Here is an 83,405-nt window from a genome sequence, read left to right as displayed (position 1 = left end):
TTGCTCCCGATGGTCGCAGAAAGTGAGTGTACCAACTGTAAACAGTATGTCAAGTAACAAACACCCATGAACAGCGAAGCAACTTCTTTGCTAATGCCACTAAGCAGATGCAACAAAGCTATGTTCCATCTTTTATTGAGCAACCATTTCTGTTGATTTTGGCAATTTACTTTTCACTAACTCATATGATTCTTTTATCCAATCCTCTATCATTCTATTAGGAAAAGACCCCTCAATAAAAATGTCGTTCCAATGTTTCTTATTCAAATGGTACGCAGGAGAAAAGGCATTGTACTCTTCCCTCAATTCCTCTCCACGTTCGGGTAGCAGCTTTACTGCAATAGTTGGTATCGGTGCTTCCAACCAAATATGCAGAAATATCTTTCCTCCTACACGGAATACCACCCAATCTTCACCATAAGGCATAGCTTCTTCTGTATCTGGCAATGATAAGCAATACTTTCTAACTTCTTCAATGTTCATCTTGTACTTACGGTTTTATCTTTCAATGTGCCTAAGATATTCTAATATTTGCTGTTGCTCCAAATTCTGCATATATGCCTCCATATAGTCCCAATTTGGTTGGCTATTGCCATCTATAGGTAAGAGAATCTTTTGGCGTTTCAAACGTCCTGTTCCCATTTTATAGCCATATCCATATTTGGCACGTTGATTTGTTATGCACATGGATATGAAAAGAGAAACATACTTGTTGTTTCTTATAGGTTTCAGCTTGCGAGTGTCGTTTCCATATAGTGCATCGTATGGATGATAAAAGCAATACCCAACAGAGCCGTTTCGATTTACAGACAGGCTTCCCTTTTCCAATGTTTCGTTTTGATTGCCAACGAAATAACCGATGCCATTATTATTGGCTGTCGCCGTAACATAAGGGGTTTGCCCACTTGTACGCTCTCTTTCGTAGATGTCTTTTCCCGAAGATATTTGTGCAATTTCTTCAAGGAAGAACGCTTTCCATTTTACCCCCCCCATTTTGTTCTCATTGGCGTTCAAGCGCTTCTTGAAAACCTTTAGAGTTGTTTTGAGTATATCAGCTTCTACCTCTTGCATGAACGAGGACATGAAATCGAAATCTATTTCACCCTTATCATTAATGGGGAGTAATATCTTTTCTCGCTTTATACGCTCGTCATTTATTTCTCTGTTGAAACTGTACTTCTCCGACAAACGGTTGATTATTGGCACCATGAAGAGGTAGGCATATTTATCCAATCCCTTACGTTTAAGCTGAGTAACATGGTCACTTGCCACAAACTCGTATTGATGGAAGAATGCACTACCAACACTACCACTATTGGCAATGGTTATGCAATCCTCGAACTTTCTTACGCTGCCCTCGTTGCCGACAAATCCATCCACGCCATTGTTGAGTGCCGTGGATGATACGTATGGAACTGTACCTTCTGTGTGGTCTGCCTTTTTGAGACGTTTGCCACGCTGTATTTCTGTGAATACTTCTGTAAAACTAAAAGGTTTCCATTGAGAGCGGAGCAGTTTACCCCCCCCTAAAATTTCTTTGTGTATCAGTCGCTTGCATAATTTCTCTACTGCTGGTTTCAATAATAATGTTTCTTTTCGACGCATGTATTCCTCCATGAACTGCCAATCAGGATTTGTGCAATCAGCAGCAAGAGGAAGCATAATTTTAAAGGCTCTTAATCTGTTACCGTTTATTGAATACCCATGTCCAAAGCGTTCCCTTTGCTTTGTTATACACATTGAGACAAACAGCAAATGGTATTTATTCAAATCACTCTTGGGTATCAATGCGGAAACATGACTATCCAAAGCCATAGAGGTAGGTTGGTAGTAAGCTATTCCTGCACCACCATCTCCATCGTTATTCAATGTCAGAATATCACCTCGAAAGATTTTCTTTTGTTCCTTTGATACGAAGCCTTTATAACCATTGTCTGTCTTTTTGGCAGAGACCAAAGGTAAAGTTCCTGTCGTCAAAGATGCCATATTATTTTGGTTTCCCTTTTCAAAGTCAAAGAAATCTGAAAGATAGAAATCTTTCCAATCTTTATTTTTGAGTGATAGCTTATCCATTCGCCACCTCCTTTTCTTCAAACAAGTAACCTCGTCCATGAGTAATCATGTTAAACTCAAATGTCAGATAGTCAGCCATTGTCTTTTCAAAGTCTTCCTCTGATGGTATCTCTTCGTTGAAATAGTAAAACGAGTGCAGCCATTCGTCATCTGCTTCAATGGTGCTACGCACAATAAAAGAGTTTGGTGCAGTCTTGCCTTGAAACCAACAATCAAGCAGGTATTTCTTTCTCTCGGCAGCTCTATCTGTTGGCATCAATCCAACATGGGCAAAGACTCCATAACCATCATCTTTGAAATCGACAAACTTCACTAACTTATCCTTTGGGTGTGGTTGATGCGCTGTAAATACGGCTATCACAGGATTTGTTCCTACGCCATAGAACGTATCTGTATTAAGCGTTATAACACCCTCAAGCGTATGGTTATCGAGAATATACTGTTTGTCGATTTTGTCTTCTTTCGTTTTGCCGACCATTGTGCTTTGTGGAACTATGACAACACAACGAGCACCATCACCTACGCAATCCAACAAGTGACAGATGAATTTCAACTCCGTCAAGTGTGCCGTGCTTTTTGTCTTTCCTTGTGAATACGGTGGGTTCATCAAACCAACGGTAAAGCCTTTCTTGTACATGTCTTCTGATTTTTGCTTCAAGAAGTCTGCACAGATGAGATTGCTCTTTCCGTCACCACGCAGAATCATGTTGGTTGTGGCAATGGAAAACATATCGTCACGCAACTCTATACCGTGAAGATTGTTTCTTCTGATGTTTTCCTTGTCTTCCTCTTTTGCCTGTGTCAGCATTCTGTGCATGGCAGCTATCAAGAAGCCACCTGTTCCGCAGCAAGGGTCAAGCACCTTGTCGGTAGGCTTGATTTCAGCCAATTCTGTAAACAATTCGGTTATGTGCTTTGGAGTAAGAACTACGCCAAGTGTTTGCCCATCGCCACCACTATAACTGATGAACTCTCCATAGAAACGACCAAGTACGTCTTCTGGTGAGTTGTTGCAAATGGCAGTTAAAATATTTGAGTGCAAGTATTCCGCAAAGTAGCGCAAAGGGGATTTGCCCAATCGCTCATCCTTTTCAGACAACACAGGTCTATTGATGATGAGGTTAAATTGGTCTATAACCCTTTTCTTTTTCACCTGTGGCTCAACCTTTACTCTTTCCATGTGTGCGGACATGGCATCAAATATCTTTTGACCATCAGTTTTGATAGTATCCCCTGTCAGATTCTCTGTTGAGAAATCCTTTTCTTCTAATGCCAAAAGAATAGCAGATACGACCAAAGGTTTCTCGCTATCTCCGAGTTGTCCATAGTTGCGCAAATCCTCATGCAAAGTCTTTGCACGGCTAAGAATGGTTTTCAGTTCAACACGTTCAATACTTTCGTTACCGCAAATAATCTCATTGTAGTAACGCTCTATATTTTCGGTCGAGAATTGACTGAAGTCCTTGACCTTTGGAAGAATTTTGTAACCTGTAGGACTAACGTAAATAGGACGAATAACAATGCGCTTCTCGTCTGTTCCCGAACAACCAAAGGCAATGACTTTCTTGAAGTTTGTGTTTTGAATGATACTGAGCGCATAATGCAGCGCACCATTCTCCGCATACTTGGTTACGCTTGAAGTATCCATCAGCAAAGTTTCATTATCTTTCAAGTACTTTGCCTGGTCCTCAACCTTTACCTTATCTTCTATTACGATAACAAAGTCACCCGATATTGCCAAGTATTCAGGAAAGCCTTTCTTTCCTGTACCACGTTTAGAGACCATAGCCTTGTTGATTTCCTCAATAGGGCATGACTCTGCGTAGTGCTCTATACTTGAAGCATCGAGCAGCTTTGATATAATGAGATCTGTTGTCTTTTCTGTCATTTTTATACCATAGATAATTGGATTTTACCACAATGCAACTTTACCTGCTATACCTAAGTCAATCGTTGCAGTAACTACACCCAGTGCTTTGAACACTCTCCTCATGGTTGGAATAGTGATACTATAACCTCTTTCCAATCGAGAAATCTGTGCTCTTTTCACGCCAATACGCTCACCAAGTTGTTCTTGTGTCAAGTTCTGTTCTATACGAGCTTTCTTGATGGCTTCGCCTAATCTATAGGCATGTAAAGCTCCATCCACATCACTCTCAAAAGCATCACGTTTTGGTGTGCCTACTTTACCGAAATGCTTGTCAAGCACATCGTCCAATGGGGTAAGATTCATCTGTGCCATAATCACTTGTTTTTGAAATATTCTCTTCTTATTGCTTCTGCTTTTGCTATCTCCTTGCTTGGTGTCTTCTGAGTTTTCTTGATAATGCCGTGGGTGGCAATTACCAATGTTTCTTTATCCTTGTCCCAAAAGCAAACAAGCGATAAGCAGTTTTGTTATACAATGTACGAAATTCCCATATCTCCGAGTTTTCCAACTTCTTGAAGAGTTCTTTGTTGCGTTCTCCACCTGCAACACGCTTGATGTTGTAGTAAATCTTGTAAGATACCGCTTCGGGTAAACTCTCAATAAAGTTCTGTGCCTCGTCTGTCAAGACAAGTTTGAAGATATTTTGTGCCATACATTATCATTTTTGTACAAAGGTAAGTATATTGTTTCATAAAGAAGAAACAATGACCATTTAAATATAATCTACAGCTCTTTTTTAACATTTTGGCGATAGATAATTGCGTATAAGAAACTTGCAAACCTCGTAGAACATCTAACTGAAAATAAAATCTAAAAAATGAATGAGATTGCCGTTTATCCACATAAAACTTGTATCTTTGCACTCGAAAAGAGTTGTTTGACAAGCAAAGCAAACTTATGTATTATGCAGAAGTTAGAACCGTTGCTAAATCATTACCTCTATAGAGGTGGAACACTCGTAAATCGCTCATTTTAAGCTGTTAGGCAGAATTTGCCGAATTTTATCTAAAAACCCTTTGTTGGTATGATTATTTGGCGTATCTTTGCAGCAAATAAACAAAGAAATGTAATTTAAAGACTTATATGGATATGAAAAATTTAAAGACTCTCTTGACGATGGCTATCGTGGCTTTGATGAGCCTCAGTTTCACATCTTGCGATGAGGACGCTGACATTGGCGATACTTTATATGGCACTTGGAAAGGCTATATGGATATTGGATTGAAGTATGGTGATCATTATTATGCTTCTACCACTTCTGAGATAACGTTTATACCAAGCAACTCTTATTCCGACCACGGAACGGGGTATTGGATAGACCGATACAGCAATGCTCCTTGGAATTATGTTGCTAATCATATAGATTGGGCAGTGAGTAATGGTGTCATCAAAATTCACTTCAGAGAGGAAAACTCGTATGCTACGATTTATAACTATTCTTTGGATGATGATTATTTCTATGGAACGGTTGAATGTGGAAATAGCAGCGCGGATTTCAGATTGGTGAAGACGGCTTCTCCTAACGAATGGAATTATGACTGGTATGATCCTGATGACTGGTATGATTCCAGGGAATATGGTTGGGCAAAGCCTCATCAGGGAACTTTCGATGATACCCGTGCTTCTTCCTCAGATTCTGATTCGCTGAAATATCTGAGAAGAGTGGTAAATTATAAGAATAAGTAAAGAGACTTGCTGTTTCCTCAGGGAACAGATTAAAAAGAAAGGGACGAGATATGAAAAATATAAAATCTTTGTTGATGTTGGCTGCGATAACAGTAGCATCCATGACATTTGTCAGTTGTGACGATGATCCTTGGTATGATGGTTGCTGGCATGACCCATACGGTTGGAGCAATAACTATGGCGACTGGCACTGGAATAATGATTATTGGAACCAGGGTGGTAATGGGAACAACCAAGGTGGTGATGAACGTACGGCGATGGCCCAGACTCTCTGTGGAGAATGGGACGGTGAGATGGATTATTCTTATATCAATCCGGATGGCGAATCGCGTAGCACAGAGGTTTATTATACGACCATGAAGTTCTTCCAATATAATCAGAATTCAAAATCTTATAGTGGAGAGGGTGTGGAGACTGATTATCTCTTGGATTCTCAAGGAAATGTCAATGAAGATAAGAGCCAGACCTTGGATTTCTCCTGGTACATAGAGGATAATGGAGATATTTATATCAAGTACAAGAAAAGTGGGGCTACCTTTGTGTTAGACTATGGTTCTTCTCAGGCTGGTTTCCATTTGGGATATGAAGACAAGAAGGGATATGATACTTTCTTCGGTTATATGATAGGCACGGGAAGCGTTAAGGGCGATGTTATCTATTTTGATTTTAAGCGCTTGAACGATACCAATCATGCCAAGGCTCAGACTCGTGGAGCAGGCGTAACTGAGCATAAATCATTTGGTAAGGCTGCTTATCAGAGTCCGATTAAGGGAACGTCTTCTCGTTTTAATAGCAGAAGATAGCCCTTGTGTTGGAGGAAAAGTGAAGAGGATGCATCAAACGAATTGTTTCGATGCATCCTCTTATTCTGTATAATGAAATGTTGTAAAGTATCAGAGAACTTAGTTTATTATTTTACTCCAAACAGTTTGCAAATAGGATGGTGTGATATTCACGTTCTCGATCAGTCTTTCTTCATCATCAGGAAGATTGCAGAAGAAGTCGATACCAGTAAGTTCCTCAAGTTTGGCAATATTGACAATATGTGCGCTCAACTTTTCTGTGGAAGGATAATCTTTGTGTTCAAACCAGAATCCGATAGCTTTATGACCGGATTTGTTTTTGATCATGACTGCTGCAAAGAAGTATTTAGGAACTATAAATCCATTTTTAGTATAGCCCAAAATCTGCTCAGACTTATCAATGGTTCCACCTTTGCAGACATACATTGTATCATTGGCATACGCAGTTTGAGTGCTCATATTGTATGTCAGTAAGTCTCTGATTTTTCCTTCCATTTTTTTCCAAATGCCGGTATTGAATTCTTCTCTCTGAGGCTGCATATTGGTCATATAGAAAGTCTGTCCATTTACATCCTTGCTGCAGATTCTGTCTTCAGAAGCAACGATATGTCCTCTCTGGAAATAGGTGATTCCTTCACTTGGCATGTTGGAAGATTTAAATTCTTTAATACTTGGTTGCAAGTTAGCAGGAATTTCTGGGTCTATCTGGAAAGGATCTCCTTTCCAAGTCTTACCATTCCATGATACTCCTTCTTTAGACCACCATTTATCTCTATCCCAGCCTTTCCGGTTGTTACTCTTATAGACTGCATAGCAACTCCATCGCTGTGATTTCTTACTGGTATCAAATTCTGTGCAGAAGTTGACACCATATTGATCAGTTTCGTGAACGATGACTGTACTTGTTCCACCTTTCACCTTTGGAAATTCCAAACGTGTGATTTCGTCAGGCATTCCTGGGGTTACAACATTGGCGTTGGTATTCGTATTGTCAACTCCACCATCAGGACCGTCATTATCGCTTCCACAGCTACCTACTGTGAGTGCAGCGAGAAGCATCAAAAGGTAAATCTTGATTCGTTTCATAAAAGTCGTGTTAGAATATAATTTGTAATATAAAAATAGTCTTTCTCGTAGAAATGTATAAAACCGAAAAAAGTGCGTACCAGCGTATATGCAACTACGCTCGAACGCACTTTTGTATCTTGCGATAATATATCCTTTAAATGAAAAGGTATATTACTTCTTCAACTTACCGTAACGGTTCATGAAGCGGTCAACGCGACCTGCAGTATCAACAAGCTTGCTCTTACCTGTATAGAATGGGTGAGAAGTGCTGGAGATTTCAATCTTTACTACTGGATAAGTCTCGCCTTCGAACTCAACAGTGTCGTTAGTCTTGCATGTTGACTGAGAGAGGAACATGTCGCCATTAGACATATCTTTGAATACTACAGGACGATAGTTCTCTGGATGAATACCTTTTTTCATTTTTCTTTTTTATTTTTATTGGGTTATTAAAAATAGACGTTATGGGGATGTTCTTCGCATCATCTCATGTCCTTTCGGTGCATGCCCATTATAGCCTTTACACTTAACAGGGTGCAAAGTTACGACTTTTTCTTCTTTCTGCCAAATATTTCCTGATGTTTTTCTTTCTTTTACTCTTTTTTTTATTTTCACAGATATGTTGCCCAAATTGTGGTTCTCGGTTTGGGCACTCGTTGCCCGCCTCGTGATCCCTCGTTGCTCGTCTCTTGTTCACCAGTTCCCCATCACGTGTTCATCGAGGGACCGCTTGAAGGGCATAGCAGGAACTTCTGGAGAAACCATTTGGACACAAGAAACATTGCTGAAAACAAAATCCCCATTGCCTGATGAGAGGCAATGGGGATAGTTAAAGTAATTTGTAATTGAGTGGATTACTTGGCATAAACAATTTCGATTGACTTGATGCGAAGTTGTACACCACCACCTGTTGTACCTGTAAACACATTGGTGTAGGTTGCAGTCTTGCCAGAGAATTTTATGGTTGCAGTCTCATTACCAACACAGTCTGTGTTCTTGTTGTTGTCATGAGTGCAAGTCAAGATGATTTTAGCAATGTTTTTGGAGCCTGTTATGGTCATTATGTTGTTGGCATAAATGCGAAGTTCTTTTGCTTTTTCGTTGTAAGCAGGCATTGTCTTGTTGCCATTTGAATCCAATTTGAAAATAGTGCCGTCAGAGAGTGTGAACTCTGTTGGGTTTGCATCTAACTTCAATGTACTAAGATCTTCTACTTTTAAGCTTTCTCCAGTTGTGGTTCCACTATTCGTCAAGGTAACAGTAAGTCCATTTACTGAGATACCTTCGGTTGTAGAAGGTGTATCTGGAGTTTCAGGCTTTACAGTAGGAGTACCTTCCTTAACAGTCAATTCCTTTATCTCCCATGTACCTGATTTAGCCTCGCATGCATAGTGTAAAGCGATAACGATATTCTTCTTACCCTTGTAAGGAGTAAGGTCGTAGGTATATGTAGACCAAGTCTTCCAGTCAGTTCCTTCGGTTAGAGTACCAGTGATATTGGTCCATTTTGTTGTAGCAGGATCGCCTGTGTAGTTCTCTGTGATAAGTACCTGGTTCTTTACACCTTCTGTAGGCTCGCCATTGTAGGTAGCATAGCGCAAGATATAAGAGAATTTCAAGGCAGCTCCCTTTGATGAAGAGAGATCAATAGCCTTAGATACGAGGTAGCTCTCTGAAGGGGTTGTTACCTTACTTGTGTTTTCATAACCTGTTGCCTTGGCATAGCCATAAGAATCAATGACCCATGGAGTACCCTTAATGTTCTTCAGAGTAAATGTACCAAAACTCTTATTGAATGTCTCGTTGATGTAACCGTCTGTTGGAGTATCTGGAGTAGTGGTAGAACCGCCAGGTTTTGTGCCAAATTCCTTGGCTCCAATCTTAGCATAGGCAACACTCTTCAAACCAGTTGCACCAAAGTAGTTCTCAATATTACCGCAGAGAATCACTTCTTGCTTCAAGTTGCCAGGATTATCCTTGAGGTTGAGTGCAGTACGAATTGCACCTGGTGGCAACTGGATTGGCATACAGTTTGTTACGTTGGTTTCATCTGCACTTGCAGCGACCAAGATGTTTGTTGGAGCACTTGCTGCACTTGCAGCGTCGCCGAAAATAGCTTCATTCAGGGCCTTGTCGGGTACATAACCTACGATGAAAGCCTTTACGAAAACATTAGTACCCGTAGCAGCAATTTTAGCATCAGCTACTGTATATGGGTTGGCTTCAGTTCCATCTGTTGAAAGTTCTGGAGTCTCTGGCTTGGTAGGCATGTCGTAAGGAGCAGGAACGTCCTCGCAACTGCTGAAAGTAAAGGCTGACATGGCCAACACTAACAATGAATATATAATCTTTTTCATATTGTTATTCGATTTAAAAATTTCTAATGGATGAATTACTTGATAGAGATGAGGTAGTTTCCGCTGTCAATTTCTGGAGTGCCATTGTACATAGTCAATGCTCCACAGATGACAACCTTCTTTCCTACGGCAAGGGTGCCCTTTGTCTCTTCTGTCCATTTCTGGTTGTCGAGATTGAAGCCGCGGAATACCTTGATCATCTTGCCGGCAACAGCCTTTCCATCTTCAGAGATAGAATATGTAGCATTACCATACGAGCCTGTATCAACGTTACCTACCTCGCAGATGATTCCGGTAGTATAAACCTTATCTGTTGTATATTTACCGGCATTGATGAGTTTGAGAGCGTTGGTTACGGTGTAAGGTTCTTCCTTAGTTCCACCAGTAACATTCAGCGCAGTCTCAACATCATTGCTTGTACGGATCAGAATCTGCCAAACATTGTTGAAACGGGTGAAAATACCTGTAATGTTGACAGGGTCCTTTGGCAAAGCAACATTGGCAAACTTGGCATAAGCAGAAGTGCGAACCAAGAGGTTGGAAGCACTGATAGGTGTTTTGGTTTCTGCATCGGTCAAGTTGCGGTTCACGCAGTTGGTCTTGTCCTTTTCTGTCTCTGGGGCATAAACGGCCTTACCGTCAGCCTGAGAGAACTGTACATTCTCAATGCGCATCAACTTGCCAGAGCAAGACTTCAGATAGTCAGCATCCTTGATCTTGGTCTTGTCGAACACCTCTACCAGACTTTCAGCCTTGGCTGCGTCTGGAGAACCCAAAATCTTGAAATGCTTGTTCCACTCGTAGCGGTCAACCTTACCGATAGACTGTGCACCCGTAGTGCTGTTGGTATAGACACCGCCCAACTCAGCCTGAGAACCGTAACCACCAATGTAGAGGCCCTTCAGATTGATGAGGAGTTGCTGGCCAACAGGAAGTTCGCCATAGAGAGCACCCTTGTTGATGCAAACTAAGATACCACCCGTCTCGTCCTGCAGACAAACCTCGTTGTAAAGGTTTCCACCGAGATCATTACCAGTAATGTAACCCTTGATCTGGATGTCCTTGTCTATCTGTTCATATCTCTTATTAGCAATGAGGCTGTTGTAGTCTTCCTTCAGCTGTGCAATTGTGATGACATTCTTCTCCTTGATATTATTGTCACCGACAGGAGCCGCAGGCACCTTAATCGTATTATCAGGATCAGCATAACCATCGCCCATGCAAGATGCAAAAAACATACTGGCAAAAGCCATTGCTATGAATAATATTTTTTTCATATCTTTCCTTTTTATTAGAATCTATAAGAAACCTGGAACATACCATTTGTTCCGAATACGTAATACTTCTTAGGGTTCTTGGAGAACTTGTAAACGCGCTCCTTGCTGCTATCACCGCTACCTGAGAAGTCGCTTCTGCTCTGCTCATAGCCGCCAGATACAATCTTCTGGTTGTTCAGGATGTTGGTAATCATCAAGTTGAAGTTCAAGCTGCCGTGCTTCAAGCGTACGCTCTTGCCGATGCTGCCGTCAACCATCCAGCCACCATGACCCTTAGCCTGGTCTGTATAACCTGGCATCAGGTTGCCGAAGTTGTCGAATGCGTTGAGACGAGACAACTCAGACTGGGTGCGGTAGATAGGTGCGTATGACAGGTAGATGCGATCATAGTAGTTGGCATTGAGGTCGATGAACCAGCCACCTGCATGATAGCTCAAACCAAGGCTTCCTACGTTGAGAGGAGTTCCGCTCTCGCGCATACCTTTAATATATGTTGTTTCAGTTTTCAAGTCTCCAGTGATAGACTCAGAACGTGTTGTCTCAATATTCTTGAGGATTCTGTTGTCGCTCAAAGTACCGATAGCCTTGAAGTTGAGGAAAGATGTGAGTTTGAAGTCGAGACCCAATTCTACACCATAGTATTCCTTCTGCAAGCCAGGAAGACTGAAATATACGAACGAGTTGTCCATATCACTATAGAAGTTCTGCCACTCCGTAACGTGGTCCAGACGGCTATAGTATGCATTCAGGTTGGCGTGCATCCATGAGTTCTGGTATTGGTAAGCGAACTCGCTGCTGAAGATATGCTCATCATGCAAATCTCTCACGAAGTCATTCTGAACCTCAGGAGATACGAATGCTGTGTTAGCCTTAGGTGGCTGCCACTCGTAGCCAACACCTAATTTGAACGCATGACCGCGACCGGCGTCGAAGCTGATGCTACCCTTGGCACCACCTTCGCCCATTCTGGCGATTCCGCTGTTGCCATAAGAGTTTTCTGCAGCCATACCATTGCGCATATAGCCATGACGGCGCATATTGGTCTGACCCAATTTAGCGCTGAACATAGTCTGGAATCTGCCTAATTCTGCAGTGTAAGATGTCCAGAGCAATCCCTTCATCACTTCAATCTTGTAATCGTAACCGAACTTGTCGCCTTCGTTGACTGGGGCGTTAGGACGGTTTAAGTCATACTGAACTCTTGGATCAGTAGCTGGATACTTTCCGAGAGCGTAATTATTGATGTTGTGGAAGAGAGAGCCGCCAAGCATATCCTCCAAAGTCTGGTAGTGGCGGTTGCTGTTGCTGGCAAAGATGAAGCCGCTCACCAGTTTGGAGTTCTTGGTTACCTTTGCAGTAAGCGTAGATGACAAGGTGAGGTTCAAGTTGTCATTATGCTTAGCCTGGATGTAGTACATTGTTTCATTGCCAGCCTTTGCTGCATTTTCGTTAGCATAGTAGAGGCGGTCCCAGTCAATCTGGCGGTTAGCCTTGCTTGCTGTCCAGAAATCGTATGAGTTCTTCCAGCTCTGCCATGTATTAGGGTTGTTGTTGACAGAAGAAAGATTCCAGATGTCATAGTAGCTGCTTGGCATGTTCTTCCAGTAATCTGGCTGTGGGTTCTCTGCATTGTTGTAGTTGAGTTTGGTGCTCTTGTACATAGAGTACTTGGCAAATGCAGAAGTTGTGAGTTTCAATTTATCATTGATATCCCAGTCCCATGTTGCGATAGCAGAAGGGGAGAAGTCGTTGACAACGCGCGAATTGCGCTTGTGGCCGTTCTGATAACCCCAGTAAGGGTTGTAGTAACGGTCGTTGGCGAGCCAGTAAGCCTCGTCGGTAGAAGCACCCTGGGTAGAGCGCTCGGTAGGGTTGCCCCAGGTAGAGATACTCAGGGAGTGACCATTGTTCCACTTCTTCTGAACACCGATGTAGTAAGATAAAGCATTGTAGAAAGTACCCTCCACATAACCACGATTGGCCCATCGGTAGGTGAGACCGGCACTGAATGCCCAGCCACGGTCGTTGAAACCGCTGCTGTAAGTGTAGAGACCACGAAGTGTGTAATTTCTGTTGGCAACAGCAACTGATGCATACTGACCCACTTGCATGCTTCCGGCACGGAAGTCGTAGTTGTTGCTACCAGCCATGCCTGTCATAGAATAGTTATTTCCTTCGAAAGGCAAAGCAAAATCTACATTTCTGGAGAAACGGTTCAAGCCACCGATGTTGGAGAAACGGAACTGGCCGCTTTCCATGTCGTTGACAGGTGCTCCATTGATGTAAACCTCGTTATACTTTTGATTGAAGCTACGATAACGGTAACGCATAGGAGAGAAGAGGAATCCTGCCTCCGATGCATAAACGTTAGAGGTAGAGTTGAGAATGGTTACATTCTGAGACATGTCATCATCCTCACCCAACTGTGCTTCGGTGAATGTGAATGCGTTCTCGTCCAGGTTGGATGCAGCCTTTTGCTCAACATTCTGTGCAAAAGCCAGCGGACCATAACAGAGCGCAAGCATTGCTAATTTTACCTTTTGTTGCATAGTTTATAGTTTAATTACTAATAATGTCTGCAAAGTAACAAAATATTTTTTAAAATTAAAAGTTTTTTCGTTTAAATTTTGATTAAGTATGCGGTTTTTTCAAATAAAATGCCGATATTTGCATTCTAATAGCGAGTTTTCGCACATTTACTAACTTAAGATTTTTGATAATCTAAATAAAAAATAAATTTATGAAGAAAAATGTATTGATGTTTGCGGCCTTCTTGATAGTCAGCTTGGCTGCTTTTGCCCAAGGGCAGAAACGATTCAATCTCTATGCAGTAGGTTTTTATAATCAGGAGAATCTCTTCGATACTTGCCATGATGAGGGCAAGAATGATTATGAATATCTTCCTGCCAAGGGATGGAACGGAATGAAATATACCAATAAGTTGCGCAATATGGCCAAGGCGCTTGCCGACATGGGTACGGATAAGTTGCCTAAGGTGGGGTGTGCTTTCATCGGATTGTCAGAGGTGGAAAATCATAAAGTGCTGGACGACTTGATAGAGCAGGCTCCTCTGAAGGCCCGTAATATGAAATACTGTCATATAGAGGGTCCAGACCGTCGTGGCATTGATTGTGCTTTCCTCTACAATCCTTCTCTCTTCTCTGTGAAGAATGTAAAGTTAGTGCCTTATGTTCAGGAGAAGGCGAAGGACAGTGCTTATTATACTCGTGGTTTCCTGACGGTTCGTGGTGAAATGGCTGGTGAGGATGTGGCTGTCATTGTTTGTCACTGGCCAAGCCGTTTCTCAGGTTCTTTCTATCGTGAGTCGGGTGCCCGCCAAACCAAGGCTGTCAAGGATAGTCTGCTTCGCATCAACAAGGATATGAAGGTGTTTGTAATGGGCGATATGAATGATGATCCTACCAATAAGAGTATGCATGAGGTGTTGAGCGCCAAACCGGAAATCAGTCAGGTTGGACCAAACGATATGTACAATCCATGGTATAATATTTTGGCCAAGCAGGGTAAGGGCACCTTATTCTATAATGGCAACTGGAATCTCTTCGATCAGATTGTGATTACGCCAAACCTGCTCAACAAGGATGCTAAGAATAAGGATTTCTCTACATTGAAGTATTTTGCTCATCAGGTTTTCCGCCGCGATTATCTTATCCAGCAGGAAGGTCAGTACAAGGGTGCTCCGCTGCGCACTCAGGCTGGTGGCAGATGGCTCAATGGTTTCAGCGACCACTTGCCTGTAGTCATGTACCTGGTCAAGGAAGTGAAGTGATTTTTAAAGGTAAAAAGGTAAAAAGGTAAAAAGGTAAAAAAGTAAAAAGGTAAAAAAAATAAAGAAAATGATAGAGAGTCATCCTTTTGAACCTTGGTTGCCCAAGAATGCGCATCTCCTGATGCTCGGTACTTTCCCGCCTTCACCCAAGCGCTGGTGCATTCCCTGGTATTATCCTAATTTCCAGAATGATATGTGGCGCATCTTTGGAATTATCTTTTTTGGAGATAAACTTCATTTCGTGGATGTAGAGCATAAGCAATACAGGCTGGAGGCTATCAAGGATTTTCTTGGAGAAAAGGGAGTTGCTCTCTTTGATACGGCGCAGAAAGTGATTCGTACCAAGAATACGGCTTCTGACAAGGATTTGAAAATCGTGGAACAGTCTGATCTGGATGGAATGCTGCGAGCTTTGCCGGAATGTAAAGCGGTGCTGACGGCAGGACAGTTGGCTACCAAGGTGTTTTCTGAACATTATGGTATTACTGAGACTCCTGCTATGGGAGGATACGTGGAGTTTTCTTTCGAGAATCGCACGTTGAGGCTCTATAGAATGCCAAGCAGCAGCCGGGCTTATCCTTTGGCAGTTGAGAAAAAAGCAGATTTCTACAAGAGAATGTTTGATGATATTCTTTGATTTCTGATGAGATCTCTGGGTTTATTCTATATATATAATAAGGTACGCGTACAATAAATTAATATTAACGAATCTATGGAAAAAGATAAAATAACGATTATCGGTATTGCAGGAGGAACCGGTTCGGGCAAGACAACTGTGGTCAAGAAAATCGTGGATGCTTTGCCTCCTCATTATGTGGCTGTGGTTCCTCTGGATTCCTATTATAATGATACGACGGGAATGACGGATGAGGAGCGACATGCTATCAACTTCGATCATCCTGATGCTTTCGACTGGAAATTACTCCATAAGCAGTTGGCTGATTTGCGCAATGGAATTGCTATCGAACAGCCTACTTACAGTTATCTGAAATGTAATCGTGAGAAGGAAACGATCCATGTGGAACCGAAGCCGGTTATCATCATCGAGGGAATCATGACTTTGCTCAACAAGAAGCTGCGTGACCTGATGGATCTGAAGGTTTTCGTGGATGCTGACCCTGACGAGCGACTCATCCGCAATATCCAGCGCGATACAATAGACAGAGGTCGTACGGTTTCGATGGTTGTGGACAGATATCTGAAGGTGCTGAAACCTATGCACGAGCAGTTTATCGAACCCACCAAGCGTTATGCAGACATCATCATTCCGCAGGGTGGTGAAAACGAGAAGGGTATCGGAATCCTTTGCAGTTATGTGACAGGATTGGTGGAGAAACTCGACAAATAATCGCTCTCAGGCAAATTGTCTTAGCAATAAAAATCCTCGTTACGAATCGTTGTGTTCGTAGCGAGGATTTTCTATTTTATCGCAATCGTTTTCTGTTTGCGAGGATTTTTTAGTTGCGATGAATGACGGTGCCGTTTGCCTGATGGGTGGCCAGCACAAGTACTTCAGCTATCTGGACGTGTTCTGGAGCACTGGCTGCATAGAAAGCCACATCTGCCACATCATCACCATTGAGCGGTACGATTCCGTCGTAAACTCTGTCGGCACGGGCGTTGTCGCCATGGAAGCGAATGTTGGAGAAATTGGTTTCTACCAATCCTGGTTTTACATTGGTGACGCGCACTTTGGTGTGAGCCACGTCGATACGGAGTCCGTCTGTAATTGCCTTGACGGCAGCCTTGGTGGCACAATAAACATTGCCTCCTGCGTAAGCAGCATCACCGGCAACACTTCCGATATTGATAATGTGTCCATGATTTCTGCTGACCATTCCTGGAACGATGAGGCGGGTCATGGTGAGAAGTCCCTTGATATTGGTGTCTATCATCTGATCCCAATCCTCAAAGTCTCCCTCGTATTCTGGTTCCAGTCCACGAGCCAGACCAGCATTATTGATAAGTACGTCGATATTCTTCATGTGTGAAGGAATATAATTAACGGCTTTCTGGGCAGCTTCACGGTTGCGAACGTCAAAAGCCAATGCAAGGACCATAATGCCGTAAGCATTTTCGAGTTCTTTCTTGATGATTTCCAACTTGCCTGTGTTTCTTCCTGTAAGAATCAGGTCGTATCCGCCTTGAGCAAATCGGCGTGCACATGCTTCACCGATACCGCTGGTAGCTCCTGTAATCAAAGCGATTTTGTTTGCCATAAGAGAGGGTTTTATAAATGTTAAATGTGAAATGTTAAGTGTGAATATAGAATCTTCTTCATATAGGATATTGGGTATTCTATAGTTTGGATTCTTCTATATATATATAATAAGGTGGGGAATAGAAGCAGATTATAAGATCAGAACTCTTACCTCTGCGTTTCCCATCTTTTCTATCTCGTTCATAGGGCGCTTGAAATAAACGCTCTGAATAGCCTTGTTGATAATGCCGTGTCCTACGGCAAGAATAGTTTTGTCGGGATAGGTCACCTTGAGCCAGGTGAGGAAATTCTGTGCGCGTGATTTCATCTTTTCGATAGATTCGATGTTGTCTGGCCAGTCTTTCGGATTTTTGGGAAGACTTGGGATGAACTTACCTGTGAAATCGCCCCAGTCGCGCTCCCGTATCAGTGGGGTTGTAATCATGGCTTGTTTCATGGATTTCTCATCCTGAAAATGAGGTAGGGCGATTATCTCACAAGTCTGGATGCTGCGGTAGAGATCGCTGGATATGAATACATCGATGTGGTCATTGGCCATCTTGCGAGCTACTTCCTCAGCTTGGGCAATGCCGGTGGCGTTTAACTTGCCTGGTGTTTGTCCTTGCATAATCTGGGCTGCATTATCTACAGTCTCACCATGTCTAACTAAATACAATTTTGTCATAATATCCTTAATTTGCCAACAAAATTACAAAAAAAGTTGGATTTATCAAAGATAGTTTGTATTTTTGTAGAAGTTTTTTTAATAGTTTGTCGAATATTAATCTAAAAAGAAATATGAAAGTAATACATAGTTCATTTTTCCGTGCAATCTGTGCGATTATCGTAGGTGCACTTCTCATTCAGTATCGTGAGCAGACGGTTACTTGGATTACCATAGCCATCGGTGTGTTGTTTTTCCTCTCGGGAGTCATTTCCATCGTTACCTATTTCAGTGCCAAGAGGAATTCGGGTAAAGTTGGTGTTGTTTATGATGCTAATGGAAAGCAGCTCACGGGATTGACTCCTCATTTTCCTATTGTGGGAATAGGCAGTCTCTGTTTGGGCTTGATTTTGGCTCTGATGCCTAATACGTTCATCAACAGTCTGATGTTCATTCTTTCTGTTATTCTGATTATGGGCGCATTGACGCAGTTTATGAATCTTGCTACGGCTCGCAAGTTGGGACGTGTGGGAATTGTTTATTGGATTTTTCCTTCCATCATTCTCCTGATTGGTTTGCTTGCTGTCATCAAACCTTCAGCCATAGCCTTTGCACCGCTCTTCATCATCGGCTGGACCATGCTCATCTATGGCGTTGTGGAATGTATCAATGCATTCAAGATAGCTAATAATAAGCGGAAGTGGACGAAGGCTGAAGAAATCAGTTCATCAACTCCTTCTTCTTCGAATGATGTTTCCTATATTGAGGAAATCAAGGATGATCATCAGGAAAAGTAAAAACTCAATCATATTCAAAAGAGAATCCCTCTCAACTTACAGGACGATGTCCGGTTTGTTGAGAGGGATTTTTATTGAAACTGTTCTTGTTGATTTATCATTTAAAAACAGTTCTGTTGATCTATGATTCAAATTCTGTTCTGAGTTTAGAGAGCAAACTTGTAACCTACAGTAATCTGGAGAACATTGTTGTAACCATCGCTATGGTCGTAGAGTTTTGTAACACCGATGTTGTAACGTGCATCGAATACAAAGTTCTGATACTCATAAGAGAGACCAACAGGGATAGAAAGGTCGAATGTCTTCACGCCATCACCTGCACCATCTTTGTCAACCATGAAACCTGGCTGAACACCTGCTTTGAGAGCAAGACCCTGTACTGGGTAGTAATTCAAAGTGATAGGGATGTTGAGATAGCTTGGAGTCCACTTCTGACCACCAATTTCAAAATCTTCGCCAGCAATAGAACCTTCTATCTTCTTCGCCTTCAAACCTTGCATTGAGTAGAGAAGACCACCAGTAAGGCCGAATTTATCTGTAACCTGATACTGTAATTCTGCACCACCAACGAAACCTGCTTTCCAATCGTTGTCACCAATTGTAGAAACGTTCAAACCAATTTTAGGCTGAATGGTTGTTGTACCAGCTGCATTTTGTGCGAAAGCACCTACTGAAGACAGCACGAGAGCTGCCATTGCAATAATCTTTTTCATAATCTCTAATCTAAATTTAGTTAATACTATTTACTATTTACTTTTATATATTAGAATTCTACTATATTTGCTAATAGAGGCAGACGGGGGAGCATATTGCTGATCCATCTTTTCTGTTGATATGGAAAGCATATTTGCAGACCGTTTGTTTCTGTTAGCGAGGGCAAAGATATAGTAAAAAACAATAGGATGCAAACTTTTGGATAGTTTTTTTGATAATAAAGGTAAAAAAAATCCTTTTTCTTACCATTTGGAATACTATGACGTATATAATTGGAATATTGATACGAAAAATCTCCCACAACTTACAGAAAGTCAAAGTTGTGGGAGATTTAAATTTTAGGAAGAATATCCTACAGTTTGAATTTATAACCGAAAGTCAGAGAGAAAACCTCGTACTTGGACTTGTCGCTATAGTCTCTGTTGTCGTCGCTGAAAACACAACTTTTATTCCTCTTCCTCCCAGTCTTCGTCTTCAAATCCGAACATGGCTGGGTCCACGAAAGCATCCAGCGCACGTCGTTCCTTCTTAGTAGGACGACCTGTACCTCTGGCTCTGTCCACGAAACCGCTGATGCGGCTCATTTCCAGCAGTTCATACTGCTTAGGGTCGGTTACATTCTTATAGACAGCAAAGAGCATTTTAGCACCAACTCGTTGCTCAATGCAGTCGAGCACTTCAAAAGAGTAGGTGATAGGTGCCTTTTTCACGCTGACCACATCTCCTCTCTTGATCATGTAGGATGGTTTTCTGTTTACGCCGCCCACGGTGACGCGCCCATTCTTGCAGGCATCAGCCGCAATGCTGCGCGTCTTGTAGATTCTGGCAGCCCAGAGCCATTTGTCTATTCTTGCTGTTTCTTTCATTTCTTATTTTTTTCCTAACTTGTTGTATTGATTCATTGTAATGTCAATACCTTGTAGGACGAAGCTTTTGATGATGTCCACACCGAGGTCGATGGCAGGTTGCAGTTCCTTCATGTCTTCCTCTGTGTATTTTCCGAGCACCCAGTCCACCTGTCCTCCGCGTGGATATTCGTTTCCGATGCCCATGCGCAGTCGGGCGTAGTTCTGTCCGATAAGCTGCTGGATGTGTCCCAGTCCGTTGTGTCCGCCGTTGCTTCCGTTGGCTTTCAGTCTGAAAGCGCCGAGCGGCAGAGCCAGTTCATCGCTGATGACGAGCAGCCTCTTCTGATCTATCTTCTCCTGGTTGAGCCAGTATCTTACGGCGTTGCCGCTGAGGTTCATGAAGGTGGTAGGTTTCAGAAGGAACACCTTACGTCCCTTGATGGAAGTTTCGGCCACGAATCCGTAACGCTTATCCTCAAAATGAATATTGGACGCTTTAGCAAAAGCGTCCAATACCATAAATCCCGTGTTGTGTCTTGTTCCTGCGTATTCATCGCCCGGATTTCCAAGACCACAAATCAAATATTTATCCAATTTGAAAAATCTAAATGTGTTTCAATTTACGGGTTGTCAATCAAGATTACTCAGCAGCAGCTTCATCAGCCTGCTGTGCAGCGAGCTGAGCGTTACGTGTCATCTTGATAGAGCAAACTACAACAGCCTTGCTTGTAGCCAACTCAAGACCCTCGAATGAAAGGTCACCTACCTTGATGCTCTTACCGATCTTCAAAGCAGTAACGTCGATGTCGAGGTGCTCAGGGATTACCTGGTAAGGAGCAGTTACGTTGATCTTACGGATAGAAAGGTTCATACGACCACCATCACGAACACCCTGTGCGAGACCTACCAACTTCACTGGAATACCGATAGTGATAGGCTTCTTGTCGTTCACCTCGTAGAAGTCAACGTGCAAAGGAGCGTCTGTAGTTGGGTGGAACTGGATCTCCTTCATGATAGCTGTGTGGCTCTCACCGTCGATGATGAGGTTGATAACATATACGTGAGGAGTGTAGATAACCTTACGCAACTCAGCGAAAGGAACAGCGAATGACAATGCCTCTGGAGCACCGTTCTCACCCTTCTTCTCACCATACAAGTTACAAGGAACAAAACCTTCCTTACGCAATGACTTAGAAGCTTTCTTGCCAAGGTCTGTACGCTTCTGACCTGTTACATTAATCTCTTTCATTTGTGTTACTCTAAATTAAGTATTAATAATTAGTGCCTTAACTCGCCATCACACGGATAAGCTTTGCAAAAGCGGGTGCAAAATTACAACAAATATTTGAAATAAGCAAATTTATGAAGAAAAAAATGCTAAAAAGTAATTCTTTGAGGACTCAGAAGGGGGTAAACGGGCTTTCTATCCTTAAAAAAGTAGAAAATATCCACTGGTTTCTTGCATGTTCCATATAAAATATGTATTTTTGCCGTGTCAAATAACGACAGTAATATAAACCTTTAAATTATTAGAGAATGATTAATAGGGATTTAATTAGAAGAAAGATTGTACAGTTAACCTATGCGTACTATCAAAACGGCAATCACAACATGGATAATGCTGAGAAGGAATTGTTGTTTAGTCTTTCTAAAGCGTACGACTTGTATAACTACATGTTGCAACTCATTGTGGCTGTCACTAAAGAGGCTCGCAAGCGTTACGACGTGGAGTTGGCTCGTGCTCAGCGTGAAGGGGCAGAGGCTCCATCGCAGAAATTTGCGTTCAATCGTTTGGCAGTTCAGTTGGAAGAAAACAAAATGTTGGGAGATTGGATTGATGCGAAACATTCTTCATGGGATGATGACATTGAATTCGTGCGTAAGCTCTACACTAACATTACAGCCAGCGAGGCTTTTCAGGAGTACATGGCTTCAGAGGAAGACAACTATGAGGCAGACCGTGAGGCTTGGCGTAAGTTCTACAAGAATTTTGTGATGAACAATGATGAGCTGGATGCTCTTCTGGAGGAAAAGAGCCTCTATTGGAATGATGACAAAGAAGTGGTTGACACATTCGTGCTCAAAACCATCAAGCGTTTCGAGCAGGAAAATAAGGCCGACCAGGAACTTCTTCCTGAATATAAAGATTTGGAGGACCGTGACTTTGCCCGCAAGCTGTTCCGCTCTACTATCCTCAATTGCGACCAGTATCAGCGCTATATGAGTGATGCTTCCCGCAACTGGGATTTCTCCCGTCTGGCTTACATGGATGTGGTTATTATGCAGATTGCCATTGCAGAGATGGTCAATTTCCCAAATATTCCTGCTTCCGTCAGCATCAATGAGTATGTTGACTTGGCCAAGGTATATAGTACTCCTCGAAGCGGCGGATATGTGAACGGAATGCTCGACAATATCGGCAGATTCCTCATCGACCGTGGTATCATTGCCAAGGAATTGCCTCCTCGCAAGGAACATCACAGAAGATAAAGTTCCGTAATGAAAACAGACTGAGGTCGATAGACTGAAGTTGAAAACAGAATATTAATAACATTTTAAATAATAGCAACTATGAATTTATTATTGCAAGCACAAGGTGGTGGTAATATAAGCTTCCTCGTTATGATGGTAGCAATTTTTGTTATCATGTGGTTTTTCATGATTCGTCCTCAGCAGAAGAAGCAGAAGGAAATCCGCAAATTCCAGAACTCTCTGCAGGAAGGTTCTAAGGTTGTTACTGGCGGTGGTGTTTATGGCACCGTTAAGCGTATCAACTTGGAGCAGAATACTGTAGATGTTGAGATTGCTCGTGGCGTAGTAATCACTGTAGCTAAGGGCTACGTGTTCGCTGATGCTACTGCTCAGACTCCAAATGCATAATATAGGAAAAATATGGCAAGTGATTAGAAACTTTTTGTTCAGTGCGCTGAACAAGGAGTTTCTGATTTTTTTGTTCTTTCTCTTTCTCAGCGGTGCTTTCTGGTTGATGATGGCGCTCAATGAGACTTATGAGGAAGAATTAAAGGTGCCTGTGCGCCTTGTCAATGTACCCCGTAATGCCGTTGTGACCGACGAACCTGCTGATACTGTGCGGGTTATGGTGAGGGATAAGGGTTTTACATTGGTTACCTACAAATATGGTAAATGGTTTAAGCCGCTCTCGTTCAAGTTTGCTACTTATGCAGATGAGGACCAGGGGCACGGCGTGATTCCTAATGCCGACATGGTGAAGCAGCTGCAGAACCAGCTCTATGGCTCCAGCAAACTTCTGTCTGTAAAGCCTGAAAAGCTGGATTTCTATTTCACATATGGTGCTTCCAAGCAGGTTCCTGTCAGGTTCAGGGGAAAGATTACGACGAGCAAGACTTATTATCTGGCTCATACGGAATTTCTGCCGGGTACGGTGACGGTTTATGCCAACAAGAAACGGCTCGACCAGTTGCGCTATGTGGAGATAGAACCATTCAACTATCGCAACTTGCAGGATACAATCCAAAAGACGGTGCGCTTGCAGAGGATTGTGGGTGTCAAGATAGTTCCGAATACGGTGCGCCTTTCCGTTTATCCTGATGTCCTGACCGAAGAGACAATCGATGTTCCGATTACGTCCATCAATATGCCTCCGGGCATGGTGCTCCGCACATTCCCTTCCCGTGTCACCGTCAGATTTACGATAGGTGCCAGCCTGTTCAGAACCGTCAGTGCCGACCAGTTCAAGGTGGTTGTCGATTACGACGAACTGTCTTCCAATCCGGCTGATAAGTGTACGCTCCAGCTGCGCAGTGTGCCACGAACCGTGAGCAAAGCAATGCTTGAAGTGGAGAAGGTGGATTATCTGCTTGAACAGCAATAGGGAATAGGAGGATCTATAAAAGTAGAATCTGATGAAAATAGCTATTACAGGAGGAATCGGAAGCGGCAAGAGTTTTGTTTGCAGAGAACTTGCCAAGCGTGGAATCGAGGTTTACGACTGCGATGCTGCGGCCAAAAGGCTGATGCGTAGCGATGAGCAGTTGCAGGCTGCACTAAAGCTGCTTGTGGGCAATGAGGTCTATGCGGACGGAGTGCTTCAGAAACCAGTTCTGGCTCAGTTTCTTTTGGCGAGTGAGACCAACAAACTGGCAGTCAATGATGTGGTTCATCCTGCTGTGGCTCGCGATTTCGAACAGAGCGGAAAGAACTGGCTGGAAAGCGCCATTCTCTTTGACAGTGGTTTTGTTCATCGCACCCGTTTCGACTATGTGGTCTGCGTGACGGCTCCACAGGAAGTCCGTCTGCAGCGGATTATGCAGCGCGATCAGATTTCCCGCCAGAAAGCAGAGGAATGGATAAATGCCCAGTTGCCTCAGGCTGATGTCGTTTTGCAGAGTGATTTTGAAATCAGAAATGATGGAAAGGAAGATTTGAATCTGCAGATTGACAGACTCCTGAATCAGGTGAAGTAGGACTTCTGCTGAGAAGTGATAGGAGTTTTCCTTCTTCGAATGAGAAGGGGAGATTTCTTTCTTCGAATGAAAGAGGGGAGAATTTCTTCTTTGAAAAATAAAAGGAAAAAGTAAACAAAGAAATAATAAATAAGAAATAAAAAGAACAATGGAAACAATTCTTTCAATTGCAGGTAAGCCAGGCCTTTATAAACTGGTATCTCGTGGAAACAGAAACCTCATCGTGGAGACTATTGATGAGACTCACAGACGTATTCCAGCTTTCGCTACAGACCGTGTAACAAGTCTTGGCGACATCGCTATGTACACAGATGCAGATGAAATCGCCCTCTGGGAGGTTTTGGAGAGTGTAGGCAAGAAAGAGAACAGTCAGGTAAGCAGCCTCAACTATAAGAAGTGCTCTGCTCAGGAACTTCACGACTATTTCGCAGAGGTTTTGCCTAACTACGACCGTGACCGTGTACACGATAGTGACATCAAGAAGTTGCTCCAGTGGTACAATATCCTCGTGAAGAACGGCATTACTGATTTCAAGGCAACTTTGGCTCCAACAGATGGCGACAATGTAGATGATCGTCAGGAGGAAGCAGCTGCTGAGTAATCCCTATACATTATTATATATATAAGAGGGTGTGTTATAAGTCACATTCAGTGCGCCCGAAAAATGTCCCACAGATATTACAGATGTTCACAGATTTATTTTTTGTTTCAAAAAATCTGTGTAAATCTGTGAAATCTGTGGGACTATGTATTTTAGGAATTTCAAAAATCCTACATTTCTATGCTAAAATTTGGAGAATTCAAGAAAAAATCGTAATTTTGCAGCCGCTTTTGCATGGTGAACAGATTTCCACCTTGTCAGGAGCAAAATCTGAGTGCTTGGTAAACCTCGTAAAAAACAAGAAAAATGGAAAAGAAAACAACTCAAGTGAGTGTGCTGTTTATGCTTTTCAGCATCCTCTTTTGCGTTTGTCTGATTGCGGCAAACGTGCTCGAAACAAAGCAAATTGCCTTCGGGCCAGTATCTCTGACCGGTGGACTCATTGTATTCCCAGTGAGCTACATTATCAATGATGTCGTTTGTGAAGTGTGGGGTTATCAGAAAGCCCGCCTGCTGATATGGACAGGTTTTGCCATGAATTTCTTCTTCGTGGCTCTCGGCGCCATCTGTGATGTGATTCCTGCAGCACCTTATTGGACCAATGATGCTGGTTTCCACGCCATTTTCGGTCTGGCTCCACGCATTGCTGCCGCTTCCTTCGTAGCCTTCATCGTAGGTTCATTTGCCAATGCCTATGTGATGAGTGTGATGAAGATTCGTGATGGTGGCAAGCATTTCTCAGCCCGTGCTATTCTCAGTACTGTGGCAGGAGAGAGTTGCGACAGTATCATCTTCTTCCCATTGGCATTGGGAGGCGTAGTTCCTGCTTCCGAGTTGCCTTGGCTCATGCTCTGGCAGGTTATTCTCAAGACAGTATATGAAATCATCGTGTTGCCTGTAACCATCCGTGTGGTTAAGGCCATCAAGAAGCATGAGGGTGAGGATGTTTATGACAACAACATCTCTTATAATGTCTTCAAGATATTCAGTCTCAACTAATTACGTAATTCACAAATAAAAAATTTACCAAGACAGTGGATAGAAAACAAGATGGTTTGCAGGCTCTCGGAGCCAAAACCGAATATAGAATGGATTATGCACCTGAGGTGCTGGAGACCTTTGTCAACAAGCATCCGGGCAATGATTACTGGGTACGTTTCAACTGCCCTGAGTTTACATCGCTTTGTCCGATTACCGGTCAGCCCGACTTTGCGGAGATTCGCATCAGTTATATTCCTGATGTGAAGATGGTGGAAAGCAAGAGTTTGAAGCTCTATCTTTTCAGTTTCCGCAATCATGGTGATTTTCATGAGGACTGTGTGAACATCATCATGAAGGATCTCATCCGTCTGATGGATCCTAAGTACATTGAGGTGACTGGTATTTTCACTCCTCGTGGCGGTATCAGCATCTGGCCTTATGCCAATTACGGCAAGCCAGGTACTAAGTACGAGAAGCTGGCAGAGCAGCGTTTCGCTACGCATGAATAAGTAAAATGATGATTATTGAAAAGAAGAGCTACATCTTCGGCAGAAATGCTGGAGAATGTAGCTTTTTGGGTTTATATAGCATGGAAAATCCGCTCAGCATCGGTTATCTGATCATCCAGCTATTATAAATGAGAAATGACAAATGAGAAATGAGAAATGAGAAATGGGGGGATGAGGAATGGGAAATCAAAAAACGCTAGGATTAAAATAAAATCGCAGAATTTCCGCCTCTTCCTCGCCTATACCGGGCGCAAGTATGATTACAGTAAGGCTTCCGGGCTGACCGATTATAATACAGACCGTATTGAAATCGGAATGCTCTACAGGCTGAAAGCGTATTAAAGGTAAAAAGGTAAAAAAGTAAAAAGGTAAAAAGACGTTGTCCTTTAAAAATTCTTTTTACCTTTTTACCTTTTTACTTTTTTACTTTTAAAAAAACACCCCAAGTTTGCTTTTTACAAATAATGGTTCGTTTTTTATAAATAACTTCAGCAAAAATCATCGTATCTTTGTAGTAGAAAAAATAACAATAACTAATAGAATAAATACTAACTTAAACGACATAACATGATGGCTGACGAAAAGAAATTCAGAGTAGAGTCTGACCTTTTAGGTGAACTCAAAGTTCCTGCTGACGCACTTTATGGTGTTCAAACTCAGCGCGGTATTAACAATTATCATATTTCTCGCAAGACGATGTGTGATTATCCTGATTTCATCATCGCTATTGCATACGTGAAGCTGGCAGCTGCCCAGACTAATCATTCTCTCGGAGTTATCAATGATGAGATTTCCGGAGCTATGGCTGAGGCTTGCCGTGAAATCATAGACGGCAAGTGGCACGAGAATTTCCCTATCGACATGGTACAGGGTGGTGCTGGAACTTCTGTCAATATGAATGCTAATGAGGTGATCGCCAACCGTGCCCTTGAAATCTTGGGACGCGAGAAGGGTGACTATCTGTATGTTTCTCCTAACGACCATTGCAATTGCGGACAGAGCACCAATGATGTTTATCCTACATCCATCCGTCTCGCTCTCATCCGCATGAATGCTCATCTCGTGGGCGCTCTTACCGGACTTATCAGCGCTTTCCGCTACAAGGCTGAGGAGTATTTCGACACCATCAAGATGGGACGTACTCAGTTGCAGGATGCAGTTCCGATGACTATCGGACAGGAGTTTAACGCATACGCCAACAACCTGGAGGAGGAAATCCTCAATCTGGAGCGCAACGTGAAGCTTCTCCACGAAATCAATATGGGCGGTACTGCCATCGGTACAGGTCTGAACGCTGTTCCGGGCTTTGCTAAACTCTGTGCAGCCAACCTCAGTAAGTTGACCGGTGAGAACTTCGTATCTGCCAGCGACTTGGTGGAGGCTACACCAGATACAGGTGCTTACGTAAGCTATTCTTCAGCTTTGAAGCGCTTGGCAGTGAAACTTTCCAAGATCTGTAACGATCTCCGACTGATGGCTTCAGGTCCACGCTGCGGTCTGAACGAGATCAATCTTCCTCCTAAGGCTCCTGGTTCATCCATCATGCCGGGCAAGGTAAATCCTGTTATCCCAGAGGTGACTAATCAGGTTTGTTTCAAGGTAATCGGCAACGATACAACGATCAGTTTTGCAGCCGAGGCAGGTCAGTTGGAGTTGAATGTGATGGAACCTATCATTACAGAGAGTCTCTTCGAGAGCCTTACCTGGATGAAGAACGCCATCGAAACCCTTACAGAAGAATGTGTATTGGGCATTACTGTCAACAAGGAGCGTTGCTATGAGATGGTAAAGAACAGTATCGGTATCGTGACAGCCCTCAATCCGATTATCGGTTATAAGGCCAGCACCAAGGTAGCCAAGGAAGCTCATGCCACAGGCCGCTCAGTCTATGACATCGTGATAGAGCAGGGACTGATGAGCAAGGAGGAGCTCGACAAGGCACTCGACCCTAAGGAAATGCTTCATTCTCATAAGTTCACATTGAAATAAATGTGGGATATGAAGAGTTGAAAAACAAAACTTTCCATAACTAATTGAATCCAAGTATATACATTCATTGAAGAAGCCTGCAGGCGAATCCATCTATCTCTCTCTCGGATTCCGCTTGCAGGCTTTGATTTTTTATTTTGTTTTCCAGAAATTTTCTTATTTCTTTCCCCTATACGCCAATGGCGTCATTCCCGATCGTTGCTTGAAGAAATTGGTCAGGGCGCTCTGGTCGCTGAAGTTCAGATAGTCGGCTATTTCCCCCATTGTCATGTCCGACTGGGTGAGCAGGTTGCATATTTCCTTGTAAACCAGAGATGTAACGTGCTCATTCACCGTAGAACCGCTGATTTCCCTTACCAGTCTTGAGAGATAGGCGGCAGAAACATTCTGCTTGTCGGCATAGAATCTAATCTGTCGCTCCTTGCGGAAGAAGCGGTAGAGGTGGTGTAGGAAAATTTCATACACTTCCTTCTTGTGCCCCAAGTCGTTGGAAACGGAACATTGCTCGTAGGGCAGTTCCTCAATGATGAGTTTGAGCACGTTGAACATACTCTTGATCATTTCAATCTTGTTGATGTGCTGGTGCCTTACAATGTCTCTTACGAAGTGGAAAATATCTGCGATGCTTTTCATCTTTTCAGGTGAAGGCTGGTATCGGGTAGGCTGGTCGGTGAAATGCTCGTCCACCAGAATACATTCCGCCTCAAAGTCGGGTGAAACCTCCTTCAACGCTACGATTTCCTTAGGCGAAGCAATGAGAAATTCGCCCGTTTTCACTTCCAGGGTTTCGTCCTTATTGCTGTTGAAATGCAGCAGGCATTTGCCCTGTTTCAGTAACAGCAGTTTGGTGAAGAGCGTACGTTCCTTCACCATTTCCGCCAGTTCTTCCGAGCTTACGCAGTTGTTTTCCCCGCCGTTGATGGCGAAGTGGGCAGCGTAGGCGCCATAAATGTCTGTCAGATGATATTTGGCAGCAAATTCTTCCAGGTTATAGACTATCTGTTGTTTCATGTTTACTTATACTTCTCATAGAAAAAGTTTACTTCTGGGGCGGTTCTTCCCAGATGAGAATCTCCGGCTATTCCTTTTTGGGGGATGATTCTACGAGGGCAAAAGTACAAAATATCCTTCAGACATCAAAAATTTTTTTCTAAAAAAATGTTTTCCATTTTCTTCAGTTCCTTCTCAAACCGGTGTTTGTAGAGAAAACCGGCGATGGTGAGACCGAATGGGAAGGCTATCCAAATGCCCAAGATACCGATGCCGCAAGGAAAACCGAGCGTATAGCCCAACGGCAGACAGATGATGAAGTAGGCAATGAAGGCATAGGTCACCATTGGTTTTACGCAGGCAATACCTCTCAGCGCATTGGCAAAAGTATATTGCAGACCGTCGCCAAACTGGTAGAGCATCATCATGATGATGAGCAGGGCCACGTACTGCTGCACCTCCACATTATCATTGAACCAGCCGCCTATCTGATGTCTGAGCAGCAACACCGGAATGCCCATGCAGAGAGAGAACAGCAGGTTGAGTCTCCAACCATCGTAGGCGTTTCTCCTGACGGCAGCAAAGTCGTTTTGTCCCACGAAATGGCTCACTCGGATGGCCAGCGCTGCAGCCATACCAGAGAGTACGAGGTAGAACAGTTGGGAGATAGTTATCATCACCTGATGGGCAGCTAATGGAATCGTTCCGAGCCATCCCACCATCACGCAGCTCAGCGTAAAGGCGCCCGATTCCAGCGCCAGTTGCAGCGCCACAGGCCATCCCAGGCGGTTCATCTCCCGGAAGTCAGCCCCGTTGATGCGGCTTGCTATGATATTGTTGCGATATTCCCTGTATTCCTTCGTGCTGGCGATGATGCCCACCATAGCCACAGCCATGAGCACACGACTTGCCAAGGTAGAGATTCCGGCACCTAATAATCCCATTTCCGGACAAGGGCCCACACCATAGATGAGCACCCAGTTGCCGAAGATGTTGACGATGTTTCCCATGATCATCACCCACATCGCTACCTTGGTATTTCCGATTCCGTCGAGAAACTGTTTCAGCGTATTGAAAACGCCCACGAAGAGCACCGAAATGAGGTTGACGATGAAGTAGGGGCGTATGAGCGCGAGTAATTCCTCGGGCTGACCGATGCGATGGAGGTTGAAGTAGAGGATTATCAGAGCGAGCGAGAAAATGACGCCCACCACCATATTGGCGAAGAAGGAATTTTTCACTTTCTGTCCTATTTGGTCCGTTTTCTCCATGCCGTAGAGTTTTCCGATGATAGGGGTGAGACCATAGGAGAATCCCATGTAGGAAACGAGGATGAAGGTGATGATATTGTTGACGAGACCTGCTGCCGCCAGTTCCTCCGTGCTGTGATGTCCGATCATGAGCGTGTCGGCGAATCCCAGAATGATGGTTCCCAACTGTCCGATGATGATAGGAACCCCGATGCATAGGAGTTCTCGATAGTAATGTCTTTTGTGTTCCGTAATGGAAGTATTATTGCCCATAGTTAGAAAATTAAACCTAATTGTTTGTAAAAAGCAAAGATGCTGCTTCAGAAAAGTCGTGCAAAGTTACTGCTTTTTTCTGATATAAGCAAGAAATAGGCGTGAAATAAAGGATAAAGTGATAGTAAAACCTTAATGACACTTAATGACACCCACTCTTCATGACACCAGAAGAGTGGGAGTAATGCAGCCGAATTAATCTGGCTTGCCATTCAATAAAGTTATAGTATTTGTAAACTCAGATACTAAATCATTAAACAGAGGATTGTCTCTTCTGATAATCAATGCAGCGTAATTCTCATTTTTTGCATTCCATCGCCAGTTTCACATATATATAATAATGCAGCTTGATTTTTATGAAAGAATTCATCCACAATACACATTACCGTTTCTCTAACTTTGGAATCTCGTGGAGATTTGGTTCCTTCATAATTAGTCAACGCAAACTGATATGACTCTCCGCTTTGCAGCAATTCGTCTTTTTCAAAAGCAACACTAAAGCTTACTCCAAAGTCGCTTACAAACTTGAATAAGCCTGTTGAAAAATCCAATTCAACAATATAAGGAGAATTGGCATTTATTCTATTTAATTCCAATTCCTCCATTACAAGACATTAAAGTTTACAGGTTCTTCGCCCGTACGTAATTTGTAGTCTTCATAAAGCATCTTCTGCATCTTGTCAACCATGGCTTTCTTTGTAGCCTTGGCTGATTCCCAACGTCTAAGAGCCTCTTCTCTTGTTAATTTATTCATATTCAATCCTCCATTATTAATAACCAAATATATCCGTTAAAACCTTAATGACACCCTCTCTTAATACTATCCCCTCTGCATTTCCATGATGAAGTCGTCGGCAATGTAACTTTCTCGCCGTTCCCTCCACGCAGGATGCAGCGAAGGCAAGTTTGATTTCTTCCAGGGGCAATTGTATTCTGTTGCGTTCTTGTACACCATAAGCTCCCCTCGTACTCCTCAATATCTCTTTTTCTGAAATTTTCTGCAAATATAAGCATTATTTTTCTAATATGCAAGCTTTTCCGATTTTAATATTAAATAATAGAGTCTGTTTGAGTGATTTTAGAGTGATGACTATCTGAAAATCAAATAGATAACGAGTTGAAAAAGGTTCTTTCTAAAGCTGTGTCATTTTGCAGGATGGTTCCTACAGGGTGTCATTAAGAGTGGGGCACCCACTCTTAATGACACCTTTGTTTTCCCAAAGATATTAAATGCAAAATTCAATTTTATATATATCGCTATAAATCAGATACTTACAGACTTTTTTCTAACTTTTTTGCCATATTCTTGTTTTCTGCTCAGAAAAATTGTACCTTTGCACCAGCATTGCGAAAGAAAGCTCCTCTTGTACTGAAAACAGCCATAAAAGACGACTCTCCTTGGTCTAAATTGATGACAGGCGCCGCTCATCAATAACGGCCAAAATAAGAAGTAAAGTTCCGAAAGTTTTTCACTACCGTAACAAGAACTTTCGAGAATAGACAAAAGAGCTTTTGACAGCAGTCAAAAACTCTTTTTACATATGTGACAAAGTTTGGAAAGATATACTTTTTCTACCGAACCATCCAATTATCTCTGTTTGTTTTCACAACATTAACATTAGCGTGTGTTCCCCGTCTCTGTACCCACTTTTATTTTTCCCTGCCCACGGAAAAATTCTTGCGTGGGCAGGGAGAAAAAAATACCCGGGCAGAGAAGGGTATTTGAAAGAGAATTTGGGGGAAATGGAAGTGTCATTGAAAAAGAGTTGGTTTAACGTTATTGTAGAAAAATAGAGATACATAAGAAAATGGTAAAATCTTCGAGAAAAGGTGTCATTAATGGTAGGTGTCATTAAGTGTCATTAAGGTTTTCAATAATATTCATATTTTGCATATTCGTAAAAAGAATATATATTTGCACCTTATTAAATATGGTAATATGGATAAGAGCATACATTCACATTTATATCATCAAGTCATAGGACGCTTGCGTGGTAAGCGTGAGAAGTTGGGGATTACTCAAGTTCAACTTGCTGATTTATTGAAAGTTAATCAGACTTTCATAAGTAGGGTTGAAACATGTGACCGCCGCCTCGATATCATAGAACTTCATCATATTTGCCAGGTGTTAGGCATTTCTTTTATCGACTTCATTCAAGAAGTCGATAGGGATATTCTGAGCAAAGACGAGGGTGAATGATTAAAAGAATTTAAAATAACCTCTTGTATTAAAACAATAAAAAAACTAAATAACAATGGAACAATTAGATAATAACGAAATCTTTGATGATTTCAAACCAGCTGAAGAGCAAAAAGCTTTTGTCAATGAGACTATCGGTAACGTGATAGAAAGAGAATTGACAGAGGTGGAACTGTTTAAGGAAAAATTTGATGAACCTTTTTTGGTTGCTGAGCATCCTAAAGATAACTTGATGGAAACTGTAGTGAATTATATTCAAAGTTGTGGCGATGTCAATCAAGTTTATTTTTGTTCTTATACTCCAAATAAAGGGGCTGCTTTGGATGGGTGGGCTTTTAATGTTGATGATGAGTTGACTACGTTAGATTTGTTCTTGACTGAGTATGTTTCACCAGAAACGGGATGTAAAATAACTTCATCGGAATTGGAGCGTGATTTCAATTGGTTGAGACGCTTTTATGAACAATCTATGAGTGGAAAAATGTTAGGTGAATTTATGAATGACACGAAAAGTGATTTATATCAAGTTGCAGACTTGATTCATAGTAGCAGCAAAATTGATAGAATTCGCTTGTTTGTACTAACAAATGCGATTGCTCCTAATGATTTTGTAAAAGATAATCTGGAATTGTCGGATGGATCCATGTGTGAATATAACGTGTGGGATATAAGGAGAATAATGCAACAAAATAATATTCTTTCTGGTAGAAATCAAATTGTTGTTGATTTTGAAAGAGATTATAATTGCACTTTGCCATGTGTGCAGATGCCTAATGTTTCAGATAAAGTAAAATGCTATTTGTGTATAATACCCGGACGGGTATTGCATAAAGTGTATCGTAAATATCATCAACGGATATTGGAGATGAATGTTCGTACATTTTTACAATTTAAAGGGACTTCAAATAAAGGTATACGTGACACTCTGATAGGACATGTTGCAACTGCCTCTGAACGAAAAAAAGGAATTGAAGATTCTCTTCCAGAACCAGATATGTTTTTCGCATATAACAATGGTATTTCGGCGACGGCTTCTGATATTAAACTAAATGATGATAATACTGCTATTGCCAAAATAAAATCTTGGCAAATAGTTAATGGCGGTCAGACAACGGCTGCCATTAGTGCGGTAATGAGTAGAAAAGACATAGATGAGGAACAGTTGTCATCTGTATTTGTGGCAATGAAAATTTCTGTAGTTAAAGATAAAAATAAACTTTCAGAAATTGTTCCTAAAATATCTCGCTTTGCTAATACTCAATCGGCTGTTAAAAAGTCGGACTTTAATATCAATGAGAATTTCTTGGTTGAACTTGAAAAGCAATCAAGGGAAGTTTGGGTGCAAAATTCTAACGGAAAACCGATAAATAAATGGTTTTTCGAAAGAACTCGTGGTCAATATTTAGATAAGGCTAAACATCTGAATTCTAGTGCAGAGGAAAATAAATTCTATAGTGAATATCCTAAAAAACAGATGTTTGATAAAACTAGTCTTTCTAAAATTCTTATGAGTTGGGAACAAGAACCAGCAAGTGTTTGTAAGGGTGGAGAGAATAATTATTCAATGTTTTTCGATAAAATGAAAAGCGGCGATACGCATTTTGATAAATTAACGTATCAGCGTACAATTGCCAAAGCTATACTTTTTAAGGCTATAGATGCTTTATATGGAAAGGATGGTATTGCGTTACAGGGTTTTAAGTCGAATATGGTTGCTTACTCAATGGCTGTTTTGTCTTTGAATTCTAAGAAAAAACTCAACCTTGATGCTATTTGGAATGAACAGATTGTTATCAGTCCGTCTGTTTTTAGCGAGTTGACATTGGATATTCATAACATCTATGCAAAACTGTTATGTGGTGATGGGCATATTAGTTATAAAATAAAGAAGACAATATTAGATTCAAATGGTAAGCGTAAGAATAAATATGTTTTAAAAGAGTTGCCTCAAAAAGATATTGATAGTATTAAGGCTACTGTTCTTTTTCGTGTCTTGCAATATATTAAGAATATTGAACCCTTTATATATAAGCACATAGTTGAAATTGATGCAGGACTTAATGTAAATGAATGGACTAAGAAAAAACAATGTTGGCAAGAGCTTGAATCAAAACTAGCAAATGAAGGAGAAAAGTACAAAATTCCTTTTGATTTGCTTGGATGTAGTGATGATAAAGGGCTTTTATTGTCAGAAGGACAAAGAAAATGCATTGAACAAGTGAAGTTAATAGGTCAAGATGCTTGGTTCTCACTAAATAAATGGGGGAAAAACAATCCTGGTAAACTTACTCCTATTGATATTGCAGTAACCGCTCAAGTTGGTTATTGTATTCGAGAAAATAAGCCGTTGTCGTTTAAGCTAGCCAAAAATGCAGTGGATATATATGAAAATGCAGTGGATTTAGGCTGGAAAATGTAATTTAGACAAATATGATTACAGATAAAGACATATATCTTGACGAGGAAGTGGAGAAGGTGGTCCCCTTCGAGTGCCCTGCCATCCGATTCTCTCATATTGAGTCGGATGATACGGGCTTGCGTCCTTACCAGGCAGAAATGAAACACAATGTTTATGACCTTTGGGATAAGATAGACAATGTGATGCTTCAGATGCCTACTGGTACAGGCAAGACAATTGTCTTTACTTCCATAGTTAAAGACATCTTGCGATGGTGCAGTCTTCATAGCCGGGAATCTAAAATTCTGATAGTAGCTCATCGTAGGGAACTGATAAGACAGGCAAGCAAGAAACTGGGGAGTATTCCTCATGGAGTGATTGTGAGTGGAGAAAAATTGGATTTGGACAAGTCCATACAGGTTGCGTCAATCCAGACCTTTATGAGTCGTAGGCATTATGAATTGATGCGTCGTGAGCAATTCGACTTTATCATCATAGATGAAGCTCATCACTGCATGGCACCCGGCTACCAGAAACTTTGGGATATGTTCCCTAATAGTAAGAAACTGGGTGTAACAGCTACTCCGTGGCGCATGAGCCATTGTGGATTTACTTCTTTGTTTGGTGATATTGTATTGGCAAAGAGTATAGAATGGTTTGTCAATCATGGCTATCTTGCCAATTATGATTATATCAGCATTAAGCCAAATTCAGAGATTCAGCATGCTATCAATGGAATAGCCCGGATGGGAGCTGACGGAGATTATTTGGATTCTGAGTTGAGTGCTGTAATGGACAAGGATAAGATACGGGCTGGTTTATATAAAAGTTATCTGAAATATGCTAAAGGCAAGAAAGGCATTATCTATGCTATTGATCGTAAACATGCCAGTCATATCTGCGACTTATATGCAGCTAAGGGTGTAAGTATCTGTATGATAGACGGAACAACTCCAACATCTGAGCGTGAGCAAAAAATAGCAGACTTTGCCAATGGCAATATAGAGGTCTTAGTGAATGTCAATATTTTCTCTGAAGGTTTTGATTGTCCTGATATTGAATTCATACAGCTGGCACGACCTACTAAGTCTCTTTCGCTTTACCTACAACAGGTAGGCAGGGGGCTTCGAATATCGAAAGGAAAAGAGACTACGGTCATCTTGGACAATGTAGGACTTTATAACCGTTTCGGAACTCCAATGGCAAACCGTCATTGGCGGTATCATTTTCTTGGAGTGAATGATAGTGAAGGCTATAATGACGGTTCTGGTATTAAACGTGATCTGATTCTTGATTCAGATTCTGAATATGAGCCAGATTATTCCGAGGATGATGAGGAAATGGTTGTTGTAGAACATGCTGATGGTAATGCTCAGGTAAGGCCAGATGCGGCTAATCAGGCTGCAAGTCTTTCCGAATATAATGTATTTAGAAAGAATGGCTTATACGGTGTCTGCAATCATAAAAACAGGGTGATTGTTCCACCAATATATGAAGAGATGCGCCCATATTACAAAGGATATATTCCGTTTAAGCAAAATGGAAAGTGGGGTATCTTGCTTGCAAATGGAACGGTAAAAGTAAAACCGAAGTACTACAACATTGGTCCGTTCATAAACGACCGAGCTGTCGTGCAGAATACGGCAGACAGCGAGGAATATTATATTAATGGAAAATTAGAAAGGATTACTGAGTAATGTCTAAGAAAATATACAAGATAGTCGATTTGTTTGCAGGATGTGGAGGTTTGAGCTGTGGCTTGGAACAAGCAGGCTTTACACCATGGTTCGTGAATGAAATTGTCGAAACGTTTTGTAATACATACAAAAAGAATCATAATCTGGATGATAGTCATTATTTTGTTGGTGACATTAATGATTTAAATGAGAATCTGGATGACTATAAAGAATATCTGGAAGATATAACGCTGGTATGTGGTGGACCTCCTTGTCAAGGATTTTCTATGGCAAATCGCCAAAGAATTCTGGATGATCCACGTAATCAGTTGTATAAAGCTTATCTTTATTTCTTAAGTCAAGTACGTCCAAAGTTCTTTATAATGGAGAATGTTAAAGGGATGTCTAAAAAGATAGAAGAGATAAAGGATGACTTTACTAAATATCTCGGTGAGGAATATCAGTTTGATTATAGACTCTTGAAAGCTCAGGATTTTGGTGTACCTCAAAACAGAGAACGCTTCATAATGATTGGTAATCGTGTTGGAGTAAATCCTGATGATATTTTTGAAGAAATTTTCAAACAGGGACGTTCTCCGTTCGTATTGAAGGATGCTCTTGAAGGTTTGCCTCATCTTGAATCTAGAAAAAGAATAGGGAAAAATGAAGAGAATGAACGGTCTGGATTTACTGAACGACAGTTTGTATATCAAGAAACAGAATTCTACCATTTCATCAATGGATATAGACATATTGATAAGTTATATAATCATAAGAATAGGTACAATAACCCTCGAGATATTGAAATTTATCGTCGCTTACCACAAGGGGCTAATTCTTTGCATGATTCAATAGCTGATATTATGCCATATTCACGAAGAAATAATATCTTCAAGGATAAGTATTTTAAATTGGATGAAACTCAGATATGTAAGACAATAACATCTCATATGAAGTTTGATTGTAATATGTATATTCATCCTTGGGAGGCACGAGGTCTAAGTCCACGTGAAGCTGCCAGAATCCAGACCTTTCCAGACGATTATGTGCTGACCGGAGCTCAGAATTTATGGTATGCTCAAGTGGGAAATGCTGTTCCCGTAAAACTGGCTAGAGCTATTGGCATGGGTATTATGAAATTTATTGGGACATGAGACATTTAGAACTATTTGCTGGTATTGGAGGATTTCGTCGAGCCATAGATTTGGTTGGACAAGATTATCATGTGCCTGTGATATGCGTTGGATTCTCTGAAATCGAGTCTAAAGCCGTCTTGACTTATAAGACCAATTATAATACCGAAGGTGAATTAGAATTAGGGGATATAGTTAATTTTACTTCTGATGAACGTAATGTTGTCGAGCTACCTGATTTTGATTTGTTAACTGGTGGTTTTCCTTGTCAGACATTTAGTATGATGGGAGCGATGGCTGGATTTCAAGAGGACCGGGGACAGATGTTTTTCCGAATAATGGATATTGTAAAGTTCAAACATCCTAAGTATATTTTGTTGGAGAACGTGAAGAATTTAATGACTCATGATCGTGGTAAAACAATTCGTAGGATATTGCAAGAATTGTCAGCGGAAGGATATATTGTTCATCATGATGTTTTCAATTCTGTTAATTATGGACTTCCTCAAGTGAGAAATAGAACACTTATTTTTGCACGAAGTTCAAAATACGGAGATTTTGAGTTTACAAATGAGTTGGTGTCTCAACATTTCAATTCATTAGAGCGGAATGATTGTTCTCTCTGTTTCTATAACAATACAATAGATGTGTTGGCAAAGAACGTTTCAGAGAAGTACTATTTGTCAGAGAGGATAAAACCAACCATTCTTAGTGATGGTAGCGGTAAGTTTAAATCGAATTCAGAAATCGATAAACTTGTAGCAAGAACCCTTACGGCTTCTATGCATAAAATGCATCGTGCATGTCAGGACAATTACTATAGTGATATGTTTGTAAACAGCAAAGGTGAAATTAGACCTTCTACATGGATGTCAAAGGAAGAACTGGCAGAGATACCAATAAGAAGATTAACACCACAAGAAGCGTTTATGCTGCAAGGATTTCCTTCTTCATTTGCCTCTGATGCTAGCAAAGCTGGTGTGGCTGATGGTGCTTTATATAAGCAAGCTGGTAATGCGGTTAGTGTTAATACTATCTATGCGGTTTTATCTTATTTGATTGATAATAACATAATGAGAATGTAATTATGGGAATGGTAAAGAAAATTCGGCGTCAAGACAGTGGGTGGAAGCAAACCGCTGGATGTTCTGGGGAGACGAGTATTAATTTGAGTAGTGAAATATTCGACTATCTTTCCTATGGCATGGTAGATTCTGGTGAAGAATGTGGAATAACTTTTCGTATTTATAAGAAGGACTATGTTGATGCTTTAAGTTTTATTGAGTCTCAGCTTCCTCTGTATAGAAGTACATCTAGAGAAAGTATAAAAATAGAAGTAGGGAATCCTATCTTTGAGAAACTCTTATGTGCCATAGATAGTTTCTTTGGCAATAATGATTTTAAGGAGTATACTGTTACTTTGTATCGAAGAAAGGATGGAAGGATTTATTTAAAAAACTTGAAGCAAAAAGGGTTTACGATTCGTGATTTCCTAGTTGAATTTTCTTCTGCTTTAGATTTCGAAATGGTAGATGATTGCTTTGAATTGAGATTGATACCGTTTTACATTTAACAAAAAAAGATATGATAACATTATATAAAGAATATTCGATTGGCGTTAAAAAACTCTCTGATGCAGAGTTGAATAGAGATAACTCTCCTAGTGGTCAAACTCACATAGGACTTTCTGAGAAGGTTTTGACCTATCTGCCAAATACTCCAGTTCAGCAGGATGGTATTCTTGTTGTAAATCAGTCATGTTCTTTTGTGGAGTGTGCGTTTAGCAAGATAGGTAATAAGAGAAGTACTAAGATTGATTCTCAAACTAGTACACCTGTAAAGTCTGTTGTTAAGCAAATTAGAAATATTGCTTCTAACGCAAATGTAGAATGGTATCTTGTGTGGTTCGCATTGGAAAACCAGACTCCTGTATTCTGGCTTCTAAATGAAAAGTCTGAGGATTATTTGGGTTTGGAGGATATTTTCGAAAATAGCCAATCTTTATCTGTATATACAGCATCAAAGGAAGAATATTTTAGATTGCTAACTAAAATTCGTTCTTTCAAAAAATTGCTTGCTATAATGGATTCAACGTATGATACTTCGCACGAGAATAGACTTATTGCAATATCTAAAGAACATAGAACTTTTGTACATTTATGTTTGGATTATTTTCGTATGATGGGAGAGTTGGACAAAATGCTCCCCTATTTTAATACAAAAGAATCTAATGTGCCTGTCTCTATTAAAAAAGATGGTGCATATAAGTTGCAGAATATGTTTATGTTTGCCGACATAACGGAAATAAATACTCGTAATTCGACAGATAATGGAAGAAGATGGTACACAGATCCATTCTTTGTTGATGGAAGAGAAATGTATCTTTATGTAGATTGGTTTCCTGGAAAAGATTCAAAAGGAAAAGATACCCAGTTGATGGTTCCAGATTTTGTCAAGTTTGTATCTGATTGCTTTGGCAAAAAATATGTGTATCGCAATGCTCAAGGAACTCATGAGATGTGGGAGATTAATAATCCGGAAAGTTTTGAGACCATACAAAATGTAAATGGTGAAGAAACTTCTGACTACGTTAACTTCAAGCATCTCCTGGAGTATTTCTGTGCCCATCTCCAATATGTTGTTACTGGTGATAAAACGGTAAAAGGCTATGAAGAATATCTGGAGCCTTTTATAAAGAATGATTCTTTCAGAAGGTCCGGACAAGGATATAATAGGGGTAAAATCCAAAAGCAAATAAAACAGTGGGAGAATTATTCTGCTGGTAAAATTTGTATTGCAGTACATGGACAGGGAGCTAAAAGTAATGCTTCTTATCTTCATTGGAATAGAACTGGACATAATGTGCTTGCCAACTGGAATGGGGATGCTATTATTTCTCTGAAACTGGTAGAATATCTTGAACCTTCTAAAGAAAGAATTACTAAAGATGTTGTGTCTTTGGATGACCTTGGCTTATATGACGGACAGGAACCAAATGAGAATCTCCGCAAGTTCTATGATGCATTTGTTGAATTGTTGAAAAATGATTCAACTATGCCATTGGAAGAACCCGAGGACGGCCCTCTGGAATTTGGAGATTTCACCCCTCGTCAAATCATCTACTATGGTGCTCCTGGTACAGGTAAATCTCATACTATCAAGAAAGAAGAGGATGAAGGTAAGATTACCTGCATCCGTACCACCTTCCACCCTGATAGCGACTATGCTACTTTTGTGGGATGCTACAAGCCACATAAGATAAAAGGTACCAGTAATAACTTGACTTATGAGTTTGTGGAGCAGGCTTTCCTGGAGGCTTACAAGCAAGCCTGGATGAATCCGAAGAAGGAAATCGCCCTGGTTATCGAGGAGATTAATCGTGGTAACTGTGCCCAGGTGTTTGGTGATATCTTCCAGCTCTTGGATAGAAGTGGCGACGGATGGAGTACTTATCCTATCAAGGCTGATACGGATATTGCAGAACATCTGGAAGAACTTCAAATCTCTGGATATACTGCGACTATGAATCAGAGATTCGGCTTGGACAAGGAAGGTTGCGAGAAATATCCTGATAGGAATTGGTTTGGCTTTATGGCCCTGCCACCTAATATGAGTATTCTTGCCACCATGAATACCAGTGACCAGAGTCTTTTCCCAATCGATTCTGCCTTCAAGCGCCGCTGGGACTGGAAGTACATCAAGATTAAGCCTGGTAAGAATGAGAATGGGGAGAAGTTAGACTGGAACATCCAGATAGAGGGTGCGAACGGGGAACCTGTGAAAATTATCGGCGAGGAAACCCAACTCTCTTGGTGGAGCTTCATTCAAAAAGTGAATGAAATTATTGCCTCTATGACATCAAGTGCAGATAAACAATTGGGTTATTTCTTCTGTAAACCAATAAAGAAAACAGATGAAGCAGACGAGAGACCAACTATCATCACGGCCGATGTATTGGTAGGTAAAGTGATTTTCTATCTTTGGAACGATGTCTTTAAAGACTATGGCTTCGAAGATGCCTCACTCTTCACTTATCAAGAGGAAGTGAAGGGAAAGAAAATGGAGAGAGACCTGGCTTTTGCTGATTTCTACGATGAAGAAGGAGATAAGGTAAATACAGAAAGACTGGTTGACTTCTTGAAGAGAGTGATGAACTGGCAAAACAATAAATCGGAGAACGAATAATGTATATTCTATTTGAGGAACATCAGTATGAAAGCTCGAAAGTAGAGAATATCTTGAAGGACATCTATGTTTTGCAGGATGTAGACAAGAAAGTGAGCGTACAGTATGTGGGTTATTTCTACAATCCGCAGTTGAGAGACTGTGTCTTTATTTTACCTAAGGTACTCTTGAAAGATGATCCTCAAAAGAAAGTGGAAGTGCTGGCTGGAGTGACTCTTGAAAATGGGGAAATGGTTAGCCCAGAGCAGGTCTTGACACCTGAAGACCAGAAAAAACTCAGCAGAGAATATCGTAAGTTCATTTATGAATTTTCTGTTTGGGTTTACCGTGCTCTGAGCGTATTCTACAAGGCTAATCCTGATAGTAAAGCTATTCTCTATAAACATATTACACAATCAGGAAAAGGCAAGCGGCAGCACACGAATACTTATCTTGATATTGTTCTTTCGCTGATCAGATTCAATCGTGAAAACCGGGATTTTGTGCTCTTCACAGTCAAAAATATGCATCGGGGAAACAATAAGATAAACTGGACGAAAACTATTAGCCATTCTTCTGCCTTTATGCAGAGGAATGGTGCTCCTGTATATTTGAAGCTTGTTAACAAGAAGCGAATCGTGAATTTCGAGGAGGAGCTGTTTGTCATTTATTATAGTATTTTGAACTATCTGAATGAAGAATATGGTTTCCAAGCTCCTATCAATATCCAGTATGAGCTGATTACTGGCAAGCAATTTAAAGAATATCTGAGGGGTATGGGTAAGATGAGGCTCATGCAAATCAAGTATAAATATTTCTCAGATAAGGCTCTGCAACTCTGGGATTTGTGCTATGCGTTTTTTGAAAATTCTTATCGTATTGCTATTAATGCGCATGCTCAGGAATATATTCTTGCCAAGAGCTTTAATGTTGTATTTGAAGCTATGATAGATGATTTGATTGGTACTCCGCACCAAAATATACCGAAAGGGCTTGCTGACCAGAGTGATGGTAAGCGTGTTGATCATCTTTATACAGACTTGGCTCTTACATCGAATGATGCGCAAGCTAATAGGGAAGTATATTATATTGGTGACAGTAAATACTATAAGAATGGACATCCGCTTACTTCGGAATCTATTTATAAACAATATACTTATGCAAGAAACGTAATACAGTGGAACATCAATCTGTTCCTTTCTGATGAAACGGCTTTTGATGATAAAGATAGGGAGAATAGAGCGAAGGACAGAGAGAGTTTCAAGGATATTCATTTGCAGGATACTGGTGCAACTGAAGGTTATGATGTAATTCCGAATTTCTTTATCAGCGGTTTTGTGTATGATGATCACAGATATAATGCAGGGGAGAAGAATATTCGAAAGCATTATAATGGTAAGGGTAAGCATTGTACTACGGTTTCATATCAGTTTCCTGATAGACTCTTTGACCGTGATACGCTCTTCCTTTCGCAGTATGATGTGAATTTCCTGTATGTATTATTCCTTTATGCCCGCAATAAAGCTAATGAAAAGACGCAATGGAAAAGAAAGGTGAGAGATATCTTTCGTAATGAGATTAGGGAGGTTATACAGAAAGAGTATTGCATTTATGCAATGAGAGCCAAACTGGGTATTGATGGTGAATTGTACATGCAGAAACACTTTTATGAGTTAAACGGCAGAGTTTTCAAGCCTTATGGAGAGGACAGAGAAGTGTATTTTGCCTATGCTCGTCCTTATGCTAAATGGAAAGAAACGGAGACGCAGTTTAATGAACTGAAGGAAGATTTCATTATTGATGAATGCAATATGGGTAAGGATCCGGAGAAAATATTGCAACCTTCTGTTGAGAAAGAATTAGCGCTGCCTATGGTTTCGCCGCCGTGGCTCACCGTGCATTATTTGGAACGTGATTTGACTCGGGGAATTCTTGTAGGCTATTATAGATCAGAGAAGCAATTACAATGGATTCTTGGTAATAATGACAAAGGAAGCTTAGTTTATAATGTGCGCTTAAAACTTAGAGATGATGAGGCACGAGATGGTGCGCATTCTGCATATTTCTATGAAAAGCAGAATGTCCATTTTGTAATTCTCTATACTGATGGAGTTGAAGAAACTGGTGAATATCGGGTTTTCCACGTAAAGGATACTGCGGGTAAAGTGACAGAAGAAAGAATGCGTAATACCTGGTATCCGCTGGAAACAGTAGATGAAAATGATGGAGGAGGTGCTAAGCGAAATTACTTCTTCTACAGATTTGACGAGGAAGTTAATATAGGAAAGATTGATATTAGAAAATTGCTTTCTGATTTAAAAGCTGCTCATCTGAAGGAGTTTAATAGTTATGTCCCTGGTGAACCGATGTTTACGACTGCTGAAGTGTTGAAAGAATATAGGAAATAGTTCTATTTTCCTTCAACATAGCTCATTCATTTAATAATCATATTCCCATCAAATGTCAGACCGTTTAACCATAGAACAACGCCACAACAACATGGCGGCAATCAGAGGCAAGGATACCAAACCGGAGATCCTTGTCAGGAAATTTCTGTGGTCGCACGGATTCAGATACAGGCTCAACCATCCACGCTTGCCAGGAAAACCTGACATCGTGCTGCGCAAATACCGCACCTGCATCTTCGTGAACGGATGCTTCTGGCACGGACATGAAGGATGCAAATACTACGTCGTGCCGAAATCTAATACCAAGTTCTGGCAGGATAAGATTCTGCGCAATCAGCAGCGGGATCTTGAGGTAATGCACAAACTGGCTGAAATGGGCTGGCACACGATCGTGGTATGGGAATGCGAACTGAAACCTGCCGTCAGGGAACAAACCCTGGAATCGCTTGCCTTCACTCTCAACCATATTTTCCTACAAGACTGCAGCGTCAGGCATTATGAACTGCCAGAGGAAGACTCGGCTATGGCGGCGGAGCCGGAACCGAAGCATCGGGAATAGTCTGCAATAATCATTTCAGGTGTCATTAAGGTTTTCAGATGTTCTTTCAGTCCCTAATACCTTATATATTATATATGAAATACAAGCAGCGGGAATCGCTGGTTTTCTCTTTCCACTATATTTCGCTATGAAATATTCTATGGCTGATAGTAATCATTATTCTATTTGATGATGTCTATTCCATCATGTTCTATTTCTTTAAGAAGATAAGGGTTTATATGTTTGTGCATTCTTACAATATCAACGGAACACTCCAATAAGTTTTCTAAAAAGCGTTTCAGTCTAACTACAAGGAACATTTTCGGTTCCATATCTACACAGATATCAACATCACTGCCTTCTTTCTGTTCGTTTCTGGATACAGAACCAAAAAGGCGCAAGGACTTCACACCGAAGTTCTTTCTTAGTTCCTCGGCGTGAGATAAAATCTGTGAAATATAGTATTCCCTTGACTTCATAATCGTCATTATTTGTTTCTACCGCAAAGATAAGCTAAAAAACGGAAACTTCCAAGCTAAATCTTCTTTTTTAATGATTTATTACACGATTATTGTAGTCTGCAATAATCTCTTCAGTTGTCATTAAGGGTGGGTGTCATTAAGCTCATTCTGCCACTTCTTTCCAGCCAAGTAAGCCTTTACCTAAATCATCCAATTCAATGCTCAAGCCTATTACTTTACGTTTATCGCTTTTGAAAGGTTCGAGATAGTGATGGGTTCTTATCTGCTCAGCGCCAGCCGACTTACCTCCATTCTTGGATAGTTTAAGTTCTATCACATAAATGAATCGAGGAGCCTTTGCCACAATATCAATCCGACCTGTAGCAAGCATCTTTTCTACTTGCACATTCAGACCTACTGCATTGAAAAGAGTACTGATAATGAGACGATAACGCTCTTCCATATCCATACTTGCCAGCTTTTTATTGCTGTAAGGGACATCAGCAATGAGAGCCTTCAGATGCTTCATCGCCTCTGATACATTTCCTTCTCGCATAGTCTTCATCAAGAGAGTCTGCACGGAAACTGGCCTCGAATTGTTTTGCATCGTCAAAGCAGGGACCACCATTTTGTACAGCGCCCTCTTGACTTCTTCATTCGGAAAACCAAGCGTATAGACTTCATCTTCATAGCTCTTGATTGTGAGATAGCCAGACTGATAGAGAAACAATTCTGCTCCTCCATCTATCACATCCGACAACTCCAATGTTTCACGGTCAATATAGCATTCCTCGAAACGTTCCAGATCTATCTCTATATCATCCACAAACTTAGGAAGCAAAGAGGTTGCACCAGATGCAGCCCAATAATTTCGCAATTCCCCAGAGTTAAGGGCATAGATGAGGCTGTAAGGATTGTAGATGTCCACCATGTTTCTGAAAGAGAAATGATAACCATCATAATATTCTTTCAAATGATCATGGGTCTTCTGTATGGACCATCCATTCAATTTCCCCATGCTCGCTATCTCTGGCTGGAAGTTTTCTGCTATCTCCTCTTCTGTAATGCCACAGATGGCAGCATATTCTGGCTCGAAACTGATATTGGTAAGATTATTCAAGACTGAGAACAAGGATATCTGAGTGAATTTGGTAATACCTGTAACAAAGACAAACTTCTCATACTCATCGTCGGCCTTCAAAATGGCAAATACTTCCCGATAAATGGCGGTACAAGCCTCATGCTGCACCGTCTTCCAGGAATGCTGTAGTGGCGAGTCGTATTCATCAATAAGAATGGCCACCTGCTGACCGATTTTATTACAAGCAGTTTCTATGATGTTCTTGAATCTCACGGCAAGTGAACTTTCTTGACGTATTACTATTCCATACTCTGTTTCATAAGTATGGAACGCATCATCCAAATAGCTTCGTACACTTTTCGATTCTGCTCCAGCCTGACTCATATCAAGTCTGATGACCGGGCGCTTTACCCATTCCTTCTCCAGTTCCATGATCTTCAAGCCCTCAAAGAGTTCCTTTCTGCCCTCCAGATACATCTGTAGAGTATCGATGAGAACTGACTTGCCAAAGCGACGGGGACGACTGAGATAATTGTACTTATCTCCTCTATTTACCAGATTCCAAATCAAATCTGTCTTATCTACATACAGTAATTTTTCGGTTCTGATTTCCTTAAAAGACTGTATGCCTACTGGTAGTCTCCTATTCATATTCATTTCTGCCATGATCTTGCTCTTATTAGTCATGCTGCAAATTTACACAAAATAAAGGAACCATCCAAATATTTTGGGGTTAATTATAGGAGGAGGGAGATATTTGATACCTCTTCAGGTGTCATTAAGGGTGGGTGTCATTAAGTGTCATTAAGGTTTCCGGTCGTGGTCATTATTTCTGATGCCCCCTCACTTCCTCCAAAATCATTATATGTAGGTATTGCGAATCTGTCTAAATAGTAGTACCTTTGCAACTCAATTTTATATCAGTGATTCATTAATTTATAACATTTTACTATTTTAGACTTTTAAGAATGGAAATGAAGAATTTGTACTGGGGGAAGACCATCGGATCTATCCTCATCATCCTGCTCCTGATGCCGCTCGGACATGCGCTCATGATCATCATGGAACATACGTTCGAACTTACCATGCTGCACTACTCGGCTTTCGCGATGGGTTTTGTGGGACTCATCGTCACCATCTGCGGCGTGTTCGTGAAAGGGGATACGAAACAGACTTGCTATGGAATGACAGGTGCACTGCTCTTCTGGACCGGATGGGTGGAATTCCTCTTCGCCTACTATGCACAGAGATACGGCGTGCACTGCGACCTGGTGGGCAACGGTATCGTGCAGACTGCTACGGAATATGTGAATGGTGTAGGGGTTCATCATACTTATACGCTCAATGGTACTCCCATCGAGGAATTCGGACGTTCGGAACTCAAGGAAATTCGCGGTTCCCGACCTGAATACCTCATCATGCCTGCCTCTTTCGGTATGTGGATGATGTTTATCGTGATGTACGTGTTCTGCACCAAAACGGGCTGCGATTTCACCCGTTGGATTCAAAACCACTGTGGCGTGAAAGAACGTGTGGAACTGCGTCCGATGGCCCATCATCCTGCCATCGTCACCTTTATGGAATGGAACATCATGATGTGGGGTTTGTATCTGCTGCTCATGTTCTGCTACGACCCTGTCTTCCTCGGTTCTACTCATCCTATTACCTACGCCGTGGGCATTCTCTGCCTGATAGGTTCGGGCATGATATTCAAGAAGGAACTGCACATCAAGAGCTGGGGCAGAAACCTGAGAATGGCGCTTGCCAACGTGATCGTGCTCTGGTCGGCTGTGGAGATTGCTGCACGCAACGGCTTCTTCAAGGAGATATGGGTGGACCCGGGAAATCACATCGTGGAGATGGTGGGAATCCTGGTGGTTTTCATCGGTCTGATAGCCGGCTTCTGGTTCTACAGCGGCAAAGACCAAACTGCTGAAATCGTGGATTAGAATTTTAGAGATATTCCGTCTAATACCTACAAATGGGGGTTAGGCGGAATACATATTTTTAGGTATTGCACATTTCGGCGAAACCTTGTACCTTTGCACCCCGAAAAGGAACTGGAGGCCTGTGACGGGCTGCCGATTCCTCTACTTTATCCCCATCAAGGGAACAACTCAATAAAAGGTAATAGATTAGTAATTTAAACGAAAGATTGTATAAAATGAAGAAATTCTTTACGCTTATTTTTGCCACTATGTTGGCTTCCTCTATGTCGGCTCAGATGCATGGTGCTCTGAAGTTTTCTGGTGCTTCTGAAATGGCTGTGATGGGCCAGAATACTCCTTGCGAGAGCGATACGGTGAAATTTGAAATGGTCAGCATGTCGGCAGGCAACATCACGCTCCCTGCTATGGAAGGTATGGCTACCATCCCTTCGTTCACTATCGAGAATGTGACGTTTACTAAGGGCGAAAATCATGTCATTACGATGGCTGAACAGACTTTCAGCGCCAAGGTGACTGTGAATAATGAGGAGAAATCCATCACCGGTTCATCGCTTACCGGTACTTATAATATGGCTGACAATTCGCTCACGCTGAAAGTGGTGTTCCAATATGGCAAGATGCCTTTACCGCTCACCTACAGCATCAAGTCTTACTACATCAAGGAGGTGAGCAGTCCGATAGCTGTAAGCATTGGCGGAATGATGAACTATGAGAATGCGGGCGTTACTTATCAGGTGCGCAAGTATATGGATGGCGAGATGCAGAAGATGGACGTGACCGTGCCTACCTATACGCTTGACAATACTGTGATGGGCAATATGACTCTCGGCACTTACACCATCAAGGGGCTTATCTACGATGAGGCGAAGGGTGGTTTCTATCGTGACTACAAGAACGACGGTCTGAAATTCCACGTTGTCTGCAAGGGCGGAAGCATGAATATGGACAATGATTATAGCTTCAACGCCGAGAAGGACAATAATATCCTCGTGAAGTATGAAGGCAGCAAGGTGAGCGACATCATCAACAGATTCCAGATGGGGGCTATGCCTTTCTATATCTCAACCAACTTCAAGGCGGTGACCAACGGCATCGGTGCAGTGAAGGGCGAGACTGCTAAGGGCAAAGGAAAGATGTACAACCTGCAGGGTCAGCTGGTAGGTGACAACTACAAGGGTGTGGTCATCATCAACGGTAAGAAATTCCTAAAAAAATAATTTTGATAAACTTGTTTAGCAGATGATATTTCATTCAATCATGAATCATCTCAAAATGACCGTTGCTGGAGTGGGAATCCTGATGCTCACTTCCTGCAACGGTATTTTTGACGATATCTACGACCAGCCGAAGGAGATAGTGCCGGCGAAAGGTCAGCTCTTGATAGATGCTACCAGTTGGACAGACTGGTATTATGTGGACCTGAACCTGCTGCAGCGACTCACTGAGGCGGGGGATGAGGAGGCGCTGATGAAGGCGCAGACGGAATTTGCGGCTTACCCGATTCCGATGACTGCCACCGGCGAGAAAGACGAGACGGAAGCGGGACACGAGGCGGCTACACAGGGCAGAAAGGCGGGACAATATATGTACTGGTTTGATGTCTTCGGAGAGGGAATCAAGAAGAACACCTTCTCTTATTATACGCCTACTGAGGGGCAGGAGGAACCTGAGGAATGGACCTTGGCCGTACACCGCAACAATGTGAGAACCAACGGCGGGGCGGTGCTGGAGACTTCTTATACTTCGATGGACGAACTGCCGGAGAGCAGTGAGGCTTTCAGAAACATGAACTTCCAGGAGGATGAATGGAGCGAGAACCTGGTGTGGGACAGTCAGGACCTGATGCTGATGGGCTATGTGCCTTCGCAGGGCATCAGCGTGAACAAGGTGCTCTCATCATGGCTCAGCATGAAAATTCCACCTATGCCGCCTGCCTTCAGCATGAACAATCATGTGTTTATCCTGCGCCTCAAGGACGGTACTTATGCTGCCCTGCAGCTGGAAAACTATCTATCGCAGGAGGGTAAGAAGTGTTTTCTCACCATCAACTACAAGTATCCTTATTAGTAAATGCAACGGGTTTCCGATGCAATCCTGATTTTTAGAAATAACAATGAAGAAATATATTTTATTCTCCATGCTCATGGCTGGGACGGCGCCGGCTGCGGCTGCGATGGACTCGGATGATGCTTACGTGGACTCCGTTTGTCGCCAGTTTGACCTCAACGAGGTGGTGGTGACAGGCACTCGTACGCCTAAATTCCTGAAGGACACGCCGATTCAGACGCGCGTGATCAATGCACGCGAACTTGCCCGACTGGATGCTACCAATGTGCAGGACTTGCTGCAACAGGAATTGCCGGGCGTGGAATTCTCGTATGCGATGAACCAGCAGACCCATCTCAACTTCTCCGGTTTCGGAGGACAGGGTGTGCTCTTTCTCGTGGACGGCGAGAGACTGGCGGGAGAGACGATGGACGATGTGGATTTCACCCGTCTGAACATGGATAATGTGGAACGTATCGAGATCGTGAAGGGTGCGGCTTCGGCGCTCTACGGCAGCAATGCTACGGGCGGCGTGATCAACATCATCACCAAGCGAAACCGACAGCCCTGGACGCTCAACGTGAATGCCCGATATGCTAAGCACAACGAGCAGCGATATGGGGCTACGTGGGGGCTGAACTCCAAACACTGGAACAATATGCTCTCTGCCCACTTCAACCGCATGGACAATTACGATGTGCACAGTGCGGCGAATCCCGTGACCCGCATCATCTCTACGGTGTATGGGGATAAGACGGTCAATCTGAAGGAACAGTTGACGTGGAGTCCTGCCAGCAACTTCAGTCTGACGGGGCGTGCGGGATATTTCTTCCGTGAAACGGTGAGGTCGGCCGACCAGCCTGAGCGCTACCGTGACTTCTCGGGCGGTCTGCGCATGAACTGGCAGATTTCGGATGCTGACGACCTGCAGGCAAGTTATGCGTTCGACCAGTATGACAAGTCGGACTATCAGCGCATCACCCGTCTGGACATCCGTGACTACAGTAATGTGCAGAATTCCTTCCGCCTGCTCTACAATCATACTTTCGGGGGTGGCGATGTGCTGACCGTGGGTTCCGACCTGCTGCACGACTATCTCTACAACACCAATCTGGAGGGAGAAACCAGGAAGCAGGACAGTTGGGATCTCTTTGCCCAGTACGACTGGCGCCTCAACGACCAGTGGGAGCTGGTGGGTGCGCTGCGCTACGACTATTTCTCCGACGGCAAGGATTCTCATCTCACGCCGAAGTTGAACGTTTGTTACAAGCCATTGCGCAATCTTGCTATCCGTGCCGGCTATGGTATGGGATTCAGGGCGCCTACGCTGAAGGAGAAGTACTACAACTTCGATATGTCGGGCATCTGGATCGTGGAGGGCAACGAGCATCTGAAATCGGAGGTGAGCCACAACTTCAATCTCTCGGCCGAATATACTAAGGGCCACTACAACTATACGGCCTCTATATATTATAATAAGGTGAAGAACAAGCTTTCTACGGCGGCTCCTTATTTCAAGACGGCGGAAGACAAGCTGCCTTACCTGCCTTATTCTAATCTGGACGACTACAGCGTGTGTGGTGGTGAAGTAGGGGCACAGGCGAAATGGAACAATGGTCTGGGTGCTCGCATCACTTATGCTTATACGAAGGAGCAGCTGGCGAAGGACAAGGACGGGAATTCCATCAACAACCAGTATATTCCTGCCCGTGAGCATGCGCTGAACGTTCGTATGGACTACGATCGCCAGATAAGCAGCAACTATGGGCTGAACATCGGTTTGCAGGGGCGTGTGCTTTCGGGCGTGGAGAATGTGGAATACAAGGACTATTATGATGTGAGCAAGGGCACGATCTCCGTGGAATATCCTGCCTACACCCTCTGGAAGCTCTCGCTGGTGCAGCGCATCGGCAAGGCGGTGAAGGTGAATGCGGCGCTGGATAATCTCTTCGGATATAAGCCTAAGTTTTATTATCTGAACAGTCCGATTACGGATGGAGTGACCTTCCAGGTAGGTGTCTCCATTGATATTGACAAGTTTTTCTAATGTTCATTTAGAAAATTCTCAAGTTGTCTTTAGAAAACTTACTGAAATTAACTATAATTTCTTCTGCATGATAAAAATCCCAATCCACGGAATTGATTCCAAAGGATTGGGATTTGTTTTTTTCCTATTTTCTTTTTTCGCTTCTCTTTTCTTTCTTGAAACATCTTCCCTGAAAGTCCTCTCTTTCTCTTCTCTTTCTTGAAAATCTTCCTTGAAAGTCCTCTTTCTCTTTTCTTTCTTCTTTCATTGAAAAATCTTTCTTGAAAGTCCTCTCTCTAAGAGTCTTCTCTTTTTGGAAGTCAGTATCCTCTCTGTTTCTCGTAAATAAAGCCGTTGGCGATAGGTGAGAAAAGAGGGTTAAAAATAATAGGTGCAGCCGATGGTGGCGGCGCGGTTGCCAAAGTGCTGACTTGCCATGTCGTGGAAGCGGCCTTCAAGCGTCCAGTGCTTACCCAGATTCTTATATACTCCCACTTCGGCATAGAGATTAGCCGGGGTATAGGCATTGCTGCTGCGGCGCGTGCACCAGATGATGTTGGAAGTGAGGCGCCAGCCATCAGCTAACGTGAACTGCGGTGCCAGCTTGAATACGGCAAAATGGTTGTAATCTGCATCGCGCTGCTGAGTTTCCTCAGAAGGGGTCTCGCTACGCTGCCAGAAGTAGTTGATACCGGCAGTGAGGCGCATGATGCCCTTATGCCAGAAGGCGGTGGTTCCGATGCCGAGCGTATTGTCGTGGATGGAGTTGAGCTGGTGCTGGTGGATGTTCTTTACCGAGGTGCTGAGCACGAAGGCTGGGCGGCTGTAGGTATGCTTGAGTTCTATCACGTTGGCCATACTGTTGCCGATATCCGCAGTATAAACCGGCTGCCAGGCACCCTCCATATCGCCTGTGGTTATGAAATCGCCGAACTCAGGATTGAAGGTGCGGCGGCAGTAGGTGGCCTGCAGGGTATGTCCCGGTGTGAAGGTGTAATAGGCACTTGCCGAGTAGATATGGTTGCGGGTGGTATGCTTCCAGTGCTCTTCGGGCGCTATCTGCTTAGGTCGGAAGTTGATGATGCGGAAGCGGTCGCCTGCCATGAATCCCCATTTGCCGATGTTGTAATCCAGCTGGGCATAGAAATCCTGGTAGTTGGAATGGTTGATGTAGCCGGCAACGCAGTTCTTCTCGATGGAGAGACCGCCCTCGAAACCTGCCGTAATCCAGAGATTGGAGGTGATGACCGGAGTGGCGTATTCTACCACCATGAAGGGGTAGGTGGAGTGGTTCTGGTAGGGCGCAGTCTGGGTTTCTTCCAGCGTACGGCCGTTGTCGCTGATGTGCTCGGCACCGAGGGTAAAGAGGATGCTGGAGCCGTTGTCGGCGAGCGTGCGGGTATAGTCGGCCTGCAGATGATAGGCGCGCACGTAATCGGCCGGGGTGTGGGTGAAATGGTTGCGGGTATAGGTCTGCATCGCATCTATTTCGAGCACATCCTTCGCGGTAGGCGTCCAGAGCAGATTGAGCTTGGCCCCCTCGTGGGAGTAGTGGTTCACGGTGGTGCCAGAGATGTCCTGGTAGGCGTCCTTATCGCTGCTGGAGGTGCGCTGGAAGTTGCCTTCTACATGACTGAGCACACGGAGTTTATCCTGCTGGCTGATGACGCTGACGATGCCTTTTGCGCCGCCGTAGGTATCACCGAAGAGTCCCCATCTGCCGGTGGTTCCGTTCTCTTTCTTGCGTAGCGTGATGTCGATGACTTTCTTCAGACTGCTGCATCCCTTCATCACTTCAGCGTTCTGGCACACCTTGATGGTTTCTATCTCCCGAGCCTTGAAATGGTGGAGGAAGGTGGCGTAATCGAGTCCGTATTCCTGGTTGTCAATACGGATGACGAACTTGCCGTAGAGGTTGGCGAAGGGATCTCCGCCGATGATGTTGTTGCCGTCGAGCGAGATGACTTCCGGGCACATCATAAGTACGTCGAGGAGTGATTCTTCGCCGGTGAGTTCCATTTCCTGTAGATGCATGATGTATCTGTCGCCGATATGTTCAATCGGTGCAGCTTGTGTCTGGTAAGTAGTGCTGACCATCGCCAGTGAGATGAGGAGCAGGCTTTTTTTCGTTATGTTGTTAATCTTCATTTCTGTTTATATGATTGGTAAAGGATTATAGTTGCAAAGATAAAGCAAAAATCGGGGAATAACGAAAAAATGAAGGAGTTTTTTCGTTTAATGTGTAAAATAAGGTGTCATTGCGTAAATAAAAATCCCCTGATGCTTTCTGTTACATCAGGGGATTCTTTTATTTCGAAAAGAGGAGAGTGATGAGCGGGATGGTGATGATACTGCCCACCGTGGTGATGAACGTCATTTCGGTGATGAGAGATGGATTGCGGCCGTATTTCAGACAGAACATCGTGCCGAAACTCGCTACAGGCATCGCAATGACCACCGTATTGATGTTGTTGACCTGATCGCTTACTCCACATACTTTGAACAGAAAATAGATGCTCAGAGGTACTGCCACAAGACGCAGAAGCGAGGAAAGATATACCTTCGGACTGCCGATAATCTCCTTCAACGGCAATTTGGCCATCGAGGAACCGATAATCATCAGAGCCGCCGGAACCGTAACATTGCCCACCATCGTTACTGGACGTGCAATGATATCAGGAGTATGAACCCCGAAGGCTACCAGGAGAGCAGCCACGAAGGCAGCAAGAAGGGCCGGAGAAAACAGTACCTTAGGATTGAACTGCTTAATGCTGTACTCGCCCTTGATGAGCATGACGCCTGCTGTAAAGATAAAGAATGTGTTCGGCATGTTGAGCAGGGCTGCATAAAAAATGGCCTTCGGGCCGAAAATGCTCGACACGATAGGGTAGCCGATGAATCCTACGTTGGCAAACATCAGGGCAAAGCCAATCATGCCCTGATCATCATGATTGCGTGTGATGAGACGGGGCACCCCGAAACCGAATACAAGCAAAAGGATGTAGGTAAGGAAACCTACGCCCAAAAGCGGGAGGATGAGCGTGCGGTCGGGCAGCTCATCGCCCATTACAGACGAGAGCACCAGCAGAGGGCAGGTGATATCTACCACCATGCTGGATAACTTCTTGTCAAACTTGTCGCCCATATATCCTAACTTGCAGGCGACGTAACCTAAAATTACGATGATGAAAAGTACCACCATCACTTCCAAATTCTCCATTTATCCTGAAAAACTATACCTTATATATATATATATGTATGCCGGAATCCCGATATTCTATCGGAATTTCCGGCAAAAAACGGTTTAATCAATGAATCGCCTGGTGATATCTCCGTAGTTCTCGATGCGACGGTCGCGGAGGAATGGCCACCAGCGGCGCACATCCTCACTGTGCTTGATGTCGATTTCTGCCACGATGCTTTCTTCTTCATTGTCGCTGGCACGGTAAAGAAGCTCGCCCTGAGGACCGGCAATGAAACTGCTGCCCCAGAACTGGATTCCGCCTGTCTGCTCGCTTGGATCTGGTTCATAACCAACACGATTGACGGCTACTACAGGCAAGCCGTTGGCAACTGCATGACCTCTCATCACAGTGGTCCATGCTTCACGCTGGCGCTGCTGTTCATCCTCCGTATCATACTTGGCGTAGCCGATGGCAGTAGGATAGATGAGGATTTCTGCTCCCTGGAGGGCCATCAGTCGCGCTGCTTCTGGATACCATTGGTCCCAGCAGACGAGCACGCCGAGCTTGCCCACGGAAGTCTGGATAGGCTGGAAACCGAGGTCGCCAGGGGTGAAGTAGAACTTCTCATAGTAGGCTGGGTCGTCTGGAATGTGCATCTTGCGATATTTGCCGGCGATGGTTCCATCCTTCTCAATCACTACTGCCGTATTGTGGTAAAGTCCTGGTGCACGTCGCTCGAAAAGGGAGGTGACGATGACTACGCCGAGGTCTTTGGCCAATTTGCCGTAGAAATCGGTGGAGGGGCCAGGAATCGTTTCAGCCAGGTCGAAATTATCCACATCTTCTACCTGACAGAAATAAAGTGTATTGTGCAATTCCTGTAATACGATGAGTTCTGCGCCGCGGTGGGCAAGGTCAATAATGCCTTCTGCCAGGCGGCTCTTGTTGTCGGCAATATCTGCCGTAATATGTAACTGTAAAAATCCGAGTTTCATTTTTTTCTTATTCTTTTCTTTTTTTCTTCCGAAAATCCTTTCTTCTTTTTCTTCTTTCGAGATTTTTCTGAAAATTCTTTCTTCTCTTTTTCTTTCGAAAATCCTTTCTTCTCCCTTCCAGGATTTTCCTCTTTCTAAAAGCCTATAATCCAGCTAAATTTCTTGGTCTTAAACAAAATCAATCTCAATTGATGAAATCCTTCGTAAAACCAATTTAGAACTGGGCAGGTTCCTGCATTCTGATAACTCCTTCCGGCAACTGCATGGTGAGGCAATGGATGCTTCCATGCTGGCGGACGATGGTGAGCGAATCTACACCGATGATTTCTCTGTCTGGGAAGGCGAGCTGAATCTGCTTTTTAGCTTCCTCGTCTTTCTCAGGCTGGTTGTAGGTAGGGTAAATCACGGCTCCATTCAGGATGAGGAAATTGGCGTAGGTAGCTGGCAGTCTATCGCCATCATCATAGATTGCGTCCGGCATTGGCAATTTCAGCAGTCGGTAAGGATAGCCTTCGAAGGTGAAGAGCTTCTTGAGTTGGGCTTCGAGTGCCTGGAAATCCTCATACTGTTCATCCTCTGGGTCATCGCACCCTACATATAATAAGGTGTCGTGGGGAGCCACTCTCACGATGGTGTCTATATGACCGTCGGTGTCATCGCCGATCAGATTGCCATGGTCGAGCCAGACGATGTGCTGCGCCTGGAAGAAATTCTTCAGGAGCTTTTCCAACTGCTCACGATTGAACGGCTGGTTGCGATGAGGCGCCAGAAGGCACTGGGAGGTGGTGAAGATGGTGCCCTTGCCGTCGCTCTCGATACTGCCGCCTTCGAGCACAAATCCCTGATGGTTGTTGACCGCACAGTTCTGGAAAGCTCCCTGATAATACAGGTTTTGCGTGATGGCATTGTCTTTCTCCCAACGGAACTTTTCTCCCCATCCATTAAACTTGAAGTCGAGGAGGGTGAAAGGCATCATGTAGCCTGAGTTCTGCGACTTGCACACCAGAGTGATTGGACCATGATCTCGTGCCCATGTATCATTGCTGTCGATTTCAAAGAGGTGGACACGGTTCATTTGGTCGGCCGACAGTCTTTTGGCAAGCATCGACCTGGTGCTCTCCAAGATAGGAGTAGCCACGAGGAGGTGTTCATATCGGGTAATGATATCAGCCAGTTCCAGATAAGTATCTGTTATCTGTCGCAGATAGGGTTTCCAGTCTGTTTCAGCGTGAGGCCAAGTGAGCATAATGCCGCTCTGACGTTCCCATTCGGCAGGAAGTACGAATTCGAAAGGTAAAGTTGGGTGATACATAAGCGTTCTGATTTTTTAAAAACAATTTGGTTGCAAAAATAAGGAAAAAATGTGAATTGGGCGAAGAGTATTCGGATAATTTTATCGGAAAGTATTAAATTATATTAAACAAAAGGAGTGTTCGTGATATTTTTGCGAATAAATGCGTAACTTTGCACTCTAAAGCATAGTTTTGCACTCTAATTGGGATGTCTGATAGGACATGAAAAGACGATGAAAGTGCATGAAAATAAAATATTTTAAGAGCGTGAAAATATATCAGGTAGTTGATGCCCTTGAACATTACGCGCCTCTGCCCTTGCAGGAAGGATACGATAATGCCGGCCTGCAAGTTGGATTAACAGAGGCGGTAGAAGTGTCAGGGGCATTGTTGTGTCTTGACGTGACTGAGGCCGTCGTAGATGAGGCCATCCGAAAGGGCTGTAACCTCATCGTGAGCCATCATCCGCTGATCTTCCGCAAACTGGCGAGAATTTCAGACGAAAACTATGTGCAGCGCACCGTGAGGAAGGCTATCAAGAACGATATTACCATCGTATCCATGCATACGAATATGGATGCGGCGAAGGGTGGTGTCAACTTCAAAATAGCAGAGAAACTCGGACTTCGCAACCTGCGTTTCTTCGGAGGCGAGAAGGAGATTGACGGTGTGAAAGGCGGAGAAGGAGTGATAGGCGAAATAACTGACGAGGCTGATACGTTGCATGCAGACGGAATAGCTGCCGACGACCTGGTGCTGATGCTCAGAGAGCGTTTTCAGGCGGAATGTGTGCAGTGCAACCAGTTGCTGCGCAGGCCTATCAGAAAGGTGGCGCTTTGTGGCGGGGCGGGTTCTTTCCTGCTGGATGCTGCCATCGCGGCTGGTGTTGATGCTTTCATTACGGGCGAAATGCACTATCATGAGTTCTTCGGCCATGAGCAGGAAATCCAAATCTGCGTCATCGGTCACTATCAGAGCGAACAGTTTACGAGCGAAATCTTCCGCAGCATTATCACGGAAAAATGCCCTGGAGTGAAGTGTGAAATCTCGGAAGTCAATACCAATCCGATCATTTACCTGTAAGGGGGGATAAAATTAGAAATGAGAAATGAGAAATTTTTCGTGGGTTCTAATTGGGGGATTTTCTCTTCCTCTTTTCAGGGGTTCTAATTGGGGGATTTTCCCTTCCTCTTTCAGGGGGTTCTAATTGGGGGATAGTTTTCCCTTCCTCTTTGTCCTTTTGAGGGCAGAAGGGAAATTTTGTAAGAAAATAAAGAAGAATAAAAATAATTTTTTAAATATTAATAATATGGCAAAGAAAGATCCTACAGATTTGACAGTGGAAGAGAAGTTGAAGACTCTCTATCAGCTTCAGACCACCTTGTCTTCTATCGATGAGAAACGTGCGTTGCGTGGTGAGCTTCCTCTGGAAGTTCAGGACTTGGAAGATGAAATCGCCGGTCTTGCAACTCGTATCGAGAACATTGATCGCGAAATCCACCAGTTTGACAGAGCTTTGTCTCAGAAGCATGCTGAGATCATGGACGCTCAGGCAAGTGTAGAGCGCTATCAGGCTCAGTTGGAAACTGTTAGCAACAACCGTGAGTATGATACTTTGAGCAAGGAAATCGAGTTCCAGGAGTTGGAAATCCAGCTTTGCAACAAGAAGATCCGTGAGGGTGAACAGAAAATCCGCGAAAAGCAGGCTGACCTGGATCATGCTTTGGCACAGAAGCAGGACCGCGAAAGAGGTTTGGTTGAGAAGCGTGCTGAGCTCGACGGAATCATGGAGGAAACTCGTGAGGAAGAGGAGAACCTGAAGGAAAAAGCTGCTGAACTGGAGAAGAAGATCGAGCCACGTCTGCTTGCCAGCTTCAAGCGTATCCGCAAGGGTGCCCGCAACGGTTTGGGTATTGTATATGTACAGCGCGATGCCTGTGGCGGTTGCTTCAACAAGATTCCACCTCAGCGCCAGTTGGACATCAAGATGCATAAGAAGATTATTCCTTGTGAGTACTGCGGCCGTATCCTCATCGACCCAGAATTGGCTGGTGTTAAAATCGACAATCCTGTAGCAGAGGAGAAACCAAAGCGCAAGCGCACTATTCGCAAGAAGAAGTCTGAGGATGCAGAATAAATCCCGGCTGAAAAACTCTGCAGAATAGATCCTTCGGAATGACTGATTATATTCTTTGGAATATACAGATTAAATCCTTCGGAAAAAACTGCGGAAAAGATAAATAAAAAGCTCGTCAGAATAATCTGGCGAGCTTTTTGTGTTTATCCGATATTTTATTCTTCATCGAATAACCCAGAAGTAACAGATTTTAGTCAGCCTCCTCTGTGTAATTCAATGAAGAATGTAATTCATTATAATCCCCTTGCTTTGAAGATTTTCTCCTTAGCATCATTGATTTCCTGGAATTTCTTCTCGGCAGCTTTGCGCACGTCTTCGCCCAGGGCAGCAACCTTGTCTGGATGATGTTTGAGCGCCATTTTGCGATAGGCGGCTTTCACTTCATCATTAGTGGCTGAAGGGGCAATTCCTAACACCTTGTAAGCATCGTCGAGACTGCTGGTGGCTGAGGAACCGCTGCGTAGATTGAGCATCTGAATGACATCTTCTACGGAGAGTCCCATGTGAATGGCCACTTCCTTGAGGGCTGCAATCTCTTCTGGACTTACTACAGCATCGGCCTGCGCTATCATGACCAGGAAATTGAGCAACTGAAGACGCTGCTCGTAAGCCATGTTGGCACGTATCTGATGACAACTGTCTTGTATCACCGTACGATATTCAGCCATGCCCAGACGCTTCTGCTGCTCGAAAAGCTTGAGCAGGATTTCTTCACCCTGCTGTTTCGCCTGTTCTCCGAAATTCTGTCTCAGAAACCGGCGCACCAACTCCATTTCTGAATGCATCACCCTGCCGTCGGCCTTGATGATGTAGGAGGCAAGTACGAGCAGCGAAAACATAAAACTGTTGCGCTGACCCTCATAGCTCCTGTTGGAGTGGGCGTATGCCTGCTGGTTGCTGCTGTCCTCGTTTACACTGTCAAGACCCTTGTCGAAAAGGGCGCCAAGGGCAAAGCCTGCAAGTGCTCCGAGCGGACCGCCTGTCATGAAACCGAGAAAGCCGCCAATCCATTTTCCTGCTGCCATATTCTTCTCTTTGGGGAGTGATTACTGGAAGTAGTAGAGGAAGGTTGCAATGCCAGAAAGTGCTGGCTTGCGCTGGCCTTCTATCTCGATGTCAAACTTGATGCTGGTCTTGCAAATGCCACGGAGATTGGCAATCTCATGCAAGGTAGCTACAAGGCGAACACGGGAACCGGTGATGACTGGCTGACCGAAACGCATCTCGTCCATACCGTAGTTTACCATCATTTTCAGGTTGTTCACTTCGATAATCTGCTGCCACATGTAAGGGAGCAATGACAGGGTAAGATAACCGTGAGCGATTGTGCTGTGGTAAGGGCTCTCTACCTTGGCACGCTCTACGTCAACGTGAATCCACTGTGGATCGAGTGTAGCGTCTGCAAACTTGTTGATACGATCCTGATCTACCTGCAACCATTCTGACTCACCCAACTTCTGTCCGAGGTGAGATGCAAATTCCTCATAGGAATTAATTACTAATTTTGCCATTTTTCTTATTTAGTTTATTATTTGTTATTTCTTTATTATTTTATCTTTCGTTATTTTTAGAAGATTCCCTGCTTTCAGGAGTTTTTCCCCTTTGAGACTTTCAAAGGTGATTTCCTGCTTTCAAGAGTTTCTTCCTTGAGTCTTTTTAAAGGCAATTTCCTGCTTTTCAGGAGGTTCTTCCTTGAGTCTTTTTAAAGGCGATTTCCTGCTTTTCAGGAGGTTCTTCCTTGAGTCTTTTTTAAGGCGATTTCCTGCTTTTCAGGAGTTTTTTCCTTGAGACTTTCAAAGGCGATTCCCTGTTTTTTCAGGAGTTTTTTTTCTTGAGACTTTCAAAGGTGATTTCCTGCTTTCAGGAGTTTTTTCCCTTGAGTTTTTCAAAGGATTTTAATCTCTTCTGAAAATGTCTCGAGTGTAAACTTTGTCCTCTACATCGTCCAGGCATTTGTCGTAGCGGTTGGCAATGATGGCCTGGCTCAACTTCTTAAACTTTTCGAGATCATTGACCACCAAACTGCCAAAGAATGTGGATCCGTCCTTCAGCGTAGGTTCGTAGATGATGACCTGTGCGCCCTTTGCCTTGATGCGTTTCATCACACCCTGAATGCTGCTCTGGCGGAAATTGTCGCTATTGCTCTTCATCGTCAGGCGATAGACTCCGATGGTACAGGCTTTCTCTTCCTCTGCGCAATAATTATTTTGGTAGGCATAGTCATAATAACCAGCCTTATTGAGCACACGGTCGGCAATGAAATCCTTTCGGGTTCTGTTACTTTCCACGATGGCCTGAATCAGGTTCTCAGGAACGTCAGCATAGTTGGCGAGCAACTGCTTGGTGTCTTTCGGGAGGCAATAACCTCCGTATCCGAACGAAGGATTATTATAGAAAGTTCCGATGCGTGGATCGAGTCCTACACCATCGATAATGGCTTTGGAGTCGAGTCCTTTCATTTCTGCATAAGTGTCCAGTTCGTTGAAATAGCTTACACGCAAGGCGAGGTAGGTGTTGGCAAAGAGCTTCACGGCCTCAGCCTCGGTCAGTCCCATAAACAGGGTGTCAATATTCTCCTTGATGGCTCCTTCCTGCAACAGTTCTGCAAAAATATGGGCAGCCTTGTTGAGGCGCTCATCGCTTTCCGGACGGCCTACGATGATTCTGCTGGGGTAGAGATTGTCGTAGAGAGCCTTGCTCTCACGGAGAAATTCCGGTGCAAAAATGATATTGTCACAGCCGTATTTCTGTCTGACATTCTCCGTATAGCCCACAGGAATCGTGCTCTTGATCACCATGATGGCGTTTGGATTCACCTGCATCACCAGTTCGATGACTTCCTCAACATGGGTCGTGTCGAAGTAATTTTTTACAGGGTCGTAATTTGTTGGAGTTGCAATGATGACGAAGTCTGCGTCTTTATAGGCTTCTGCTGCATTGGTCGTGGCCTTTAGCTGGAGTGGTTTTTCTGCCAAATACCTTTCTATATATTCGTCTTGAATTGGCGACTTTCGGTTGTTGATAAGTTCAACTTTCTCAGCCACCACATCCACGGCTGTTACCTGATGGTGCTGGCTGAGCAAAGTGGCAAGGCTAAGTCCAACATAGCCCGTTCCTGCCACAGCTATTTTCATGTTTTGATTTACCATATTAATAAAGATTACGTTTCAATCTCGTTAGGCTGAGATCATATTTCAAACCCTTTAGTCTGAGATGATATTTTAATCCCTTTAGTCTGAGATAATGTTTTAATCCAAATAAACTCTGCAAAGATAATGTAATTTGTGGAGAGTACAAAAATAAATCGAACTTTTTATAAAAAAATAACCCGCTCATATTTCTCGAATTTCAAATCAGCTGGCCAGTTGCCCGGAAATTCTCAAAAAATGAAGGGGTTAAAAGGGGAGGATTACGGAACGATTTTCTATAAAGTTCTGGGATTTTTTCTCCCTTCTCTCTTTTTATTCTGTCAATAATTCTTCGTAATCCGGAATATCCTCTAAGAATAAATATTTTTTATCGTTATAATCCATTTTGCAAATATAGTGTTGCAGCCCATTACTTACCACTAAGTAATCAACATGGAGGAGCATATTATATATGGAAATCTGGTCGAATACTTTTTGTGTGATGGGAATATGAGGAGCTTTGTATTCTATAATCATTCTTGGTTTCAGGTCTCTGGAGTAGAGTACACTGTCTGCCCGAAGTGTTTTTTCACCCACTTTCAGTTGGATTTCATTTGCCATGAGTGCTGCAGGATAGCCCTTGTGTTCTACCAGAAAGTGGACGAAATGCTGCCGCACCCATTCTTCTGGAGTGAGCGCAATATATTTTTTTCTCAGAATATCGAATATCTGAGGTTGCGCTTTGGTGCCGCGCAACTTGATTTCAAATGGGGGAAGATTCAATCTTGTCATGTCTATCTTTCTTTTTGAGGAAATGCTCCTTATACCTTATTATATATATAGAAAAGAATTCCTATACCTTATTATATATATACCTTATTATATATAAAGGAAAGATTTCCTATACCTTATTATATATAGTTTCAAAATTATTTTGTACCTTTGTATGCAATTAATAATAGCTTATGCTTTGCTCCGCAATCTGCGAAAAAGGCATTGCAAAGATACAAAAAATATCGGAATGGCAGAAAAAAAACAAGCAAATAGTTACGAGTCGATCATGAAAGATCTTAAGGCTCAAATCTATTTTCCCGTCTATATCCTGATGGGAGATGAGTCTTTTTATATAGATAAACTGTGTGATTATATCACAGAAAATGTGCTTCAGCCGGAAGAAAAAGACTTCAATCAAGTGATTCTTTTTGGAGCGGACACGACAGCTTCGCAAGTTGTTGATCAGTGCAAAGGGTATCCTATGATGGCTGAGCATCGGGTGGTGATTTTGAAAGAAGCTCAAAATTTGAAGAATTTTGATGCAATCGAGAAGTACTTCGAAAATCCTGTAAAATCAACCATCTTTGTGATGAGCTACAAAAACGGAAGTATTGATCGAAGAAAAAAGTTGGTTCCGCGCGCCGAACAGATTGGTGTGGTCTTTGAAGGAAAAAAACTCAAAGACTATCAATTGCCTGGTTTTATAGAAACTTATATGAAACAGCAGAAGGCAACCATCGAACCGAAGGCCACCCAGATGGTGGCTGATCACATCGGTGCTGATTTGCATCGACTGACTTCTGAACTCGACAAGCTTCTGATTTCTCTTCCTGAGAATGATAGGAGAGTGACTCCGGAACAGGTGGAAAAGGTGATTGGTGTGAGCAAGGATTTTAATGCCTTCGAATTGAGAAATGCGATTGTAAACCGTGATGTTTTCAAAGCAAATCAAATTATCAACTATTTTGACAGCAATCCGAAGAGTGGTTCGCTCTTTGCTTTACTCCCGATGCTCTTTTCTTATTTCCAAAATCTGATGCTGGCTTATTATGTACCCAATAAACAGGATGAAAAAGCGCTTTCATTATTCCTGGATTTGAAGTCAACTTGGGCTGTGCGTGATTATATCACAGGAATGAGAAACTATAATGGAGTGAAGGTAATGCAGATTATCGATAAATTTAGAGAGGTGGATGCAAAGAGCAAAGGTATCAGCAATCCGAATACTTCGGCTGGTGAACTCATGAAAGAATTGATTTTCTTCATTCTTCACTAATGATGTGGAAGCTTTCAAATTCTTCATTTTTGAGGAGGTTTTGCTGAGAAATGAGCCTGCTCCTGAACCATGTTTTCTGAGCTGAGTTTTCAGTTTATGAAGGGTGGGGGATTGTTTTTTCCTCGTTTTCTGACAGCATATTGAAGAGGTGATCCGATAAGGAATCACCTCTTTTTTGTTTTTTTCACCCAGATTTGGTAGGGTGGGATGAGGGGTTTTTTACTTGTTTATCTCAAGACCATTGAGGCTGTCTCTTTCCCAATTGTCGAGAGAGAGGGCTTGAAAAATGTAAATTTGGGAAGTTTTAGTCTGTTTATGGGGATTTTATAGGCTTGAAAATGGTTTCAAAGGAGGATTTTTGCCTATATTTTACTTATTTTTGCACTTTTCTGAGCTAGATTCTTGCTTTATCTTGAAGGGACATTTCTTGTATAAATAGCAGTAAATCAGTATGTTACGTGTCTTTTCTTAATTTTAGATGGTTCAAAACTCTCGAATTTAAGAGTAGATTCGGACTCGTCTGCGAGAACGAGAAAAACAGAAAAATAGAGCATTTTAGATTTTCTAAAATTTAGCGTTAACATTTAGTAAGGTTTATGATTTAAAAGTTTAGCTATTTAAATATGTAAACCGAAATGGAATTTAAAATTTAAAATCATAAATCTTGAAAACTTAATATGATTTTTATTTATTCATATTTATAAATATAAATATAAATAGAGTGTTTAATATTCTAAAATGTATAAATATGCGTAGATATTATTGCGTTTGTAAGTAACTGAAAACCAGTGTTTTAACTTTTTTAGTTAGAAATAAAAAGGGTGAAATTCATTGCATGAATCTTAAACTTTGCATAAATCGCATAAAACTACGATATTATTAGGTTCTAAACATGGATAACCCAGTAGATTATATAGATTTATTAAACTAATTCTTTGTAAAATAGATAGAATTATAAATGTAGATTTATAAATATAAACCATAAAACCGACTTTTATAGATTACTTTTATAAATATAAATGTTGAAATCTAAAGTTTAAAAATGCAAATAATCTTTAGATTTTTCTTTTATTCCAAAAAAAAGTTTTATCTTTGTAAAGTCTAAGAAAAGAGGGCTTTTTTAGCCCTATGAGACCCATTGTTCCGAAATTGCATATTCCACAGATGGCTTTTAGGGGGCTTCTGGTGGGTCTTTAGAAAACTTAATAAATGTAAATTTCTACAAGTTAAAGATATGAAAGATAGAATCAGACTTATCATGGAAGATCAGCATCTCACCCAGAAAAGTTTCTCGCAGCTTACGGGAATTGGTGAGGCTTCGCTGAGCAGTATTTTTAATGATCGTACAAAACCGACGCTCAATCACATAGACGCCATTCACAAAAAGTTTCCTCAGGTAAGACTCGAATGGTTGCTCTATGGAACTCCTCCTATGTATATAGAAAATGAGAATCAGAATGATGCTTCCTCTACTCCATCTTCAAGTTCGCCAGATTCTTCTCCTGCCATCGGTGGACTGGCTTTTGACTTTGATGACGATGCATCTCTGTCTGCCGCTGAAGCTTCTTCTCGTGCTTCATCTTCCAATGAGTCTTCAGCAGCCTCTTCACAGATGCATCAAGGCTCGCTTTTTGATCAGCCTAATATGCCCGGTGTAAATCGTACACCAAAAAATCAGCCTCACGAGAACGTGAAATATATTGACAAGCCTCAGCGAAAAATTACCGAAATTCGTATTTTCTATGATGATCAGACCTGGGAGACATTTGTTCCCAAAAAGTAGTCGCAATATCGTTTTGCATTGAAGGCAAAATAATGTCGAAATCATAGTCTCTATATCGGTTGTATAGACGCCGACAATGGTATGATTAAAATCTGGCTAAGATCAGAAATGACGTTTGAATCATTGTCAGAATTGCACCCTGATGGGGGCTGAATGAAATATCATATGATGGTCAGAATGACGTCTTGACGATGGCTTGTATTTCCGTGAAGAGGCATTCATGATGTCCTTCATCATTCTTCAGAATTGAATATTTCGTTCTTTTAAAAAAGATGCAGAATCATTCCTCAGGGTGTGATTCTGCATCTTTTTCCTCTATAAAAATAAAATATGTGTATTTTCTTTTGTATTGTCGAAAAATTGCATTACCTTTGCATCATGCTTCTGATTTTTGCCCGGTAACCCCATCCGGGACGATGGAAAATCATGCTGGGCAGTAAGTAAATCATATAGGCTGAATGCAGCCAAAAGTAGTCGAACAAGAAACATATTAAATCGTAGTGATGAAAAAGTACATTATAGATCTTAAAGTAGTTTCAGTGGAATCATTGAGTGACAAGCATGTTTTGATTAAGCTTACCGATGATAAGCCACTTCCTGAAATGTGTCCTGGACAATTTGTAGAAGTCAAGGTGGAGCATGAACCTAATACTATGTTGCGCCGACCTATCTCCATCAATTTTGTAGATCGTGACAGAAATGAACTTTGGTTGCTCGTAGCCATGATTGGTAATGGTACTCGTCAGTTGGGTAATCTCCAGGCTGGCGATTATCTCAACTGTGTGCTTCCATTGGGCAATGGATTTTCCATGCCTGCAGAAGCCGGACAGAAATTCCTTCTTGTGGGTGGTGGTGTTGGTGTGGCTCCTTTGCTCTATTTCGGAAAATGCATCAAGGATATGGGGGCTGAACCTATCTTCCTCCTCGGTGCAAGAAAGGCAACGGATCTGCTCGAACTTGATGAATTTGCTAAAATCGGAAGAGTATGTATTACTACCGAGGATGGCAGTGCTGGCGAACAGGGATTTGTAACCAACCATTCTGTTTTGCAGCATGAGAGCTTCGATATGATTTCTTCCTGTGGTCCTAAGCCGATGATGGTGAGCGTGGCTAAGTATGCGCAGAAGGCCAACGTGGAGTGCGAGGTTTCACTGGAGAACATGATGGCCTGCGGTCTGGGCGCTTGTCTCTGCTGTGTGGAGAAAACTACCAAGGGAAATCTTTGCGTCTGCAAGGAAGGACCGGTTTTCAATACTAAGAAACTTCTTTGGAATTTGTAAATTAAATCAACCGAGCGTTTGAAGAAAATCAGAACGCAAATGTAATATATTATTATTGTTATGGCATCATTAAATGTAAATATACATAATCTGAAGTTGAAGAACCCGGTAATGACAGCTTCCGGCACATTCGGATATGGTCTGGAATTTGCCGATTTCGTACCATTGGAAGAAATCGGTGGTATTATCGTGAAAGGTACTACTTTGGAATCGCGTGAGGGTAATGATTATCCTCGTATGGCTGAAACTCCACAGGGCATGCTCAATTGTGTGGGACTGCAGAACAAAGGTGTGGATTATTTCTGCAAAAACATCTATCCGCAGATTAAGGACATTGACACAAATATGATTGTCAATGTTTCGGGGCATTCTCCTGAGAGTTATGCTGCCTGTGCTGCTCGTATCAATGAACTGGATAAGATTCCTGCTATTGAACTCAACATCTCTTGTCCTAATGTGAAGGATGGGGGAATGGCTTTCGGAGTGACTTGCGAGGGGGCTTCCAGCGTGGTGAAGGCTGTGCGCCAGGTTTATCACAAGACCCTCATCGTAAAGCTCTCGCCTAATGTTACCAATATTGCTGATATCGCAAGAGCTTGTGAGGCTGAGGGTGCAGATTCTGTTTCTCTCATCAATACATTGATGGGAATGGCGGTAGATATTGAAAAGCGACAGCCACTGTTGAGCATCCGTACGGGTGGACTGAGCGGACCATGTGTCAAGCCTGTGGCTCTGCGTATGGTTTATGATGTGGCTCATGCTGTGAAAATTCCTGTAGTGGGACTGGGAGGAATCTCTACTGCCAAGGATGCTATCGAATTCCTGATGTGTGGAGCTACTGCCATCGAAATCGGTACGGCTAACTTCGTTGACCCAGCTGTGACCAAGAAGGTGAAAGACGGAATCAATGACTGGCTCGACCAGCATGGTTGTACTTCGGTACATGAAATCATTGGCGCCATCAAGTAATCGAATGTTGGCTAAACTCGTGCCATCAGGCAATCAGAACTTTCTAACATATAATATAACTTTTTATAAAGATAATGTTATCGGATATTGAAATTGCAAAATCAGTAAAGTTGCGTCCTATCAACGACGTGGCAGCAGAACTGGGTCTTCATGAGGACCAAATCGAAAATTATGGTAGATATATTGCTAAGGTGACTACCGGGGCTATTGACAAAGAGAAGTTTGCCGGTCATCATCTTATCCTTGTTACTGCTATCAGTCCAACCAAGGCAGGCAATGGTAAGACTACGGTGAGCGTGGGTCTGGCACTTGGTATGCAGAAGATTGGCAAGAATGCTGTGGTGGCTCTCAGAGAACCTTCGCTGGGTCCTTGTTTTGGTATGAAGGGTGGAGCTGCTGGCGGTGGCTATGCTCAGGTGCTTCCTATGGATAAAATCAATCTCCATTTTACAGGCGATTTCCATGCTATTACTGAAGCCAACAATATGATTGCTGCCCTTCTCGACAACTACCGTTATCAGCACGAGGCTGAAGGATTCAAGCTCAAGAAGATTCTCTGGCGCCGCGTGATGGATGTAAATGATCGTGGTTTGCGCCGCATCATCACCGGTCTTGGCGATAAGAATGGCATTGAGACTGAAACAGGCTTTGATATTACTCCTGCTTCTGAGATTATGGCCATCATGTGTTTTGCCACAAGTATCGATGATCTCCGCCGCCGCATCGACAATATCCTGCTTGGTATTACTGAGGACGACAAGCCTTTCACAGTGAAAGATATGGGAGTAGGTGGTAGTATCGTGGCATTGTTGCTGGATGCGTTGAAGCCAAATCTCGTACAGACTACTGAGGGAACGCCTGCTTTCGTACACTGTGGTCCTTTTGCCAATATTGCCCACGGATGTAATTCTGTAATGGCTACAGCCGCTGCTCTTGAATACGGCGACTATGCTATTACTGAGGCTGGATTCGGTGCTGATCTGGGTGCAGAGAAGTTCTATGATATCAAATGCCGTAAAACTGGATTGCAGCCAGACCTGACTGTGCTGGTTGTTACTCTTCAGGCGCTGAAGATGCATGGTGGAGTGGCTCTGGAAGATATCAAGGAACCAAATATCGCTGGTATGGAGAATGGTTATTGGAATCTTGATAAGCATGTCAGAAACTTGCAGAGTTTCGGTCAGACAGTTGTCATTGCCTTCAATAAGTTTGCTACTGATACAGACGAGGAGATTGAGGTGCTTCGTAAGCATTGTGAAGAAATGGGTTGCGGTTTTGCCGTCAACAGTGCCTTTGCTGAAGGTGGAAAGGGAGCTGTGGAATTGGCGGAATTGGTAGTGAAGACTATTGATGAGCGTCCTTCTTCGCCTCTTTATCTGGCTTATGGTGATGATGAATCTGTGGAGAAGAAAATCGAGTCTGTTGCTTTCAATCTTTATGGAGCAGGTAGTGTAACCTTGAGTGATTCTGCCAAGACTATGATAGATGAAATCAAGAAGTTGGGTGCAGAGAAATTCCCTGTTTGTATCGCTAAGACACAGTATAGCTTCTCTACTGATGCGAAGGCCTATGGTCCTACAGATGGCTTTGAATTGCATGTACGCGATATTACAGTTAATATGGGTGCTGAGATGATCGTTGTCATTGCAGGTCCTATCATGCGTATGCCTGGTTTGCCAAAGAGTCCTCAGGCTGAACGTATTGATGTTGTTAATGGTGAAATTACCGGCTTGTCTTAATTAGCCGGAATTTCTCTTAAGAAATCGTTTTCTCAAGAAGAAACTCAAAAAAGGTCTTTTCTCTCAAGAATAGGCTTCTTGTGAAACAAGTTGAACATGATTTTTTGTGCAGAAGAACTTTACTAAAAAAAATCTTGAAAACATAACTATAATAAAAATGCCCAGTTTCTAAAACCGGGCATTTTTATTATAGTTATGTTTTTCCTTTCCTTCGCTTCTTTCCTCCCTTTCTCCTTTTTTATTCTTTCTCTCGATGATCCGTTTCTTTGTTCATTGCGCTGGAGGAAGCAAGACTGAATTCGCAACCGCAATAAAGCTGGTTATAGAAATCGTAGATATGGAGGAGTTCATTGCGTCTCATCTGAAGTCCTCCTTTTCGCCAGTTTTGTTCCCACCATTCCACATCAGGGCAGTCTTCTACGGCAATATGTCCAGCCATATCTATCTGTCTGATATTCTTCCAGCGCGATGAAGCCAGAGTTGTTGTCAGTAGATGTATTCCGTGCGTTTGAGCGTAGGCAGCTGCTCTTTTTAGGCGAAATTGAAAGCATACGGAGCATCTTGAACCGCGTTCTGGTTCATTTTCAAGCCCAGTGACGGCTTTTCTCCATTCGTCATGGTCATATTCGTCTTCAATGTACGGAACTCCCTGTCGGGCAAGAAAACGGATGATTTCCTGCTTGCGGGTTTCATATTCTTGAAATGGGTAGATATTGCTATTAGAAAAAAAGACAGTTGGTTTCATACCATTGCGCAACATACATTCTACAATGGCAGATGAACATGGGGCGCAACAGGCGTGCAGCAAAACTTCATGCCCTTCAGCTTTGCTTCCATCTGGAAGTAAAAGCTTTACATATTTATATTGCTCTTCTGGAAGTATCTTCATTTTGTTTATTCTGTTTTATAAATGGAGTTTATTGATATCCTTGATAGTTTCCTTATCTATCCCTCAATTGATTTCTTTCCTATCCCTCAATTGATTTCCTTTCAAATCGCTCCGTTGTTTCCCTTAGGGAATTAAAATGAAATGTTCATTTTTTTGTTTGCCGTTTTAACATATAGTCTTATAAAAACAAAAAAACAAATGGGGTACAATCTCACGACAACCCCCATTTGCCCAAATATATGCGAAAACTAATGCAAAGATACTGTTTTTTTTCTAACTTTCAATTTTTTAGAGTTATTTTTTTTGTAAGATGCTGATATTTAACTAATTATTAACAGAAGTATTAGTTGAATACTAATGATTGTTAACTGGCTTGCGTTAATCTGTCTTAAATATTATCCCTTTCTATCGAACGTATAGTTTTTTTTATTAAATTCGCAGAAAAAACTAACAATAAGACGGAACTGTTGGCAACTAACAACATGAAGAAATGATTCACAACTAAACAATATGGAGGAATGATTATGAATATCAGTACAGGCATCAAGCAAGCGGCAATTTTAGCTATAGGCATCATTGCACTTGGATATTGTATCAAGTCAGGTTTGGAAGGCTTGGCGGGTAAGGATCGGAAGGTTGTGGTAAAGGGCTTATCGGAAAAGGAGGTGGAGGCCGACAAGGTGACATGGCCTATCTTCTCGAAGGAAATAGGTAATGATTTGCCTAATCTTTATCAGACCATCAATCATACGACAAGTACCATCCGACAGTTCTTGCTCGCAAATGGAGTGAAGGAGAGCGAAATCAGCGTGAATGCTCCGGTGGTCATCGATCTTAATGCTGAGCGCTATGGAGATAATCGTCAGCCTTATCGCTATAATATTACTTCCATCATCACAGTCACTTCCAACAATGTGAAACTCATCAGGAGCCTTATTGCCCGGCAGGGAGAATTGCTCCAGAAAGGTATCGCCGTTGTAGATGGAGGATACGATAATCCTGTAAAGTACGAATATGTGGCTTTTCGCAAGATGAAACCAAAGATGATGGAGGAGGCGATAGCAAATGCTGAGCAAACCGCAGAGCAGTTTGCTAAAAACAGTAAGAGCAAGATAGACAAGATTATGAATGCGGATCAGGGACAGTTCTCTATTGAAAACCGCGATTCCAATACTCCTTATATTAAAAAGGTAAGAGTAGTAACTACTGTTACTTATTCATTGAAGGATTAATGCTTTGGCGGATTATCTAAAATAAAGACTCATCGCAGGGAATCAATTTTTCCCCAACGATGAGTCTTTTATTTTAAATATTCAAGCAGAAAATGATTTTTTCTGTTGTGGAGGGATTATAGAGCTATTTCTTCGTACTCCAATCCGAAAACATCGGCTATTGCCTTGAAGACAATCTTCCCATTTACGATGTTCAGTCCCCGATACAGAGCCTTGTTGTCTTTGCAAGCCTGTTTCCATCCCTTGTCGGCAAGAGCTATGGCGTACTTCAACGTGGCATTGGTCAAAGCTGTAGTAGAAGTATGAGGTACGGCTCCAGGAATGTTGGCTACGGCGTAATGTACGATGCCATCTATTATGTAGATAGGATCGGAATGGGTGGTAGGATGGGATGTTTCGAAGCAACCACCTTGGTCAATAGCTACATCCACAAGTACGGTGCCAGGTTCCATCAATTTCAACATGTCCTTCGTGATAAGATGAGGGGCTTTATCACCTGGAACAAGTACGCTGCCCACCACAAGATCAACATCAGGCAATGCCTTTCGAATATTGTGCTCATTGGAGTAGAGTGTATGTACATTGATAGGTAGTTCCATCTCCAGTTGGCGAAGACGAGGCAGACTGATATCTGTAATCCATACGTCAGCTCCCAGTCCGGCAGCCATTCTTGCAGCAGCCTCTCCTACGGTTCCACCGCCCAGTATTAGAACTTTGGTACGGTTTACTCCAGGCACTCCGCTTATGAGTTTGCCTTTTCCTCCCTTGTTTTTCTGCAGGTAGTATGCGCCATTGATGGTGGCCATTCTTCCAGCTACTTCGCTCATCGGAATGAGCAGAGGCAGATGATGGTCATCAGTTTCCACGGTTTCATAGGCAAGACATACGGCACCGCTCTTGATCATAGCGTCGGTAAGAGCTCTGTCGCAGGCGAAATGGAAGTAGGTAAATACCAGCTGGTCTTTGTGGATGAGGGGATATTCCTCAGCAATTGGTTCCTTTACCTTGACTATCATTTCTGCTTCTCGGTAAACACTCTGAATGTCGGGAAGGATTTTTGCTCCAACCTTTATATACTCTTCATCAGCAAAACCGCTGTTTTCGCCAGCAGTGTGTTGTACTACTACTTCATGACCATGAAGAATGAACTCAGCTACTCCAGCAGGGGTCATTCCCACGCGGTTCTCATTATTCTTGATTTCTTTTGGAATACCTATTTTCATGACATTCGGTTTTAAAAGGTTAGACATTATTTTAATGGTCTAAAGATACGGAAAAAAGCAATTGGTTGTATGATTTGTAAAGAAGATTTAACATATCTTTCTTGTCTGTTTAGGATTAGAATATAAAAATGATTAAAAAGAGAGAAATCTTTCATTTTTTTGCTTATCTTTGCATAAGATAAGCTGCACTCGGCAATTTGAAAACAAGTTTTCATTGCGCTCGTTTGCATTATCTTTGCATAAGAAAAATAGATAGAGTATAATAATAAAGTATAATAGACTTAAACAATAAATTGCTTATGATGAATATTCATACCAGTTTCAAGCAGGCGTTTTTGCTGTTTTTTATAGCTCTTCCTATTTGTTTTGTGGGCTGTACGAAGAAGGCGTCAAATAAGGCGCCGGTGGCACAAAAGGAGAAAACTGTCGTTTTGGGAAAGGTGAATGTGCTCACCGCTTCTGACTTCAAGAAGAAAATCATGGATTACGAGTCTCATCCCGATGAGTGGGTGTTTGCAGGCTCCCGTCCTGCCATCATTGATTTCTACACCACTTGGTGTGGACCTTGTAAGATGATGGCTCCCATGGTAGAATCTCTTGCCGGGAAATATGCCGGCAAGATAGATTTCTACAAGGTGGATATCGATCAGGAACCCGAGTTGGCTTCCGTCTTTGGCATCCGCAGCATTCCTACCTTCCTCTTCATCCCGCTGAAGGGCAATCCCACCATGCAGATGGGTGCCATGCAGAAGAAAGATTTCGAGGAGATTATCGGGAAAGTGATGGGGAAGTGATAAATGGTGATTTACTGCATACTTATAAGTAGGTATTTCTTGGCAAATACCTAGTTTTGATGATGCCCGAAATTTGGTGGTTTATCAGATAATATCTAAATTTGCACTCGGAAAAAATGTTTAATGTAATTAAAAGTATATAGTATTATGATTATCGAAAATGTTCATGCAAGAGAAATCTTGGATTCTCGTGGCAATCCTACAGTAGAGGTTGAAGTTTCTTTGAAGTCAGGTGTCGTAGGTCGTGCATCGGTTCCTTCTGGTGCATCCACTGGCGAGAACGAGGCTTTGGAACTTCGTGATGGTGACAAGAACCGCTATGGCGGCAAGGGCGTCTTGAAGGCCGTGGAGAATGTGAATCAGGTGATTGCTCCGGCTTTGGTAGGTTTTTCTGCCTTGGAGCAGCGTGCCATCGATTATAAGATGTTGGAACTCGACGGTACCAAGACCAAGTCTAATCTGGGTGCCAATGCCATCCTCGGTGTTTCTCTGGCTGTGGCTCATGCTGCTGCAGAGTATCTCCACATCCCATTGTATCGCTACATTGGCGGTTGCAATACTTACACCCTTCCTGTTCCTATGATGAACATCATCAATGGTGGTGCTCACTCTGATGCGCCTATCGCCTTCCAGGAGTTCATGATCCGTCCTGTGGGGGCTCCTTCCGAGAAGGAAGCCATCCGTATGGGTGCTGAGGTGTTCCATGCTTTGGCTAAGCTCCTGAAGAGCCGCGGACTTTCTACTGCCGTAGGTGATGAGGGCGGTTTTGCTCCTGCACTCGATGGTATCGAGGATGCGCTCGACAGTATCTGTCAGGCTATCAAGGATGCCGGTTATGAGCCAGGTAAGGACGTGAAGATTGCCATGGACTGTGCTGCCAGCGAGTTTGCCGTTCAGGAGAATGGTGAGTGGTTCTACGATTACCGCCAGTTGAAGGATGGTAAGAAGAAGGATCCTAATGGCAAGAAACTGACTGCTGCCGAGCAGATCAAGTTCCTGGAAGAACTGATTACCAAATATCCTATCGATTCTATTGAGGATGGTTTGGATGAGAACGATTGGGACAACTGGGTGAAGTTGACTGCTGCCATCGGCGACCGTTGCCAGTTGGTAGGTGACGACCTCTTTGTTACCAACGTGAAGTTCCTGGAAAAGGGTATCAAGATGGGTGCTGCTAACTCTATCCTCATCAAGGTAAACCAGATTGGTTCTCTCACCGAGACACTGGATGCTATCGAGATGGCTCATCGCCATGGTTACACCACCGTTACTTCCCATCGTTCTGGTGAAACCGAGGATACTACAATTGCTGATATTGCCGTAGCAACTAACTCTGGTCAGATTAAGACGGGTTCTATGAGCCGTACCGACCGTATGGCTAAGTACAACCAGCTTATCCGCATTGAAGAGCAGTTGGGCAATAACGCATCTTACGGTTATAAAAAGTTGAAATAGGTGCGATTATGCGAAATTGGAGAAAACCAATTTCACCATGACATACACATTTTATAAAAAATAGAATAGATCAGATACGAAATAGATGGGCATGGATGACCGTGAGGGTTGTCCATGCATTTTTTCTTCTATGATGTGTCTGAATCTTCACATACTTTACTGGATAACTTCGATATATTTTATGGATTATGACAAACGTATTGATTAGTGCTGCCGGACTTTGCGGTGCCACCATTATTGGTGCCATTCTGGGATTCTTCGTCAAGGAATTGCCCCATAAATGGAACGATGCTGTGTTGGGATATTGTGCCGGAATCATGCTGGCGGCTTCCACGCTGGGACTGATAGTGCCAGCCTTCGAACAGACCAGTCTATGGTGGTTAGTGGTGATCGGCGTGATGGCTGGAGCCTTATTCCTAAACGTGCTCGACCTGGTTACTCCTCATCTTCATCACATCACCGGACTCGATCCCGAGGAGCATCGCAACAATGCCAGGCTCAGTCATGTGATGCTTTTTGTGATGGCAATCGCCCTGCACAAACTGCCCGAGGGCATGGCGGCTGGAGTGAGTGTCTGTTCAGCAGAAGGTGCAACGGAGTGGGGTGTTTCCTTCGGCATCGCCCTGCAGAATATCCCCGAGGGAATGGTCATCATCGCTCCTTTGATGATGGCTGGTGTTTCTGCAGCCCGTACCTTCTTTATCTCCATTTTCATCGCCCTGCTCGAAGTGGCAGGCATCCTGTTGGGTTTTGGTTTGGGTTCAGCCTCTTCCACCTTCCTCCCCGTGATGCTGGGTTTTGCCGGTGGTGCCATGCTTTATGTAACGAGCGATGAGATGATTCCTGAAACCCATGCCCATGGTTTTCAGAAGCAAGCCACCTATGCCCTTCTCCTGGGTTTCATCACCTTTGTGCTGATGGAAAAATGTGTGTAATCAGAATCTGGTGAGGAGTATATAGCAAAGGGTGCCAGCCGTATAAAAAGGTTTAAATATCTTAATAAATGATTGTACTATCAGATTATTTATTTATCTTTGCTGACGGAAGTGAGAATATCTTAAAAGAAAGATAATTATGAGTCCAAAGTTTAAAGAATATGGAGACGATTTTAAAATCAAATTCGCAAGACACACAGGTAAGCGTCTTGATGATTAATGATAAGGGCATTATGCTTTCTGTAAAAGGTAATGATTATTTTATATCTTATAATAGGATACCTTGGATGAAACATGCATGCATCTCTGATGCCCTTGAGGTAAGAATGAGTGGTAAAAATGCTATAGAATGGCCCAAACTTGATGTGGATTTGGAAATTGATAGTTTGAAACATCCAGAACGTTATCCCCTCATTATGAAGAGAAATGAATTAGAAGTATTGTAATGTTCCTATAAAATGTTGAGCCTTTCTGCATACTCTTGCAGAGAGGCTTTTCTGATTAATTATATCATCAAAAAGTTGGAAAAGTGTAAGAAATGGCCTGAAAATGGGTTGGAAAAATGTATAAAATTGGCTGTTTTTACCTTGGAAAAATGTATTTAAGTGATATAAGTGTGTGATGGCTTTATCGGGATTAAAAGTGTAGAATTCTGATGAGCAGCATATAGCAAAGGGTGCCTGCTGCTATTGACCACGTCATATTCCTTTTCCATACGTGGATGAGGATGGTGAAGGCTACGGCTGCCACCTGCGCCAAGGAATCTGCAGAGAAGGAATGGATGTGGCGAAGACAGTAAACCACCAGCAGGGCAAAGACCGAGGCTGGCAGTACCTTTCCTAAATACAGAATGTACTTAGGTGTAGGTTTCCCCGGCCGGAAGGCGATGAAAGGGATAAAACGGGTAAGCATGGTGGCGGCTACGCCTGCTGAAACCATGATGATTTGTTGGAGAAGAGTCATACTTTTCTTTTTTTGAGGGTGAGAAATATAAGGATGATAACCATGCTTGGGATGATGAAGTGGTCGGCACTGAATATCGTAAGGCACAGCCCCGAGATAATCAGTCCGGAAATACTGCTGGTATGGTCTTTTTCCCGAAGCCAGTTGTCGGCGAAGATAGCCGTAAACATGGCGGTCAGCACAAAGTCCAATCCTTTGAGGTCGAAGGTGAGAAACGGACCGATGAGGCCGCCCAGCGTTGCCCCAATAACCCAATAGGTTTCATCGAGCCAGGTTATCCAGAGCAGGTACCATCCTTTATCTGTTCCTTCCGGAATCTTGGAAGCACTTGTCAGGGCAAAAGTCTCGTCCGACATACCGAAGATAAGGAAGAACTTCTTCCATCCCAATCCCTTGTATTCTACAAGCATCGAAAGTCCGTAGAATAGATGTCGTGCATTCACCATCAATACCATCAAGAAGGCTTGCAGGGGATGGAAACTGCCCAGCAGCATGTTGCCAAGCAAGAACTCTGCGCTGCCGGCATAAACCATGAGGGCGAGCAGCATAGGATACAGGAAGTTGAAGCCTAACTCATGCATATAGATGCCATAAGTCAGTCCCAGAAATCCATATCCAGCCATGATTGGCAGCGAAGTATGGAAAGCGTGATATAAAGCGATTCTTCTTTTTCCCATCTCTCTCTTTCTCTCTTTATTATGCTTGACGATTTGTCCTAATCAGTATTTGACGATTCTTCCTGTAAATCTTCTGCAAAAGTACTCACATTATATGGAAAAAAGAAAGATTTTTCCTGAAATGTTAATGTGGCAGATGAAAAATAGCATAGTTGTGGTATGCTTGGTTTATTTTGCAGGTTTCTGTTGTAAATTTGTTGCAAAAGTGTTGTAAGTTTGAGTTTTTTTATTAATTTTGTAAGCACAAACCAAATATTGACAAAATATGGCAAAAATTATAGTAAATACAACAGAAGTTTCTGTTTTGAACCTAAATGGTGAGGACTATATCTGTCTAACAGATATGATGAAAGCAAAAGATGGTGAGTTTTTTGTAACAGATTGGTTACGTAATAGAAATACATTGGAATATATTGGAATTTGGGAGAAGATATACAATCCGAATTTTAATTATGGCGAATTCGCCATAATTAGAAATCAAGCGGGATTGAATCGCTTTAAAATAAGTGTTAAGGATTTTGTACAGCGTACTAATGCAATATCTCTTCAATCTAAAGCTGGTCGATATGGTGGAACTTATGCTCATAAAGATATTGCATTTGAGTTTGCGATGTGGATAAGTCCTGAGTTTAAAATCTATATGGTCAAGGAGTTCCAACGCTTAAAAGCAGAGGAACAAGCTCAATTGGGTTGGTCTGCTAAGCGTGAACTTTCTAAAATCAACTATCGCATTCATACTGATGCGATAAAGCATAACTTGATTCCTGCTGAAATTACGCCTGCGCAAGCTTCTCTGATTTATGCAAATGAGGCTGATGTTCTGAATGTGGCAATGTTTGGTATGACAGCGAAGCAGTGGCGAGATTTGAACCCAGAAAAGAAGGGTAATATACGTGATTACGCAACTGTCAACGAGTTGATTTGTCTTTCCAATATGGAGAATCTCAATGCGGTATTTATTGATCAAGGGATGCCACAAGGTGAACGTTTGGTTAAGCTTAATCAAATAGCAATCCAGCAAATGCATGTATTGGAGGATGATGGTGATGATAGAAAATATTTGAAATGATGTATGTAACTTTTAAATAGTAATGAATGATTATGACAAGTCAAAAGGACAAAAAGGGCTCAGGAGAGGTTGTCTTATCCACGGACGTTCTCTCCTGAGCCAATGTGGGTTAGTAACAATTATCCTTAGAGACGGGAACCATTATGATGAATGGTGAATAAGAAATCACTTAGGTATAATGGCAGTCTCAATATGGAGTGATTTCTTTGTATCTTTTGGGGCTATTTGGGGACTTTTTGTTTTTAGAAGCCCTTTTTGTTGAGGCAGAAAAGTAATCTAACTATCTGATAATAAAAAGCGGAGCGTGATTTCACAACCACACTCCGCGCAAACTTAAACAACCAATAAAAGAAATAGATTGATCGTTCAATTATTATATCTGATGAAGAGTAGCTCTTGTTAGAGCTTGTTTTTTTATTTGTCAGAAATATGTCTTATCTATTTTGAAAACATTGCTGATTAGCGGATGAACAAGAGTTCACGATACTTAGGCAATGTCCAAAGCTCATCGGCTACTGCCAACTCCAACTTGTCAATCTGATAACGGATCTCCTCCATCTTTGGAGCTACTGTGTCATGATAAGCAATAGCCTTGTCGTGCTCGTTCTCAATCTTGTTGGCTACCTTGCGGGCATTAACCAACTCCTCAACACCGGTCTCGATAATCTGAGTGCGCTCGGCAATCTTCTTGATGATATTGATGTTGCGGGCAGTCAACTTCTTGCCTTCCTCGTCACCGAAGATGTCAATCATGTTCTCCACATTCTTGGCCAACTGACTCTGATAGTGAGTAGCCACTGGGATGATGTGGTTCATGCTCAAGTCGCCCATTACACGAGCCTCAATCTGAATCTTCTTGGTGTAGGTCTCCCATTTCACCTCGTTACGGGCTTCCAACTCGTTCTTCTTCATGACACCCATATCCTCGAACATCTTGATAGATGCAGGGTCGAGATAACGCTCGAAGATCTTTGGACAACTCTTCTCGCAGTCCAAACCACGCTTAGCAGCTTCCTCTACCCACTCATCTGAGTAACCATTACCATCGAAACGGATAGGCTTGCAGGTCTTCAAATCCTGACGAACGATATCGATGATGGCAGAAGTCTTGTCCTCACCCTTGGCAATCAACTCATCCACACGCTTCTTGAAGTCGGTCAAAGCCTCGGCTACGGCTGTGTTCAATACGATCATCGCTGATGCACAGTTAGCCTCAGAACCTACTGCACGGAACTCGAAACGGTTACCGGTGAAGGCAAATGGAGATGTACGGTTACGGTCGGTGTTATCAATCATCAACTCAGGAATCTCAGGGATATCCAACTTCATGCCCTGCTTGCCAGCCACGGTGAAGAGATCCTTCTTGTCGGCTTTCTCAATGTGCTCGAGAAGGTCGGTCAACTGCTTGCCGAGGAATGAAGAGATGATTGCTGGAGGTGCCTCGTTGGCGCCCAGACGATGTGCATTGGTAGCGCTCATGATAGAAGCCTTGAGCAAACCATTGTGCTTATATACACCCATCAAAGTCTCTGTGATGAAGACTACGAAACGGAGGTTATCCTCTGGTGTCTTGCCTGGACCATGGAGCAGGATGCCGGTATCAGTAGCGAGACTCCAGTTGTTGTGCTTACCAGAACCGTTGATGCCTGCGAATGGCTTCTCATGGAGAAGTACGCGGAAACCGTGATGGCGAGCTACCTTCTTCATCAAGCTCATCAAGAGCATGTTGTGGTCAACGGCAAGGTTGGTCTCCTCGAAGATAGGTGCCAACTCAAACTGGTTTGGTGCTACCTCGTTGTGACGGGTCTTGCAAGGAATACCGAGCTCAAGAGCCTGGATTTCCAAATCCTTCATGAAAGCCTGAACACGCTCTGGGATGGCGCCGAAGTAGTGGTCGTCCATCTGCTGGTTCTTGGCAGAATCGTGCCCCATCAGGGTGCGACCAGTCAGCATCAGGTCAGGACGTGCAGCATACAAGCTTTCATCTACCAGGAAGTACTCCTGCTCCCAACCGAGATTGGAAATAACTTTCTTGACATCAGGGTTGAAGTAGTGGCAAACCTCTGTTGCTGCTACGTTTACAGCGTGCAATGAACGGAGCAATGGAGCTTTATAGTCGAGAGCCTCACCTGTATAAGAGATGAAGACGGTAGGGATACAGAGTGTATCGTCGATGATAAATACAGGAGATGTTGGATCCCATGCAGAATAACCGCGAGCCTCAAAAGTAGAGCGGATACCGCCAGATGGGAAAGATGATGCATCAGGCTCCTGCTGAACGAGCA

At 42.7% G+C, this 83,405-nt stretch carries 76 protein-coding genes and 2 pseudogenes (1 of these 78 only partly in view); 42 read left to right on the top strand and 36 right to left on the bottom strand.

All coding sequences use genetic code 11. The features are described from left to right. Positions 1-132: 132 nt before the first annotated feature. The 5 genes and pseudogenes from DW917_RS03350 to DW917_RS03330 all read right to left on the bottom strand — a co-directional run bounded on the left by DW917_RS03350 (position 133) and on the right by DW917_RS03330 (position 4,655). The gene (locus DW917_RS03350) at positions 133-483 is read right to left on the bottom strand and encodes an MmcQ/YjbR family DNA-binding protein (RefSeq protein ID WP_053397539.1); all 351 of its coding nucleotides are present in this window, start codon (positions 481-483) and stop codon (positions 133-135) included. Between the two features lie 15 nt (positions 484-498). Then, complete coding sequence (locus tag DW917_RS03345) at positions 499-2,073, bottom strand: restriction endonuclease subunit S (RefSeq protein WP_158570063.1); 1,575 nt, start codon at positions 2,071-2,073, stop codon at positions 499-501. Continuing rightward, on the bottom strand, positions 2,066-3,961 hold the full coding sequence (locus tag DW917_RS03340) for a class I SAM-dependent DNA methyltransferase (protein WP_118116469.1): 1,896 nt from the start codon (positions 3,959-3,961) through the stop codon (positions 2,066-2,068). Before DW917_RS03340 ends, DW917_RS03345 begins: the two co-directional genes overlap by 8 nt. Before the next feature lie 24 nt (positions 3,962-3,985). Beyond that, a complete protein-coding gene (locus tag DW917_RS03335; RefSeq protein WP_053397536.1) occupies positions 3,986-4,315 on the bottom strand; it encodes a helix-turn-helix transcriptional regulator in 330 nt (109 codons plus the stop codon). Between the two features lie 2 nt (positions 4,316-4,317). After that, positions 4,318-4,655, bottom strand: a pseudogene (locus DW917_RS03330) (type II toxin-antitoxin system RelE/ParE family toxin). Positions 4,656-5,092: 437 nt separating this feature from the next. Here DW917_RS03330 and DW917_RS03325 point away from each other — a divergent pair. Together DW917_RS03325 and DW917_RS03320 are read left to right on the top strand one after the other, a co-directional pair. Next, positions 5,093-5,689 carry a hepatitis A virus cellular receptor 1 gene (locus DW917_RS03325; protein WP_147344108.1) on the top strand — a complete coding sequence of 199 codons (597 nt, stop codon included), beginning with the start codon at positions 5,093-5,095 and terminating at the stop codon, positions 5,687-5,689. A gap of 50 nt (positions 5,690-5,739) precedes the next feature. Beyond that, a complete protein-coding gene (locus tag DW917_RS03320) occupies positions 5,740-6,492 on the top strand; it encodes a hypothetical protein (protein WP_147344107.1) in 753 nt (250 codons plus the stop codon). Positions 6,493-6,591: 99 nt separating this feature from the next. Here the strand turns inward: DW917_RS03320 and DW917_RS03315 are convergent, their stop codons facing one another. The 5 genes from DW917_RS03315 to DW917_RS03295 form a co-directional block, all read right to left on the bottom strand. Beyond that, entirely contained in the window at positions 6,592-7,578 is a 987-nt protein-coding gene (locus tag DW917_RS03315) for a DNA/RNA non-specific endonuclease (protein ID WP_118116463.1), read from the bottom strand. A 153-nt stretch (positions 7,579-7,731) separates the two neighbouring features. After that, entirely contained in the window at positions 7,732-7,983 is a 252-nt protein-coding gene (locus tag DW917_RS03310) for a type B 50S ribosomal protein L31 (RefSeq protein ID WP_006847266.1), read from the bottom strand. A gap of 431 nt (positions 7,984-8,414) precedes the next feature. Next, positions 8,415-9,917 (bottom strand): DUF6359 domain-containing protein, encoded by a 1,503-nt coding sequence (locus tag DW917_RS03305; RefSeq protein WP_118116460.1) that lies wholly within the window; start codon positions 9,915-9,917, stop codon positions 8,415-8,417. A 35-nt stretch (positions 9,918-9,952) separates the two neighbouring features. Further along, positions 9,953-11,194 (bottom strand): DUF5689 domain-containing protein, encoded by a 1,242-nt coding sequence (locus DW917_RS03300; protein WP_118116458.1) that lies wholly within the window; start codon positions 11,192-11,194, stop codon positions 9,953-9,955. A 14-nt stretch (positions 11,195-11,208) separates the two neighbouring features. After that, entirely contained in the window at positions 11,209-13,743 is a 2,535-nt protein-coding gene (locus DW917_RS03295) for a TonB-dependent receptor (RefSeq protein WP_118116456.1), read from the bottom strand. A gap of 191 nt (positions 13,744-13,934) precedes the next feature. Between DW917_RS03295 and DW917_RS03290 the strand changes: the two genes are divergently transcribed. From DW917_RS03290 to udk, 3 genes are all read left to right on the top strand, one after another. Further along, on the top strand, positions 13,935-14,984 hold the full coding sequence (locus DW917_RS03290; protein ID WP_118116454.1) for an endonuclease/exonuclease/phosphatase family protein: 1,050 nt from the start codon (positions 13,935-13,937) through the stop codon (positions 14,982-14,984). Between the two features lie 67 nt (positions 14,985-15,051). Beyond that, on the top strand, positions 15,052-15,621 hold the full coding sequence (locus DW917_RS03285; protein WP_118116452.1) for a uracil-DNA glycosylase family protein: 570 nt from the start codon (positions 15,052-15,054) through the stop codon (positions 15,619-15,621). A gap of 75 nt (positions 15,622-15,696) precedes the next feature. Further along, entirely contained in the window at positions 15,697-16,332 is a 636-nt protein-coding gene (gene udk / locus DW917_RS03280) for a uridine kinase (protein WP_118116450.1), read from the top strand. A gap of 109 nt (positions 16,333-16,441) precedes the next feature. On the opposite strand, the gene DW917_RS03275 is transcribed toward udk, so the two are convergent. Next, positions 16,442-17,203 carry an SDR family NAD(P)-dependent oxidoreductase gene (locus tag DW917_RS03275; RefSeq protein ID WP_118116448.1) on the bottom strand — a complete coding sequence of 254 codons (762 nt, stop codon included), beginning with the start codon at positions 17,201-17,203 and terminating at the stop codon, positions 16,442-16,444. A gap of 132 nt (positions 17,204-17,335) precedes the next feature. Continuing rightward, on the bottom strand, positions 17,336-17,869 hold the full coding sequence (locus DW917_RS03270) for a histidine phosphatase family protein (RefSeq protein WP_022110926.1): 534 nt from the start codon (positions 17,867-17,869) through the stop codon (positions 17,336-17,338). Positions 17,870-17,982: 113 nt separating this feature from the next. On the opposite strand from DW917_RS03270, the gene DW917_RS03265 reads away from it, so the two are divergent. Then, complete coding sequence (locus tag DW917_RS03265) at positions 17,983-18,645, top strand: HdeD family acid-resistance protein (RefSeq protein WP_118116446.1); 663 nt, start codon at positions 17,983-17,985, stop codon at positions 18,643-18,645. 146 nt (positions 18,646-18,791) lie between these two features. Here the strand turns inward: DW917_RS03265 and DW917_RS03260 are convergent, their stop codons facing one another. The 4 genes from DW917_RS03260 to DW917_RS03245 form a co-directional block, all read right to left on the bottom strand. Continuing rightward, on the bottom strand, positions 18,792-19,358 hold the full coding sequence (locus DW917_RS03260; RefSeq protein WP_118116444.1) for a porin family protein: 567 nt from the start codon (positions 19,356-19,358) through the stop codon (positions 18,792-18,794). Positions 19,359-19,805: 447 nt separating this feature from the next. Then, on the bottom strand, positions 19,806-20,225 hold the full coding sequence (locus DW917_RS03255) for an RNA-binding S4 domain-containing protein (RefSeq protein WP_118116442.1): 420 nt from the start codon (positions 20,223-20,225) through the stop codon (positions 19,806-19,808). 3 nt (positions 20,226-20,228) lie between these two features. Continuing rightward, positions 20,229-20,801, bottom strand: a complete 573-nt coding sequence (gene pth / locus DW917_RS03250; protein WP_118116440.1) for an aminoacyl-tRNA hydrolase — start codon at positions 20,799-20,801, stop codon at positions 20,229-20,231. A gap of 46 nt (positions 20,802-20,847) precedes the next feature. Next, positions 20,848-21,456, bottom strand: a complete 609-nt coding sequence (locus tag DW917_RS03245; RefSeq protein WP_118116438.1) for a 50S ribosomal protein L25/general stress protein Ctc — start codon at positions 21,454-21,456, stop codon at positions 20,848-20,850. Between the two features lie 287 nt (positions 21,457-21,743). Here DW917_RS03245 and nusB point away from each other — a divergent pair, with 287 nt between their 5' ends. The 10 genes and pseudogenes from nusB to DW917_RS03200 all read left to right on the top strand — a co-directional run bounded on the left by nusB (position 21,744) and on the right by DW917_RS03200 (position 28,732). Then, a complete protein-coding gene (gene nusB / locus DW917_RS03240) occupies positions 21,744-22,697 on the top strand; it encodes a transcription antitermination factor NusB (RefSeq protein WP_118116436.1) in 954 nt (317 codons plus the stop codon). An 81-nt stretch (positions 22,698-22,778) separates the two neighbouring features. Then, a complete protein-coding gene (gene yajC, locus DW917_RS03235) occupies positions 22,779-23,087 on the top strand; it encodes a preprotein translocase subunit YajC (protein WP_199545480.1) in 309 nt (102 codons plus the stop codon). A gap of 19 nt (positions 23,088-23,106) precedes the next feature. Continuing rightward, positions 23,107-24,060 carry a CdaR family protein gene (locus DW917_RS03230; RefSeq protein ID WP_370453509.1) on the top strand — a complete coding sequence of 318 codons (954 nt, stop codon included), beginning with the start codon at positions 23,107-23,109 and terminating at the stop codon, positions 24,058-24,060. Between the two features lie 31 nt (positions 24,061-24,091). Continuing rightward, positions 24,092-24,652: a dephospho-CoA kinase gene (coaE, locus tag DW917_RS03225; RefSeq protein WP_022110935.1), complete on the top strand. Its 561-nt coding sequence runs from the start codon at positions 24,092-24,094 to the stop codon at positions 24,650-24,652. 148 nt (positions 24,653-24,800) lie between these two features. Beyond that, positions 24,801-25,253 (top strand): DUF5606 domain-containing protein, encoded by a 453-nt coding sequence (locus DW917_RS03220; RefSeq protein ID WP_118116428.1) that lies wholly within the window; start codon positions 24,801-24,803, stop codon positions 25,251-25,253. A 306-nt stretch (positions 25,254-25,559) separates the two neighbouring features. After that, positions 25,560-26,252, top strand: coding sequence for a queuosine precursor transporter (locus DW917_RS03215; RefSeq protein WP_118116426.1), 693 nt, complete (start codon positions 25,560-25,562; stop codon positions 26,250-26,252). A gap of 89 nt (positions 26,253-26,341) precedes the next feature. Continuing rightward, positions 26,342-26,743, top strand: coding sequence for a preQ(1) synthase (gene queF, locus DW917_RS03210; protein WP_262912620.1), 402 nt, complete (start codon positions 26,342-26,344; stop codon positions 26,741-26,743). Positions 26,744-26,748: 5 nt separating this feature from the next. Then, the gene (locus DW917_RS18060; protein WP_255415306.1) at positions 26,749-26,871 is read left to right on the top strand and encodes a hypothetical protein; all 123 of its coding nucleotides are present in this window, start codon (positions 26,749-26,751) and stop codon (positions 26,869-26,871) included. 79 nt (positions 26,872-26,950) lie between these two features. Beyond that, a pseudogene (locus DW917_RS03205) lies at positions 26,951-27,085 on the top strand (porin); the annotation flags it as partial. Positions 27,086-27,313: 228 nt separating this feature from the next. Further along, a complete protein-coding gene (locus DW917_RS03200) occupies positions 27,314-28,732 on the top strand; it encodes an aspartate ammonia-lyase (protein ID WP_022110941.1) in 1,419 nt (472 codons plus the stop codon). 156 nt (positions 28,733-28,888) lie between these two features. On the opposite strand, the gene DW917_RS03195 is transcribed toward DW917_RS03200, so the two are convergent. The 4 genes from DW917_RS03195 to DW917_RS03180 all read right to left on the bottom strand — a co-directional run bounded on the left by DW917_RS03195 (position 28,889) and on the right by DW917_RS03180 (position 31,999). After that, positions 28,889-29,743: an AraC family transcriptional regulator gene (locus DW917_RS03195; protein WP_118116422.1), complete on the bottom strand. Its 855-nt coding sequence runs from the start codon at positions 29,741-29,743 to the stop codon at positions 28,889-28,891. Positions 29,744-29,868: 125 nt separating this feature from the next. Next, positions 29,869-31,245 (bottom strand): MATE family efflux transporter, encoded by a 1,377-nt coding sequence (locus DW917_RS03190; protein WP_118116420.1) that lies wholly within the window; start codon positions 31,243-31,245, stop codon positions 29,869-29,871. Between the two features lie 281 nt (positions 31,246-31,526). Beyond that, positions 31,527-31,841 (bottom strand): DUF6169 family protein, encoded by a 315-nt coding sequence (locus DW917_RS03185; RefSeq protein ID WP_233524619.1) that lies wholly within the window; start codon positions 31,839-31,841, stop codon positions 31,527-31,529. A gap of 8 nt (positions 31,842-31,849) precedes the next feature. Beyond that, on the bottom strand, positions 31,850-31,999 hold the full coding sequence (locus DW917_RS03180) for a hypothetical protein (protein ID WP_022110945.1): 150 nt from the start codon (positions 31,997-31,999) through the stop codon (positions 31,850-31,852). A gap of 1,185 nt (positions 32,000-33,184) precedes the next feature. On the opposite strand from DW917_RS03180, the gene DW917_RS03170 reads away from it, so the two are divergent. The 9 genes from DW917_RS03170 to DW917_RS03130 all read left to right on the top strand — a co-directional run bounded on the left by DW917_RS03170 (position 33,185) and on the right by DW917_RS03130 (position 45,783). Beyond that, the gene (locus DW917_RS03170; protein ID WP_118116416.1) at positions 33,185-33,445 is read left to right on the top strand and encodes a helix-turn-helix domain-containing protein; all 261 of its coding nucleotides are present in this window, start codon (positions 33,185-33,187) and stop codon (positions 33,443-33,445) included. Positions 33,446-33,500: 55 nt separating this feature from the next. Continuing rightward, positions 33,501-35,864 carry an AIPR family protein gene (locus tag DW917_RS03165; RefSeq protein ID WP_118116414.1) on the top strand — a complete coding sequence of 788 codons (2,364 nt, stop codon included), beginning with the start codon at positions 33,501-33,503 and terminating at the stop codon, positions 35,862-35,864. Between the two features lie 11 nt (positions 35,865-35,875). After that, positions 35,876-37,540: a DEAD/DEAH box helicase family protein gene (locus DW917_RS03160; protein WP_118116411.1), complete on the top strand. Its 1,665-nt coding sequence runs from the start codon at positions 35,876-35,878 to the stop codon at positions 37,538-37,540. Next, positions 37,540-38,673: a DNA cytosine methyltransferase gene (locus tag DW917_RS03155; RefSeq protein ID WP_118116409.1), complete on the top strand. Its 1,134-nt coding sequence runs from the start codon at positions 37,540-37,542 to the stop codon at positions 38,671-38,673. The genes DW917_RS03160 and DW917_RS03155 overlap by 1 nt, the downstream gene beginning before the upstream one ends. After that, positions 38,670-39,737, top strand: coding sequence for a DNA (cytosine-5-)-methyltransferase (gene dcm / locus DW917_RS03150; RefSeq protein ID WP_118116407.1), 1,068 nt, complete (start codon positions 38,670-38,672; stop codon positions 39,735-39,737). Before DW917_RS03155 ends, dcm begins: the two co-directional genes overlap by 4 nt. A gap of 2 nt (positions 39,738-39,739) precedes the next feature. After that, entirely contained in the window at positions 39,740-40,225 is a 486-nt protein-coding gene (locus DW917_RS03145; protein ID WP_118116405.1) for a hypothetical protein, read from the top strand. Positions 40,226-40,830: 605 nt separating this feature from the next. Continuing rightward, the gene (locus DW917_RS03140; protein ID WP_233524618.1) at positions 40,831-42,837 is read left to right on the top strand and encodes an AAA family ATPase; all 2,007 of its coding nucleotides are present in this window, start codon (positions 40,831-40,833) and stop codon (positions 42,835-42,837) included. After that, complete coding sequence (locus tag DW917_RS03135) at positions 42,837-45,224, top strand: restriction endonuclease (RefSeq protein WP_118116401.1); 2,388 nt, start codon at positions 42,837-42,839, stop codon at positions 45,222-45,224. Before DW917_RS03140 ends, DW917_RS03135 begins: the two co-directional genes overlap by 1 nt. A gap of 52 nt (positions 45,225-45,276) precedes the next feature. Continuing rightward, positions 45,277-45,783, top strand: coding sequence for a very short patch repair endonuclease (locus DW917_RS03130; RefSeq protein WP_118116399.1), 507 nt, complete (start codon positions 45,277-45,279; stop codon positions 45,781-45,783). Between the two features lie 161 nt (positions 45,784-45,944). On the opposite strand, the gene DW917_RS03125 is transcribed toward DW917_RS03130, so the two are convergent. Together DW917_RS03125 and DW917_RS03120 are read right to left on the bottom strand one after the other, a co-directional pair. Then, positions 45,945-46,241 (bottom strand): nucleotidyltransferase family protein, encoded by a 297-nt coding sequence (locus DW917_RS03125; protein ID WP_118116486.1) that lies wholly within the window; start codon positions 46,239-46,241, stop codon positions 45,945-45,947. A gap of 145 nt (positions 46,242-46,386) precedes the next feature. Further along, positions 46,387-47,970 carry an ATP-binding protein gene (locus DW917_RS03120; RefSeq protein ID WP_233524617.1) on the bottom strand — a complete coding sequence of 528 codons (1,584 nt, stop codon included), beginning with the start codon at positions 47,968-47,970 and terminating at the stop codon, positions 46,387-46,389. A 302-nt stretch (positions 47,971-48,272) separates the two neighbouring features. On the opposite strand from DW917_RS03120, the gene DW917_RS03115 reads away from it, so the two are divergent. The 4 genes from DW917_RS03115 (at position 48,273) to DW917_RS03100 (ending at position 53,346) form a co-directional block, all read left to right on the top strand. Continuing rightward, complete coding sequence (locus DW917_RS03115) at positions 48,273-49,253, top strand: hypothetical protein (protein WP_233524616.1); 981 nt, start codon at positions 48,273-48,275, stop codon at positions 49,251-49,253. 215 nt (positions 49,254-49,468) lie between these two features. After that, on the top strand, positions 49,469-50,470 hold the full coding sequence (locus DW917_RS03110) for a calycin-like domain-containing protein (RefSeq protein WP_118116482.1): 1,002 nt from the start codon (positions 49,469-49,471) through the stop codon (positions 50,468-50,470). A gap of 40 nt (positions 50,471-50,510) precedes the next feature. Next, complete coding sequence (locus tag DW917_RS03105; protein WP_233524615.1) at positions 50,511-51,320, top strand: HmuY family protein; 810 nt, start codon at positions 50,511-50,513, stop codon at positions 51,318-51,320. A 46-nt stretch (positions 51,321-51,366) separates the two neighbouring features. Continuing rightward, on the top strand, positions 51,367-53,346 hold the full coding sequence (locus tag DW917_RS03100) for a TonB-dependent siderophore receptor (RefSeq protein ID WP_118116393.1): 1,980 nt from the start codon (positions 51,367-51,369) through the stop codon (positions 53,344-53,346). 124 nt (positions 53,347-53,470) lie between these two features. Here DW917_RS03100 and DW917_RS18055 read toward each other — a convergent pair whose 3' ends face one another. The 5 genes from DW917_RS18055 to DW917_RS03080 all read right to left on the bottom strand — a co-directional run bounded on the left by DW917_RS18055 (position 53,471) and on the right by DW917_RS03080 (position 58,817). Beyond that, a complete protein-coding gene (locus tag DW917_RS18055) occupies positions 53,471-53,593 on the bottom strand; it encodes a hypothetical protein (RefSeq protein ID WP_255415304.1) in 123 nt (40 codons plus the stop codon). Positions 53,594-53,703: 110 nt separating this feature from the next. After that, on the bottom strand, positions 53,704-55,473 hold the full coding sequence (locus tag DW917_RS03095; protein WP_118116391.1) for a hypothetical protein: 1,770 nt from the start codon (positions 55,471-55,473) through the stop codon (positions 53,704-53,706). Between the two features lie 160 nt (positions 55,474-55,633). Continuing rightward, positions 55,634-56,545, bottom strand: coding sequence for an AEC family transporter (locus tag DW917_RS03090; protein WP_118116389.1), 912 nt, complete (start codon positions 56,543-56,545; stop codon positions 55,634-55,636). A gap of 84 nt (positions 56,546-56,629) precedes the next feature. Then, the gene (locus DW917_RS03085) at positions 56,630-57,505 is read right to left on the bottom strand and encodes a carbon-nitrogen hydrolase (protein WP_118116387.1); all 876 of its coding nucleotides are present in this window, start codon (positions 57,503-57,505) and stop codon (positions 56,630-56,632) included. Between the two features lie 214 nt (positions 57,506-57,719). Further along, positions 57,720-58,817 carry an agmatine deiminase family protein gene (locus DW917_RS03080; RefSeq protein WP_118116385.1) on the bottom strand — a complete coding sequence of 366 codons (1,098 nt, stop codon included), beginning with the start codon at positions 58,815-58,817 and terminating at the stop codon, positions 57,720-57,722. A gap of 247 nt (positions 58,818-59,064) precedes the next feature. On the opposite strand from DW917_RS03080, the gene DW917_RS03075 reads away from it, so the two are divergent. Both DW917_RS03075 and DW917_RS03070 read left to right on the top strand, forming a co-directional pair. Beyond that, positions 59,065-59,880 (top strand): Nif3-like dinuclear metal center hexameric protein, encoded by an 816-nt coding sequence (locus DW917_RS03075; RefSeq protein WP_118116480.1) that lies wholly within the window; start codon positions 59,065-59,067, stop codon positions 59,878-59,880. Positions 59,881-60,106: 226 nt separating this feature from the next. Further along, positions 60,107-60,934, top strand: a complete 828-nt coding sequence (locus DW917_RS03070) for a zinc ribbon domain-containing protein (RefSeq protein WP_118116383.1) — start codon at positions 60,107-60,109, stop codon at positions 60,932-60,934. Positions 60,935-61,167: 233 nt separating this feature from the next. Here the strand turns inward: DW917_RS03070 and DW917_RS03065 are convergent, their stop codons facing one another. The 4 genes from DW917_RS03065 to DW917_RS03050 all read right to left on the bottom strand — a co-directional run bounded on the left by DW917_RS03065 (position 61,168) and on the right by DW917_RS03050 (position 64,854). Continuing rightward, positions 61,168-61,959 (bottom strand): TerB family tellurite resistance protein, encoded by a 792-nt coding sequence (locus tag DW917_RS03065; RefSeq protein WP_118116381.1) that lies wholly within the window; start codon positions 61,957-61,959, stop codon positions 61,168-61,170. Positions 61,960-61,980: 21 nt separating this feature from the next. Then, complete coding sequence (locus DW917_RS03060) at positions 61,981-62,445, bottom strand: MaoC family dehydratase (protein ID WP_022111066.1); 465 nt, start codon at positions 62,443-62,445, stop codon at positions 61,981-61,983. A gap of 384 nt (positions 62,446-62,829) precedes the next feature. Next, the gene (locus DW917_RS03055; RefSeq protein ID WP_370453508.1) at positions 62,830-64,083 is read right to left on the bottom strand and encodes a nucleotide sugar dehydrogenase; all 1,254 of its coding nucleotides are present in this window, start codon (positions 64,081-64,083) and stop codon (positions 62,830-62,832) included. A gap of 312 nt (positions 64,084-64,395) precedes the next feature. Next, positions 64,396-64,854 (bottom strand): type I restriction enzyme HsdR N-terminal domain-containing protein, encoded by a 459-nt coding sequence (locus DW917_RS03050; protein WP_118116377.1) that lies wholly within the window; start codon positions 64,852-64,854, stop codon positions 64,396-64,398. A gap of 229 nt (positions 64,855-65,083) precedes the next feature. On the opposite strand from DW917_RS03050, the gene holA reads away from it, so the two are divergent. The 5 genes from holA (at position 65,084) to DW917_RS03025 (ending at position 71,883) form a co-directional block, all read left to right on the top strand. Further along, entirely contained in the window at positions 65,084-66,112 is a 1,029-nt protein-coding gene (holA, locus tag DW917_RS03045) for a DNA polymerase III subunit delta (RefSeq protein ID WP_118116375.1), read from the top strand. Positions 66,113-67,346: 1,234 nt separating this feature from the next. Continuing rightward, positions 67,347-67,895 (top strand): helix-turn-helix transcriptional regulator, encoded by a 549-nt coding sequence (locus DW917_RS03040; RefSeq protein WP_118116373.1) that lies wholly within the window; start codon positions 67,347-67,349, stop codon positions 67,893-67,895. 503 nt (positions 67,896-68,398) lie between these two features. Continuing rightward, complete coding sequence (locus DW917_RS03035) at positions 68,399-69,175, top strand: dihydroorotate dehydrogenase electron transfer subunit (RefSeq protein ID WP_022111071.1); 777 nt, start codon at positions 68,399-68,401, stop codon at positions 69,173-69,175. Positions 69,176-69,235: 60 nt separating this feature from the next. Then, positions 69,236-70,144, top strand: coding sequence for a dihydroorotate dehydrogenase (locus tag DW917_RS03030; protein WP_118116371.1), 909 nt, complete (start codon positions 69,236-69,238; stop codon positions 70,142-70,144). A 74-nt stretch (positions 70,145-70,218) separates the two neighbouring features. Then, positions 70,219-71,883, top strand: a complete 1,665-nt coding sequence (locus tag DW917_RS03025) for a formate--tetrahydrofolate ligase (protein ID WP_118116369.1) — start codon at positions 70,219-70,221, stop codon at positions 71,881-71,883. A 238-nt stretch (positions 71,884-72,121) separates the two neighbouring features. Here the strand turns inward: DW917_RS03025 and DW917_RS03020 are convergent, their stop codons facing one another. Next, positions 72,122-72,772, bottom strand: a complete 651-nt coding sequence (locus DW917_RS03020) for an epoxyqueuosine reductase QueH (RefSeq protein ID WP_118116366.1) — start codon at positions 72,770-72,772, stop codon at positions 72,122-72,124. A 524-nt stretch (positions 72,773-73,296) separates the two neighbouring features. Between DW917_RS03020 and DW917_RS03015 the strand changes: the two genes are divergently transcribed. Next, complete coding sequence (locus DW917_RS03015; protein WP_147344106.1) at positions 73,297-74,004, top strand: SIMPL domain-containing protein; 708 nt, start codon at positions 73,297-73,299, stop codon at positions 74,002-74,004. Positions 74,005-74,120: 116 nt separating this feature from the next. Here DW917_RS03015 and ald read toward each other — a convergent pair whose 3' ends face one another. Beyond that, a complete protein-coding gene (gene ald, locus DW917_RS03010; protein WP_118116362.1) occupies positions 74,121-75,227 on the bottom strand; it encodes an alanine dehydrogenase in 1,107 nt (368 codons plus the stop codon). 299 nt (positions 75,228-75,526) lie between these two features. On the opposite strand from ald, the gene trxA reads away from it, so the two are divergent. From trxA to DW917_RS02985, 4 genes are all read left to right on the top strand, one after another. Next, complete coding sequence (trxA, locus tag DW917_RS03000) at positions 75,527-76,021, top strand: thioredoxin (RefSeq protein WP_370453507.1); 495 nt, start codon at positions 75,527-75,529, stop codon at positions 76,019-76,021. A gap of 147 nt (positions 76,022-76,168) precedes the next feature. Further along, the gene (gene eno, locus DW917_RS02995; RefSeq protein WP_118116360.1) at positions 76,169-77,476 is read left to right on the top strand and encodes a phosphopyruvate hydratase; all 1,308 of its coding nucleotides are present in this window, start codon (positions 76,169-76,171) and stop codon (positions 77,474-77,476) included. A gap of 188 nt (positions 77,477-77,664) precedes the next feature. After that, the gene (locus DW917_RS02990) at positions 77,665-78,411 is read left to right on the top strand and encodes a ZIP family metal transporter (protein WP_118116358.1); all 747 of its coding nucleotides are present in this window, start codon (positions 77,665-77,667) and stop codon (positions 78,409-78,411) included. Between the two features lie 161 nt (positions 78,412-78,572). Further along, complete coding sequence (locus DW917_RS02985; protein WP_228113194.1) at positions 78,573-78,857, top strand: DUF2442 domain-containing protein; 285 nt, start codon at positions 78,573-78,575, stop codon at positions 78,855-78,857. Between the two features lie 190 nt (positions 78,858-79,047). Here DW917_RS02985 and DW917_RS02980 read toward each other — a convergent pair whose 3' ends face one another. Both DW917_RS02980 and DW917_RS02975 read right to left on the bottom strand, forming a co-directional pair. Next, positions 79,048-79,374 (bottom strand): branched-chain amino acid transporter permease, encoded by a 327-nt coding sequence (locus DW917_RS02980; protein WP_118116356.1) that lies wholly within the window; start codon positions 79,372-79,374, stop codon positions 79,048-79,050. Further along, on the bottom strand, positions 79,371-80,051 hold the full coding sequence (locus tag DW917_RS02975; RefSeq protein WP_118116354.1) for an AzlC family ABC transporter permease: 681 nt from the start codon (positions 80,049-80,051) through the stop codon (positions 79,371-79,373). The genes DW917_RS02980 and DW917_RS02975 overlap by 4 nt, the downstream gene beginning before the upstream one ends. Positions 80,052-80,316: 265 nt before the next feature. Here DW917_RS02975 and DW917_RS02970 point away from each other — a divergent pair, with 265 nt between their 5' ends. Continuing rightward, entirely contained in the window at positions 80,317-81,120 is an 804-nt protein-coding gene (locus DW917_RS02970; RefSeq protein ID WP_118116352.1) for a KilA-N domain-containing protein, read from the top strand. 459 nt (positions 81,121-81,579) lie between these two features. Here DW917_RS02970 and DW917_RS02965 read toward each other — a convergent pair whose 3' ends face one another. Then, positions 81,580-83,405: the 3' portion of a glutamine synthetase III gene (locus DW917_RS02965; protein WP_118116350.1), read on the bottom strand. Its footprint extends 364 nt past the window's final position; the window shows 1,826 of its 2,190 coding nt (coding positions 365-2,190); its start codon lies beyond the right edge, outside the window; its stop codon occupies positions 81,580-81,582.

The organism is Prevotella sp. AM42-24, from assembly GCF_003461825.1.
In the GTDB taxonomy this organism is placed as follows: domain Bacteria; phylum Bacteroidota; class Bacteroidia; order Bacteroidales; family Bacteroidaceae; genus Prevotella; species Prevotella hominis.
The sequence above is the reverse complement of the archived record's forward strand: the minus strand, read 5'-3'. Positions and strand labels throughout refer to the sequence as shown.

Coding starts and splice junctions, on each gene's coding strand:
- queF (WP_262912620.1), top strand. CDS start 26,342: ATGGATTATGCACCTGAGGTGCTGGAGACCTTTGTCAACAAGCATCCG.
- DW917_RS03290 (WP_118116454.1), top strand. CDS start 13,935: ATGAAGAAAAATGTATTGATGTTTGCGGCCTTCTTGATAGTCAGCTTG.
- DW917_RS03275 (WP_118116448.1), bottom strand. CDS start 17,203: ATGGCAAACAAAATCGCTTTGATTACAGGAGCTACCAGCGGTATCGGT.
- DW917_RS02985 (WP_228113194.1), top strand. CDS start 78,573: ATGGAGACGATTTTAAAATCAAATTCGCAAGACACACAGGTAAGCGTC.
- DW917_RS03165 (WP_118116414.1), top strand. CDS start 33,501: ATGGAACAATTAGATAATAACGAAATCTTTGATGATTTCAAACCAGCT.
- DW917_RS03320 (WP_147344107.1), top strand. CDS start 5,740: ATGAAAAATATAAAATCTTTGTTGATGTTGGCTGCGATAACAGTAGCA.
- trxA (WP_370453507.1), top strand. CDS start 75,527: ATGATGAATATTCATACCAGTTTCAAGCAGGCGTTTTTGCTGTTTTTT.
- DW917_RS03140 (WP_233524618.1), top strand. CDS start 40,831: ATGATGGGAGAGTTGGACAAAATGCTCCCCTATTTTAATACAAAAGAA.
- DW917_RS03195 (WP_118116422.1), bottom strand. CDS start 29,743: ATGAAACAACAGATAGTCTATAACCTGGAAGAATTTGCTGCCAAATAT.
- DW917_RS03085 (WP_118116387.1), bottom strand. CDS start 57,505: ATGAAACTCGGATTTTTACAGTTACATATTACGGCAGATATTGCCGAC.
- DW917_RS03120 (WP_233524617.1), bottom strand. CDS start 47,970: ATGGCAGAAATGAATATGAATAGGAGACTACCAGTAGGCATACAGTCT.
- DW917_RS03270 (WP_022110926.1), bottom strand. CDS start 17,869: ATGACAAAATTGTATTTAGTTAGACATGGTGAGACTGTAGATAATGCA.
- DW917_RS03025 (WP_118116369.1), top strand. CDS start 70,219: ATGTTATCGGATATTGAAATTGCAAAATCAGTAAAGTTGCGTCCTATC.
- DW917_RS03285 (WP_118116452.1), top strand. CDS start 15,052: ATGATAGAGAGTCATCCTTTTGAACCTTGGTTGCCCAAGAATGCGCAT.
- dcm (WP_118116407.1), top strand. CDS start 38,670: ATGAGACATTTAGAACTATTTGCTGGTATTGGAGGATTTCGTCGAGCC.
- DW917_RS03155 (WP_118116409.1), top strand. CDS start 37,540: ATGTCTAAGAAAATATACAAGATAGTCGATTTGTTTGCAGGATGTGGA.
- DW917_RS03170 (WP_118116416.1), top strand. CDS start 33,185: ATGGATAAGAGCATACATTCACATTTATATCATCAAGTCATAGGACGC.
- DW917_RS03180 (WP_022110945.1), bottom strand. CDS start 31,999: ATGAATAAATTAACAAGAGAAGAGGCTCTTAGACGTTGGGAATCAGCC.
- DW917_RS03115 (WP_233524616.1), top strand. CDS start 48,273: ATGGAAATGAAGAATTTGTACTGGGGGAAGACCATCGGATCTATCCTC.
- DW917_RS03110 (WP_118116482.1), top strand. CDS start 49,469: ATGAAGAAATTCTTTACGCTTATTTTTGCCACTATGTTGGCTTCCTCT.
- DW917_RS03310 (WP_006847266.1), bottom strand. CDS start 7,983: ATGAAAAAAGGTATTCATCCAGAGAACTATCGTCCTGTAGTATTCAAA.
- DW917_RS03260 (WP_118116444.1), bottom strand. CDS start 19,358: ATGAAAAAGATTATTGCAATGGCAGCTCTCGTGCTGTCTTCAGTAGGT.
- DW917_RS02990 (WP_118116358.1), top strand. CDS start 77,665: ATGACAAACGTATTGATTAGTGCTGCCGGACTTTGCGGTGCCACCATT.
- DW917_RS03130 (WP_118116399.1), top strand. CDS start 45,277: ATGTCAGACCGTTTAACCATAGAACAACGCCACAACAACATGGCGGCA.
- DW917_RS03030 (WP_118116371.1), top strand. CDS start 69,236: ATGGCATCATTAAATGTAAATATACATAATCTGAAGTTGAAGAACCCG.
- DW917_RS03020 (WP_118116366.1), bottom strand. CDS start 72,772: ATGAAGATACTTCCAGAAGAGCAATATAAATATGTAAAGCTTTTACTT.
- DW917_RS03350 (WP_053397539.1), bottom strand. CDS start 483: ATGAACATTGAAGAAGTTAGAAAGTATTGCTTATCATTGCCAGATACA.
- DW917_RS03315 (WP_118116463.1), bottom strand. CDS start 7,578: ATGAAACGAATCAAGATTTACCTTTTGATGCTTCTCGCTGCACTCACA.
- DW917_RS03035 (WP_022111071.1), top strand. CDS start 68,399: ATGAAAAAGTACATTATAGATCTTAAAGTAGTTTCAGTGGAATCATTG.
- DW917_RS03160 (WP_118116411.1), top strand. CDS start 35,876: ATGATTACAGATAAAGACATATATCTTGACGAGGAAGTGGAGAAGGTG.
- DW917_RS03200 (WP_022110941.1), top strand. CDS start 27,314: ATGGCTGACGAAAAGAAATTCAGAGTAGAGTCTGACCTTTTAGGTGAA.
- DW917_RS03090 (WP_118116389.1), bottom strand. CDS start 56,545: ATGGAGAATTTGGAAGTGATGGTGGTACTTTTCATCATCGTAATTTTA.
- DW917_RS03245 (WP_118116438.1), bottom strand. CDS start 21,456: ATGAAAGAGATTAATGTAACAGGTCAGAAGCGTACAGACCTTGGCAAG.
- eno (WP_118116360.1), top strand. CDS start 76,169: ATGATTATCGAAAATGTTCATGCAAGAGAAATCTTGGATTCTCGTGGC.
- DW917_RS03300 (WP_118116458.1), bottom strand. CDS start 11,194: ATGAAAAAAATATTATTCATAGCAATGGCTTTTGCCAGTATGTTTTTT.
- ald (WP_118116362.1), bottom strand. CDS start 75,227: ATGAAAATAGGTATTCCAAAAGAAATCAAGAATAATGAGAACCGCGTG.
- DW917_RS03135 (WP_118116401.1), top strand. CDS start 42,837: ATGTATATTCTATTTGAGGAACATCAGTATGAAAGCTCGAAAGTAGAG.
- yajC (WP_199545480.1), top strand. CDS start 22,779: ATGAATTTATTATTGCAAGCACAAGGTGGTGGTAATATAAGCTTCCTC.
- DW917_RS03305 (WP_118116460.1), bottom strand. CDS start 9,917: ATGAAAAAGATTATATATTCATTGTTAGTGTTGGCCATGTCAGCCTTT.
- DW917_RS03015 (WP_147344106.1), top strand. CDS start 73,297: ATGAATATCAGTACAGGCATCAAGCAAGCGGCAATTTTAGCTATAGGC.
- DW917_RS03335 (WP_053397536.1), bottom strand. CDS start 4,315: ATGGCACAGATGAATCTTACCCCATTGGACGATGTGCTTGACAAGCAT.
- DW917_RS03055 (WP_370453508.1), bottom strand. CDS start 64,083: ATGGTAAATCAAAACATGAAAATAGCTGTGGCAGGAACGGGCTATGTT.
- DW917_RS03215 (WP_118116426.1), top strand. CDS start 25,560: ATGGAAAAGAAAACAACTCAAGTGAGTGTGCTGTTTATGCTTTTCAGC.
- DW917_RS18055 (WP_255415304.1), bottom strand. CDS start 53,593: ATGAAAGAAGAAAGAAAAGAGAAAGAGGACTTTCAAGGAAGATTTTCA.
- DW917_RS03060 (WP_022111066.1), bottom strand. CDS start 62,445: ATGGCAAAATTAGTAATTAATTCCTATGAGGAATTTGCATCTCACCTC.
- DW917_RS03105 (WP_233524615.1), top strand. CDS start 50,511: ATGAATCATCTCAAAATGACCGTTGCTGGAGTGGGAATCCTGATGCTC.
- DW917_RS03145 (WP_118116405.1), top strand. CDS start 39,740: ATGGGAATGGTAAAGAAAATTCGGCGTCAAGACAGTGGGTGGAAGCAA.
- DW917_RS03050 (WP_118116377.1), bottom strand. CDS start 64,854: ATGACAAGATTGAATCTTCCCCCATTTGAAATCAAGTTGCGCGGCACC.
- DW917_RS02970 (WP_118116352.1), top strand. CDS start 80,317: ATGGCAAAAATTATAGTAAATACAACAGAAGTTTCTGTTTTGAACCTA.
- DW917_RS03095 (WP_118116391.1), bottom strand. CDS start 55,473: ATGAAGATTAACAACATAACGAAAAAAAGCCTGCTCCTCATCTCACTG.
- DW917_RS03340 (WP_118116469.1), bottom strand. CDS start 3,961: ATGACAGAAAAGACAACAGATCTCATTATATCAAAGCTGCTCGATGCT.
- DW917_RS03295 (WP_118116456.1), bottom strand. CDS start 13,743: ATGCAACAAAAGGTAAAATTAGCAATGCTTGCGCTCTGTTATGGTCCG.
- DW917_RS03220 (WP_118116428.1), top strand. CDS start 24,801: ATGGAAACAATTCTTTCAATTGCAGGTAAGCCAGGCCTTTATAAACTG.
- DW917_RS03080 (WP_118116385.1), bottom strand. CDS start 58,817: ATGTATCACCCAACTTTACCTTTCGAATTCGTACTTCCTGCCGAATGG.
- udk (WP_118116450.1), top strand. CDS start 15,697: ATGGAAAAAGATAAAATAACGATTATCGGTATTGCAGGAGGAACCGGT.
- DW917_RS03345 (WP_158570063.1), bottom strand. CDS start 2,073: ATGGATAAGCTATCACTCAAAAATAAAGATTGGAAAGATTTCTATCTT.
- holA (WP_118116375.1), top strand. CDS start 65,084: ATGGCAGAAAAAAAACAAGCAAATAGTTACGAGTCGATCATGAAAGAT.
- DW917_RS03190 (WP_118116420.1), bottom strand. CDS start 31,245: ATGGGCAATAATACTTCCATTACGGAACACAAAAGACATTACTATCGA.
- DW917_RS03100 (WP_118116393.1), top strand. CDS start 51,367: ATGAAGAAATATATTTTATTCTCCATGCTCATGGCTGGGACGGCGCCG.
- DW917_RS03040 (WP_118116373.1), top strand. CDS start 67,347: ATGAAAGATAGAATCAGACTTATCATGGAAGATCAGCATCTCACCCAG.
- DW917_RS03255 (WP_118116442.1), bottom strand. CDS start 20,225: ATGAAAGAAACAGCAAGAATAGACAAATGGCTCTGGGCTGCCAGAATC.
- nusB (WP_118116436.1), top strand. CDS start 21,744: ATGATTAATAGGGATTTAATTAGAAGAAAGATTGTACAGTTAACCTAT.
- DW917_RS03125 (WP_118116486.1), bottom strand. CDS start 46,241: ATGAAGTCAAGGGAATACTATATTTCACAGATTTTATCTCACGCCGAG.
- DW917_RS02975 (WP_118116354.1), bottom strand. CDS start 80,051: ATGGGAAAAAGAAGAATCGCTTTATATCACGCTTTCCATACTTCGCTG.
- coaE (WP_022110935.1), top strand. CDS start 24,092: ATGAAAATAGCTATTACAGGAGGAATCGGAAGCGGCAAGAGTTTTGTT.
- DW917_RS03070 (WP_118116383.1), top strand. CDS start 60,107: ATGGCAAAGAAAGATCCTACAGATTTGACAGTGGAAGAGAAGTTGAAG.
- DW917_RS03325 (WP_147344108.1), top strand. CDS start 5,093: ATGAAAAATTTAAAGACTCTCTTGACGATGGCTATCGTGGCTTTGATG.
- DW917_RS03065 (WP_118116381.1), bottom strand. CDS start 61,959: ATGGCAGCAGGAAAATGGATTGGCGGCTTTCTCGGTTTCATGACAGGC.
- DW917_RS03265 (WP_118116446.1), top strand. CDS start 17,983: ATGAAAGTAATACATAGTTCATTTTTCCGTGCAATCTGTGCGATTATC.
- DW917_RS02980 (WP_118116356.1), bottom strand. CDS start 79,374: ATGACTCTTCTCCAACAAATCATCATGGTTTCAGCAGGCGTAGCCGCC.
- DW917_RS18060 (WP_255415306.1), top strand. CDS start 26,749: ATGATGATTATTGAAAAGAAGAGCTACATCTTCGGCAGAAATGCTGGA.